Source organism: Pseudomonas sp. CCOS 191, from assembly GCF_001007005.1.
Lineage (GTDB): Bacteria > Pseudomonadota > Gammaproteobacteria > Pseudomonadales > Pseudomonadaceae > Aquipseudomonas > Aquipseudomonas soli.
On the sequence record NZ_LN847264.1, the window covers coordinates 5010295 to 5125262 of the forward strand.

The window sequence follows — 114968 nt, forward strand, 5'->3', positions numbered from 1 at the left end:
TACCATAGCCGTGGCGATCGAGCTGGCGGATCTCTCGCCACGTGCGCTGACTGATCTGACGCAAGCGCTCGAGCATCCTGGCGCGCTCTGCCTGCTGGCAGTCCTGAATGCACCAACCTGATTGCAGATACTCCAGTGAGAACACCGGGGGGCGCAGGTCCGATTCGTCAGCCTCGCCTGCCATGTGGCGTGCCCTTACCTGATTTCCCTGAGCATCTCGCTCCTTGAGCCGCTTACGTACCATCGCTCAGTTCACCAGGTGATTCCTGAAATACCGTTGCATTTCATCCCGGGGAATCTCCCGGCTGAAAGCGCCCTCCTGATAGTTGTCCCGCCAAGGGTCTTCTTCATGGGTCAGTTGACGGAGCTTCCACGCCGAATACTGCCCATAGACCTCAAAGACCTCCTTGATCAGGCGGGTCTGATCCCTGGAAAAACAGGTCGGCTCGAACACTGCAGGCATCGGGATCGGGTTCGAGCCATGCTGGCTGAACCGACGGTAGAGATCGGCCACGACCGGGCCATGCATCCAGGCCTCGATACGCTCTTCGAACAACGGCGCGCCCAGCAAGGCCAGGCTAAAGCCCTGCGCGTAGTAGACGAGCTTCTGCAGCTTCAGGTTCGAGATCTCACCCGTCTCGCCTTCTAGGGTGAGGAAGTAATTGGCGACATCGATGCTTTCAGGCATGTGCTCCTCCCTTGGTGAACGTGCTGTCCATGAGCTGTACAAAAATACAGCCATCAGGGTCGCGGCGATACCCTCCAGCCGACCAGTTCACCCGCCAATCTGTAAGCTGATGCTGCGCTACTGCCCCGGGCTGAGCACCCGTTCCAGCTCCGCCGCCCGGTCCTTGCTCATGTCCATCTCGCACATCGCGCCTTCGATGCGGTAGATGCTGCCGTTGCTCAACTTGCCGTGGAACGCGCAGTTGCCGTCGCGGTACTTCATCCAGGTGCGCTGGACCTCGCGCAGGTCCTTCTGCTGCTGGCTGTCGAGCTTGGCCATCAGCTGCTTGTAGACCCGGTTCAGCCGGTCATCCTGCAACCGGGTCTCGGCCTGGATGCAGGCGCCCATGGCCAGGGTGCTGGAGGCCTTGTCCATGCACTGGGTGTAGGTGGGCGAATAGTCCTCGGCCTGGGCGCCGGCAACGATCAGCAGGGCAGCGGCGCCGACCAGGCAATGCTTGAACATGGGTTTTCCTTTTCGCAAATGAATGCGGCACAGCCTAGCACCCTGCCGCGTCGTCGTTCACGCACAGCGCCTGGATTTGCGCCCGCAGCCAGCGGTGCCCGGCATCGCCATCGCGCCGCGAGTGCCAGGCCTGGGCGAAGGCGAACGGTAAGATCGCCAGCGGCGGCGCGAACTGGCGCAGGGCGGGGTCCAGGCGAGCACCGGCGAGGCTGCGCCGAGCCACGGTGAGCACCAGGTCGGTCCCGGCAATGACACTTTGGGCCACGCCCCAATGCGGCAGGGTCAAGGCGATGCGCCGACGCGCGCCCAAGGTGGCCAAGGCCTGGTCGATCTCATTGTCGATGCCGGGGCGCACCGCCACCAGCACATGGGGCCGCGCCAGCCACGAGTCCAGCGCCAGGCCGCCGCGGGGCGGCAGGCTGGCGCGGTCGGCCAGGCAGACGAAGGACTCCTCGAACAACACCTGCTGGGCCATTTCCGTCGGCAGCTCGGGAAACACACCCAGCGCCAGGTCCGCCTCGCCGTCGATCAACTGGCCGAGCATCGCCTCGCGGCTACCCTGGGACACCACCAGGTCGATGCCCGGCGCTTCTTGCCGCAACAGGCGCATCAGCGACGGCAACACCACGCGGGCGCCGTAGTCGGACATGGCCAGGCGAAAGGTACGCCGAGCCCGCGCCGGCTCGAAGCCCGGCGTGCCGAGCAATCCGTCGAGTTGCTGCAAAGCCTCCTGCAACGGCGCGTGCAGGGCTTCGGCGCGGGCCGTCAGTTGCAGGCGGCCACCGCGTCGCACCAGCAGCGGATCGGCGAAGATCTCGCGCAACTGCGCCAACGCATGGCTGACCGCCGGCTGGCTGCGGTGCAGGCGCAATGCCGCACGCGAGACATGCTGCTCGCTGAGCAGGGCGTGCAGAGTCAGCAATAGATTGAGGTCGATACGGCGCAAATCATCCATGCTACGAATACAGCCTGTGCAAAGTTCGAATTTCCATCATTGAAGTGCATAGCGAAGACTGAGGCCAGTGTTTTGATCAGGAGTAGACACCATGCCCGCCAGCCTCTTCGCCGCCCTTCCCTTGCTCATCGCCCTTCTCGCCGGGGCGGCCGTGCCGTTTCAGGCGGGCAGCAACGCCGCGCTCGGGCGCCTGCTCGGCCATCCGTTGTGGGCGGCCGGGGTGTCGTTGCTGGTCAGTCTGCTGATGCTGGTGCCGGCCCTGCTGCTGATGCGCGCGCCGCTGCCACAGGTGCAGCAACTGGCCCATGCGCCCTGGTGGGCCTGGTTCGGCGGGGTTGCCGGGGTGCTCTACATCACCGCCGCGCTGGTGCTGACGCCACGGCTAGGCGCGGCGGGGTTCATCGTCTGCGTGGTGGCCGGGCAGGTGCTGTCGTCGCTGCTGATCGACCAGTTCGGCCTCATGGGCCTGCCGGAGCGACCGGTGAACCTGCTGCGGCTCGCGGGAGTGGGAATGATCGTGCTTGGGATGATCGCGGTGCAGTGGGGCACGGCGCGTTAAGGCCATCACAAGGTGCGCGGCTGCTCCGGCGGCACGATCACCTTGTGCGGCTCGAAGCGCAGCGATGGCATCTGCGTACCGGCATACAGCGCCACGCTCAGGGCCGCGATCAGCGCCACATCGAGCCAGCCCCAGCCTGGTACATCCGCTGCTGAACGCGCCTTCCAGCACCACCATAGCTGCCCCATGCAAAACACCAGGATCGCCAGCAACCACAGGTAGAAGCCCGCGCCAAAACCGGTCACATCCTGGAAGGCGTAGCTCTGGTTGTCCGGCAAGCGGGTGATCGCAAAGCTGCTGGCCGCCAGATACAGCGCCAGCAGGCCGCACCCCAGCGCCAGGCGGCGGAACCGTCGGTGGGCAAGGATCGCCAACGCCAGCAATGGGTTGGCGAACCACTGGTACAGGCCAAAGGCGATACCCCATGGGCCGTAGAGCAGCATCTGCAATGCCGGTACATGTCGCCCTGCACCTGTCAGGGCACCATCGAAGGCCAGGCTCAGCAGGTACAGGGCGAGGCTTGTGGTCAGGTAGAAAGCGGGCAAGTCAGGCACCTGGTAAAAGCGGACGAGCTGCGACCTTAACCCAGCCCCTGCCGTCTTTCCAAACCCAAGGCGCGTCTGGCCCCGACAAAAAGGCCGCGCAGCAAATCCGGAGTGTTCAGCCTGCCTGTACCTGCTCCATTGGCTCGTCGGAACTGCGAATCTGCACGCCCAGGCTGGGCATCTGAGTCGCCAGGTAGATGGTGCTCGTCAGCACCGCGATCAGCAGCACATCGAACCAGCGCCAGCGCGGCATATCCTGCGCCGTCTGCGCCTTGCGGCACCACCATCCCTGCCCCAGGCAGAACAGCAGGATTGCCAGTGACCACAGGTAGTAGCCGGGGCCGAAGCCGGTAAGCGGCAGGAAATCATAGCTGCGGTTGTCCGGCAGCCGCTCGATGCCCAGGCAACTGAGCGCCAGGCCCAGGGCGATCAGGCCCGCGCCAAGCGCCACCCAGCGAAAACGCCGGCGGGCGAGGATCGCCAGCCCCAACAACGGATTGGCAAACCACTGGTACAACCCGAAGGCAATGCCCCATGGGCCCATGACCAGTATCTGCAGCGCCGGCATATGCCCGTCGACGCCCATCAGCAGGCCATCGAAACACAGGCAAAGAAGGAACAGCACAAGGGTGAACATCACATAAAAAGCAGGCACGCGCAGGCTCCATCCAGCAGCGAAAGGCGCGACCATAGCGCAAGCGGGCGTCAGGCGACAGGCGGTTCGAGCAGCAGACCGTAAAGCCCCGAGTCAGACAGCTCGCCGGCCACGCACCAGCGCGCGCGCAGGGTGCCCTCCAGGACGAAGCCCTGGCGCTCCAGGGTACGTGCCGAGCCCTGGTTACGCGGGTCGATTTCCGCCTCCAGGCGGCGCAGGTGCAGGGTGTGGGCCAGGTAGTCGATGAAGCAGGTCAGCGCTTCGTCCATGTAGCCCCGGCCCTGGGCGGACTTGGCCAGGCAGTAGCCGATTTCGCCCCGGCGCGAGACCTCTTCGAGATTGAACAGCTGGACCATGCCGATCAGTTCGCCGTTGTCACGACGGTACATGCCCAGCTTGAGCAACTGGCCGGCGGCATAAGCCTCGCGGTCGGCAGCCAGGGCGCTCTCGGCCTCGGCCAGGGTCTGCCAGGGGGCGTGGTACCAGTAACGCATGACCTCGGGGTCGGCCATGATGGTCAGCCACTGCTGCGCGTCGCCATGACGCATGGGACGCAACTGCAGGCGTGGGCTGTCGAGGCACAGGTCGCTGGGGAAACTGCGGGGGTCGGGCACGCCGGGACTCCTGTCCGGTGGTGAGGAGATGACAGTCTAACGACAGTGGCTCGGTCTGGCATCCCTGGGGCCGCTTTGCGGCCCTTTCGCCGGCAAGCCGGCTCCCACAGGCATTACACAAAACCCGGTGGGAGCCGGCTTGCCGGCGAAAGGGCTGCGCAGCAGCTCCCATTCACCGCGCTCGATTCAACCCCAATTCCATGTCATCGATCAGCCCCTTGGCCAGCCCACTGAGAATCCGTGCGGCACTGCCGGCCATGAGGTCCCCTTCCATCTCCGCCTCGGTGGTGAAATGCGCCACGCAGCCGAGCAGCACCGACAGGTCGCTGAAGGCGTGGTCGAACGGGATGCCGGGCTGGATACAGAAGATCTCGAGGCAGGTGGTCTTGCCCTGGGTCGGGCCGGGCTTGAAGTCGTCGCTCATACCGGCGCCCCCTTGGCCCGGGCGTGGCGGACCAGCGAGATGACCAGTTGGCCGAGGATTTCGACGCTGTCCATCATCACGTCAAGGCGCGCGTCGCGCTGGCAGACGGTGTAGGCGTGGACGGTGTCGCTGAGGGTGTGCATCAGCTTGTTGGCGTGGGCCATGGCTTCCTCGGGGTCGAGGTCGCTGATGATGGTGACGAAGGGGATTGGATAGGGTGGGTCGGGTACAAGTTTTTTCATGGTTACTCCTCGAAATTGAAATTCAGGAACAACCACCTCGATCCTTCTCACAGATTAGGGTGGCAGTCGTACGCATGGTGAGAAGCCCGTGTGTAACCATGAATCCACGGTCAGGCCAAAGCCTGCACGCGCACGACCGCCATTGACGAAATCGACATGGTTCACACAACGGGCTTCTCACACCCGGTCGCCAAATGTGACGACCCAGTGACGGTACCCCTGATGTATTTCCCGGCCAATTCAGAGCCTTCCGGCTGGCGCGTAGGATAGGTCCGAAGCGCTGGCTGGCTGAAGGATTTGGTTTCAAATTCGGAAATGTCTTACGGGCTTGGGTCGAGGTTTTGATCGCGTTATGGCGGACAGGTGTTCGCCGCAATCCTTGCAGCGCCTATGAGATCGAGCGCCGCCCGCGCGGCGCATCGCTGGCAAGCCAGCTCCCACATCTGTTTCGGGCCAGTTACGCCTGCGCCGCCGCGGCTGTACGCCTTGTTGGTACGACGCGGTTTCAGCGTGGGCACCACTGCCGCTCCACCTGTCTCAAGACATGCGCCAAGGCGGACAGCGATAACCTCACAGGACAGACTGGCCCGAAACAGATGTGGGAGCTGGCTTGCCAGCGATGCGCCGCGCGGGCGGCGCTCAATCTTGTAGGCGCTGCAAGATTTGCGGCGAGCACCTGGTGGCCCTGATGCGGTCAACAGCCCTCACGGCCAAAAACCAGGAAAAGGCCGAACTTGAGGTCGCCGGGGACTACAAAGCAGCCCCCCGCAAACTACCTCAGAACCCCATGCTGAAGCTCACCACCACGCCATGGTCGCGGTTCTCGCTGGACAGCTGCCCGGAATACCCGACCCCGAGCTTGCCGCTCGCGCCCACCGACAGGTCCACCCCGGCCTCGACCACCGCCGCGTCCTTGGCAATCGGCACACCCTCGGTGCTGAAACCGTCGCCACCACCGATGAAGCGCAGATCGGCATCGGGCTTGTCGTCGCCGAAGGCATGGCGCCAGCCCACCGACAACCGCGGCGTGATGGTGCTGCCGTTGTCGAGCAGGATGCGCTTGCCAGCCCGCACGCCCAGGGTGGAGAAGGTCACATCCTGGTCGACCTTGCCCTCCAGCCGCCCTGCCCCGCCCTTCTCATGGGCGGTATCGCTGTCGTAGTTGACATACGCCAGCCCGGCGAACGGCTCCAGGGCAATGCCGCCGGCATCGATGGCGTAACCCACCTCACCGAACACCTGGGCGCTGCGCGCCTTGTACTTGGCCTTGAGACGGTCGTCATAGCTGCCCACGGTGACATCGCGCTTGGTGTCGATGTCGTGCCAGCTGTAGGCCACGCCCAGGCGAGCGGCGAAGGCATCGAGCTGGTAGCCGAGGTAGGTGGTCAGGTGGTAGCTGTCCACCGTGGCGTCGGAGCGGCGACGGTGCGCGTCGATGCTCGAGCGGGTGTAGCCGGCGGCGGCACCCACTTTCCACTCATCGTCCAGCGCGCGGTCCACACCGAGCATGAAGCCCGACAGGTCGCGATCAACGCTGGCATGGCTGCTGCTGCCGTCGTAGGTGCCCCAGCCGCCGATGGCGCGGATCCAGCCCACGGCCTGGCCCTGGCAGCCTTCGCTGGTCAGTTGCTGGTTGGCGGTCGGCGCCAGGGTGCGACGCGGGTCGTCCTGGTTGGTGCAGTCGGCCTGGCGCAGGCGGTCATTGACCGCGTCGCGGACGTAGCGCGAGTCCTCGATCAGCACGGTCGCGGTGCTGGCGTGGATCTCGCCGGACAGGCTGTCGAACGCGGCCTGGGCGCCCTGGCGGTCCAGCGGCAGCAGGTTGTTGACCAGCTCGGCCGGCGCCCCGGCACTGGCCAGCGCGGTGGCCACGCCACGCTGGTTGCCAGTGGCGGCGACATCGGCGAAGGAGTTGCCGTTGCGGCTGACCGACAGGGTCACCTGGTTGGCGCCGTAGTTCAGCGAGCTGTTGAGGAACGCCGAGTTGGCCAGGTTGGTGGTGGCGAAGGTGCCATTCACCCCACCCGCTGCGCTGACCACGGTGTACTGGCCATTGCCGCTGGCCAGGTTGGCGACCATCAGGCTGCCGCCGAGGTTGGCAGTGCCGCCCACATTCAGGTAGTTCACCGGCGAGGTGCCGAGGTCGATCACCAAGGTGCCGGTGGCGCCGTTGGTGAAGTTGCCCGACACGTTCAGGTTACCGGCAGGCCCTGGCAGCACGGTGCCGTTGTTGGTCAGCCCGGCGACGGTGCCGTTGCCGGTCAGTGCGGCGCCATTGGCCACTGTGACCTGGGCTGCGAGGTTGCTGCCCGGATTGGCCGCATCGCCCACCTGCAACACGCCTTGGTTGACGTTGAAGGCGCCACTGAACGGCTGGTTGCCAGTCAGCAGCAAGGTACCACCGCCCTGCTTGGTGGTGGTGCCAGTACCGCTGAGAGTGCCGTTGAAGGTGCCATTGCTGCCTTGGGCGAAGACCAGGTTGGCGTTGTTGAGGATGTTGCCCTGCAGGCTGGTGGTGTTGCCGACCAGGGTACCGCCACTGACGGTGGTGCCACCGCTGTAGGTGTTGGCGCCCGAGAGGATCAGAGTGCCAGCGTCGAGTTTCTCGATGCCGCCGGTACCGACCAGCGGTGCGCTGACGGTGGCGGTGCCGCCTGCGTTGACACGCACCGGCGCCAGGCTGCCATCGGCACCATTGACCGGCGTCAGGCTACCGCCAGCGCCCGGAACGACCTGGTAGCCGTTGCTGAGGAACTGCAAGCCCTCGAACGACTGGTTGCCGACCACGGTGATGGTGCCCGGGGTACCGCCGAAGACCGCGTAGCCACCACTCCAACCTTCGTTGCTGGTGCCACCGGCGTTGGTCCAACCGGTGTTCGGCCCCCAGGTTCCGCTGCCGCCGCCGATGCTGCCATCGGGGTTGGTCTTGCCGCCATTCCAGAACTGCAGCTCTTCGCCGTAGTTCTGCACCACCAGGTTGATCTGGTTGGCGATGGCGGTCTGCAGGGTCAGGTCACCCAGCACCACGCTGCCCGGAATCGCACCGAACACCAGGCCGTTGTCGGTGAGCGTGCCGCCGTAGCTGAACAGTTGGTAGACACCGGTGCCGAAGCCGCCGGCATCGGTGATGTTCAGCGTGCCGTCCAGCACCAGGTTACCGTTGACCTTGACCACGGTGGTGGAGGCCGCCGGGGCGCCGAGGCTGAAGTCCAGGGCGCTGCCCGACGCCAGGTCGAGGCTGCCGACGGTGAGCGGCGTGGCGCTCTGGCCGGCAGCCAGGGTGGCGCCATTGGCGATCTGCACCGCGCCGCCGTAGGTACCGCTGCCGCCCAGGCGGGCGCCGGTGGCGACCTGCACGCTGGCACTGTCGAGGCGGCCATTGACCAGCAGGCTGCCGGCGTTGACCTGGGTCGCGCCGGTCAGGCCATTGATGCCGGTCAGCAGCAGTTCGCCAGTGCCGTTCTTGGTCAGGGTGCCAGTACCGGTGAGGTTGCCGGTGTAGCTGCCATTGGCGTTCTGCTCGAAGGTCAGGGCCGCGTTGTTGAGGATCGCGCCTTGCAGGCTGGTGGTATTGCCCACCACGCCGCCTGCGTTGATCTGGGTGCCGCCGCTGTAGGTGTTGGCACCGTTCAGGGTCAGCAGGCCGGCGCCATTCTTGATCAGCCCACCGGTGCCGCTTACCACCCCGCTGAGGGTCAGGGCGTTGCTGCCGGCAATGGCCAGGGCGCCGTTGAGCACGGCATTGTTGGCCAGGCTCACGGCGGTGTTGCTGTCCAGCGTGGTGCCGCCCGCGGCCGTCAGGGCGCCACTGCCCAGCGCGCTATCGTTGCCTAGCACCAGGGTGCCGCCGTTGAGGGCGGTACCGCCGCTGTAGCCATTGGCAGCGTTGAGCACCAGGGTGCCGCCGTCTTGCTTGGCGACGCTGCCGGTGCCGTTGAGGGCAACGTCGAGGGTGGCGGTGACGCCGCTGTCGACCCGCAGGTTGGTGGTGCCGTTGCCCAGCAGTTCACCGGCCGTCCCCGTATTGAGCACATAGCCGTCGGTGACGAACTGCAGGCCGGTGATGCTGTGGCTACCGTTCACGGTGACGGTGCCGGGGGCGCCCTGGAACACGGCGAAGGTATCGTTCCAGGTGCCGTTGAGCACGCCGTTGGCGTCGGTCCAGTTGGTGTTGGTGGCATCCCAGACGCCGCTGCCGCCCTCGATCACACCGTTGGCCACGGTCTGGCTGCCGTCCCAGAACAACACGTTGCTGGCACCACCGACCACCAGGTTGACCTGGTTGGCCACGGCGGTCTGCACCGTCAGGTCGGTGATCGGCACCGGCGTGGTGCCGAAGCTCATGCCGTTGTTGGTGAGGCTGCCGCCGTAGGCGAACAGGCGGTACACGCCGGCGCCGAAGCCGCCGATGTCGGTGACATTGAGGGTGCCGCCCAGGGTCAGGTCGTTGGCCACGTTGACCAGCGGTGTGCCGCCAGCCGACGGCGCGCCCAGCGAAGCGTTGAAGTTGGCGCCGCTGTCGAGCACCAGGCTGCCGGCATTCAGGGTGCTGCCGCCGATGGCCGCCAGGTTGCCGCCATTGGCCACGGTCACCGAGCCACCGAGGCTGCCGGCGCCGCTGAGGCTGGCGCCGCTGGCCACGTTGACCGTGCCGCTGGCCAGGGACCCATCCACCTTCAGCCCGCCGCCTTGCACGTTGGTGATGCCGGTGTGGCTGTTGGCGCTGCGCAGCGCCAGGGTGCCAGCGCCGAGTTTGTTCAGGGTGCCAGTGCCACCGATATTGCCATCGAAGGTGCCGCCTTCGACGTTCAGGCTGTTGCCAGCGGCGATGGCGATCGCACCAGTGCCTCCTATGTCACCCAGTGTGGTGTTGCCGTCGAGGTTGAGGCTGGCGCCACTGCTGACGTTCAGCTCGCTCTGGGTGCCGAGGGCGGTGGTGCCGACGGTGCTCAGGCTGCCTGAAAGAATGTTGAGGATGCCGCTGAAGGTGTTGTTGCCCGACAACGTCAGGTCAGCCAGGCCGCTCTTGTTCAAGGTACCTGCACCACTGAGCACACCGGCCAGATGCAGGTCATTGCTGCCCAGCACGTTGAGCACGTCGCTGACATTGACCGAATTGGCCAGGGTGACGGCACTGGCGCTGTCGAGGCTGGCATTACCGGTGACATCCAGCCCGCCGCTGCCAAGGGCCGCATCGTTGCCCACTACCAAGGTGCCGGCCTGCAGCTCGGTACCACCGCTGTAGGTGTTGGCGCCCATCAGTGCGAAGCGGGCGAGGCCGGCCTTGAGCAGGCGGCCGCTGCCGCCGACGGTGCCGCCGAGGGTCAGGTCGTTGCTGCCCAGGATCGTCAGGTCGCCGGTGGCGTTGACGTTGTTGGCCAAGGTCACGGCCTGGCTGCTGTCCAGGCTGGTGCCGGCCACGGTGTTCAGGCTGCCGCTGCCCAGCGCGGTATTGGAGCCCAGCACCAGGGTGCCGCCGTTGAGCGCGGTGTTGCCGGCATAGGTGTTGTTGCCGGCCAGCGCCAGCCTGGCGCTGCCAGCCTTGACCAGGCCACCGGCACCGCCGATGTTGCCGCCCAGCGCCAGGTCGTTGCTGCCAGCGATGTTCAGCGGCCCCGCCAGGGTGATGGCATTGCCCAGTGCGACCGAGGCATTGCTGTCGAGGGTGGTACCCGCCGCGGCTTCAAGTGCGCCGCTACCCAGGGCCGTGTTGCTGCCGACGATCAAAGTGCCGCCACTGAGCACGGTACCGCCGCTGTAGCTGTTGCTGCCGTTGAGCACCAGGGTACCGCTGTCGAGCTTGTTGAGCTTGCCGACGCCGGTCAGGCCGACATCGAGGGTCGCCGTGGCGCCCGGATCGACCCGCACGCTGGTGTCGCCACTCGCGCTGTTGATCAGGTCGAGCGCACCGGCGGTGCCGGCCAGCAGGCGGTAGCCATCGCTGACGAACTGCAGGCCGTTGACCGTCTGGCTGCCGTCGACGGTGACATCGCCGGCAGTGCCCTGGAACACCGCGAAGGTGCTGCCCCAGGTGGTGTTGGTCAGGCCGTTGAGGTCGGTCCAGTTGGTATTGCCGGCGTTCCACACGCCGGCACCGCCGTCGACCTGACCGTTGGCCACGTTCTGGCTGCCATCCCAGAACTGGATATTGAGCCCCGCAGCGCTGACCAGCAGGTTGACCTGATTGGCCAGGGCGGTCTGCAAGCTCACGTCGCCCAGGCCCACGCCCAGCGGCAGGCTGCCGAAGTCCAGACCGTTGTCGGTGAGGGCGCCGGTGTAGTCGAAGACGCGGTACACACCGTTGCCGAAGCCGCCGATACTGCTCACGTTGAGCGTGCCGTCGAGGGTCAGGTTGCCACCGACGTTGAACAGCGCAGTGCCGCCAGTGGACGGCGAGCCGAGGCCGATATCGACGATCGAACCGCTGTTGAGCACCAGGCTGCCGAGGCCCAGGGTCGCGCCGCTCTGCCCGGCCAGGTGGCCACCGTTGTCGATCACCACCGAGGAATTGGCGGTGCCGCTGCCGGTGAGGGTCGCACCACTGGCCACGGTCAGCAGGTTGCTGCCCAAGGTGCCATCGACCTTCAAGGTACCGGCGTTGACCAGCGTGTTGTCGGCCAGGTTGCTGGTGCCGGTCAGGGTCAGGGTGCCGCTGCCGACCTTGGTCAGGCCGCCCAGGCCGTTGAGACCACCGGCGAAGGTGCTGCTGAGGTTGTTGCCGCCCAGGCTCAGGACGCTGCCGACCCCAACATCGACCAGGCCGCTGCCGGTCAGGCTGCCGAGGCTGGCGTTGCCGTTGAGGTTGAGCTGGCCGCTGGCGCCGACGTTGAGGGTGTCGACGTTGGCCAGCACACCGCTGCCAAGGGTGGTGAGGGAGCCCGCCTGGATGTCGACGTTGCCGGTGAAGGTCTTGACGCCGACCAGGGTGAGGTCGGCGACGCCGGTCTTGACCAGGTTGCCACTGCCGCCAAGGTCGCCGCTGAGGATCAGTGCATTGGCGGTTTCGACAGTCAGGTTGGCGCCGTTGCTCAGGGCGATGGTGTTGCCCAGGGCCATGGGTGAGCTGTTGGCCAGGGTGGCGTCGGCGGTGACCGCCAGGGTGCCGGTGCCCAGCGCGCCACTGCTGCCAAGGGTCAGGCGCCCGGCGTTGAGCTGGGTGCCGCCCTGGTAGCCGTTGTTGCCATTGAGGGTCAGGTTGCCGCTGCCGTTCTTGGTCAGGCCTGCCGTGCCGTTGATCACGCCGTTGAGGGTCAGGTCATTGCTGCCATCGACTGTCAGGCCAGCGTTGAGGGTGACGTTGTTGGCCAGCGTGGTGCTGGCGCCGCTGCTGAGGGACGAGGCCCCGGCGACGGTCAGGGCACCCTGCCCCAGCGCGTTGTCGTTGCCGACCACCAGCCGGCCGGCACCGAGGGTGGTGCCGCCCAGGTAGCTGTTGGCGCCGTTGAGGGTCAGGGTACTGGCACCGGCCTTGTTCAGGCCGCCGACGCCATCCACCACGCCGGTGAGGGTCAGGTCGGCGCTGCCGGGCAGGTTGAGGGTGCCGCCCAGGTGCACGTTGTTGGCCAGGGTAGCGCCCGCGCCGCCGGCATCGAGGCTGGTGTTGGCGCCGGTGCTGAGGTCGCCGCTACCCAGCGCGGTGTTGCTGCCGACCACCAAGGTGCCGGCGTTGAGGGTGGTGCCGCCGCTGTAGGTGTTGTTGCCGTTGAGGGTCAGGCTGGCGGTGCCGTTCTTGACCAGGCCATTGCTGCCGGCGATCACGCCGTTGAGAGTCAGCGCCTGGCTGCCGCCAAGGGTCAGGTTGCCACCGGCGAGGTTGACGGCATTGGCCAGTACCAGCGCCTGGCTGGCGTCGAGGCCGGCGGCGCCGTTGACGGTCAAGGCCCCGCTGCCCAAGGCGCCGGCATTGCCCAGCAGCAGGCTGCCGGCCTGCAGCGAGGTGCCGCCGGCATAGGTGTTGCTGCCATTGAGTACCAGCTGCCCGGCGCCCAGTTTGTTCAGCGCCCCGGCACCGCTGATGACACCGTCGAGGGTCAGGGCCTGGGTGTTGTTGACGCCGAGAGTGGTACCTGCGCCGAGGCCGATGGCACTGGCCACCTGCAGCACGCCGATAGTGGCCAGGGTGCTGTTGCCGGTCACCGACAGGCTGCCCGTGCCCAGCGCGCTGTTGTTGCCCAGCGTCAGGGTGCCAGCGCCAAGCGTGGTACTGCCTTGGTAGGTGTTGGCGGCGCCGAGGGTGAGGTTTCCGGTACCGGTCTTGGTCAGGCCGCCGGTACCGCTGATCACGCCGTTCAATGTCAGGTCGTTGGTGCCGGTCAGGCTCAGGGTGTCGTTCAGCGCCACCTGGTTGGCCAGGGTCAAGGCACCCGTGGTGGCCAGGTTGCTGGCGCCGCCGACGACAAGGTTGCCGGTACCCAGGGCCTGGTTGTTGCCCAGGGTGAGCGTGCCGGCATTGAGGGTCACGCCACCAACCAAGGTGTTGGCGCCACTGAGGGTGAGGTTGCCGGCACCGTTCTTGGTCAGGCTGCCGGCCCCCGTGACCAGCCCGCCCAGGCCCAGGTCGTTGCTGCCGGCGATGGTGAGGTTGCCCCCCAGGTTGACGGTGTTGCCGATAGTGATCGCCGAGGCGCTGTCCAGCGTGGTCCCGGCAGCCGCGTTGAGCTGGCCGAGGCCGAGGGCGCTGGAGCTGCCGAGCACCAGGGTGCCGGCATTGAGATTGGTGTTGCCCAGATTGCCATTGGTGCCGTTCAGGGTCAGGGTGCCGCTGCCGGTCTTGGTCAAACCGCCGACGCCGGTGACGTTGCCGCCCAAGGTCAGGTTCTGCGCCCCGGCGACGGTCAGGTTACCGGCCAGGTTGATCAGGTTGGCCAGGGTGACGTTGGCATTGCTGCTCAGGGTAGTGCCGCCGGCTGCGTTCAGGGCACCCGTGCCCAGCGCCGTGTTGCTGCCGACCACAAGGGTGCCGCCGTTCAAGCTGGTAATGCCCTGCTGGCTGTTGCTGCCGTTTAGGGTGAGCGTGCCGGCACCGCCCTTGATCACGCCACCGGTGCCGCTGAGCGCACCGTTGAGGGTGAGGTCGTTGCTCCCCGGCAGGGTCAGGTTGGCGTTCAGGGCGATGGTATTGCCCAGCGCCAGGTTGCCGGTGGTGGCCAGGCTGGCGGCGCCGGTCACGGTCAGGCCGCCAGTACCCAGTGCCTGGGCGTTGCCCAGGGTCAGGGTACCGGCACCCAGGCTGGTGCCGCCGCTGTAGGTGTTGGCATTGCCCAGGGTCAGGTTGGCGCCGCCGTTCTTGATCAGGCTGCCAACCCCCGAGACCACACCGGACAGGCCCAGATCGGCGGAACCGGCGACGGTCAGGGCACCGCTGAGGCTGAAGGCGTTGCCGAGGGTGACAGCCGTATTGCTGTCCAGGGTAGTGCCGTTGGCGGTGCTGACCGTGCCGGTACCGAAGGCAGTGTTGTTGCCGACCACCACCGTGCCGCCATTGAACAGGGTGCCGCCGGTATAGCTGTTGGCGCCATTGAGCACCAGCGTGCCGCTGTCGAGCTTGGCCAGTTGGCCGCTGCCAGAGAGGCCGACGTTGAGGGTCGCGGTGACACCCGGGTCGACGCGCAAGGCGAAGGCGCCGTTGCTGCCGTTGACCAGGTCCAGGCCACCGGTGCCGATCAGGCGATAGCCGTTGGTGACGAACTGCAGGCCGGTGGCGGCCTGGGTGCCGACCACGGTGACATCGCCCGCGGTGCCCTGGAATACCGCGAAGTCGCTGGCCCAGCTGCCATTGAGCACGCCGTTGACATCGGTCCAGTTGGTGTTGCCACCGTTCCAGGTACCGGTACCGCCGTCGATCACGCCATTGGGCACGCTTTGCGCGCCATCCCAGAACTGCACGGTGCCGCTGGCGCCGCCGACCAGCAGGTTGATCTGACTGCCGATGGAGGTCTGCACCTGGAGGTCGCCGGGCAACATGACTCCCGGCACGTTGCCGATCAGCAGGCCGTTGTCGACCAGCGCGCCGGTGTAGTCGAACAGCCGGTAGATACCGGTGCCGAAGCCGCCGAGGTCGGTGACGTTGAGGGTACCGTCCAGGGTCAGGTTGCCATTGACGCTGACCACTGCGGTGCCGCCGGTGGCCGGCGATGCCAGGCCGAAATCGAGGATCGAGCCGCTGTGCAGGGTCAGCGCACCGGTGCTGAGGGTCGCGCCGCTGTTGGCCAGCAGGTGCGCGCCATTGGCAATGTCGACTGCGCCGAGCAGGCTGCCGGTGCCCCCGAGGCTGGCGCCGCTGTTGACCTGTACGCTGGGGCTGGCCAGCGAGCCGGTGACGTTGAGCAGGCCGGCATTGACCGTGGTATTGCCGCCAAGCGCGTTGGCGCCGGACAGCTCGAAGCTGCCGGTACCGGTCTTGATCAGCCCGCCACTGCCGGCCAGGGCACCGCTGAACACGCTGTTGAGGTTGTTGCCGCCCAGGGTCAGGGCACCGCCGCCGGCGATGTTCACCGTGCCGGCCCCGCTCAGGCCACCAATGGTGGCGCTGGCGCCGAGATTGAGACTGGTGCCGGCGCCGACGCTGACCGCCGAGGTGTTGCCCAGGGCCGTGTTGCCGACCGTGGTGATGCTGCCGCCAAGCAGGTCGATGGCGCCGCTGAAGGTGTTGTTGCCGCTGAGCGTCAGGTCGGACACGCCGTTCTTGATCAACCCGCCGGTACCACTGAGCACACCGCCCAGGGTCAGGTTGTTGCTGCCACCAAGGGTCAGGTTGGCGCCGAGGTTGACGTTGTTGCCCAGGGTCATTGCCACGCTGTTGGCCAGCGTCGAGGCGCCGCCGACGTTCAATGCGCCGGTGCCCAGCGCGGCGGCGTTGGCCAAGGTCAGGGTGCCGGCATTGAGGTTCAGGCCACCGCTGAAGGTGTTGGCGCCGCTCAGGGTCAGATTGCTGCTGCCGTCCTTGGTCAAGGCCCCGGCACCGCTGATCACGCCGCCCAAGGTCGTGGTGTTGTTGCCTGGCAGGGTCAGGGTAGCGCCGTTGCCAAGGGCGATGGCGTTGCCAAGGTTGAGGGTGGCGCTGGAGTCGAGGCTGGCATTGCCGCCCACGCTCAGGGCGCCGCCGCCGATGGCGTTGTTGTTGCCCAGGACCAGGGTGCCGGCATTGAGGGTGGTGCCGCCGCTGTAGGTATTGTTGCCGTTGAGGGTCAGCACGGCGCTGCCGTTCTTGACCAGCGCACCGCTGCCGCTGATGAGACCGCCGAGGGTGGTGGCGTTGCTGCCCAGTACGGTCAGGGTATTGGCACCGAGGTTGATGCCGTTGGTCACGGCGACGGCGGTACTGGCGTCGAGATTGGCGTTGCCGCCCACGGTCAGGGCGCCGATACCCAGCGCGGTGTTGCTGCCCAGGGTCAGGGTGCCGGCATTGAGCTGGGTGCCGTTGGTGTAGAGGTTGTTGCCGCTCAGGGTCAGGTTGGCGTTGCCATTCTTGACCAGCGAACCGATGCCGCTGACCACGCCGCTCAGGCCCAGGTCGGCGCTGCCATCGATGGTCAACGGGCCGGCGATGTTCACATCATTGGCCAGGCTCACCGCCGTATTGGCATCCAGGTGGGTACCGGCCAGGGTGTTGAGGGTACCGGTACCCAGCGCAGTGTTGCTGCCGACCACCAGGGTACCGGCGTTCAGGCGGGTGATGCCGCTGTTGCTGTTGTTGCCGGTCAGGGTCAGGGTGGTGGCGCCATTCTTGGTGATGCCGCCGGCACCGGCGATGACGCCGCTCAGGGTCAAATCGTTGCTGCCGGGCAGGATGAAGTTGCCCGCCAGGTTGAGCGCGTTGCCAAGGTTCAGCCCGGCCGCACTGGTGTCCAGCGTGGTGTTGTTGGCCGCGTTGAGCGCGCCGCTGCCCAGTGCCGTGTTGCTGCCGACCACCAGAGTGCCGGCGTTGAGCGTGGTGGCGCCGCTGTGGGTGTTGTTGCCGCTCAGGGTCAGGGTGGCGCTGCCGTTCTTGACCAGGCCGCCAGTGCCGCTGAGGGTGCCGGCCAGAGTGAGGTTGCTGGTGGTCGGCAGGGTCAGGTCGGCACCGAGGTTGACGGCGTTGTTCAGGGTCATTGCCGTCGAGTTGGCCAGGGTCGACGCGCCACCGACAGTCAACGCGCCGGTCCCCAATGCGGCGGCGCTGGCCAGGGTCAAGGTACCGGCATTGAGCGTGAGGCCGCCGCTGAAGGTGTTGGCGCCGCTCAGGGTCAGGTTGGTGGCGCCATTCTTGACCAGTGCGCCGGTGCCGCTGATCACCCCGCCCAAGGTGGTGGTGTTGCTGCCTGGCAGGGTCAGGGTGTTGCCGGCCAGGTTGATGGCATTGCCCAGGTTCAGGGTGCCGCTGCCGTCGAGGCTGGCATTGCCGCCCAGGGTCAGGCCGCCAGTGCCGAGGGCATTGCTGTTGCCCAGGGTCAGCAGCCCCGCGTTCAGGGTGGTGCCGCCACTGAAGGTGTTGTTGCCATTGAGCGTCAGGCCGGCACTGCCGCTCTTGACCAGGGCACCGGTGCCGCTGATCTGCCCGGTCAGGGTGGTGGCGTTGCTGCCCAGCACGGTCAAGGTGTTGCCGCCCAGGCTGATGCTGTTGGTCGCCGAGACGGCGGTACTGGTGTCCAGGTTGGCGTTGCCGCCCAAGGTCAGTCCGCCGATGCCCAGTGCGGTGTTGCTGCCGAGAATCAAGGTACCGGCATTGAGCTGGGTGCCATTGGTGAAGGTGTTGCTGCCACTCAGGGTCAGGCTGGCGTTGCCGTTCTTGACCAGCGAGCCGATGCCGCTGATCACGCCGCTCAGCCCGAGGTTGGCAGTGCCGTCGATGGTCAGGGGGCCGGCGGCGATGACGTCGTTGGCCAGGCTGACCGCAGTGCTGGCGTCCAGGTGCGTTCCCACGGCGGTGTTGAGGATGCCGGTACCGAGCGCCGTATTGTTGCCGACCACCAGGGTGCCGCCGTTGAGGAAAGTGGAACCGCTGTTGGTATTGGCGCCGGTCAGGGTCAGCGTGGTGTTGCCGGCCTTGGTCAGGCCGCCACTGCCGGCGATGACACCACTCAAGGTCAGGTCGTTGCTGCCGGGCAGGTTGAGGTTGCCGGCCAGGTTCAGGCCGTTGCCGATGTTCAGCCCGGCGACGCTGGTGTCCAGGCTGGTGTTGGCCGCGGCGTTGAGCACGCCGGTGCCCAGCGCGGTGTTGCTGCCCAGCACCAGGGTGCCGGCGTTGAGCGTGGTGGCGCCACTGTGGGTGTTGTTGCCGCTGAGGGTCAGGCTGGCGCTGCCGTTCTTGACCAGGCCGCTGGTGCCGCTGAGGGTCCCGGCCAGGTTGAGGTTGTTGGCGCCTGTCAGGGTCAGGTTGCCGCCCAGGTTGACCGCGTTGCCCAGGGTCAGCGCCGCCGTGTTGGCCAACGTCGATGCGCCGCCCACGGTCAGGGCACCGGTACCGAGCGCCGTGGCACTGGCCAGGGTCAGGGTGCCGGCGTTGAGGGTGAGGCCACCGCTGAAGGTATTGGCGCCGCCCAGGGTGAGGTTGGTGCTGCCGTTCTTGACCAGCGCGCCGGTGCCGCTGATCACACCACCCAGGGTGGTTGCGCTGGTGCCAGGCAAGGTCAGGGTGTTGCCAGCCAGGTCGATGGCGTTGCCCAGGTTCACCGCCACGCCAGCGTCGAGGCTCGCGTTGCCGCCCAAGGTGAGGCCGCCGGTGCCCAGGGCGTTGTTGTTGCCCACGGTGAGGACCCCGCTGTTGAGGGTCGTGCCGCCGCTGAAGGTGTTGCTGCCGTTCAGGGTCAACCCGGCGCTGCCGTTCTTGACCAGCGCGCCGGTACCGCTGATCACGCCGCCCAGCGTGGTGCTGCTGGTGCCCAGCAGGTTCAGGGTATTGGCGCCGAGGTTGACAGCGTTGCCCAGGCTCACCGCCGTGCTGGCGTCCAGGCTGGCGTTGCCGCCGAGGGTAAGGGCGCCGGTGCCCAGGGCGTTGCTGTTGCCGACAGTGAGCTTGCTGGCATTCAGGGTGAGGCCGCCACTGAAGGTGTTGTTGCCGTTCAGCGCCAGGTCCCCTGCCCCGCTCTTGACCAGCGTACCGGTACCGCTGATCACGCCACCCAGGGTGGTGGCGCTGGTGCCGAGCAGGTTCAGGGTGTTGGCGCCAAGGCTGATGGCGTTGCCCAGGCTCACTGCGCTGCTGGCATCGAGGCTGGCGTTGCCACCCAGGGCCAGCGCGCCAGTGCCCAGCGCACTGCTGTTGCCGACGGTAAGCTTGCCACCCGCCAGGCTGGTACCGCCGCTGTAGGTATTTACGCCGTTGAGGGTGAGGTCGGCGGTGCCCCCCTTGGCCAGCGCACCGGTGCCACTGATGATGCCACCCAAGGTGGTGGCATTGTTGCCAGCGAGGGTGAGCGTGCCTGCGCTCAGGGCGATCGCGTTGCCCAGATTGAGCGCCGAGGCACTGTCCAGGATGCTGCTGGCGGTCACCGTCAGCGCGCCGCTACCCAACGCCGTGTCGCTACCCAAGGTAAGCGTTCCGCCGCCCAGGGAGGTGCCGCCACTGAAGGTATTGGGCCCATTGAGCGTCAGGCTGCCGGTGCCGCTCTTGACCAGTGAGCCGGTGCCGCTGAGTACGCCGCCAAGGGTCAGTGCGTTGCTGCCGGGCAGCGTCAAGGCTGCGTTCAGCGCCACCGCATTGTTCAACACCAGCGGCACGCTGCCTTGCAGGCTGCCGGCGCCACTGACGGTCAGCCCGCCGCTGCCGAGTGCCGCGGCGCTGGTCAGGTTGAGGCCGCCGGCGGCCAGGGTGGTACCGCCACTGTAGGTATTGCTGGCGCCAAGGGTGAGCAGTCCGGCACCGGTCTTGGTCAAGCCGCCGACACCCGAGACCACACCGTTGAGGGCCATGTCGGTGGCACCGCCCACGTTCAGGCCGGCATTCAAGGTCAGCGCATTGTTCAGGCCCAGGCCTGCCACCGTGCCCGCGAGCCCACCGCCGTTCACCGTGATGCCACCGGTACCGAAGGCGCTGGCGTTGTCGAAGTTGAGCAAGCCACCGTTGAGGGTGGTCTGGGTGGTGCCGTTGAGCAATTGCCCGATCAGCGACCAGGTACCGCTGTCGACGATCAGGCGGTTGAAGTTGATGTAGTTCGAGGCGTTGATGGTGCCGCTGCCGCTGGTGCCGCTGCCGCCACCGATGGCGTTCTGCAGCGCCAGGGTATTGGTGCCGCCGGCACCGCCGTCGACCACGCCGGCAGGCGCGAAGCCCAGGTTGGGGTTACTGGTGACCAACAGCGACACACCGACACCCGCCCCCGCGCTGAGGCTGGAGCCGGTAATGGCGTTGAAGCGGTTGGTACTGCCGGCGCCCATGGACAGGCTGCCGGTCAGGCTCCCGGCGTTGGTGAAGGTGTTGCCGGCTGCGGACGCCTGAAATGCCGTGCGACCCAGCACGGTGCCGGTGTTGGTGAAGTTTACTGTTCCGCCCCCGCTCACGGCGATGACCGGGGTGTCCTCGCTGATTATCGTCAGACTGGCCAATGCCGTGGAGCCGATGCTGCCGGCGTTGTTGATGGTAGTGACGCCGCCGGCAGCGTTACGCACGTCCATTGCCATGCCGGTAAGGTTCAACAGGCTCGCGCCCAGCACCGCCCCGGTTCCTCGAATCACACCCGTGGCATTGTTGGTGATGTTGATGGTACTGGCAGTGCTGGTGTTGCCGATCACGGCGCCGGTGGATTGGATGCTCAGGATCCCCAGCAACGACGGGTTGACGGTACCGGAGTTGTTCAACGTGATGTTGTTGCCGGTGAGCGACAGCGCGGTGCCGCCCACGCCCAGCAGCACGCCCAGCGAGGCACCGGTGTTGACGTTGACGGTGAGGCCGCTGCCACTGTTGGAATAGCTCGGCGCGAGCGGGTTGGCCGCGCCGCTGCAGGTCACCGTGGAACCGGCCAGGCTGCAGGCGGCCAGCGCCTGTTCACCGTGCAGACCAAAGGCCATGGCAGTCACGGCCAAGCTGACGGCCAGCGACAGTTGGGAGAAACGGGCGGGCGAACGGGGGGCGGCGCGACTGTCCACGGAGAGCTCCTTCGTGGATCAGGCGATTCAGTCCTTGAAAGCGTGCACAGCGGGGTGGGCAGGAGCAGTGACACACGCGACGGCCGAAACGCCTGATCTATGGCTACGAATATCCTTTGAAGGAATGTGTAGCCGCTCAGGGCTGGGCGGTTTGGCGTCGGGGCCGGTCAAATGGTGTTAATACTTTGTCGAGGCGGCACGTGTTTCGCGGGTTTCAGCGATGCATTCATTGGATCCAACCGACGAACGGTAGTGCCACTTTGCCAAAGCGTGAACAGGTTAGACGTTGTAGCGGCTTCAGCCGCGATGCAGGCGCCGTGGTAACTGGCACCCGCTGTGCGGGTGATCGCGGCTGAAGCCGCTCCTACAGAAAATGCATCCGCGGGTCAGGCCACCTCGGCGCCGTCATCCGGCCAATGCGGCTCGTTGGCGCCCGGCGGCGTCAGCGGTGGCAGGCCATAGGCTGCCCGAGCGTCGTCACAGCTCGGATTGTGCACGCCGTTTTCCCACGACGCCTCGAACTCGCGGCAGGGGCTGGAGCGATTCTCGTAGATGGAGCACGCCACCTGCGTGCCGATCTCGCCACCGAGGCTGACGCAACGGCAGGGCTTGGCGTCGGTGCCAATCATGGCGACGCGGGTCGGGTTGATCTGCACGACCAGGTCGTCGGGCACCACGCCACCGGCGGACTGGCACTCACCCCAGAAGAAAGACACACGAAAGTAGCCGCAGCAGGCGCCGCAGGTCAGGCAAGGGTTCTGTTCGGACATGATGGCCAGGGAGGGAGGTTGTTGTTATCGGGGCGGGCGCCCGCGGCGCTATTTGTAATCCAGGCGAGGGCGGCTGAGAAGAGGGGGAATGCAAAAAAAGATCGCCGCTGATCGGCGATCTGAAAGTCGTGATCGATATCGCCTGTATCGGCCCATCGCCGGCAAGCCGGCTCCCACAAGGTCCGGTGCCATCCTGTGGGAGCCGGCTTGCCGGCGATGAGGTCGGACCTGTTTACTTGCTGGTCAAACCGTCGGCGCGGAACATCTGGCGGATCCCGCGAATAGCCTGGCGGATACGGTCCTGGTTCTCGATCAGGGCAAAACGCACATGATCATCGCCGTAGTCGCCAAAGCCGATCCCCGGCGACACGCAAACCTTGGCCTCGGCCAGCAGCTTCTTGGAAAACTCCAGCGACCCCAGGTGAGCGTACTGCTCAGGGATCTTCGCCCACACGTACATCGAGGCCTTGGGGTTCTCGACCATCCAGCCCAGCTCGTGCAGGCCCTTCACCAGCAGGTTGCGGCGCTGGCGGTACTGCTCGGCGATATCGCGCACGCACTGCTGGTCGCCTTCCAGGGCGGCGATGGCGGCCACCTGCAGCGGAGTGAAGGTGCCGTAGTCGTGGTAGCTCTTGATCCGCGCCAGGGCACTGACCAGCTCAGGGTTGCCGACCATGAAGCCGATCCGCCAGCCGGCCATGTTGTAGCTCTTGGACAGGGTAAAAAACTCGACCGCGATGTCCTTGGCCCCAGGCACCTGCATGATCGACGGCGCCTTCCAGCCGTCGTAGACGATGTCGGCGTAGGCCAGGTCGTGCACCACCAGCACATCGTACTGCTTGGCCAGGGCCACCACGCGCTCGAAGAAGTCCAGCTCCACGCACTGCGCGGTGGGGTTGGACGGGAAGCCGAGGATCATCATCTTCGGCTTGGGGATCGATTCGCGGATCGCCCGTTCCAGCTCGTTGAAGAAGTCCACGCCCGGTACCAGCGGCACCGAGCGTACCTGGGCGCCGGCGATCACCGCGCCGTAGATGTGGATCGGGTAGCTGGGGTTGGGCACCAGGACCGTATCGCCGTGGTCGAGGGTGCCGAGCATCAGGTGCGCCAGGCCTTCCTTCGAGCCGATGGTGACAATGGCTTCGCTTTCCGGGTCGATGTCGACCTCGTAGCGTTCCTTGTACCAGTTGGAGATCGCGCGGCGCAGGCGCGGGATGCCACGGGAGGTGGAATAGCCATGGGTGTCTTCGCGCTGGGCGACCTGCACCAGCTTCTCGACGATGTGCGGCGGCGTGGCGCCATCGGGGTTGCCCATGCTCAGGTCAATGATGTCCTCGCCACGGCGGCGGGCGGCCATCTTGAGCTCGGCAGTAATGTTGAAGACGTAAGGGGGGAGACGATCGATGCGCGCAAAGCGGCGCGGCGAACCTGGGTTGGCCATGTGTTCCTCGAGAGACGTATGCGCCCGGAACCGTCCGAGCGACGCTGGCCGCTGCGGCGGCCGACAAACAACATAATCCCGCCACGACCACTTCGTAAAGGATAATTTCCTGTTTTATTAGATTTTTTCAGCCACTTCGTTTGAAAAAATCGTAATTACAGAATCAGCCTCAGCAGGCGGTGCTTGCCGAAACACCGGCAAGCACCGCCGTCAAAGGGCTCAGTAGACCTGCACCCGCCACAGTTCGCGCGCGGCCGAGGCCGCGCTCATCGGCAGGCGCCCGTGCAAGGTCTGGTAGTTGTCGATCAGCACCAGGTCACCCGCCTGCCACTCATGGGCAATCAGGCATTCGGGGTCGTAGACCAGTTCGTCGAGCTGGCTGATCAATGCCTGCTGGAAGTCATCGTCGTGCCCCTGCACCTTCTGTTCGAGGGTCTGCAACGACGACTGGCAGCCCTCCTGGTAGCGCAGTACCCGCTCGCCGCTGCGCGGATCGAGGTCGACCAGCGAGTAGCTGCGCGGCGAACCGCCGAAATAGGTCATGCGCGTGTAGTAGGTCAAATCGATGCCCTGCCACTGACGGGCGGTGCGCAGGCCCACCTTGCGCAAGGCGTTGCGGCTGTCGACGACCGTGGTCTGCCCTTCCCCCGGCTGCGGCGGCGTCTTGCAATACAGCATGAAGGTGTGGGCACAGAACTTGGGATCGCGCTGCACCAGCGGATCGCTGTCGGGCAGCATGTTGAGGTCCCAGTGCAAGGGTGTCTTCTCCAGCGAATGCACCACGCCTTGGGGCTGGTCGGCCGGCTTGACCACATGCACCTCGCCAAAGGACCAACGGTAGATGGTGCCGAAACGCTCGCAGTCGGTGGCGAATGCCTGCTGGTCGGTGAATTCACAGCCTCTGAGGCAGACAAAACCGAAACTGCGCACCAGGGCCTGCAAGGTCTCGGTGGACAGTCGCTGGAAACCCAGCCCCAGCGGGTCGCTGACCAGCAACCCGAACAGGGGGAGCTTCTGCAATGTGAAGTTGAAGCCCTCGAGCGCCTCGCCCGCTGTTTCATGGAACAGCCATGGCTGCCCCTGCCAGGTCACCAGCACATGCCGCGCGGGGTCGATCTGCGCGCGGCCGCGCAGGGTCTGGTGACCGTCAAGCTGGCGCACCGGCACTGCATGCCAGGGGCTGGCTACATGATCGAGCCCCTCGGCCAGGGCCACGGTGAACTTGGGGCCGGCGTTGTCGTACTGGTGCACCGACAGGCGCACGTGCCCGGGGAAAAACCGCTCGACCGCCGCATTCAAGGCCTGGCCGCGCAGCATCATCTGGTAGGCCTTGTAGCTGATCTGGCGCAGGTGCTCGTCTTCGTCCTGCCCGGCCTGGCGGCACAGGCGCAGGTCGTTGTAGAGGTGGCTGCACAACTTGTCGTGGGTCCGGCCCAGGGCCTCGTCGTGCTGGCACTGCTCGATCAGTGCCTCGACATTCTTCCACGGCAGGCGGGCCTGCTTGACCAGGGTGGCGCGCAGGGCCTCGGCACTGCTGGCCTGGGGGAACAGGTCTTCCATGCTCACCCAGCGGATGCAATGGGTGGTGCACAGAGTGCGCAGCGCCTGGTTGTAGGCGCGGCGCACGTCGTCCGGCACGCCGACGATATCGTTGAAGGTGGTGCCGTCGCTGAGGATCGCTATCTCGCAGCCAGGGGCGTGGAGCTCGGCGAGCTCCTGGGCGAGGCGGTCGAGGCGCTCGATGGCGATCACCTCGCCATGGTCGGGCAGCACGCCGAAGGTCTTGTCGTGATCATTCGGCGACTTGCACGGGAAACCCGGCAGCACCATGCGCAGCGGCTCGCCACTGTCGAAGCAGCGCGCCAGGTCGTGGGCCAGGTGCGCCCTGCCCGCTTGGTCGAAGCGGTCGTCCTGGGCCTTGAGCAGGTAAGCGTCCAGCACCTGGCCGACGGCCTCCATCCAGCTGTCTTTGTCTTGCATGTCGTGTCTTCCTTGAGAACGGCTACAGCGAACCGATTGGCGTTGCGGATTGGCTTGCACAGTGGCGCACTTGCTCAGGGCGCAGGGCCCGGAGCAGCTGCAAGGGTTGCTGGCAATGGAACTGTGGCCGCTGCTCGAGCAAGGCTTGCCACTCGCCGTAGCCCCAACCGACGGCGGCGGCGGGCATGCCGGCGGCCTTGGCGGTCAACAGGTCGACGGGGGTATCGCCGACAAACAGGCAGTGGCCTGGGTCGATGCCCAGCCGTTCGGCAGCCTGCAGCGCGATGTCCGGTGCCGGCTTGAGCCGCTCGCCGGGGCGATGACCGAGCACCGCGGCAAATTGCTGCGCGGGCAGCAGCCCTTGCACGACACGCTCGGCGAGGGTGTGGGCCTTGTTGGTGACGACAGCCATGGGCAGCCCTTTGTCGGCAATCCTCTCGATCAGGCCGATACAACCTGGGAAGACTCGGGAACGCCGGACCAGGTTGTCGTGATAGCAGCTGCTGTAGTCGTCATGCAGGCGTTGACGTTGCTCGGCGTCGAGGCCGACGGCGGCCCTTTCGAGCATCGCCGCCACACCGCCGCCGATCATGCCGCGCACCTCATCCGGCTGCAGCGTGCGCAGCCCGTGCAGGCTCAGCACATGATTCAGGCACCAGGCGATATCCGGCAGGGTATCGACCAGGGTGCCGTCCAGGTCGAACAGAACCGCGCGTATGTCCATTGGCGCCACCCTCACTGCGCGCTGGCGTAGTGGCAAGGCCGGCCACGGCGGAATACCAGCCGGCTGTAACGCTCATCGACATTGCTGCGCCGGTCGAGGGTCACCACGCCACGACGCTTGATCGCCACCGAATGCCAGGGGGTGCGCCACAGGTCGCTGGTCGGCACCAGGCGGATGCCGATCTTGCTCGATACCGCCAACTGCGGGTGGATCGACAGGCGCAGGCAATGCGGATAGCGCGCTTGCAGCAACGCACTCCAGGCCTCGCTACGCTGGATCACCCGCTGGGAGGCGGGCTTGGCGGCCTTCTTCACCGCGTTCATGCTCATGCCTTCGAACTCCACCAGCCCGGCGTAGTCCTCGGCGAGGAAACGATGGATGCCGCAGTACATCAGCCGCATATGCTCCTCGTCCTCGAAGCGCTGCTGCAGGGCGCGCAGCGACTGGCCATGCTCGATCATCAGCTCTTCGCGCATGGAGTCCAGGCAGCCCAGCTGCGGATAGGCATCCTTGAGGTCGAACAAGGTGAAGCGGCCGGGATAGTGCTGGCTGGCATAGCGCTGGATATCGTCGGTGTAGGCCTGGACATGGGCATCGGGCACCCGCACCAGGTCGGCGAAGACATAGCCGTCCGAGCAGATGTGAATGACCGCACCGGGGGCATGCAATGCACGGATTTCCTCCGCCAGGCGGTTCAGCTCGTCGATGGCATGGTGCTCTGCCAGGTCCGGGAGCGGGCCGAGGGTCTTCTGGCGGTTGGGCGACTTGCCGGGGAAGGCCGGGAGGACCATCTCCACCGGCAGCCCGCGCTCGACGGCCTGCAGCACCTTGGGCAGGTGCGGGGCGAGCACGGCATCATCCAGCGCGTCATCCTGCCCGGGGGCCAGGCTGCGTCGACGAAACAGGCATTCGAGGATGGCCAGCGCGGTAGCGGTGCTGGCAGAGGCATGGCGTTGGCGCAGCGAAGCCGCGCACGCCGAAGGAGCGGAGCTCGATTCGGTCATGGAACAGTCCTTGTCATGTGGATCGATCCGAATGGATCGCGGCCTACCCTGGCCTGCAGGTCGTCCTGACCTGCGGCGCATAACATCCGGCAAAGGGCATGGCGCTGTCAACTGCCCTTCGAATGAATTTTCCGAGGCAAAAAAAACGCCCCGGCAAGCCGGGGCGTCTTGAGCAGCTGGGGTGTTTCAGCGTGCGTAGGTCATCAGCACGTCGGCCGCGGTCTGGCTGTCCACGCCCATCATCACGCTCAGGGCAGTGACGGTGAGGATGGAGAAGCCGAATACCTTGCGCGCCCACTTGCTGTCGTCCTCGGCCTTGTAGCCGCCCCAGGCCATGTACAGCCAGTACAGGCCCATGGCGGCCGCCACGGCGAGGTAACCCAGGCCGGCGTAGCCGCCGAGGGTCAGCATCAGGGTGGCGAGGACGAAGGCCAGCACGTACAGCACGATCTGCTTCTTCGCCGCGAGGATACCGCGCGCCACCGGCAGGACCGGGATGTTGGCGGCGCTGTAGTCCTTGAAGCGGAAGATGGCGATGGCAAAGCTGTGCGGCATCTGCCACAGGCTGAACATCACCAGCAGGGTGAACGCGGCCAGGTCGAAGCTGTTGCTCACCGCGCAGTAGCCGATCACCGGAGGCATGGCACCGGACAGGCTGCCGACCAGGGTGCCGTGCACCGATTTGCGCTTGAGCCACAGGCTGTAGAAGCCGACGTAGACCACGAAGCCAACCAGGGCGCAGAACGCCGACAGCGGGTTGGCCTGGACATACAGCAAGCTGAAACCCGCCACCCCGAGCAGGGTGGCGTAGATCAGCGCCAGGGGCAGCGACATGCCGCCCTGGACCATGACGCGGTTCTTGGTGCGCTCCATCTTGTGGTCGATGTCACGGTCGATGCAGTTGTTGAACACGCATCCGGACGCGACCACCAGGGACGTACCGATCACCACCGCCAGGAACAGGGCGAAATCCACATGCCCCTTGGCGGCAAGGAAGAAACCGCCTGCCACGGAAAGCACGTTACCGAAAATGATCCCCGGTTTGGTGATTTGGATAAAGTGCTTCACGGACATGCAGTCTTACCTCACTTGGCCAGCATTTCGAAGTGGATGCTGAACATGATCCACAGCGACAGGCCGACCAGCAGTGCAATTACCAGAACGGTGAACAGGAACGTCGACACGTTGGAGCGCTGCTCTTTCGAGCGGTCCATGTGCAGGAAGTACACGAGGTGCACCACCACCTGGATGACGGCCATGGCCACCACGATCAGGACGGTCAGGTTCTTCGGCAGGCTTGGGTACATCACCAGGCCGAACGGGATCGCGGTCAGGATGATCGACAGTACAAAGCCGATCATGTAGGACTTCACGCTACCGTGATTGCCTTCGTGATGAGTGTCGTGTGCGCTAGCCATTACAGAACCCCCAGCAGGTAGACGACGGTGAACACGCAGATCCAGACCACGTCGAGGAAGTGCCAGAACAGGCTCAGGCAGCTCATGCGGGTCTTGGCGGTCGGGGTGATGCCGTGCTTGTTGATCTGGTACATCATGATTGCCATCCAGATCAGACCGGCAGTCACGTGCAGGCCGTGGGTACCGACCAGCGCGAAGAACGCCGACAGGAAGCCACTGCGCTGCGGGCCGTAGCCTTCGGCGATCAGGTGATGGAACTCATAGATTTCCATCGCGATGAAGCCTGCACCGAACAGGAAGGTCACAGCCAACCAGCCCAATACACCTGCCTTGTTGCCGGCGAACATCTTCAGCATGGCGAAGCCGAAGGTGATCGAGGACAGCAGCAGGAACGCGGTTTCGACCAGCACGAAGTCGAGCTGGAAGATGTCGTGACCCGACGGGCCGCCGGCGAAACCGCCGGACAGCACCGCGTAGGTGGCGAAGAGCGACGCAAACAGGATGCAGTCGGTCATCAGGTACAGCCAGAAACCGAGTACGGTCATCTGGCCCGAGTCGTGGTGGTGGTCATCGTGCGCATGGTCATGACCATGCGCGCCACCGTGGATTACTTGACTGGACATTGATTACACCCGTTCAAACGATTCGACACGTGCGCCGCCAGCAGGCAGTGCACCAGCGTTGGCCAGCGCTTTCATGCGCTCGCCTTCGATGCGCGCCACTTCTTCGGCCGGCACCATGTAGCCCTGGTCGTCACGCGCGGCGTGGCGAACGAAGACAGCGATGGTCGCAACCAGGCTCGCACCCACCAGCCACCAGATGTGCCAGATGAAGGCGAAGCCGAACACGGTCAGCAACAGACCCATGAACAGACCGGTGGAAGTGTTGCTCGGCATGTGGATCGCTTCGTACTTGGCCGGAGCCTTGTAGGCGGCGCCGGCTTGCTTGGCTTCGTGCCAGGCGTCCAGGCCAACGTGCTCAGGCATGTGGGCGAAGTTGTAGAACGGAGGTGGCGACGAAGTCGACCATTCCAGGGTACGGCCGCCCCATGGGTCGCCGGTGACGTCCATGTTGTCCTTGCGATCGCGAACCGAGACGTAGATCTGGATCAGCTGGCAGGCGATACCGAACAGGATCAGCACGGCGCCGACCACGGCTACGTACAGGTAGGGTTCCCACAGCGGGTTGTCGGAGTGGTTCAGACGACGGGTCATGCCCATGAAGCCCAGGGCGTACAGCGGCATGAACGCTACGTAGAAGCCGGAGATCCAGAACCAGAAGGCAGCCTTGCCCCACTTCTCGTTCAGGGTGAAACCGAAGGCTTTCGGGAACCAGAAGGCGAAGCCGGCGATGTAGCCGAATACCGCGCCACCGATGATCACGTTGTGGAAGTGGGCGATCACGAACAGGCTGTTGTGCAGAACGAAGTCGGCACCTGGAACAGCCAGCAGGACGCCGGTCATGCCACCGATGGAGAAGGTGACCATGAAGCCCAGGGTCCACATGATCGGCGCGGTGAAGCGCAGACGGCCCTGGTAGATGGTGAACAGCCAGTTGAACAGCTTCACACCGGTCGGAATGGAGATCAGCATCGTCGCCAGGCCGAAGAAGGTGTTGACGCTGGCGCCGGCACCCATGGTGAAGAAGTGGTGCAGCCAGACCGCAAAGCCGAGGATGGCGATCGCGCCCGATGCGTAGATCATCGAGTGGTGACCGAACAGACGCTTGCCTGCGAAGGTAGAGGTAACTTCCGAGAACACGCCGAAGGCCGGCAGGATCAGGATGTAGACCTCAGGGTGACCCCACGCCCAGAACAGGTTGACGTACATCATCGGGTTCCCACCAAGCTCGTTGGTGAAGATGTGGAAGTCCAGATAACGGTCAACAGTCAGCAGTGCGAGTGCGGCGGTCAGGATCGGGAAGGAAGCGACGATCAGCACGTTGGCCCAGGTGCAGGTCCAGGTGAAGATCGGCATGTCCATCAGCTTCATGCCAGGGGCGCGCATCTTCATCACGGTGACGAGGAAGTTCACGCCGGTAAGCGTCGTACCCAGACCTGATAGCTGTAGCGCCCAGATGTAGTAGTCGACACCCACCCCAGGGCTGTACTGGATACCCGCGAGCGGCGGATAGGCAACCCAGCCGGTCTTGGCGAATTCACCAACGCCCAGCGAGATGTTGACCAGCAGCACGCCTGCCAGCAGCAGGTAGAAGCTCAGGGAGTTCAGGAACGGGAAGGCAACGTCACGTGCACCGATCTGCAGAGGAACCGCAAGGTTCATCAGGCCGGTGAAGAACGGCATCGCCATGAAGATGATCATGATCACACCGTGGGCGGTGAAGATCTGGTCATAGTGTTCAGGCGGCAGGTAGCCTTCGGAGCCACCGGTGGCGGCGGCCAACTGGGTACGCATCATGATGGCGTCGGCGAAGCCGCGCAGCAGCATGACCATAGCGACGATGATGTACATCACGCCGATTTTCTTGTGGTCGACCGTGGTCAGCCACTCGGTCCACAAGTAGGTCCACTTGCGGAAATAGGTGATGGCACCAACGACAGCGATACCACCGAGCGCGATCATGGCAAGCGTCACCATGACTATCGGCTCGTGATACGGTATCGCCTCCAGAGTTAATTTACCGAACATCTCTTACTCCTCTGCACCGGCAGCTGGTTGCATACTCGATTCCACACCCTTGGTAGTGGCCAGGTCTTTGCTGCCTGCTTCTTCGTGGTTCGGACGACCGCGGTTCATGCCTTCGTACTTGTCGACGATGCGCTGGAACTGGTCAGCCTGAGCCTCGCTGTACAGCGCGACTGGGTTGTTTTCGCTTGCTTTGGCCAAGGCGTCATATTCGGCCTGGTCCAGTTTCTTCGGCGAAGCCTTCACCTCGGCGACCCATGCATCGAAGTCGGCCTGGGAGGTGGCAACAGCCTTGAATTTCATACCGGTGAAGCCGGCGCCGCTGTAGTTGGCGGAGATACCGTCGAACTCACCGTTCTCGTTGGCGATCAGGTGCAGTTTGGTGGTCATGCCAGCCATGGCGTAGATCTGGCCACCCAGGCCCGGGATGAAGAAGGAGTTCATCACGGCGTCGGAGGTCACGCGGAAGTTGACCGGGGTGTTAGCCGGGAAGACGATCTTGTTGACCGTGGCAATGCCCTGTTCCGGGTAGATGAACAGCCATTTCCAGTCCAGCGCGACCACGTCGATCTGCACCGGCTTCACATCGGAATCCAGTGGACGGTACGGGTCCAGCTTGTGGGTGGAGTGGTAGGTGAAGTAACCCAGGGCGATGATGATCAGGATCGGGATGATCCACACCGCGGCCTCGATCTTGGTCGAGTGCGACCAGTCGGGGGTGTAGGTGGCGGCCTTGTTGGACGCGCGATACTTCCAGGCGAACGCCAGGGTCATGATGATCACGGGCACGACCACCAGCAGCATCAGGCCGGTGGCGATCAGGATCAGGTTCTTCTGCTCAATGCCGACCTGGCCCTTCGGATCGAGCAGGGTCCAGTTGCACCCACTGAGTAAAAGCATGCCTAAAAAGGGCAATATGCCAAACAGTCTGGGGTAACGCTTTTTACTCATCTCACGACCTCTAGATCAGCTTGCTTCAATGCAATTTGTGTTTTGGTAGCCAACACTTCGTCCTGCCAAGTGCGGCAATTGGCGCCCGTACTCGCCCCTGCCAGGGATCCGACTGCTGGATCTTGGCGTCAAGCGGGTTGGCGGTGCTTATGGTTTCGTAGGCAACAGGCCTGTACTTCAGACCAAGTCCATTTGGTGCGGGAAAACGCGGAGGGGTGTCCGCCCGGTATCGCCGTTGGGCGAAACTTGTCGAAGTCAGCAAATGGAAAGCGCTGCGGCTCCCATCAATCCTGCGACTCGCAAGCAGTGCCGAACGGAAATTGGGGGCGATTGTAGATAGGTCGCCCCACGATGACTATGACTTATTGAGCAACAGTCTTTTACAGAATGCGTAACAATACTGGTCAAAAAATCAACTTCGCGACAGTTTGTCGCACCCCGCGCAGTAGCCCTGAAACCCTTGCCGCGCAAGGGTTGGTGGCTGACCTGGATCAATCATCGGGGGCCATTTGCAGCTTATCTCGCCGCGCAATAGACCCAGGTCAATTCGGGACTTTGGTCTAAGCGCGGCGACGGTTTCGGTAGATGCCCAGGGGCACCAGCACCGCCGTCAGCACGAACGCCACCAGCGCCCATTGCGCGAGGGACAGGCCGAGGATCGGTGGGTAGGGCGTGGAGCAGAACCCATCGACCTGGAACGCCAGCGGCCAGAGCTTGGCCAGCGGCAGGTCGTCGACGATGGGCTGCAAGGTGTCGATACCGCAGCTGACCATGGGGTTGGCGAGTATATACACATGGTTGCCGGCGGCAACGATGCCACCGATGGCGCTGAGCACCACCAACGCCTCGAAGAAGGTCAGGCTGCGGCGCCCGGGCATGGCGGCGGCGATGAAGGCGAAGATCGCGATGAACAGCAGGGCATAGCGCTGCAGGATGCACAGCGGGCAAGGTGCCTCGCCCAGCACCACCTGCATGTACAGGGCGCCGCCGATCAGCGCCAGGCAGATCACGCCGAGGAGCACCAGAAAGCGCCGTTCCCGATTCAGGCGCGATGAGAGTTCGTTCATTGCCGATTCCTTCGATGGAGAGTGACAGCGCGGGCTGCCCGAGGGGCGCCCAGTCTACACGCTGGAGATGACCTTTGAATGCATCGAGCGGGGGCGTGCGCGGCTATCCACTGATGACCTAGGACCGAGCGGGTCGGTTTCGGTTCACTGACGCACGTGAAAAATGCGCCAGCCCAGGTGCCGGGCAGGAGCAGGCCCCTCGACACCTGGGAGTGAAGGATACAGTGATTAAAGGAGGATTAAAGATGAAAGCGGGTGTAACCGCGTTCACCTCTTCCTTATATAGAAGATCGGTTAGGCCCAATCGCTGCGGTTCGGCGCTCGGCCAGGCCGACAGCGTCGAATGACATCGTCCGCTTCGTTCTCGATTACCCACGGCCGGGAGCATCCGTGTGCTGGCGGCCCGACTGAACGCCGAACCGCAGCGATTGGGATGAAGTCCATCGCGGGGCAAGCCCGCTCCCACGCCGCCATCCTCGGCTTCGTGGGAGCGGGCTTGCCCCGCGATGGGCTCAGCGCTTCACTCCAAAGCCGCCGCAGGCCCGAAGAACTCGTAGCGGCTCTGCCCTTCCGGCACACCCAGGCCCTTGAGCTGACGCTTGATCGCCGCCATGAAGCCCTTGGGTCCGAGGAAGTAGGCGTCGATATCACGTTCACGCGGCAGCCACTCAGCCAGCAGGTCTTGGTCCAGCAGGCCCACTGCGTCGGCAGCCTGGCTGCCATCTTCTTCTGCGTAGCAGTAGAAGCGCTTGAGTTGCGGGTGGCGCGCCGCCAGGCCATCGATCCAGTCGCGGAAGGCATGCACCGCGCCGTTGCGCGCGCAATGGATGAAGTGCACCGGGCGTTCGGTCTCGAGGGCCGCCTCAAGCATGGCCAGGGTCGGGGTGATGCCCACGCCGCCGCTGATCAGCACCAGCGGCTTGTCGCTGGCGACCAGGGTGAAATCACCGGAAGGCGGGAACAGTTGCAGGGTATCGCCGACCATCAAGCCATCATGCAGGTAGTTGGAGACCTTGCCGCCCGCCTCGCGCTTGACGCTGATGCGGTACTGCTCACCGTCGCACAGGGCCGACAGCGAATAGTTGCGACGCTGCTCCTGACCATCGATTTCCAGCTTCAGGCCGATGTACTGGCCCGGCTCGGCCTTGAGCACCGGCTTGCCATCGACCGGAGCGAAGTAGAACGAGACGATCTCGCGGCTTTCCTGCTCGCGGCGCACCAGGCGGAATTCGCGGGTGCCACGCCAGCCGCCGGCAGCCTCTTCCTTCTGTTTGTACAGGTTCTCCTCGGCGCCAATGAGGATGTCGGCAAGCTGGCCGTAGGCCGCCGCCCAGGCAGCGATCACCTCGGCGGTAGCGATCTCCTTGCCCAGCACTTCCTCGATGGCGCGCAGCAGGCAGCTGCCGACGATCGGGTAGTGTTCAGGGAGAATCTGCAGGGCGACGTGCTTGTTGATGATCTGGCCTACCAGATCGCCCAGCTGCTCGAGCTGGTCGATGTGCCGGGCGTACATCAGCACGCCGTTGGCCAGGGCACGCGGCTGGTCGCCGCTGGCCTGGTGGGCCTGGTTGAACAGCGGGCGTACCTCGGGGTACTCGCTGAGCATCATCTTGTAGAAGTGGGTGGTCAGGGCCTCGCCACCACTTTCCAGCAGGGGCACGGTGGCTTTGATGATTGCACGTTGTTCGGCATTGAGCATTACGACAACTCCTGAGCCTGTGGCTTCGAATGGTTGCGTAGACCATTTCAGCAATCGTGCCAACTTTGATCGTCAGTAAAACCGGGGGTTTTCATTGATCGATGTCAAAAGGACACACTCAGGCGTATAGTCATTCCGACCAACAGGAGTCCATATGACTGCAAAGCCCCTGCTCACCGCCCTCCTCCCCTTGGTGAGCGACTTGTCCCGCGACCTCCCCGACCAGGAACGCTACCGCCGGCTGCTGCAGGCCATGCGCGGTCTGCTGCCGTGCGATGCCGCGGCGCTGCTGCGCCTGGATGGCGAGTGGCTGGTGCCGCTGGCGGTGGATGGCTTGTCGGCGGACACCCTGGGCCGACGCTTCCGGGTCAGCGAGCACCCGCGCTTCCAGGCCCTGCTCAGCCGCTCCGAGCCCACCCGCTTCCCTAGCGACAGCCCGCTGCCCGACCCTTACGACGGCCTGGTCGACGCCGCCCATGTGGATCTCGAGGTGCACGACTGCATGGGTTGCCCGCTGATGGTCGACGAACGCCCGTGGGGTCTGCTGACCCTCGACGCGCTCACCGCCGGCCAGTTCCAGAGCCTCGAACTCGACGCCCTGCAGGCCTTCGCCAGCCTGGCCGCCGCCACGGTGACCGTGGCCGAGCGCATCGAGCACCTGGCCCTGCGCGCCGAGGATGAACACCAGCGCGCCGAGGTGTATCGCCAGGCCAGCGGCCAGGACCGCGAACTGATCGGCCAGAGCAAGGCGCACAAGCGCCTGGTCGAGGAGATCCGACTGGTCGGTGGCAGCGACCTGACCGTGCTGATCACCGGCGAGACCGGCGTCGGCAAGGAACTGGTGGCCCAGGCCCTGCACCATGCCAGCCAGCGTGCCGGCAAGCCGATGGTCAGCCTCAACTGCGCCGCCCTGCCCGACACCTTGGTGGAGAGCGAACTGTTCGGTCATGTGCGCGGCGCCTTTACCGGCGCCCATGGTGAACGCCGCGGCAAGTTCGAGCTGGCCAACGGCGGCACGCTGTTCCTCGACGAGGTCGGCGAGCTGCCGCTGGCGGTGCAGGCCAAACTGTTGCGGGTACTGCAGAGCGGGCAGCTGCAACGCCTGGGTTCGGACCGCGACCATCAGGTCGATGTACGCCTGATCGCCGCGACCAACCGCGACCTGGCCGAAGAGGTGCGCAATGGTAACTTCCGGGCCGACTTCTACCACCGGCTGAGCGTCTACCCGCTGCAAGTTCCGCCCCTGCGCGAGCGAGGCCGCGACGTGCTGTTGCTGGCGGGCTTTTTCCTCGAACAGAACCGCGCGCGCCTGGGGCTGGGGAGCCTGCGGCTGTCCACCGACGCTCAGACCGCCCTGCTGGCGTACGGCTGGCCGGGCAACGTGCGCGAACTGGAGCACCTGATCGGTCGCTCGGCGCTCAAGGCATTGGGGCAGCACGGACGGCGGCCGAAGATCCTCACCTTGGAAGCGGCTGACCTCGATCTGCGCAACGTGGCGCCGAGCATACTGGCAGAAACCGAGGCACCCTCGGCTGACGCGCCGCTACCCGAGGGGGGGCTGCGCGAGGCGGTGGATGATTATCAACGGCAGATCGTCGAAGCGTGCCTGGATCGTCACCAGGACAACTGGGCAGCCGCAGCCCGGGAGCTGGGCCTGGATCGGGCCAACCTGAGCCGGTTGGCCAAGCGCTTGGGGCTGCGCTGATGGGGCGGCGAAGCAGCCCCATACAGAGCGAATAGCAAACTAAGCTAAAGCCTGGCGCCAGAAAGCCGATAACCCGGCATCCTCCCCCTCATTCATAGCGAAGGTTGTCCATGGCCACGCAAAAAGCCCGCGCGGACTCGCTGTCCCTGCTGCTGTTCACCCTGCGCAGCGGCAAGCTGATGGCTATCAACCTGCTCAAGGTCAGCGAGATCATCCCCTGCCCGCCGCTGACCAAGCTGCCGGAGTCCCACCCGCACGTCAAAGGCGTCGCCACCCTGCGCGGCAACTCGCTGTCGGTGATCGACCTCTCCCGCGCCATCGGTGAAATGCCCCTGACCGACCCCGACGGCGGCTGCCTGATCGTCACCGAGATCAGCCGCTCGCGCCAGGGCCTGCACGTGCAAGCGGTGAGCCGTATCGTCCATTGCCTGAGCACCGACATCAAACCGCCACCCTATGGCTCGGGCAATCGCTCGTTCATTACCGGCGTCACCCGGGTCGACAACACCCTGGTGCAGGTGCTGGATATCGAAAAGGTCATCCACGGCATCGCCCCACCGCCCCACGAACCGCACCCGGGTGAAGTCAGCGAAGAGGACGCCAGCCTGCTGGCCGCCGCCAATATTTTGGTGGTAGACGACAGCCAGGTCGCGTTGCAGCAGTCGGTACACACCCTGCGCAACCTTGGCATCGAGTGCCATACAGCGCGCAGCGCCAAGGATGCGATCAATGTGCTGCTGGAGCTGCAAGGCACCGAAAGGGAGATCAACATCATCGTCTCGGACATCGAGATGTCCGAGATGGACGGTTTCGCCTTCACCCGCACCCTGCGCGAAACCCCGGACTTCCAGCACCTGTACATCCTGCTGCACACCTCGCTGGACAGCGCGATGAGCGGTGACAAGGCCAAGCTGGCCGGGGCCAATGCCATTCTCACCAAGTTCTCCTCGCCGGAGCTGACCAACTGCCTGGTGACGGCGGCGCGGGCGGTGGTGTTCGAGGAGCGCTGACACATCAAGTCAGGATTTTCCTGACTTGATGAAGGAAAACGTTCGGGCATAATTCGCGCCCTTCGCAGGTTCATTGCCGGTGTCGCGTATGAAATTTCTCAATTCGTTCCTGATTCTCTGCGCCCTCGCCAGCGGCGCAGTCCACGCTTCGAGCAACCAAGCCTGGAGCGACCAACGCCAGCACATGCTCAAGGCCTGCCTGGGCGCCAGCCAGTTCAAGGATGCCCACGCCCTGGGCAAGCCCGCCGAGTTTGACGACCAGGTCGGTTACAGCGCGCTGCTGATCGAGGGCACCTACCCGCAGAAGCACATGCAGAACCGCACCGGTACCGAGCTGTGCCTCTACGACCGCCAACGCCAGCAAGCCTTCACCACGGAATGGGAAGCCAGCAAGCGATGAGCGACAATATTCGCTTCGCCTGCACCGGCTGCGGCAAATGCTGCACGGGCCATCATGTGCCTTTGACCCTGGCCGAGGCCCGGCAGTGGGCGATCTCCGGCGGCCAGGTGGTGGTGCTGATCGAAGGTTTTCTCGTCGATGGCCCTGGCATGCCGGCAGACCAGCGCGAGCATGTGCTGCGCCGGTCGCACCCGGTGCCATGCGGTGACGCGCAGTTGCAGGTTTCGGTGACCTTCGCCGCGTTCAATCCGGGGCGCTGCCGCAACCTCGATGACAACGACCTGTGCGGCATCTATGAAAGCCGCCCGCTGGTCTGTCGGATCTACCCGGCAGAGATCAACCCGCACCTGCCGCTACGCCCGGAAAACAAGGACTGCCCGCCCGAGGCCTGGACGCAAGGGCCGGAACTGATTCACGGCAACCTGCCAGTGGATGAGGCGCTGCGTGCCCTGATCGAAGCCTCACGCCAGGCCGACCGCGATGACATCGCGGCCAAGGTGGCGATCTGTCAGGCGCTGGGGATGACCACCAGTGCGTTGAAGGGCAACGGGTTTACGGCGTGGCTGCCGGACATGGCGGCGTTTGCCTCGGTGCTGGAGCTGGCGCCACAGGCGGTCGATGGACCGTGGGCGGTGCATGTGCAGGACGAGGCGCTTGCCTCCGAGCTGACGGAACATCATTTGCAGGTGACGGGCGAAGCACCGGTCTACTACGCATTCATCGGTTTCTAAGCCATTTGTAGGAGCGGCTTCAGCCGCGATCACCCGCGAAGCGGGTGCCACAACGGCGTTGCCCGCATCGCGGCTAAAGCCGCTCCTACAAGCGCCGCCAGAACTCATCCGCCAGCCGCCGCAGGTCCTTGGCCAGGTCCGCCACGTCACTGGCGCTGCTGTGGCTGCGCTGCCCGACGCTGACCGTCGCCTCGCTGGCCTGGCGGATGCTGGTGATGTTGCGGTTGATGTTCTCGCTGACCTGGCTCTGCTGCTCCACTGCCGCGGCGATCTGCAAGCTCATTTCGTTTATCTGGTTGACCCGCACGCTTATGCTGTCCAGCGCGTCGCTGGCCAGTTGCGCCTGCTCGACGCTGTGCCCGGCATGGGCACTGCTCTGCTGCATCACCTGCACCGCCGCGCGGGCGCCGTCCTGCAGGGCACCGATCATGCGCTGGATATCGTGGGTCGACTGCGCGGTGCGCTGGGCCAGGCCACGCACCTCGTCGGCGACCACCGCGAACCCCCGCCCCTGGTCGCCCGCACGCGCCGCCTCGATGGCGGCGTTGAGCGCCAGCAGGTTGGTCTGCTCGGCGATGCCACGGATCACGTCGAGCACTCCGGAAATCTCGCTGCTGTGGTTCTCCAGTTGCTGGATCACCTCGCTGGCCTCCACCAGCGAGCCGGCCAGGTCCTGGATCGCGCAGCGGTTGCGATCGACCAGCTGGTGGCCTGACTGGGTCTCGTCCTCGGCCTGGTCGGCCGCCATCGCCGCCATCTGCGCGCTGCTGGCCACCTGGGCGACACTGGCGCTCATCTGCTGGATCGCCGTGGCCACCTGGTCGGCTTCGCTCTGCTGCTCGAGGCTGTTGGCGTGGCTGCTGTGCAAAGCCTCGACCAGCGAGCCAGAATGCCCGGCCAGGCGCGAGGAGGTGTCGCCGATGCGCCCGACCACCGCCCCCAGCTGCGCCTTGAGCATGCGCATGGCGAACTCGATCTGCCCCAGGCCGTCACGCCTGCCGGTGTACAGGTGCTGGCTGAGCGGATTGTCGGCAATCGCCTGGGCCTGCCGACGCAGCCGCTCGTATGGGCGCAGCAACACCAGGATCGCCAGGCTGCTCAAGCCCGCCGCCGCCACCATCTCCAGCAGCGATTCCAGCAGCGGCGCCCCCAGCCACCATTGACCCGCGCCGATCACCAGCGCCAGCACCACACCGACCGCCAGCGACAAGCGCGTGCCCAGCTGCAGCACCGGCAAGCGCTCGCGCCAGCCACGCCGGCCTTCGCGCAACCTTGCATAACACCGCTCTGCCGCCGCGACCTGCTCGACCCCAGGCTTGGTCCGCACCGACTGGTACTCCAGCACCTGCCCGCCGCTGCTGATCGGCGAAACGAACGCACTTACCCAATAGTGGTCGCCGTTCTTGCAACGGTTCTTCACCAGCCCCATCCACGAGCGTCCGGCCTTGAGCGCCTGCCACATCTGGGCGAAGGCCTGGGGCGGCATGTCGGGGTGGCGGACAATGTGGTGGGGATTGCCCAGCAGCTCCTCGCGCGGGAACCCGCTGACCCGCAGGAAATCTTCATTGGCATAGGTGATGCGGCTGTCCAGGTCGGTGGTGGACAGGATGTTGGCGTCGCCGGGGTAATCCACTTCGCGACCGGTAACAGGCATATTGCACTTCATCGGAGGCACTCGTTGTTGTACGGGAAATCGGCAGGGCGTACGACTCTAGGGGCAAACGCCGGCGTAACATTGATCCATGGCAGGGTATTGGCACTTGGCCATCAACGCGCCGAAACTGACAGCCGTGACAGCCTGGCGTCACGCTGCCGACCCGCTCGGCGCGCTATAACCCTGCAAAAGCCCAATCCATTTCCCAGCCCCTTGGCCAAGGTGCCCGCCCCGATGCGACGTCCGTCCCGCTCCCTCGTACTCGCCGCCCTGGCCCTCGCCCTGCTGGTCGCCATCGGCGCCTGGCAGGGATTGCGCCGCGAAGCCCCGGTCAACCGCGCCGCCAGCGCGATACCGGTGCGCGTGGTCGCCGTGGCCCAGCAGGACGTGCCGCGCTACCTGAGCGCCATAGGCTCGGTGCTGTCGCTGCACAGCGTCGAGGTGCGCCCGCAGGTCGAGGGCGTGCTGACCCAGGTGCTGGTCAAGGAAGGCCAGTGGGTCAAGCAGGGCGACCTGCTGGCCACCCTCGATGACCGGGCGATCCGCGCCAACCTCGACCAGGCCCGCGCCCAGCTCGGCCAGACCCAGGCGCAGTTGCAGGTGGGCAACGTCAACCTCAAGCGCTACCAGTTGCTCAGCAGCGACGACGGCGTGTCGAAGCAGACCCTCGACCAGCAGCAGGCGCTGGTGAACCAGTTGCAGGCGACGATCAAGGGCAACCAGGCGGCCATCGACAATGCCGCGGTGCAGCTCAGCTACACGCAGATCCGCTCGCCGGTGAGCGGTCGCGTCGGCATTCGCAACGTCGACCCTGGCAACCTGGTACGCACCAGCGACACCCAGAGCCTGTTCAGCGTCACCCAGATCGATCCGATCGCCGTGGAGTTCGCCCTGCCCCAACAGCAGCTGCCAGTGCTGCAGGGCCTGCTCAACTCGGCCACGCCCGCCGAAGTGGAGACCTACCTGGACGCCGACGGCGAACGCAGCCTGCTCGCCAGGGGGCACTTGATGCTGATCGACAACCAGGTCTCGGCCACCACCGGCACGGTGCGGGTCAAGGCCGAGTTCGACAACAAGGACGGCCGCCTGTGGCCGGGCCAGTTGGTTACCGTGCGCCTGCGCACGGCGGTGGACGAGGATGCGCTGGTGGTACCGCCACCGGTGGTGCAGCGCAGCATCGACGGCCATTTTGTCTACCGCCTGGACGGCGACAAGGTCAGCGCCGTACCGGTCAAGGTGGTGTACCAGGACAGCACGCTGAACGTCATTGCCGGGGTCAAGGCCGGCGATCGCCTGGTGCTGGACGGCCAGTCGCGGCTCAAGCCCGGCAGCACCGTGGAAGTCACCCCCGACACCCCTGCCCCGGCGCAAATGGCCGAAAGCAGGAGCCAGCCATGAACACCCGCAACGGCGTCTCGGCCTGGTGCATCGACCACCCCATCGCCACCCTGCTGCTGACCTTCGCCCTGGTACTGCTCGGTGCCATCGCCTTCCCGCGCCTGCCGGTGGCGCCGTTGCCCGAGGCCGACTTCCCGACCATCCAGGTTACCGCCCAGTTGCCCGGTGCCAGCCCGGAAACCATGGCCTCGTCGGTCGCCACGCCCCTGGAGGTGCAGTTCAGCGCCATCCCCGGCATGACCCAGATGACCAGCAGCAGCGCGCTGGGTTCGACCAACCTGATCCTGCAGTTCACCCTCGACAAGAACATCGACACCGCCGCCCAGGAGGTCCAGGCGGCGATCAACACCGCCACCGCGCGCCTGCCTCAGGACCTGCCCAGCCCGCCCACCTGGCGCAAGGTCAACCCGGCCGACAGCCCGGTGCTGATCCTCACCGTCAGCTCGGCGCAGATGCCCGGCAACCAACTGAGTGACTACGCCGAGACCTTGCTGGCCCGCCAGCTCAGCCAGATCGACGGCGTCGGCCTGATCAACATCACCGGGCAACTGCGCCCGGCCATCCGCGTGCAGGCCCAGCCCGAAAAGCTCGCGGCCATCGGCCTGACCCTGGCCGACATCCGCCAGGCCATCCAGCAGACCAGCCTCAACCTGGCCAAGGGCGCGCTGTACGGCGAGCACAGCGTGTCGACCCTCGCCGCCAACGACCAGCTGTTCCACCCCGAGGACTACGCGAAGCTGATCGTCAGCTACCGCAATGGCGCCCCGGTGCACCTGGCCGACGTCGCCAAGGTGATCGACGGCGCCGAGAACGCCTACGTCAGGGCCTGGTCCGGCGAACAGCCGGGGTTGAACCTGGTGATCTTCCGCCAACCCGGGGCGAACATCGTCGACACCGTGGACCGGGTGATGGCTGCCCTGCCCCGCCTGCAGGAAATGCTGCCGGCGGCGGTCGAGGTGTCGGTGTTGCAGGACCGCACGCAGACCATCCGCGCCTCGCTGCACGAGGTCGAGCTGACCCTGCTGATCGCCGTGGCCCTGGTGATCGGGGTGATGGCGCTGTTCCTGCGCCAGTGGTCGGCGACCTTCATCGTTTCCAGCGTGCTCGGCGTGTCGCTGATCGCCAGTTGCGCATTGATGTACGTGTTCGGCTTCAGCCTCAACAACCTCACCCTGGTGGCCATCGTCATCGCCGTGGGCTTCGTGGTGGACGATGCCATCGTCGTGGTAGAGAACATCCACCGCCACCTGGAGGCCGGCGACGACAGCCGCACGGCCGCGCTCAAGGGCGCCGGCGAGATCGGCTTCACCGTGGTGTCGATCAGCTTCTCGCTGATCGCCGCGTTCATTCCGCTGCTGTTCATGGGCGGCGTGGTCGGCCGGCTGTTCAAGGAATTCGCCCTGACCGCCACCGCGACCATCCTGATTTCGGTGGTGGTCTCGCTGACCCTGGCGCCGACCCTCGCCGCGCTGTGCATGCGCCGCCCGCCCGAGACGCAGCATGACGGTTTCGGCCAGCGCCTGGTGCGCTGGTACGAGAAGGGCCTGGACCGGGCCCTGGCGCACCAGCGCGTCACCCTCGGCGTGTTCGGCCTGACCCTGGCACTGGCGGTGGTCGGCTACGTGGCCATCCCCAAGGGCTTCTTCCCGCTGCAGGACACCGGTTTCATCCTCGGCACCAGCGAGGCGGCGGCCGATGTGTCCTACCCCGCGATGATCGAGAAGCACAAGGCCCTGGCGAAGATCATCGAAGCCGACCCGGCGGTGCGCGCCTTCTCCCATTCGGTCGGTGTCACCGGCAGCAACCAGACCATCGCCAACGGGCGCTTCTGGATCTCCCTCAAGCCCCGTGGCGAGCGCGACGTGTCGGCCAGCGAATGGATCGACCGCATGCGCGCGAAACTGGCGCAGGTTCCCGGCATCGTCCTGTACCTGCGCGCAGGGCAAGACATCAACCTCAGTTCCGGGCCGTCGCGCACCCAGTACCAGTACGTACTCAAGAGCAACGACGGCGTCGCGCTGAACCTGTGGACCCAGCGCCTGACCGAACGCCTGCGCGAGAATCCGGCGTTCCGCGACCTGTCCAACGACCTGCAACTGGGCGCCAGCGTCACCCGCATCGACATCGACCGCCAGGCCGCGGCGCGCTTCGGCCTGACCACCACCGACGTCGACCAGGCGCTGTACGATGCCTTCGGCCAGCGGCAGATCAGCGAGTTCCAGACCGAGACCAACCAGTACAAGGTGATCCTCGAACTGGACGCCCGCCAGCGCGGCAAGGCCGAGAGCCTCAACTACTTCTACCTGCGCTCGCCGCTGTCCGGCGAGATGGTGCCGCTGTCGGCCCTGGCCCATGTCGCGCCGCCCAGCACCGGGCCGCTGTCGATCAGCCACGACGGCCTGTTCCCGGCGGCCAACCTGTCGTTCAACCTGGCCCCCGGCGTGGCCCTGGGCGATGCGGTGCAGATCCTCGAACGCACCCAGCGCGAACTGGGCATGCCCGACTCCATCGCCGGCAACTTCCAGGGCGCCGCCCAGGCGTTCCAGAGTTCACTGTCGAGCCAGCCCTACCTGATCCTCGCCGCGCTGGTGGCGGTGTACATCATCCTCGGCGTGCTCTACGAGAGCTTCGTGCACCCGCTGACCATCATCTCCACCCTGCCCTCGGCGGGCCTGGGCGCGCTGATCCTGCTCTGGGCCATGGGCCAGGACTTCACCATCATGGGCCTGATCGGCGTGGTGCTGCTGATCGGGATCGTCAAGAAGAACGGCATCCTGCTCATCGACTTCGCCCTCGAAGCCCAGCGCAACCACGGCATGACGCCCGAGCAGGCGATCCACCAGGCGTGCCTGGTGCGCTTCCGCCCGATCATCATGACCACCCTGGCCGCACTGCTCGGCGCGCTGCCGCTGATGTTCGGCTTCGGCGCCGGCGCCGAACTGCGCCAGCCACTGGGCATCGCCGTGGTCGGCGGCCTGCTGGTGAGCCAGGCCCTGACGCTGTTCACCACCCCGGTCATATACTTGGCCCTGGAGCGTCTGTTCCACCGCCGCCAGGCCACCGTCGCCCCCGCGCCGACCGCCAGTTGAGACAAGACCATGCGTGTGCTGATCATCGAAGACGAAGAAAAAACCGCCGACTACCTGCATCGTGGCCTCACCGAGCAGGGCTTCACTGTCGACCTGGCGCGCGACGGCATCGACGGCCTGCACCTGGCGCTCGAAGGCGACTATGCGGTGATCGTGCTCGACGTGATGCTGCCTGGCCTGGATGGTTATGGCGTGCTGCGCGCGCTGCGGGCGCGCAAGCAGACGCCGGTGATCATGCTCACCGCCCGCGAGCGGGTCGAGGACCGCATCCACGGTTTGCGCGAAGGCGCCGACGACTACCTGGGCAAACCGTTCTCGTTCCTCGAACTGGTGGCCAGGCTGCAAGCCCTGACCCGGCGCAGCGCCATTCATGAGCCGCTGCAGATCCAGGTGGCGGACCTGTGGATCGACCTGATGGCACGCAAGGCCAGCCGTGCCGGCCAGCGCCTGGACCTGACCGCCAAGGAGTTCTCGCTGCTCAGCGTGCTGGCCCGGCGCCAGGGCGAGATCCTGTCCAAGACCGCCATCGCCGAGCTGGTCTGGGACATCAATTTCGACAGTGACGCCAATGTCGTCGAGGTGGCGATCAAGCGCCTGCGCGCCAAGCTCGACGGGCCGTTCGACAACAAGCTGCTGCATACCATTCGAGGCATGGGCTATGTCCTGGAACATCGTGGCTGAAGCCTGCAATACCCGCCCCCGTGAATCGGCCGCAGGTAGCGCCCCATGAATGCTTGGCGCAACTCCATCGCCCTGCGCCTGGCGGCGCTCTTCGCCCTGGTGGCGCTGGCCGTGTTCGTGCTGATCGGCAGCGCGCTGTACCGCCAGGTCGACCACAGCCTTGACCTGCTGCCAGCAGCCGAACTGGACGCACGCTTCAGCGTGCTCGAATCCACCCTCAACCGCTTCGGCACCGCCGAGCACTGGGCCAAGATCAACAACAAACTCAACCTGCTGAGCGAAGAAGACCGGCGCATCCGCTTCTGGGTGGTGAGCGGCGCCCCGGCCTTCGAGTACGGCCAGCCCAGCGAACAGGTGCGCGGCTTCGCCAAGGGCCCTGTGGGCATGCGCGAGCTGCGCCTGTCCGACAGCCCCTATCCCTACAAGGTGCTGGTCAGCGAGCTGCCCGCGCAGGGTGAGCGCCCGCCCCTGCGTTTTCTGATCGGCATCGACACTGAAACCTTCTGGCAGGCCCAGCACAGCCTGCTGGTGGCCATCGTTGGCCTGGCGGTTTTCGGCGTGCTGCTGGCTTCGCTGCTTGGTTACTGGGTCGCGCATATTGGTCTGCGGCCCCTGCTCGCCCTCTCCGAAGAAGCCCAGGCCCTGGCGCCGCCACGCCTGGACGGTCGCCTGCAGACCCGCGACCTGCCGCCGGAACTGGCGCGCTTCGCCGGCACCTTCAATGCCACCCTTGACCGGGTCAGTCAGGCCTATTCGCAACTGGAAGCCTTCAACGCCGACGTCGCCCACGAACTGCGCTCGCCGCTGACCAACCTGATCGGCCAGACCCAGGTCGCCCTCACCCGCGGGCGCAGCGCCGAGCACTACTTCGAGGTACTGCAATCGAACCTCGAAGAACTCGAGCGTTTGCGCAGCATCATCAACGACATGCTGTTCCTGGCCAGCGCCGACCAGGGCAGCAAGGCCACCGCCCTTACCCAGGCCTCGCTGGCCGAGGAAGTGGCCACTACCCTCGACTACCTCGACTACATCCTCGAAGACGCCCACGTCAGCGTCACCGTCAGCGGCGATGCCCAGGCCTGCATCGAAAAGGCCCAGTTGCGCCGGGCGCTGATCAACCTGCTGAACAACGCCGTGCAGCACACCGCGCCGCACCAGGCGATCCAGGTGCGCATCGAGGCGGATGACGAACTAGTCAGCATCGCGGTGAGCAACCCAGGGCCGGCGATAGATGAAGAACACCTGCCGATGCTGTTCGAGCGCTTCTATCGGGTGGATGCGGCCCGCGCCAACAGCGGCGGCGGCAACCACGGACTGGGCCTGGCCATCGTCAAGGCAATCGCCCTGATGCACGGCGGCAGTGTTTTCGTGCACAGCGAGGCCGGGGCCAATACCTTCGGTATCAACTTGCCGAGCGCTCAACTACGCGGGTTTGCGGTAAAAGTCTGAGTGTTTTTGCCGCGATCATTACTTTTTGCGCAACAGTGCTTATCTGAACAGCCTCTGTTTCCACGCTGTTTACAGGACTAACTTTAGCCCTGTCTCCATTAGCACTTGCCCCGCAAGAAGGTTGTTCCAAATGTCCAACAGTATGGGTATTGCCAGCGTTTTCGTCCTGTCTTCCCTGTTGTTGTCGCCCCTGGCCATGGCGGAAGAATCCCCGGCCTTCGTCGCCCGCAACGCCGAACTCGCCGCGGTTCACCAGGAGGCGCGTGACGCCTACGCCGCGCAGCAGTCCGCTGCGGCTAAAGACGCACAGCAGACCGCTTCCAAGGTATCTGTCGATACCGATGCCGATAGTTGACCGACCACGCCAACTGTTTCCAGTTTTCCCTGGGCTACACCATGGGCACTGCCTGTGACGATATGTTAGCCTTTCAAAGCCGCTGCCTTTCAGCGGCTTTTTTTATGCGTCGAAAATCTCAGCCTGGCTGTTACGTCTCTAATAAGAACTTGCAGACACGACAATAAAAAACTGCCCCATCGCTTGACCAAAGGAGTTTGTACCGGTGTCTTTCGCGTTTCGTTTCACCCCGTTGTTCGTTGCATTGGCCGCAACGATGCCCGTGGCCGCACAGGCCGATGAAGACAAGGCTGATGGCTTCATCGAGGGTTCCACGCTGAACCTGCATTTCCGTAATGCCTACTTCAACCGTAACCAGCTCAACCGCGAGCAGCGTGACAATCGCGAATGGGGCCAGGGCGCCGTGGCGCGCTTCGAGTCCGGCTACACCCCCGGCGTGATCGGCTTCGGCCTGGACGCCCACGCCATCCTGGGCCTGAAGCTGGACGGTGGTGGCGGCCACGCCGGCACCTCGATCCTGCCAAGTCACGTCAAGGACGATGGCAGCCTGGGCGCGGCGCCGCATTCGTTCTCCACCGCCGGCGGCGCGATCAAGCTCAAGGGCTTCGACACCGAGTTCAAGGCCGGTGACCTGTTCCTCACCAACCCGGTGATCGCCGGTGGCGAAAGCCGCATGCTGCCGCAGACCTTCCGCGGCGTCGCGCTGACCAACAACAGCATCGACGGGCTGATGCTCGAAGGCGGCAAGGTCAGCTTCACCAAGCCGTACAACCAGAGCGGCCACCGCCGCATCAACACCTACTACAGCAACCAGACGCCCGAGCAGGACAGCCAGAACCTGAGCTGGGCCGGCGCGTCGTGGAGCGGCACCGAGGGCGTCACCGCCAACCTCTACGCCGCCGAGCTGAAGGACATCTGGAACCAGTACTACGCCGACTTCGACTACACCTACGCGGTCAACGACCTGGTCAGCCTGAACCCGGGCGTGCACTTCTATCACACCCAGGACACCGGCCAGTCGAAGCTGGGCAGCATCGACAACAACACCTGGAGCGTGCACTTCACCGTCGCCGCCGGGTACCACAGCGTCACCGCCGCCTACCAGCGGGTCAATGGCGACACGCCGTTCGACTACATCAACCTGGGCGACAGCATCTTCCTCGACAACTCGCGCATGTATTCGGACTTCAACGCGCCGAACGAGCGCTCGTGGAAGCTGCAGTACGACTATGACTTCGCCGGCCTCGGCATCCCAGGCCTGAGCACCTCGCTGTCGTACTCGCGCGGCAAGGCCGACCTGACCAAGGCCAGCCAGGACACCCAGTACTATGATTTCTACAACGCCGACGGCAAGAACGCCCGGCACTGGGAGCGCGACTTCGACGTGAAGTATGTGTTCCAGGAGGGTCAGATGAAGGACCTGTCGGTGCTGCTGCGCTATGCCACGCATCGGGCCAACGCGGCGTACTCGGGTGAGCAGGACAACAACGAATTCCGCGTGATCGTGGATTACCCGCTGAACGTGTTCTGATCCATCATCGCGGGCGAGGGCTACGCCCTCGTTTCGCCGGCAAGCCGGCTCCCACAGGTACAGCGCTATTTTTTGTGGGAGCCGGCTTGCCGGCGATGCTCTGCTTCAACTGTTTCTTTTCAGTCCTGTTTCCAGGTCATTGATCAGCGCCTTGGCCATGGCACTGAGCATCCGCGCCGCACTCCCTGCTTTCAGGTCCCCCTCCATTTCCGCCTCGGTGGTCAGGTGCAGGATGCAATCTTGCAATACCGACAGCTCATCGAATGCCCGGCTCAAGGGCACACCCGGCAGCACGCGATAACACTCCAGGAAGGTCTCGTCGCCAGCGGTGACAGACATATCGGGCTGCTCGCTCATGGCTGCACCTCCAGCGACCTGGCGTGGGCCATCAGGCAGCTCAGCAGCCGGCTGAGGATGGAAATGTTCTCCACCAGGATCTCCGGACGCTCATCCACGGGAAAGGCCATGTAGACATCGCAGGTGCGGGTCATCATGGTCATCAGGACTGCGGCATGCTCCCAGACTTCGGCGAGGGGCAGATGGTCGATGATGGAGATGTAGGGGATGGGTGGATCAGGTACCAGCTTTTTCATAAGCAATTTCCAATGTCGTTAAAGGAAACCGCCAGCTCATCCTTTCTCACCAGATAAGGGTGGCAGCCGTACATGGGGTGAGAAAACCGAGGACATTGGAACCCGGCCAGACCTAGGTCTGCCCATGCACGGCTGCCGTGACAGAATGCGGAACCAACATCGTTCGGGTTTCTCACGCCCGGTCACCAAATTTGGCGACCCGACGACGTTAGCCCTGATGCATTTCCCGGCCTATCCAGACCCTTCCGGCAAGCGCGTAGGATAGGTCCCAAGCACAGCCCAACTGAAGCATTTGGTTTCAGATTCGGAAATGTCGTACATCCCATCGCAGGCCTACTGAATCAATTCCGTCGGGCAAAACACCTTTGATCTTGTCCGACAATCGTGCCTTGCCTAAAATACCGCCGCCGCTTTCCGGCCCACTCCCCATGGATCCCGGGGCTTATGCAGTTGCGAGCATGACGTTGCCCACCCGATCACCACGATCCGCCCTGTACAAGTCACACCCCGAGCTGGTCCTCAACCTGGGCAGCTGCCTCGCCGTGCTCGCCATCGTGGCCATCGTCGGCTACCTGCTGGCCCGCGAGCGCGACAGCGTCGAGCAATCGGAAATGCGCTCGTCGAGCAACATCGTGCAGTTGATCGAAAGCGATATCCTGCGCAACGTCGAACTCTACGACCAGTCGCTCAAGGGCCTGATCTGGGCCGTGCAGCACCCCGAACTGCTCAACGTGCCGACCAAGCTGCGCCAGCAGATCCTGTTCAACCAGGCCTTCTCCGCGCCGGTGCGCGGCGACATTCTCTGGCTCGACGCCAAGGGCGACGTGCTCGGCGACTCCACCAGCGCGGTGCCGCGCCAGGCCAACTTCGCCGACACCGTGGCCTTCCAGGCGCACCGAGACCGGCCGGGCCTGGGCCTGCTGATCAGCCCGCCGTTCAAGGCGCGGCTGGGCAACCTGGACTGGTGCATCAGCTTCAGCCGGCGCATCTCCGGCGCCAACGGCGAGTTCCAGGGCCTGGCCGCCGGGGCCCTGCGCCTGTCCTATTTCAACGAACTGTTCCAACGCCTGGACATCGGCGTGGACAGCAGCATCAACCTGCTCAACACCGACGGCCAGCTGCTGGCGCGCCAGCCGACCCGGCCGCAGGATCCACTGATCGGCACCAGCTTCAGCGAGCGCCCCAACTTCAAGCGCATCCTCAGCGAGCGCAGCGGCAGCTTCACCGCCCGCTCGACGGCCTATGAGGGCCAGCGCCTCTACACCTTCGCCCGGGTCGCCGACCTGCCGTTGATCGTGCTGGTGGCCCACTCGGCCGATGAAGTGTTCCAGTCGTGGCGGCGTACCGCGATCGTGGTCAGCGTGGCCACCGGCGTGTTGTGCATTGGCATCCTCTGGCTGACCTTGCTGCTGGGCCGCGAGCTACGTCGGCGCCACGATGCCGAACTGGGTCTGGCCACCCTCGCCGCCACCGACAGCCTTACCGGCCTTGCCAACCGCCGCCGCCTCGACCAGGTGCTGCGCCAGGAATGGGCGCGCGCCCAGCGCAACCGCAAGCCGCTGGCGGTGCTGATGGTGGATGTGGATCACTTCAAGGCCTTCAACCAGCGCCATGGCCATGCCGGTGGCGACCATGTACTGCGCGAGGTGGCCACCACCATCGAGCTGTGCATCCGGCGCCCTGCGGACCTGGCGGCGCGTTATGGCGGGGAGGAGTTCCAGGTAGTATTGCCGGAGACTGAATTGGCTGGTGCTCGGCTACTGGCCGAGCGCGTTCGCGCCAGCGTCGAGGCGATGCCGCCATTCGGCGATGACGAGCGGTCGGTGACGGTCAGTGTGGGGATCGGCTTGCATGTACCGGGCACCGCGCAGGATCTGTCGGCGCTGTTGGCCGATGCGGACGAGGCGCTGTATCGCGCCAAGGCCAATGGTCGGAATCGGGTGGAAGGACCTGAGGCTTGAGTCGCTGGGGCCGCTATGCGGCCTTTCGCCGGCAAGCCGGCTCCCACAACGAGCGCGTCAAAGTTAAGCCATGCGCCATTCTGTGGGAGCCGGCTCGCCGGCGAAAGGGCTGCAAAGCAGCCCCTAAAACTCAAGACCGAGCGCGAGCCGCGTTACGCAGAGCCTTCACCTGGTCATGATTGCGCTGCACGCCCTGCAGCTGTTTCTCCACCAAGGCATACGAAGTGTCATTGGCCGAGCGCCCCAGTTTGACCAGCTTCTCGCGGGCTTCCTTGTAGGCCTTCAGCGCATGGTCTTCACCACGCTCCACTTCATTGAGCACCGCCTCTTCATCCTTGCCGGTGACCATCGACTTGAGGTTGACCCAGCCACGGTGCAGGTCGCCGCTGATGCTGGTGCTGGTTTCCGGATCACCGCCCAGCCTGCGCACTTCACTTTGCAGCTCGGCCGCGGCACTGGCGCACTCGCTGGCACGCTGCACGAAGAATGCTTTCAGTTCAGGGTTCTTCACATCCTCGGCAGAGGTCTTGAAGCCTTTCTCACCATCCTTGCTGTACTCGATCAGGTCGTTGAGTACGTCGATCGTGTCTTTGTTGGGATTACTCATGGCAACAACTCCTTGGCAGGTGATAGTCACCTTGATCGGAGCAGGCTTCGTGCCAGGCCTATGAAATAAAAATAATTCATGTAAATCAGTAACTTGAAGATTTCACAAACATGCCGTTCAAAGGCGTTCTGCATGATCGCCGCTTGGGTCGTCGTGCAGTTTGCAGTAAGGTCGCGCTTCAACCGCCACAGGCCACCGCCCGATGAAACCCGAAACCCTGCAACTGCTGGTCACCCGCACCATGCCTTTTGGCAAGTACCAGGGGCGGATCATCGCCGACCTGCCCGGGGACTACCTGGCATGGTTTGCCCGTAAAGGCTTCCCGCCCGGGGAGCTGGGCGGGTTGCTGGCGCTGATGCACGAGATCGACCACAACGGGTTGGGCGATCTGCTGAAACCGTTACGGGGCAAGACCAGGGGTTGAAGCATTTGATGGAGCAATCGCCGGCCTAGCCCTTGGCCGGCGCCACGACCATCTCCACCTGCTCGCCCTTCTTGATCAGCGCGTACACCACCGCCGTCAGCAGGCTGCCGGCGACGATGGCCAGCAGGTACAACAGCGCATGGTTGATCGCGTTGGGGATCAGCAGCACGAACAACCCGCCATGGGGCGCCATCAGCTTGCAGCCAAAATACATCGACAAGGCCCCGGTCAGCGCGCCCCCGGCGATGCTCGCCGGAATCACCCGCAGCGGGTCCTTGGCGGCGAACGGGATCGCGCCCTCGGAGATGAAGCACAGGCCCAGCGCCAGCGCCGCCTTGCCGGCCTCGCGCTCACTCTGGGCGAACTTGCGCCGGGCCAGGAAGGTGGCGATGCCCAGGCCGATCGGCGGCACCATGCCAGCGGCCATGGTCGCGGCCATCGGCGCGTAGCTCGACGAGGCCAGCAGCCCCACCGAGAAGGCATAGGCGGCCTTGTTGATCGGCCCGCCGAGGTCGACGCACATCATGCCGCCGAGCAGCAGCCCGAGCAGGATGGCGTTGGTGGTGCCCATGCTGTCGAGGAAATGGGTCAGTCCCTCAAGCATAGCCGCCACGGGTTGGCCGACCACGTAGATCATCACCAGGCCGGTGAACAGGCTGGCCAGCAGCGGGATGATGAGGATCGGCTTGAGCGCGTCGAGGCTGCTGGGCAGGCGCACCCAGCGGGCGATGGCCTTGGCGCTGTAGCCGGCCAGGAAGCCGGCGACGATGCCGCCGATGAACCCCGCCCCAAGCGTGCTCGCCAACAGGCCGCCGATCATCCCGGGCGCCAGGCCCGGGCGGTCGGCAATGGACCAGGCGATATAACCGGCAAGCAGCGGCACCATCAGCTTGAACGCCGCCTCGCCGCCGATCTGCATCAAGGCGGCGGGCAGCGTGCCGGGTTCCTTGTAGGCCTCGATGCCGAACACGAACGACAAGGCGATCAGCAAACCGCCAGCCACCACCATCGGCAGCATGAACGACACCCCGGTCAGCAGGTGCTTGTAGACGCCGGTCTTCTCGGCCGGCGGCACTACGCCGGTCGTCCCCGTCGCCTCCACCTTGCCCTCGGCCAGGGCCTTGTCCAGCGTGGCGCGGGCCTGCTTGAGGGCAATGCCGGTGCCGCAGCGGTAGATGCGCTTGCCGGCGAAGCGCGCAGCCGGTACTTCGATATCGGCAGCCAGCAACACCACATCGGCTGCGGCGATGGCCTCGGCCGGCAGCGGATTGCGCGCGCCGACCGAGCCCTGGGTTTCCACGGTGAGCTGGTAGCCCATGGCCTGCGCCGCCTGTTGCAGGGCTTCGGCGGCCATGAAGGTGTGGGCCACGCCGGTCGGGCAGGCGGTTACCGCGACAATCTTCGGCGCCCCCTGCACCGGGGTTTGCGCCACTTGCACCTGGGCGCCGGCAGCGGCCTCGTCGAGGAAGCCTTCACGGTCGGCCAGGGCCTGGGCCGGCGTGCTCTGGTACAGGCGTTTGCCGGCGAAGCGCGCCAGGTCCACCGGCCCGGTGCTGACCACCAGCACCCAGTCGGCCTCGGCGATCTGCGTTGGCGTCAGGCGCAGCTCCGGGTGTTCGGCGTCGTGCACCTCGACGCAGGTTTTCCAACCCCGACGCTGGGCAGCGGCGGCCAACAGGCGGGCGCTGAGCACGCTGGACACCTGGCCGTTGGGGCAGGCGGTGACAATGGCAATGTTCATCAGCAGCCCTCTTCTTGTTGTTCTGTAAGGCGCACGGCGGCTTCCAGGCGCTCCAGTTGCTCACGGTCGTGAATGCCGAAGCCGACCTGGGTGACTGCCTGGGCGGCGATGGCGGTGGCGCGACGCAAGGTAGCGGCGGGCGCTTCGGCCTGGAGCAGGCCATGGACCATGCCGGCGACCAGCGAATCACCGGCGCCAACGGTACTGGCGATGCGCACTTTCGACGGTTGCGCATGCAGCGCCAGGCCAGCGGCGAACCAGTTCACGCCCTGCTCGCCCTGGGACACCACCACATGCTCGACGCCAGTGGCGAGCAGCCGCCGTGCGGCCGCGCGTTGCTCGTCCGCGGCCTGCACCGGCAGCCCGAGGACTTCACCCAGCTCCTCGGTGTTGGGCTTGACCAGCCAGGGCGCGGCCTGCAGGCCTGCGCGCAAGGCTTCGCCGCTGCTGTCCAGGGCCACCTTCAGGCCCTGCGCCTTGAGCATCAGCAGCAGCTCGCGCAACCACTCGGGGCTGATCCCCCGTGGCAGGCTGCCGGCCACCACCACGGCGTCATGCCCTGGGGCCACGTGTGCCAGACGTTGCAGCAAGGCGTCGCGGGCGGCCTCGTCGACCTGCGGCCCTGGCCCGTTGATATCGGTGACCTGGCCATCGGCCTCGACCAGCTTGATGTTGCTGCGGGTCTCGCCCGGCACGCGGACGAAGCAATCGGCGAACCCGCGCCAGGCAATCAGCGCCTCGAACGGCGCCAGGTTGTCCTGCCCCAGGAAACCGCCGACGGTGACGCTGTGGCCCAGGTCGGCCAGCACCTGGGCGACGTTCAGCCCCTTGCCGGCGGCATGGCTGTGCTGGGCCTGGCTGCGGTTGACCGCGCCGGCTCGCAGGCGGTCGAGGCTGATGGTGATATCCAGCGCCGGGTTGAGGGTGAGGGTGAGGATCTTGGCCATCAATAACGCTCCACCAGCGCCCGGACTGCCTCGGCGCTGTCTTGTTGCAGGGCCTCGCGCGCCAGGGCGCGGGCCGTCGAAAGGTCGGCCTGGCGCACCAGGGCCTTGACTTCAGGAATGCTGCGGGCGGCGACGCTCAGTTCGTCCACCTCCAGGCCCAGCAGCACGGCGACCGCCTGCGGGTCGGCCGCCAGCTCGCCGCACACGCCCACCCACTTGCCCTGTTCATGGGCGGCGCGCACGGTCATGTCGATCAGGTTGAGCACCGCCGGGTGCAGGCCGTCGGCCTGTGTCGACAGGCTCGGGTGACCGCGGTCGATGGCCAGGGTGTACTGGGTCAGGTCGTTGGTGCCGATGCTGAAGAAGTCCACTTCACGTGCCAGCTGCGGTGCCAGCAAGGCGGCCGACGGTACCTCGACCATGATGCCCACCTGCAAGTCGGCCACCGGGATCTCCTGGCGCAGGCGCTCGACCATGGCCTTGGCGGCGCGCCATTCATGGAGCTGGCCGACCATGGGGAACATGATGCGCAGCGGGCGGTTGTCCGCTGCACGCAGCAAGGCGCGCAGCTGGTCTTCCATCACCTGCGGGCGTTGCAGGGTCAGGCGCACGCCGCGCACGCCGAGGAAGGGGTTTTCCTCAGCCGCGATCGGCCAGTACGGCAAGGGCTTGTCGCCCCCGACGTCGAGCGTGCGCACCACCAGTGGCCGTCCGTCCAGGCCATCGAGCACCCGACGGTACTCGGCTTCCTGGGTCGCCACGTCGGGCAACTGCGGATGGGCCATGAAGATCAGTTCGGTGCGCAACAGGCCGATGCCTTCGGCACCTTGCTCCACCACCTTGTCGATGCCGTTGCTCTGGCCAATGTTGGCGAACACTTCGACGGCATGGCCGTCGCGCGTCCGCGCGGGCTCATGGCGGTTGGCCCAGGCGATCTGCAGCCGACGCTCGCGGGCGTCACGCTCTGCCAGGGCTCGTTGCAACTCGGCCTCGGCTGGCGCAACCACGACCCGCCCGCGCTGACCATCGAGCAGCAGCGGCGTGCCGCTATCCAGCAACAGCACGGCCGCCCCGGCCCCGACCACCGACGGGATGCCCAGGGCGCGGGCGACGATGGCGCTGTGCGCGGTGGCGCCGCCCTGGGCGGTGACGATGCCGGCGACCCGCGCCGGGTCCAGGCGCGCCACGTCCGAAGGGCCGACTTCGGCCATCACCAGCACATAGGGCTGCTCTGGCTCGGCGCTGTCCTTGACGCCGCACAGTTGCGCCAGCACCCGACGACCGATATCGCGCAGATCGGCGGCCCGCTCGGCCAGCAGCGCATCGTGCAGGGCCTCCTGCTGACGGGCGGCGGCTTCGATCACCGCCATCCACGCAGCGGCGGCGCTTTCGCCCTGGGCCAGGCGCAGCTCGACGTCGTCGGTCAGGGCCGGGTCGGCGAGCATTTCCTGATGGGTGACGAAAATTTCGCCGATGGCCTTGTCGCTGCGTTGCAACAGGGCCTGAAGATCGGCGTGCACCGTGTCGATGGCCTGGCGCAGCCTGGCCCGTTCCTGGGCAGGCGACTCGCCGCGCAGCGGGTAGTCGATATCGCGTTCGACGCAGACATGGGCCGGACCACTGGCGATACCCGGCGCGGCCGCGACACCCTGCAGGGTGCTGCCGGGCGGCGGGGCCTGGAGGGTTTCGACCTGCGGCTGCTCCACTGCCGCCGTTTGCGGCAAGGGCTCGACCTCCTCGCCGAGGCCCTGCTCGATAGCCGCCAGCAACGCCGGCAAGGCATCGGCGGCGATGCCAGGTTCAGCGATCAATTCTAGAACTTGGCCACGACGGATGCCGAGGCTCAGCAGCTTGCTCAGGCTCTTCACCGAGACGGCGGGCTGGCCGCTGTCGTGCAGCCGTATGCGGATCTCGCCCTCGAAACCCTTGGCCAGCTGCGCCAGTACCTTTGCAGGGCGAGCATGCAGGCCATGGGCGTTGGCCAATACTATCCGGGCGCTGGGCCAGTCGGCGGGCGCCTCGCCGCCGAGCACTTCGAGCACGGCGCGGCTGCTGGTGGCCTGGTAGAGCATCTGCCCACGTCCCTCGATCAGCACCTCGCACAGGCGCTCGAGCAGGGCTTGATGCGCCGCTCCGAGGCTGGCCAGGCAGAACAGGCCATTGAGCGGTTGATCGCGGTAACGCAACGGTTGCTGCGGGGTGACGAAGGCCAGCCCCGGTTGGCGCACCTCACGTTCGCTGTGCAGCCACCACAGGCCTTCACCCAGCGGCAGCGGCTCGGTCTGCTGCAGCACGGCGGCAAAGCCGCTGTCGGCACAACCGGCGCGTTGCAACAGGCGAGCGCCGCGCCAGGCCAGTTCGTCGAAGTCTTCCGCAGCCAGGTTGAGGCCGACCAGCTGGGCATCCAGCGCCAGCTCGCGTGGCGCGCCTTGCAGTAACTTGAGCAGTGCCTCGGCGCTGCCGGAGCGACGCAGCGCCTCGGCCAGGTCGGTTTCACCGAGGGCGCGGGTCAGCAGTTGAAGCAGGCGCAAATGTTCATCGGAGCGGGCAGCGATGCCGATGGCCAGGTAGACGATCTGGCCGTCGCCCCAGTCCACGCCGTCGGGAAACTGCAGCAAGCGCACGCCCGTGGCGAACACCAGCTCGCGGGTCTGCGGCGTGCCGTGGGGGATGGCGATGCCCTGGCCGAGAAAGGTCGAGCCTTGCGCCTCCCGGGCCTGCAGCCCCGCCAGGTAACCCTCGGCGACCAGACCATCGGCAACCAGTCGATCGGCCAGCAGCGCCAGTGCCTCGCCCTTGTCGGCGGCACGCTGGCCCATGGCAATCTGCTCAACGGCAAGCTCGAGCATGACCCTCTCCTTTTGCGGCAGCCCCATCGGCTACCGAGGTATTGTTGTGGAATTCGACGGCAAAAGCCGCCAAAACGATCAGCACAACCGGCGAAGACTGATTTTCAGGCAGGAAAATTCGCTTTGCTGAAACGTTTAATCTGACCAAGCGGCCACGTTACTCGATAATCTGCCAACGAAAAAGCCCCATCCTGTCGGACAATTGCGACAATGGTCGTCTGCGCGCGGGCCCGTCGATGGGTGAAACTAGCCGGTCAAGCCCCGCAGGCAGTCCCGGAAACAACAAGGAAAATTCGGTGAAACTCAGCGATATCGCCCGTCTGGCCGGTGTGTCCGTGACCACCGCCAGCTACGTCATCAATGGCAAGGCCGAACAGCAGCGCATCAGCAGCAGCACCGTCGAGCGCGTGCGTGCGGTGGTCGAGGCCCACGGCTTCACCCCGAACCCCCAGGCCGCCGGCCTGCGCAGCCGCCACACCCGCACCCTGGGCTTCATTCTCCCGGATCTGGAGAACCCCAGCTACGCCCGCATTGCCAAGCAACTGGAGCAAGGCGCCCGTGCCCGTGGCTACCAGCTGCTGATCGCCAGCAGTGACGACCAGCCCGACAGCGAACGCCAGTTGCAGCAGCTGTTCCGTGCCCGGCGCTGCGACGCGCTGTTCGTCGCCAGTTGCCTGCCGCCGGAAGACGAGAGCTACCGCGAGCTGCAGGCCAAGGGCCTGCCGGTGATCGCCATCGACCGGCGCCTGGACCCGGCGCACTTCTGTTCGGTGATCAGCGATGACCGCGACGCCAGCCGCCAGCTGGCCCAGAGCCTGTTGAAAACCCGCCCGCGCAGCATCGCCCTGATCGGCGCCCGCCCCGAGCTGTCGGTGAGCCAGGCCCGTGCCGGGGGCTTCGACGAAGCCCTGCAAGGTTTCGACGGCGAAGTGCGCCGCTGCCAGGGCGAAGCCTTCAGCCGCGAGTGCGGCCAACGCCTGATGCAACAGCTGATCGATGAACTGGGTGGCCTGCCGGATGCATTGGTGACCACGTCCTACGTGCTGCTGCAAGGCGTGTTCGACACGCTTCAGGCGCGCCCCGAGGACTCACGCCAGCTGCAGTTGGGCACCTTCGGCGACAACCAGTTGCTCGACTTCCTGCCGCTGCCGGTCAACGCCATGGCCCAGCAGCACGGCCTGATTGCCGCCACCGCGCTGGAACTGGCCCTGGCCGCCATCGAGGACAAGCGCTACGAGCCCGGCGTGCACGCCATCGGTCGCACCTTCAAGCAGCGGATCGCCAAGGCCTGACCATGCGCCTGATCGACACCCACACCCACCTCGACTTCGCCGATTTCGACGCCGACCGCCCGCGCCTGCTGGCCAACGCGGCGGCGCGCGGGGTGGAGCGCATGGTGGTGCTGGGGGTGTACCAGGACAACTTCCAGCGAGTCTGGGACCTGGCCTGCGCCAACGAAGGCGTGTACGCGGCGCTGGGGCTGCACCCGATCTACCTTGAGCAGCACCGTCCTGAGCACCTGGCGCAGTTGCGCGACTGGCTCGAACGCCTGCGCGGCAATCCACGGCTGTGCGCGGTGGGTGAGTTCGGCCTGGACTTCTACCTGCCCGAACTGGACCCGACGCGCCAGCAGGCGTTGTTCGAGGCCCAACTGCAACTGGCCTGCGACTTCGAGCTGCCGTCACTGCTGCACGTGCGCCGCAGCCACGCCCAGGTGATCGCCACGCTCAAGCGTTACAAGCCGGCGAAGGCGGGGATCATCCATGCCTTTGCCGGCAGCTACGAAGAGGCGCGCGAGTACATCAAGCTCGGCTTCAAGCTGGGACTCGGCGGCGCCGGCACCTGGCCCCAGGCATTGCGCCTGCGCAAGACCCTGCCGCGGCTGCCGCTGGACAGCGTGGTGCTGGAGACCGACGCGCCGGACATGGCGCCGGCGATGTTCCCGGGGCAGCGCAACAGCCCGGAATATTTACCAGAGATTGCACAGGCACTGGCTGAAGTAATAGGTGTCGATGTCGAGCAACTGGCGAAGACCAGCACCCACAATGCCTGCGCACTGTTTGGCTGGTAAATCACCGCTGTTCCAGCCGGCCCTTTGGCAACACCCAGAAGCTACTGTCCTATTTCCGACACGTCGACCGTCCAACTAAATTGATGCCCCGAACGCGCTTGGGTGAATCTTGCTCAAGTACGCCTACGAGCTGGTCACAAGGACATCGAGGTTGGCAATGGACCGTCTGAATGCAACCCCTCCACACCTGAACACCCAGAGCGATCTGGGACAAGCCCTGATTTCCATGTTCAAGTCAGTGGAAGCGGAAATGGTGCAAGAGCAAGCAGGGTCAGGTGCATTGAAAATCATCATATTCGGAGGGTGTGCTGTCCACCTGTATACTCATCATCGCGTTTCCGTGGATGTCGATGCCGAATGTTACGAGAACAGCCTCGCCGAGCCGTTCGACTTGCAAGCTCTACTCGCCGAAGTCCCTCAAGCCTTCTTCGATGCCCAATCCGGACGCATGCTGGAGTTGCACTACGACCTGCATTACACCACAACTTTCGGGCCGATCCACGAAGACTATCTGGAGCGCAGCCTGCCATTGGCAGAGTTCCCGGAAACCTCCCCCTTGCATATTCGTATCGCAGCGCCGGTCGACATCGCCATATCGAAGCTGGCCAGGGCAAGCGAACAAGACTTGAGTGACATTCACGCTTTGCTCCGTTCGGGTCTCATCCTGACCACTGACTTACGGCGGCTGGCACTGGAGGCAATCGATGTGTATGTTGGGTCCAAGGAACCACCGACCACCGTACTGACCAATCTCTTGCAAGACTTCCTGGAGCCCGAAGATGGCGAAGCGTCTTGACGGCAACCTCTTCACATCCGCGCTGGACAAGCTAGCCAGATCTCCCTTGAATCAAGCGGATGACTCAACTCTTGTCCACGTAGCGCAGGCTGTCTGGTATTCGGATGTCGACCTGGTCAGCGCTGCGCGAGCGTTTCTGAGGTGTCATCCCGATGAACTTCAGGTCCGTCGAGTGGGTTACTTGTTGGAGAAATTGACGCGCTTCTCCTGTGCTTCGGTCCACCGTGTCATGGATACCCGCCACGCACTTGAGCTGTTTCCCCACGCCATGCCAATTGCCCAGTCACCGACCGCTGTACGCAAGCGCCGTGATGAACTGGCAGCATCCTGGGGGCTTGATGAAGGGCTCGGTTTGAAAGCGCAAGCCCTGCTGCCTTACCAGACCCGCCATTACGAAGCCAGGCAAACCAACTCCTGAAACCGCGGCCCCAACAATCGAATCGCCTCGTCTATTCAACCCCGCAACACTAGACCCGAAACGCCCCGATCAGCCGCTTAAGCTCCACCACCTGCGCCGACAATGCGCGGCTCGCATCCTCGGTCTGACAAGCGCCTTCGGTGGTGTCCTGCGCCGCACGGTTGATCGCCACGATGTTCTGGTCGATGTCGTGGGCCACGGCGGTCTGCTGCTCGACGGCGGCGGCGATCTGCTGGTTCTGCTCGACGATCCCGCCGACCGCGCCAAGGATATTGCCCAGCGCCTGCTGCACCTGGCGCGCTTCGTCCACGGTGCCGGCGGCCATCTGGTGGCTGCTGCCCATCACCCGCACCGCCGCACCCACGCCTTCGCGCAGGCGCTGGATCATCTGCGCGATCTCCTCGGTGGAATCCTGGGTGCGCCTGGCCAGGGTGCGTACCTCATCGGCAACCACGGCAAACCCCCTGCCCTGCTCGCCGGCTCGGGCTGCTTCGATGGCCGCGTTGAGGGCCAGCAGGTTGGTCTGCTCGGCGATGCTGCGGATCACCTCCAATACCCGGCCGATGGCCTGGCTGTCGCCCGCCAGCTGGTTCACCGCCGCCACACTCTGGTCGATCTCGCCGGCCAGGCGGGCGATGCTGCCCTGCTGGCTTTCCACCAGGTCGCGGCCCGAGGCGCTCTCATGGTTGACCCGCTGCGCGCCTTCGGCGGCCAGGGCCGCGCTGCGGGCGACCTCCAGCGCGGTGGCGCTCATCTGGTTCATGGCCGTGGCCACCTGCTCGATCTGTTCGCGCTGGCCACTGACCGCCTGGTTGCTGCGGCTCGACACCGACAGCACCTGGCCGGCCTGTTCCTCGACCGTGGTCACGGTCTTGCCGACCTGCTCGATCAGCCCGCGAATGCGCCGCACGGTCTCGTTGAAACCACGCCCCAGCTCGCCCAGCTCGTCCCGGCTGCTGGCCTGGAAGCTGATGGTCATGTCGCCTGCGGCCACCTTGTCCATGGCGGTGCCGAGGTTGCCGAGGGTTTCCCGGGTGGAGACGTAGAAGCCGCTGTAGAGGTAGATGATCAACGCGAAGACGCTGGCCAAGGCCGCCACCAGCGCGGCCGTGCGCAGGCGGTGCTGGCCGAGGCGCTCTTCCAGTTGCCCATGCAGATGGGCAAGCACGGCATCGTTCAAGCGGTAGGTCTGCGCCATCAGGTCGCTGGTCTGCTGGTAGAAACCGGCCCACGGCGCGTCCAGGCTCTCGGCCACCACCACCTGGTCCTCGAACAGGGTCGCCGCCTGCTTGACGGTGGCCTGGCTGGCCTGGGCGCTGCTGGCGAGCGCGAGCTTGAGCCCGGCATCGGTTGCCAGGGCGTCATCCAGGCGAATGGCGTAATCGGCGGACAAGCGCTCCAGGCGCTGCAGCAGGTCTTCGAAACGCGCGCTGCCCGAGGAGTCCATGAAGCCACGGCCCAGGGCCACCGCGCCCATTGCCCGGCCCTCACCGATGGCCTGGGTCACCTGGGCCGTGGCATTGCCGAGCAGCTCGCTCAACTGACGCACCGAGGCCTGGCTGTCCTGGCTGAGGCCCGACTGGCTGGCCACCAGCTTGCCCAGCACCTGGGCCTGGGCCAGCAACTTGTCGAACAGCGCCGCCTTGTTCTGCAGCGAACTTTCGTCACGGGCACTGGCGAAGGCCTCGGCCAGCTCGGCACGCTTGGCCTCGAACGCAGGGTCGCTACCCTTGAGGCCATCGAGCCGGGCCTGGACCTTGTCCTGCAGCGCCGCGATACGGCTTTCCACATCGCCGGCCTGGCCCGACTGGCCCAGCACGGCATTGATCTGCAGCAGGTTGCCGAGGGTCTCCAGATCGCCACGCAACGTCAGGCTCTCGGACAACGGCGCCAGCCCCTGCAATTCGCCACGGGTGGCCTGGAGCTGGTTGTAGGCGTCGCGTACCAGATAAAAGCTGGTGACCAGCATGGGCAGGAAGAACAGGACGCTGATCAGGCTGAACTTCATGCCGAAGCTCAGCCGGTTCATCAGTGCGATGGCCGGATAGAGCAGACGCTTCACAGGTCACCTCCTTGAATTCTTGTTGTTCTGCGGGGTAGCACTAGGCCATCTAGGGCCAGTGGCTTTGTATAGCGCAGATTGGAATCAAGGTTTGTAACTTATGGTTAAGCGATCGAACTCAGTAGCAAACGGTTCAGACCAGCACGGTCCACAGGGCGAAGCAGGCATACCACAGCACCGCGCAGCGCAGCAGCAGCTCCCAAAGGCTGTCCAGCCGCTCCAGGCCGCGCTGGCGGTCCTCCTCCTCAGGGATGTCGTCGGCTACCCGGCCAACCTTGGCCACCAGGTGTCCGGCGCTGACGTGCCAGTCGAGCAGTTCGTGCAGCATCACGCGGGTCACCGCGACGAAGTTGCCGACCAAGGCGAAACTCACCGTCATCACCCGTACCGGCAGCCAGTCCATGGCGTGGCGCAGTTGCCCGGCCAGGCTCTGCAAGGCCGGCTGGCGGCTGTTGTCCATGGTCAGCGCCAGCAGGCGGTAGGCCAGCGCCGCCGCCGGACCGAGCAGGAAGTACCAGAAGATCACCGCGAAGAAGCTTTGGTAGGCCTGCCACAGCAGGTGGCCCTGAACCCGCTTGATCAAGCTCTGGGCATCGTCGGCGGCCAGCCCCAGGTCGCGCTCGGCCACATGCAGCGCGGCCTGTTCGTCACCCCGGCGCCAGGCGTCGCGAAACGGCCCCAGCGCCGCCTTCACATCGCCGCGCCCCAGGCTATAGACCAACACCAGCAAATGCACCGGCAGCGCCAGCAAGCCGTAGGCCACCGGTTCCAGCACATGCAAAAGCAGCACGAGCAGCGCCACCGGCGCCAGGATCAAGATACTCAGCGTCCACCACGGGTGGACCTTGCCGCTGCGCTCCAGGCGCACCAGTTCGCCCAGGTAGAAGCCGTCGCGCTGCAACCGCTGGCGCAGGGCCGAGAACTTCTCGACCCACAGCGCCAGCACCAACACCAGAAAACTCATGCCTTGTCCTCGTTGCGTTGCAGCGCGGCCCGGTAGCGCGGCCAGTCGAAGGCCGGGCCCGGGTCGGTCTTGCGCTGCGGGGCGATATCGTTGTGGCCACAGATGCGCTGGGCGTCGATCACCGGCCAAGCCGCGCGGATCTCGCGGGTCAGCCGCTCCAGGGTGGCGTACTGGGCATCGGTATAGGGCAGCTCGTCGGTGCCCTCCAGCTCGATGCCGATGGAAAAATCGTTGCAGCCCTCGCGCTCGCCGAAGCGCGACACACCGGCATGCCAGGCACGGTCGAGCAACGAGACGAACTGGGTCACCGCGCCATCGCGCTCGACGAACAGGTGCGCCGAGACGGTCAGGTGGTTGATGGTCGCGAAATACGGGTGCTCGTCCGGGTCCAGGCGGTTCTGGAAGAACTGTTGCACCTTGCCGGTGCCGAAACAGGCCGGAGGCAGGCTGATGTTGTGGATGACCAGCAGCGCAATGGCCTCACCTTCGGGGCGGGCGTTGAAGTTCGGCGAGGGGCAGTGGCTGACGCCGGTGAACCAGCCGGTCGCGCGGTCCAATTGCATGGTGCAGATCCTGAAATGACGCCCGAGACAGATGGTCAGTATGCCGTGGGCGGCCAGTGCTTGCATGTAAATGATTGTGCAGGAAGCTTCAGCTTTGCTGCGCCTGCTGCCCACGCAACTGCTCCAGCACCGCCTCCAGCGCCCGCTCGAACAGCAGGCCATCGTCCAGCAGGCGTACCTCGCCACGACGCAGGGCCATGGCCAGGCCCATGCGGTTCCATTCGCGCACCTTCATGCCGGTGCGGTTGCTGAAGACCAGCCGGTCGTTGCTGTCGATACGTGCCACCAGCTTGCAGCGCAGCGCCTCGTCGTCGTCCATCACCTCGACCCAGGTGCCGACCTGCAACCGCTGTACCTGATGAACGGCAGGGTCATGCTCGTCGAGCGGCAGGCCAGCGTCCAACTCGGACTCATCGCTGACGACCAGCACGATATCGTCCTCCACCCACACTTCGTCCAGCGCGGCATCCGCCTCCGGCGTGCTGCCACAGGCGCGCTGGTGCAGCTTCTCCAGTTGCAGGAAGAAATCACGGGTGGCGGCGGAGTCCAGCGCCACCCCCGCCAGACCATCGCGCAGCGCCTTGAGCAGGCCCGGCACCTGCTCCAGCAGGCGTTGCGGCTCACGGTAAGGGGCAATGCTGACCAACAGGTCGTCCACCGTCGCCAGGGCCTCGGCCCAGGCTGGCGAAGCCTCACCCTGCTTCAGCCAGGCCAGCAGCAGCACCTGGCTCCAGGATTGCACCAGCATCTGCACCACCACCTGCGGCAGCACCCGGCCATGCAGGCGGTCGTTCAGCTCCTGCTGCACACGCTGGCGGGCCAGCAGTGTACGGGCGCGGCCCTCCTCGGCGTCACGGGTGCGCTGCTCGAGCAGTTCGTTTCGCCGACGTTCATCCTGGCTGAAAGCGAGAAACTCATCGAGCAGCTCGTCGAACAGGGCGCAATCGTCGGAAAAGTCATTGAGCAGGCGCTGCACGATACGTTCGACGCGCAGGTGCAGGCTGTCGCGCAGCCCCTCGGCCTCGGTCTCCCAGCCAATGGCCGCGGCGGCGATTTCGTTGAGCAGGCGGCGCGCCGGGTGGCTGCCACGGCTGAACATGCCCTTGTCGATCAGCGCCACCTTGAGCACCGGGATATGCAGGCGCACGATCAACGCGCGCAGGCTGGACGGCAGGTTGTGGTCACCCTGGATGAAGGTGAACAGCAAGTCGACCAGGTTGATCGTGTCTTCGTCGTCGGTGGCAATGCGCCGCCGCGTGCCGCTGCGCACGCTGACCCGCAACAGCAGTTGCTCCAGCTGCTGGCCAAGGTTGAAGTCATCCGGCTCGCCAGGGGCTGGCACATAGTGCTGCAAGTGGGTGAGCAGGCGCAGCAGGTCGCCGGTACTGGTCGGCTGGGCCGCACCGGCCGCCTGCAAACGTGGCGTGACCCGCCCACGCACCGGCGCCAGCAGCGCCTGCACCGAGGCAAAGAACGCCTGCCCGGCGGAGTCGGGCAGGCCGCCCGGCATGACGCTGGCCGTCACGCGCCTGGCAATGCCGCGCCGGTCCTCGGCACGGCGCCGTGGCGCGGGCAGCAGCTCCGGCAGCACGCCGGCACTGGCGAGCAGCTGGCTAGCCTCGCCGTAGAGCAGGTCGAGGTCACGTAGCACATAACGCTCGTACAGCTTGAGCAGCACCATCTTGACGTTGGCGCCAACCCCCAGGTTGCGCCCGGCATCCAGGAAGTAACCGCAGAGGTTGCCTGGGCCGAGTGGGTTGTGCGCGGTTTCCAGCGGCAGTTCCAGCAACGTGGTGAAGCGCAGGTTCAGTTGATCGAGCAGAAACCCGTCGCGCGACAGCACCCGATCGACCATGGCCTGCACGGCCACGGTGCGCTCCAGCGCCGACCTGTCCTGGGTCTGTGACCTGACCAGAGCCTCGAGCCCACCGCCCTGGCCGATACGGGCAAAGGCGTCGTAGAAGGTGTCGAGGAACCCGCGCTCGATGCTCTTGCGTTTCAGGCGCAGGTCACGCATGGCCTCGAAGTACAGGTTCTGGTCGAGGCGGCCACTGGCCTTGTCGGCCATTTCGAAAAGGGTGTCGTCGGCATTGTCGAACAGCGCCTGCAAGCCCTGGCGCAATTGCAGCGCGGCCTTGTCGCGCACCTGCAGGAGCAGGACTGGAAGGCATGGCGAGGGCGCGCGCGCACCCCGGTCGATGGCAGCCGCCAAGGGCACCACCTTGCCTTCATCATGCATCCCGGACTCCTTGCTGGATGTTGCGTTGTTCGACTGGAAGAGAAATCGTCAAAGCTATGACGCCAATTACAAGGCGCTATTATCGGTGAAAATTCTGACAGCTGCTAGCACGCCTTTCGCACGCCTCAACGGACAATGCTTTTGCACAATTGCTCAAACCGCCTGACCAAAGGTCATCGGCACGGCAGCTGTACACGCCGCCCCCCTGCCCTATAATCGCCGGCACCTAGCTTGTGGAGCCGACCATGCCGAACCTACGCCTCGCCGACCTGACCGCCGAAATCGAAGCCAACGTGCGCCGCGCGCTGCTCGAGGACATCGGCAGCGGCGACATCACCGCCCAGCTGATCCCGGCAGAGCGCCTGGCCAAGGCGACCATCATCACCCGCGAGGACTGCGTGATCGCAGGCACCGCCTGGGTCGATGCGGTGTTCCGCCAGCTCGACCCGCGGGTGGCGGTGCACTGGCAGGTGGCCGATGGCGAGCGCGCCACCGCCAACCAGGCGCTGTTCCACCTCGAAGGCCCGGCACGCTCGCTGCTCAGTGGTGAACGCTCGGCCTTGAACTTCCTGCAACTGCTCTCGGGGGTGGCAACCCGCGCACGCTTCCTGGCCGACCTGGTCGAGGGCACCCAGGTGCGCCTGCTCGATACCCGCAAGACCCTGCCGGGCCTGCGCCTGGCGCAGAAGTACGCGGTTACCTGCGGCGGCTGCCACAACCACCGCATCGGCCTGTACGACGCGTTCCTGATCAAGGAAAACCACATCGCCGCCAGTGGCGGCGTGGCCGAGGCCGTGGCGGCGGCGCACCGCATCGCCCCGGGCAAGCCGGTGGAGATCGAGGTGGAAAGCCTGGACGAGCTGCGCCAGGCGCTGGCGGCGGGCGCCGATATCGTCATGCTCGACGAACTGAGCCTGGATGAAATGCGCGAAGCGGTACGCATCACCGCGGGCAAGGCCAAGCTCGAGGCCAGCGGCGGGGTCAACGAGACCACCCTGCGGGTGATCGCCGACACCGGTGTGGACTACATCTCGATCGGTGCGATGACCAAGGATGTGAAGGCGGTGGACCTGTCGATGCGGCTGAGTCTGTGAGCTGAATCGCAGGTATAAAAAAACCGGCCAGATGGCCGGTTTTTTTATCGCGGGGCCAGCCCGCTCCCACGTTCTGTGCAGGAGCGGGCCGGCCCGCAAAGGCTGGATCAGTGCGCGGCGTTGGCCAGGCCGTCCAGGTAACGCTCGACGTCCAGGGCCGCCATGCAGCCGGCGCCGGCCGAAGTGATGGCCTGACGGTAGACGTGGTCGGCCACGTCGCCGGCGGCGAACACGCCCTCGACGTTGGTGGCGGTGGCGTTGCCTTCACGGCCGCCGTGGACCACCAGATAGCCGTCCTTCAGGGTCAGCTGGCCTTCGAACAGCGAGGTGTTCGGGGTGTGGCCGATGGCGATGAACACACCGTCGACCTTGATTTCGTCGAAGCTGCCATCGTTGTTCTTCAGGCGCGCACCGGTCACGCCCATGTTGTCGCCCAGCACTTCGTCCAGGGTGGCGTTGAGCTTGAGTTCGATCTTGCCTTCGGCGACACGGGCGTTCAGCTTGTCGATCAGGATCTTCTCGGCGCGGAAGGTGTCGCGACGGTGTACCAGAGTCACCTTGCTGGCGATGTTGGCCAGGTACAGCGCCTCTTCCACGGCGGTGTTGCCGCCGCCGACGACCGCCACCGGCTTGTTGCGGTAGAAGAAGCCGTCGCAGGTGGCGCAGGCCGACACGCCCTTGCCCATGAAGGTTTCTTCCGACGGCAGGCCCAGGTAGCGGGCGCTGGCGCCAGTGGCAATGATCAGCGCGTCGCAGGTGTAGGTGCCGCTGTCACCGCGCAGGGTGAACGGCTTGTTGGCCAGGTCGACGGCGTTGATGTGGTCGAAGACGATCTCGGTCTCGAAGCGCTCGGCGTGCTCCTGCATGCGCTGCATCAGGGCCGGGCCGGTCAGGCCGTGAGGGTCGCCCGGCCAGTTGTCGACTTCGGTGGTGGTGGTCAGCTGGCCGCCCGCCTGCATGCCGGTGATCAGCAGCGGCTTGAGGTTGGCGCGCGCGGCATACACCGCGGCGCTGTAACCGGCAGGGCCGGAACCGAGAATGATGACGCGCGAATGACGTACTTCGGACATGTCGAACTCCTGTCGAGCGGGCCGCACGGGGCCGGCGTCGGTGCGCCGGTTGCGCCAGCTGGAATTAAAAGGGACCCACGCAGCACTTGGGGAAGGCTACAACGCGTTGGTCCAAAACCAAAAAAGTTGAGCGCACTGTAGCGAGGCCGCAGAGATTAAGGAAATATCCTTCGACAATCCACCTTATAGACAGTCTCTATCCGCTGAGGAAACCGACAGGCATTGTGCCTGCGCTTTGTTACACGCCGTTTCCCGAAGGCGCGGCGCCTTTCGTCGGCGCGCCAAACTCGGTAAGGTCAGCGCGTTTTCCTCAAGCGGAGCATTCCGATGCAAGCCCCCGTCCTGTCCGGCCCGCAGTACCTGCGCGAAGGCCTGAAACTGGTCCTGAGCCCCAGCCTGCGCCTGTTCGTGCTGTTGCCCCTGGCGGTCAACCTGCTGCTGTTCGGCGGCCTGATCTACTTCGCCGGCCACCAGTTCAGCCTGTGGGTCGATGCGCTGATGCCCACCCTGCCCGACTGGCTGGGCTTTCTCACCTACATCCTGTGGCCGCTGTTCGTCGCCCTGGTGCTGTTGATGGTGTTCTTCACCTTCACCTTGCTGGCCAACGTCATCGCCGCGCCGTTCAACGGCTTCCTGGCGGAAAAGGTCGAAGTGGTGGTACGCGGCCAGGACAACTTCCCGCCCTTCAGCTGGAGCGAGCTGATGGCCATGGTGCCACGTACCCTGAGCCGCGAGATGCGCAAGCTCGGCTACTTCCTGCCGCGGGCCATTGGCCTGTTCATCCTGTCGCTCATCCCGGTGGTGAACGTGATCGCCGCGCCGCTGTGGCTGGTGTTCGGTATCTGGATGATGGCCATCCAGTACATTGACTACCCGGCGGACAACAACAAGATGAGCTGGCAGGACATGCTCGCCTGGCTGCGCGCCAAGCGCTGGCAATCGATGGGCTTTGGCGGGATCACCTACCTGGCGCTGATGATTCCGGGGGTCAACGTGCTGATGATGCCGGCGGCGGTGGCCGGGGCAACGTTGTTCTGGGTGCGTGAACGCACTTGAAAGGACCGGGGGCGCGTTGCGCCCCTTTCGCCGGCAAGCCGGCTCCCACAGGCACAGCGCAACCCTCTGTAGCAGCCGTCTCGCCGCAGCAGCTAAAGCAAGACGCTGAACGGATCAGTGGCTTAACTGGCTGGAAAACTGCCCCACCGCATCCACCACCTTCTTCGCCCCCTCCTGGATCTCGACGATCACCCCGCCGGTATCGGCGGCCAAGGCCAGGCCCTGCTCGGCCTGGCGCTTGCTGGTGTCGATGATGTCCACTGCGGCCTGGGCCAGCTGTTCGTTCTGCTGCACCACCTTGGCGATTTCCTCGGTGGCGCTGCTGGTGCGCGAGGCCAGTTGGCGCACTTCGTCGGCGACCACGGCGAAACCACGGCCCTGTTCGCCGGCGCGGGCGGCTTCGATGGCGGCGTTGAGCGCCAGCAGGTTGGTCTGCCCGGCGATGTCGCTGATGGTCTTGATGATCGCGCCGATCACCTTCGACTGCTTGTCCAACGCCTGGATACCCTCGGCGGCGTCCTGCATCGAGCCCTCCAGCCCACGCATCACCTCGACGGTCTGGGTTACCACGTCGGTGGCCTTGCGCGCGCTGTCGTCGGTTTCCAGCGAGGTGGTGTAGGCGATGTCGGCGGCCTGGGCCACGGCCAGTTCCTGGTTGACCTGGTCGGTGATCACGGTGGCGAACTTGACCACTTTGTAGAGCACGTCATGGGCGTCGATGATCGGGTTGTACGAGGCCTCCAGCCACACCACGCGGCCATGGGCATCGATGCGCTTGAAGCGCTCGGCAACGAATTCGCCGCGGCGCAGCCTGTTCCAGAACTCCTGGTAGCCCGCCGAGTTGGCCTCTTCCGGCTCGCAGAACATGCGGTGCGACTTGCCACGGATCTGTTCGAGGGTGTAGCCCATGGTCTGCAGGAAGCGGTCGTTGGCGGTCAGCACCTGGCCTTCGAGGTTGAACTCGATCACCGCGGTGGAGCGCATCAGGGCCTTGATCAGGCTCTCATGCTCGCGGGACGTCTCGATGGTGCGGGTCAGGTCGCTGGAGTGCAGGGAGAAGTACTTGATGCGCCCGTCGCTGTCCTTGACCGGTTGCAGGATCGAGCGCAGCCAGGCCTCTTCGCCGTTGCCACGCAGCAGGCGGAAGGCGCCGTTGAGGTGCTCGCCCCGGGTGATGGCGTGTTTCATGCGCTGATAGAAATCGAGCTTCTTCACATGGGCCGGGACGATCTCCTCGATATTGCGCCCGATGAGCTGCTCGGCGCGGTAGCCCATTTCGGCCTCGAAGTTGCCGTTGACCGACTCGATGCGCCCCTGTGGGTCGAGCTGGAGCACCAGCATCTCGCTGTCGAGGCTGTTCTTGACCTGCTCGATGGACATCAGTTCTTCGCGCAGTTGCTGGATTTCTTTCTTCAGTTTGCTGTTGAACATGGCCGCTCTCCCGGAGCGAATTCCCGTAGTCGAATGCATCTGCATCGGCTGCGTCCCGAGAGTTCTTGAGTGCGTTGCAAGGAAATATTCAAACGGATGAAACTGCCGGAAATCAGGCGTCATCCGCACGTCACAAAGGCGTCATATGGCCGCAATGGGGGCGTCGGACACTTTTTGCCATGAACACACCGTCCTTGCGCATCACCCTGGTCAGCGAAACCTTCCCACCCGAGATCAATGGCGTGGCCAACACCCTCGGCCGCCTCAGCGAGGGACTGCGCCAGCGCGGGCATCAGGTCGAGCTGATCCGCCCGCGGCAGGCCGCCGACAGCGCAACGGGCAACAATGACGAACTGCTGCTGTGCCGTGGCTGGCCATTGCCCGGCTACCCCGGCCTGCAGTGGGGCGAAGTGTCGATGCACAAGCTTTGGCGCCGCTGGCGCCGGCAGCGTCCGGACGTGCTGTACATCGCCACCGAAGGTCCATTGGGCCTGAGCGCCCTGCGCGCCGCCCGGCGCCTGGGCGTGGCGGTGGTCAGTGGCTTTCATACCAACTTTGCGCAGTATTCTGGGCAGTATGGCCTGGGGCTGCTGTCGCGGCTGCTGACCCACTACCTGCGCTGGTTCCATCGGCGTACCGCCATCACCCTGGTGCCCAGCATCAGCCAGCGCCTGGAACTGGAACGCCGCGGCTTCGAACGTCTTGGCCTGATGGCCCGCGGGGTCGATGCCGGCCTGTTCAACCCGGCAAGGCGCAGCCAGGCCCTGCGCGAGCAGTGGGGGCTGGGCGTGGATGACCTGGCCGTGCTGCACGTCGGGCGCCTGGCCGCGGAGAAGAACCTGGCCTTGTTGCGCCCCTGCATGGAAGCCCTGCGCAGGGCCTACCCGCACCGGCGGCTGCGCCTGGTGATCGTCGGCGATGGCCCACTGCGCGGCCAGCTCGAACAGCAGTTGCCCGATGCGGTGTTCTGCGGTGCGCAGCGCGGCGAGGTACTGGCCGAGCACTATGCCAGCGGCGACCTGTTCCTGTTCCCGAGCCTGACCGAGACCTTTGGCAACGTGGTGCTCGAGGCGCTTGCCTCGGGCCTTGCCGTGGTCGCCTACGATGAAGCCGCCGCCGCCCAGCACATCCGCCACGGCCACAGCGGCGCGCTGGCCATGCCGGGTGATCAGGCGGCGTTCATCGACGCCGCCTGCTGGTTGCTGGAGGAAAGCGAAACCCTGCGCCGGGTGCGCCTCAATGCCCGCCAGCATGCCAGCCGCCAGGGCTGGCCGGCGATCATCGAGCAGTTCGAGGGTTACCTGTACGATGCCTGCCGCGTGTTGCAGGCTACCCGCGAACAGGCGCCGCCCCTGGTGATCAAGCCAGGGTCGTCAGCGCCTCACGGCTGAACGGCAGCACGTCCGCCTCACGCCCCTCGCGAACCTTGCGCGCCCATTCGGCATCCACCAGCAAGGCACGGCCCACGGCCACCAGGTCGAACTCCTGGTCCTGCAAGCGTTGCAGCAAGCCTTCGAGGCTGGCCGGCTTGGCCACCTTGTCGGTGGCGACCATGAACTGCAGGAACTCGCCATCCAGGCCGACACTGCCCACGGTGATGGTCGGCTTGCCGGTGAGCTGGCGGGTCCAGCCGGCCAGGTTCAGCTCGCTGCCCTCGAATTCTGGCTCCCAGAAGCGCCGGGTAGAGCAGTGGAAGATATCCACACCCGCGTCGCACAAGGGCTTGAGGAATGCCGCCAGGGCCTCTGGGGTCTGTACCAGGCGTGCGTTGTAGTCCTGCTGCTTCCACTGCGAAAAGCGCAGGATGATCGGGAAGTCCGGGCCGACGGCTGCGCGCACGGCCTGGATAAGCTCGATGGCGAAACGCGAGCGTCCGGCCAGGTCACCGCCGTATTCGTCGTCGCGACGGTTGCTGGCCTCCCAAAAGAACTGGTCGATCAGGTAGCCGTGGGCACCGTGGATTTCCACGCCGTCCATGCCGATGGCCTGGGCATCGCGCGCGGCCTGGGCGAAGGCGGCGATCACCTCGCGAATGTCGTCGTGGCTCATCTCCTGGACCAGTACCTGGCCATCCTTCTCCTTGCCGCTCGGGCCATAGCCCGGCACCTCGGCATCCGGCTCGGTGCCCAGGCGGCGCACACTGCCCACGTGCCACAGTTGCGGCACGATGCGCCCGCCTTCGGCATGGACCGCGTCGACCACACGCTTCCAACCGGCCAGGGCATCTTCGCCATGGAAGCGCGGCACATTGGGGTAGCCATTGGCGGCCTTGTGCCCGACCGTGGTGCCTTCGGTGATGATCAATCCAACACCGGCGGCGGCGCGGCGACGGTAATAGTCGACCACTGCGTCATGGGGTACGCCACCGGGGCAGAAGGTACGGGTCATCGGCGCCATGACCACGCGAGTCGGCAGATCGAGGGTGCCAAGGGTGAAGGGCTGGAACAGAGGGTTGCTAGACATGCGGCGCTCCCGACGGGTGAGGAAATGCGCCTGAGCTTAGGGGCCGCCTGGCGGATGGCCCAGCATTATTGATTGCAGTGATCGGCCGTCATCGTTGTGAGCGGAGCGAATTGCAACAGGAAATTTATTTTCAGAAAGGGCTTGAATTCGTCCGCCGCTTGTCTGACTTTAGAGTCAAGAGGCGCAGGAAAACCAACGTCCTCAGTGGCCTAGGCGCGCCTCTCGCGAGCAAGCTGAATAAGGATTGAATCATGCAAATCCAGGTCAACAGCAGCAACCATATCGAAGGCAACATCCGTCTCGACCAATGGGTCCGCAGTACCCTGCAAAGCAGCCTCGAACGTTACGAGGACGACCTCACCCGCATTGAAGTCCACCTGCGTGACGAAAACGGCGCCAAGCCCGGTCCCCACGACAAACGCTGCCAGATGGAGGCTCGCCCGAAGGGTCATCAACCGATTTCCGTGACCCACACCGCCACTTCGCTGGAACATGCCGTCGATGGCGCCGCCAGCAAACTGAACCACGCCCTGGAACACTTCTACGGCAAGCTGCGCAGCAAGCGCGGCGCCCTGGAACTGAGTGATCCAGACGCCTGACCGGCAACGGGTCAGACAAGAACGCCCGGCCTTGCGCCGGGCGTTTTCGTTGTTCACCGATCAGCGGGCCTGAACCAACCTCGGCCGAGCCCGGTCAACTTCTGCAATCATTCACTGCAGAACCCGACCATGAACAATCCCTTCGATCAGATCAGCGCCGCCTTCGCCCCGGAGTACCGGGTCAACCTGAGCATCGAGCGCCTGGACGGCAGCATCATGCTGACCCTCTCCGACGACAGCGGCGTGGTTGCCAAGCGCCTGATCAGCCAGGCCCAGCGCAACGACCCGGTGCGCCTGCAACGGGTCATCGACAGCATCCGCCTGGGCCTGGCCATCGAGCTGGGGCAGAACCCGCTGGAAGTGCTTGCCGCCCTGACCCGCCCCGCGCAGGGCGAGCGCCGCTTCCCTGCCGCCGGCCTGGCCAACTGAGGGCTATTTGCCCTCGTCCACTTCCTTGCCGCTGGCATCCAGCGCCTTGGTCGACGGGTAGCGGTACGACGCATAGCGCACCACCAGGATGGCGAAGGCCAGCAGCAGGATACCGCCACACACGTACAGCAAGCCGACATCCGGTGCCTTGTGGTGCGAGACATCACCGATCAGCAAACGCGTGAGCGCGGTGATCGCCACGTAGAGCAGGAAGCGGATCGGCATGTGGTTGGTCTTGAAGTAGATCCCCACCATCGCCCCCAGCTCCAGGTAGATGAACAGCAGCAGGATGTCATCGACGCTCACCCCACCCTTGCCCAGCATGTCCAGGAAGGTCACCACCGCCGCATAGGCGGTGATCGCGCCGATACCGAACAGCGCCAGGTAGTGGAAGGCCTCCACACACAGGTTGCCCAGCGAGTCGGCGGAGCCGTGCAGGCCCTTGCGCAGCTTTTCTGCCCATTTGATGTTCACGATGTTCGATTCCTGATACTGAAGGTCTGGTGCCATGCAGTTAAAGGGCCATGGCTCCTGTCTTGGAAGGCGGTCGATTGCCGCAGGGCACCTGTGGGCTACGCTGATTTTCAGTTTGCCTGGCCATCATTGCGGTTGCACGGTGATGGCCTGGCGATGTACTGTATAAAAATACAGTTGTCCGCAACCCAATCAGCAAAAAGGCACAGAGGTGATGAATGGCCGTCGAAGTGGTGTACCGCAGCAGCCGCGACCCGGAGCGCTTGTTCATGGATAAGGCCGAAGCAGACCGTCACGACAAGATGCTCGAGCTGGCCGAACGCCTGGCCGAGGTACTGCACAAGGCCGTGCCTTCGATGAGCGAGCAGCAGGTAGAGGAAGCCGGCATCTACATGGCCAAGAACCGCGATGTGTTCGCCCGGGCATTCAAGAGCCAGCCCGATGCACTGGCGGAGCTGCTCGAAGGCGGCGCGGTGGAATGACGCCATCGCGGGGCAAGCCCGCACGGCCCGCATCCATGGAAAATCTCGTGGGAGCGGGCTTGCCCCGCGAAATGGCTTTCAGCCGTACAGCAATCTTTCCGCCAGCATCTGCGCCACCCGTGCCGGCGAACGTTTCTCCGCCTGGGCATGGGCGAACACTTCGGTCAGCCGCGACGGTATCCGCGCCAGGTGCGCGGTAATGGTCCCCAGCCCCTCGCCCCGATGGGTCAGCGCCACATAGATCAGCCCACCGGCATTGATCACGTAGTCCGGCGCATACAGGATGCCCCGGTTCTCCAACTGGTCGGCCACCTGCAGCGTGGTCAACTGGTTGTTCGCCGACCCCGCCACTGCCGCGCAACGCAGTTGCATCACGCTCTGCCCGTTCAACACCGGCCCAACGCCACACGGCGCAAAGATGTCGCACGGCGTGCTGATCAAGGCTTCATGGGCCACCGGGTGCGCATTGAGCTGCTCCACGGCCAAGCGCACCTTGCCGGCATCCAGATCGCTGACCAGCAATTCGGCACCCGCCGCATGCAGTTGCTCGGCCAGCGCATAGCCGACGTTGCCCAACCCTTGCACCGCCACTCGCAGCCCCTCCAGGTTGTCACTGCCAAGCCTGGCCATGGAGGTGGCGCGGATGCCGGCAAACACGCCCAGCGCCGCATGGGGCGAAGGATCGCCCGAGGCGGTGGTACTGGTGACGTAGGGAGTGGCCTGGGCAATGCAGTCCATGTCGAGGGTCGAGGTGCCGCTGTCCACCGCGGTGATGAAACGTCCCTGAAGCGTGTCGACGAAGCGCCCGAACGCCTCGAACAGCGCTGCACGGTTTTCCACATGCGGATTGCGCACGATCACCGCCTTGCCGCCGCCCATCGGCAGGCCAGCCAAGGCCGCCTTGTAGCTCATGCCCTGGGCCAGGCGGATGGCATCGGTCATGGCGCTCTCGTCGTCGGCATAGGGCAGGTAGCGACAGCCGCCCATGGCCGGGCCCAGTTGTTCGCTGTGAATCGCCACCACGGCCTTCAAACCCGTGGGCGGGTCGATGAACAGGTGCAGTGACTGGGTGCGGGTGCTTTGCATGAGCGCGAACATCGACGGGCTCCCCCGAGAGGTGCTCCTACCAGTATAAACAGGTCAAGGCCGCACACCGCGCCGGCGGACCACTGGACGAAAAGCCGCGCCAGGGCTACAAGTTAAGCGTGATGGAGAAGCCCCATGAACCCACGCCAAGCCTGCCTGGCCTGCCTGGAACGCGAGCCGGTCGCCCTGCTGGAAGCCGCCCTGTGGATCGCCGCCGAGCATGACCGCACTGTCGAGCCCGCGACCAGTCTTGCCAGGCTGCACGAGCTGCAACGCGAAGTCAGCACCAGCCTGCCGATGCTGCCGGTCAACGAACTGGCCCAGCCCTTGCTGCGTCAGCTCAACGCACTGGGCTACCAGCAGGACGAGTACCACCCGTTGCGCCCGCACGTGGCCTTGATGGACAAAGTGCTGCAACGCCGACGTGGCCAACCGCTGCTGCTGGCGATCCTTGCCCTGGAGCTGGCCCGCCGCCTGTCGATCCCCCTGGAGGGCGTGAACTTTCCCGGCCACTTCCTGCTGCGGGTGCCCGGTGCCGATCACCTGCTCGACCCTTGCGGCGGCCGGCGTCTGTACCCCAACGACTGCCGCGAGCTGCTCGCCCGCCAGTTCGGCCCACAGCTGCCGCTGACCGCCGAGCACCTGCGCAGCGCCTCGCCGATGCAGATGCTCCAGCGCCTGTCGCGCAACCTTCGCCAGTTGCATATCAGCAACGACAACGACCTCGCGGCGCTTATCGACGCCGAGCGGGTCATGCAACTGGGCCCGGTGCAGGTCGGCGACTACCTGGCGCGGGCCACGTTGTACCAGCACCTGGACTGCCCCCAGGCAGAGCGCTTCGACCTGGAGCACGCCCTGCTGCTGACCGACGACCCGGTGGAGCGCCTGAAACTCACGGAACGCCTCGGCCAGTTGCCCAACGGCAAACGCTCAATCCACTAATGCCTCGCCCTTCACCGTCGCTTCGCGCGGCTGCGGTGCGCGTACCCGGCTGATCAGCAGCGCGCCGAGCAGCGCCGGCACGGCGCAGAAGAAGAAGATCTGCTCCACAGGCATGTGCAAGGTCAGCAGCAGGCTGCCAAGCAACGGTCCGAGGATCGAGCCGAAACGCCCGACGCCCAGGGCCCAGCCGGTACCGGTGGCGCGCACCTGGGCCGGGTAGAAGTTGCTGACGAAGGCATTGAGCGTCAACTGCCCGCCAATGATGCAGAACCCGGCGGCGAACACACTGGGCACCAGCCAGCGCGGGTCGTCATGGTTGAGGCCGACCAGCACGCTGAACAGCGCCGCCCCCAGCAGCACGCCCGCCAACAAGTGGGCCTTGTTGGCCATGCGGTCGGCGCACCAGGCCAGGCACACCGCGCCGAAGGTGCCGGCGAACAGGAACAGCGAAGTCACCAGGTTGGCCTGGTTCAGCGCCAGCCCGCTTTCCTGCAGCAGCGACGGCAGCCAGCTGATCATGAAGTACAACAGGATCAGGCTGACAAAGAAGGTGCTCCACAGCAGCAGCGTGGGCCGGGCGAACCCCTCGCGAAACAGCGCCACCACGGTGAGCTTGCTGTCCGCCGGTTCGTCGATGGCGATGCGCGCCGCCGGTACCTGCCAGCCCGGCAGCAGGCGAGCGGTGACCCGCTGCAGCCGCGCATAGGGCGGAGCGTCACGCAGCAGGCGCGGCAGTGACTCGGGCAGGAACAGCGCCAGGAACGGGAACAGCAGCAAGGGCGCCACGCCGCCGGCAAGGAACACTGCCTGCCAGCCGTAATGATCGATGAAGCCCGCGGCGACGAAGCCCCCCGCAGCGCCACCCAGCGAGAAACCGCAGGCCGCCAGGGTGACCATCAAGGTGCGCAGTCGGGGCGGCGCGTAGTCGGCCATCAGCGCCATGGCGCTGGGCATCGCGCCGCCCATGCCGATACCGCAGAGAAAGCGCGCCAGCATCAGGCTGTCGAGGGAAGAGGCGAACACCATCAGCAGCGTCAGGCTGGCATACAGCACCACGCAGCACAGCAGCACCCTGCGCACGCCGAAGCGGTCGGCCAGTGGCGTCACCGCCAGCGAACCGACCGTCAGCCCCAGCAGGTTGGCGCTGAACACCGGCCCGAAAGCGGCCTTTTCCAGGCCCCAGTCCTGGGCCAGCGCGGGGATCACATAGCCCAGCACCTGGGCGTCATAACCATCGGTGACCAACAGCAGGATCAACAGCAGCAGCAGGCGCCACTGGTAGGGTGACACCGGGCGCGCGTCGAGCGCCGCGCGAAAGCTGGCTATCTGGTTGTGCATCGCAAGGTCCCTGTCTTTTGTTGTTATGAGTGCAGGTGCGGGCGGTGGCGATCAGTCGGGCGTGTCGGGCTGCCTCGCCGGGTGGGCCTGATGGAAGGCCGGATGCTGCTCGGCCAGGGCGGCCACCCGGCGAATGCGCGGGTAGCCACCGAGGTCGATGTTGAAACGCTCGGCCGCGTACAACTGCGGGATCAGGTAGACGTCGGCCAGGCCGGGCGTCGCCCCGAAGCAGAAGCCGTCATCGCCGATCAGTTGCTCCACCGCCGCCAGCCCCTGGCTGATCCAGTGGCCGATCCACTGGTTGACCTGGCCCTCGTCGTGCCCCAACTGACGCAGCTGATTGAGCACGCTGACGTTGTGCAGCGGGTGGATATCGCAACCGATGATCGCCGCCACGCCGCGCACCCTGGCCCGGGCTTCGGGCGCACGGGGCAGCAGTGGCGTTTGCGGGAAGGCTTCCTCCAGGTATTCGATGATCGCCGGCGACTGCACCAGCAACTCGCCAGCGTCAGTGCGCAGGGCCGGCACCCGCCCTTGCGGATTGAGCGCCAGGTAGTCCGCGCCGCGCTGCTCGCCCTTGAGCAGGTTCACAGGCTCGGCCTGGTAATCCAGGCCCTTGAGCGCCAGGGCGATACGCACCCGATACGAAGAGGTGGAGCGGTAGTAGGTGAACAGTTCCATCGCCCTGCCCTCCTCAGCCGGCCGCGACGATGGTGCCACGGCATTCGCCGAAGCCGATGCTGGCCACGCCATCGCGCACGCAACGGGCGCGCAGGATGATCTCGTCGCCGTCCTCGAGGAACTTGCGCACTTCGCCGCTGGCCAGTTCAACTGGGTGCTTGCCGCCTTCGGTGATCTCCAGCAGGCTGCCGAACGAGCCTGGCGCCGCGCCCGACAGGGTGCCCGAGCCGAACAGGTCGCCCGGTTGCAGCTGGCAGCCGTTGACGCTGTGGTGGGCGACCATCTGTGCCACGGTCCAGTACATGCTGCGGGTGCTGCTCAACGTGAGGCGATGCGCCGGCAGGTTCTGCTCGCGCATGCGTTCGGTCAGCAGCAGTACTTCCAGTTCGATATCAAAGGCGCCGGCGGCCTGGTCGCGCTTGTCCAGCAGGTACGACAGCGGCTGCGGGTCACCCTCCGGACGGGCCGGCTGGGCGCAGCGGAACGGCTCCAGGGCCTCGGCGGTGACCACCCACGGCGACACCGTGGTGATGAAGCTCTTGGACAGGAACGGGCCCAGCGGCTGGTATTCCCAGGCCTGGATATCGCGCGCCGACCAGTCGTTGAGCAGGCAGAAGCCGGCCACGTGTTCGGCGGCGTCTCCAATCGGGATCGGCTGGCCCATGTCGTTGCCCTGGCCAATCCAGATGCCCAGTTCCAGCTCGTAGTCCAGGCGCGCGCAAGGGCCGAAGCTCGGCTCGGTCTGGCCCGCCGGCAGGGTCTGGCCCTTGGGCCGGCGCACGTCGGTGCCGGACGGGCGGATGGTCGAGGCGCGGCCGTGGTAGCCGATCGGCACGTGCTTGTAGTTGGGCAGCAGCGGATTGTCCGGGCGGAACAGCTTGCCGACGTTCTTGGCGTGCTCGATGCCGACGTAGAAGTCGGTGTAGTCACCGATCTTCGCCGGCAGGTGCAGCTGGCATTCATCAGCCGGGTACAGCGCGGCCTTCAGGGCCGCCTGGTGTTCGCTGCCCTCGCCCAGCAGTGCCAGCAGGCGCTCGCGCAAGGCGACACGGGCCTCGCGGCCAAGGGCGAAGAAGTCATTCAGCGCACCACCGACGGTGGCTTCGACGGCAGCCTTGGCCGCCCCCTCGAACAACCCGGCGGCCAGCACGGCCTCGAGGTCGAGGATCGCGTCGCCGATGGCCACGCCGCAACGTGGCGCCTGCCCTGGGCGGCTGAAGATGCCCAGGGGCAGGTTCTGCAACGGGAAGTCGCGGTGCCCGTTGGCGTGCTCGACCCAGCTACGGGCAATGGCGGTGTGGTTCATCGGTTATCTCCGGTTCGGGTTGAAGGTGCTCGGCAAGGTGGCCCAGCAACTATCGTAGTCGGCCTGCAACTGCGGGCTTTCGAGGGCCTGGCGGCTCGGGCGCAGCACCTGGCTGGTCTCGAACATGAAGGCCATGGTGTTGTCGATCTTGTGCGGCGCCAGGTCCACCGAGATGGCCTTGTCGCAGGTCTCGGCGTCGGGGCCGTGAGCGCTCATCACCCCATGCAGCGAAGCGCCGCCGGGCAGGAAGCCTTCGGCCTTGGCGTCGTAGGCGCCCTGGATCAGGCCCATGAACTCGTTCATCAGGTTGCGGTGGAACCATGGTGGACGGAAGGTGTTCTCGGCCACCATCCAGCGCGGCGGGAAGATCACGAAGTCCATGTTGGCCAGGCCGTGCACACTGGTGGGCGAGGTCAGCACGGTGAAGATCGACGGGTCGGGGTGGTCGAAGCTGACCGTGCCGATGGTGTTGAAGCGGCGCAGGTCGTATTTGTACGGCACGTTGCTGCCGTGCCAGGCGACCACGTCCAGGGGCGAGTGCTGCAGCTCACAGGCCCAATGTTCGCCGAGGAACTTCTGCACCAATTGCACAGGGCCGGTGCGCTCTTCGTAATGGGCGACCGGGGTGAGGAAGTCACGCGGGTTGGCCAGGCCATTGCTGCCGATCGGGCCAAGGTCCGGGATGCGCAGCGGCGCGCCGTGGTTCTCGGCAATGTAGCCACGGGCCTGGGCATCGAGCAGTTCGACCCGGAACTTCATGCCCCGCGGGATCACCGCAATCTCCAGCGGCTCGACCTCAAGCACGCCCAGTTCGGTGGCGATGCGCAGGCGGCCTTGCTCGGGCACCAGCAGCAACTCGCCGTCGGCGTTGAAGAACACCCGCTCCATGGAACGGTTGGCGCGGTAGATGTAAATGCTCACGCCGGCCGGTTTTTCCGATGCCGAGTTGGCCACCATCGGCAGCCAGCCGTCGATGAAGTCGGTCGGTTCGGACGGGATCGGTTGCGGGCTCCAACGCAGGCGGTTGGGGTTGATGGCGCCCAGCGCGCCGGTCAGCGGCTGGCGCTCCAGGCGCTCGAAGCGCGGGTGCAGGGCCGAGGGGCGAATGCGGTACAGCCAGGTACGGCGCAGTTCGCTGCGGGTCATGGTGAACGCGGTGCCCGACAGCAGCTCGGCGTACAGGCCATAGGGAGCCTTCTGCGGCGAGTTCTGCCCGACCGGCAGGGCGCCGGGCAGGGCTTCGCTGGCGAATTCGTTGCCGAAGCCGCTCAGGTACTCGAGTTCAGGGGATGTGTCGCGGGTCATCGGTGCCTCCGGGCTGCTGGGAGCCGTTTCGGGCAGCTGGCTGCGGAGCCCGATCCTGAAACCGGCACCAAGGGCGGCAGCGCGTCTGCATTGTTTTTATCGTAATCAGATTACGAATAACGTAATTTGCCCGCGCGCAGGCGTCAAGCTATAAAGGCGCCACCCCATGAAATCTGCATAGAAGCCCCCCATGGCCAAAGCCAGCAGCACCGACAACGGCAAACAGAAGGTCCGCTCGGCGGAAGTCGGCACCGACATCCTCAAGGCCCTGGCCGAACTTTCCCCCTCCACCTCGCTGTCGCGCCTGGCCGAACATGTCGACATGCCGGCGAGCAAGGTGCACCGCTACCTGCAGGCGCTGATCGCCAGCGGCTTCGCCGAACAGGACCCGGCCACCAACCACTACGGGCTGGGGCGCGAGGCGTTGCGGGTGGGCATGGCGGCCCTGGGTAGCATCGATGTGCTGAAGGTGGCGGCGCTGCCACTGTCGCAATTGCGCGACGAGCTCAACGAAAGCTGCTTTATCGCCGTGTGGGGCAATCAGGGCGCGACCGTGGTGAGCATCGAGCCGGCGGTGCGGGCGGTGACGGTGGTGACCCAGATCGGCTCGGTGCTGCCGTTGCTCAGCTCGTCCACCGGGCTGGTGTTCGCCGCGCACCTGCCCGAGCGCGAGACCGTGGAGCTGCGCGACCGGGAACTGGCAGCGCTCGGTCAGACGGCGGACGACTATGCCGCCTTGCTCGAACAGATCCGCCAGCGCGGCCTGCACCATGTGCACGGTTTGCTGATGCCGGGGGTGGACGCGCTGTCCGCGCCGGTGTTCAACGCCATGGGCCAGGTCGCCGCAGTGATGACCGTGGTCGGTCCGACCTCGATCTTCCATGCCGACGAGCACGGCCCGGCCGCCCGGCGCCTGCTCGCCGCCGCCCAGGCCACCAGCTGGCGAATGGGGTACGGCGCGAATCAGTGAAAGGGCTTACAAAGCATTACGGACTTTTCCCGCGAGAGCGGCCTATAGTCTGCCTCGCACTTTTACTCGAAACGTAAAGGTGAATGTCATAAGCGGCTATTTTTCCCACGGGATCATGCGCTTATTCTGATCTTACTGGCCGGCACGAAGGGCTCTCCCCCCTGCTTTTCGCGCCCGCCCAGGTTCACCGACGTTGATTTTGAAGCTCCTTGATCTAACGTCTCGATTGGCCGCTGCGATTGCAGCGGCCTTTTTTATTTCTGCAAGAATCGCAAGGTCGGCGCCAGGCTCATCACCAGCAAGCCGACCACAAGCTGGTGCGATCCCTGTGGGAGCCGGCTTGCCGGCGAAAGGGCCGCAGCGCGGCCCCGGCATTGTTCAACCCAACGGATACTTCTGCAGGTTCGCCATCATCTGCTGCAACGCCTGCAGGCTGTCCTGTGGGTGCTGCGCGGCCTCGAAATCACCGATCCGCGCCCAGTTGTCCGCCACCTGCTCGGGGGTGAACCCTTCACGCGGATCGAAGCCCACGCCCTGGCTACGCTCCCAGCGCACCTTGCCCACCCAGCCGCCGCCTACCTCGAACAGTTCGCCGCTGTCCTGGCACTGCTCGCTGCCCAGGTACACCACTAACGGGCTGATCAGCTCGGGCTGCAGACGTTCGAACACCTGTGGCGGAATCAGCCCCTCGGTCATGCGCGTGCCACCGGTCGGGGCGATGGCGTTGACCAGGATGCCGTGCTTGCGGCCCTCGATGGCCAGGGTCCGGGTCAGCCCGTAGAGGCCAAGCTTGGCCATGCCGTAGTTGGCCTGGCCGAAATTGCCGTAGATGCCCGAGGTGGACGAAGTGAAGATCACCCGCCCCCAGTTCTGCGCCCGCAGATGCGGCCAGGCCGCGTGGGTAACCTTGTAGGCGCCTTCGACGTGCACGCGGTAGACCAGCTCCCAGTCGCTGTCTTCCATCTTGTGGAAGGTCTTGTCGCGCAGGATGCCGGCGTTGTTGACCAGCACATCGACCCGGCCGAAGGTGTCCAGGGCCTGCTCGACGATGCGCGCGCCATCGGTGACCGAGTCATGGTTGGCGATCGCCGAGCCGCCCGCGGCTCGGATCTCCTCCACCACGCGGTCGGCCGCCGAGGCGTTGGCGCCCTCACCATGTGTAGACCCACCCAGGTCGTTGACCACCACGTGGGCGCCGCGCGCGGCGAACAGCAGCGCATGGGCCCGGCCCAGGCCGCCACCGGCCCCCGTGACGATCACCACTCGATCCTGCAGACGTACTGGTTCGCTCATGCTCAAGGCTCCTGGCAATGAAGGGATGCAACGCAGTCTCCGCCAGCCGCCGGGGCCGGGCAATCAAGCGCACCGTGGCGAATGCCGCTTGATAACGCCCGGCGATGATCGCCCGGTCAGGACCAGGCAACCTTCAGTGGTACATAGCTCATCGGTTGTTCACGAAAGGCCAGGTAGTGGCGCAGCACCTGCACCGGCGCCTCGGTGTGCGGGTAATGGCCGATGCCCTGCAGCACCACGGTGTCCGGATCCGGGACGATTTCCCGGTAGCGCTCGACCATGTGCGCGCCGGACAAAGGATCGACCGCGCCATTGATGAAGCGCAGCGGCACGCCCGGGCGTTGCAGCGCGGCGACCCAGCGTTCGCGCTGGGCCCGGCGCTCCGGCAGGAAGCTGACCAGTTTATGCAGGATCCGTGGGCCACGGTTGGAAGCGATCAGGCTCCAGTAGTCATCCAGGGCGCTCTCGCTGGGATGGGTGCACGGGCCATAGACCTGGGTGACGTTGCGCACCAGGTCGTCGCGCCCGAACGAGCGCCCGACCAGCCAGCCCAGGCGGCTGAGCAGCAGCTTCTGGACCAGCAGCACCCGGCAGCTCTCGGGGAACAGCCCGCTGTTGAGGAATACGCAACTGGCCACCTGGAGCCGCTGTTCGTGGTGCCGGGCCAGCAACTCCTGGGCAACGCTGCCACCATAGTCGTGGGCCAGCAGGTGCACCGGCTGGTCGATATGCAGGTGCGCCAGCAAGGCCTGCTGCAGGTCGGCCTGTTCGAGCAGGCTGTAGTCGTGGTCCGCAGGCTTGGCCGAATCGCCGAAGCCAAGCATGTCGCAGGCCACCACGCGAAAGCGCTGGGTAAGAGGTGCCCACAGGTAGTGCCAATCCCAGCTGGCCGTGGGGAAACCGTGAAGCAATAGCAGGGGCTCTCCTTGCCCTGCCGTCCAGTAGCGGATGCTCTGGCCCCGGAAAGTGAAACCCTGGCTCCGGGTGCGCCAGACGCACAATGGAATTTCGGCCAGTGGCATCACGGTCGTCCCGGTGGATAAGTGTCGGAAGAGGGCAAGGCTGCGTTCATTGCATGTCACCTCGGCACATACATGTGCTCTCTATGTCGAGGCTCAGTCTAGAGGCCTATACGAAGGTGATAAGTCGCCTTGGCAGCCAGCCTGATGACCGTGCGAGTCAGTGGCACGAACGGTCAGACCAGCATCACCAGCAACGGCGCGGCCAACAGGTTGAGCAGCCCGGTCAGGACCATGACCAGGCCAGCCACCGAGCCTTCCTCGCGCCCGACTTCCTGGGCGCGGCTCACTCCCGCGCCATGGGCGCCGACACCGAACAGAGCACCCCGTGCCAGCGGTGTGCGCAAGGGCAGCCAACGCAGGAGAATGCCGCCGAACATCGCCCCGAGCACCCCGGTAAACATCACGAACACTGCTGTCAGCTCCGGCACGCCGCCCAGGTCCTGGGCCACGGGCATAGCGAACGGTGTGGTGATCGAGCGCGGCAGCAACGACAGGCTGACTGCATCGTCCAGCGCAAGCAGGTGCGCCAGCGCCCAGGAGCTGCCGATGGAAGCCACGCTGCCGGCGAGCATGCCGACCAGCAGCGCTGGCCAGTGCCGCGCCAGCAGTGCCCGTTGTTGCCAGATTGGCACCGCAAAGGCGACGGTGACCGGGCCGAGGACGCCCATCAGCCAATGCGTGTTGCGTGCGTACTCGGCGTAGGCGGTGTGCAGCGGCACGGCCACCGCCAGCAGCAAGGCCGGCACCAGGATCAGCGGCGACAGCAGGTAGCGTCCGCTGCGCCGGTACAGCCAGCGGCTGCCCAGGTAGGCGCCCAGGGTCAGGGCCAGCCAGAACAGCGGCATGGGTTCAAGGCTCATGGCGCAACCTCCAACGGCACACCAGCTCGACCGTGACCGCGGTGACCACCATCACCAGCAGGGTGCTCAACGCGATCACCAGCAGGATGCGCCAGCCCTCGCTGCGCAGCAGGCTGCCGTAGTCCAGCAGGCTCATCAGCGCCGGGATGAAGAACAGCAGCATCTCGGCCATCAGCCAGCCGGCACCCAGTTGCAGCGCGGCCGGTTTGAGCAGGCCGGTGGCGAACAGTGCCAGCAGTAGCGCCAGGCCCATCACGCCACCAGGAATCGGCCAGCCAAGCCAGGCGGCCAACTGGCCACCGATCAGGAACAACACCAGCAACACCGTCAGCTCGGCGAGCAGGCGCAAGGTCTTTTTCAATAATGCAGGATTCATGGGCGGGAGTTCCTCGACAACGAGCCCATTGTAAAAGTCGGCCCCCTAGGCCAGAAGCGAATTGTTAGACTGGTAGCCATTCCAAAACGGAATCCGGCATACATGGAATTCAAACAGCTGCGCAGTTTCATCGAAGTCGTCCACAAAGGCGGTTTCACCCAGGCTGCGGGTACCCTGCACATCAGCCAGTCGGCGGTGAGCAAGCAGGTCGCCCAGCTGGAACAGGACATCGGCCAGCCGCTGCTGGAACGCCAGGGCTCACAGTTACTGCTGACTGCCGCCGGGCGCATCGTCCTGGAACGCGGCGAAGCGCTGTTGCGCCAGCGCCAGGAACTGCTGAGCGAACTGGACGACCTCAGCCAGATGGCCCGCGGCGAATTGCGCCTCGGCCTGCCGCTGCTGGGCAGTGATGCGCTGTTCGCCGGATTGTTCGCCGAGTACCGGCGGCGCCATCCGAATATCTCGATCCAGCTGCTCGAAGGTGGCAGCCGCATGGTCGAGCAAGCCGTCAAGAGTGGCGAGTTAGAGTTGGGCGGCAGCCTGACGCCGAACGATCCGGCGTTCGACTACCAGCCGTTCTGCAATGAACCACTGGAAGCCTTGCTGCCCGCCGGCCACCCGCTGGCCGGGCAGGTCGACGTCGCCCTGGCACAGCTGGCCGACACGCCGTTTCTGCTGTACCAGCGCAGTTTCGTGCTCAACGATCGATTGCTCAGCGCCTGCCAGCAGGAAGGCTTCACGCCCAAGGAGGGTGGGCGTAGCGGCCAGGCAGACTTTCTTGCCGCATTGGTGGCGGCCGGGCAAGGCGTGGTGCTGCTACCGGCGATCGTCGCACGGGCGCTGGAACGGCCCGGGGTGGTGCGCTTGCCGTTGCGGGCGCCGGAGTACCTGCGTTGGGACATCGCCTTCATCTGGCGACGCGGGGCGTATCTGTCGCGGGCGGCGCAGGCGTGGCTGGCATTGTTGCGCGAGGACTCAGCCATGCATTGAGGCGACCGGCCCTGTCGTGGGGCCGGCCCAGGCAACATCAGCCTTTCAGCACAGCCGCAAATTCCGCCAGCCACGGCTCGGCATCGGCCTCGGGTGTCACGGTCTCACTGGCATCGAGTCGCAGCATCGGAAGCACTTCGTTCACCCCCAGCTCGGCAAACAACTCGCGCATCTGCTCGCCGCCGCCGCAATAGGTATCGCCGTAACTCGAATCGCCCAGGCCGATCACCGCCCCTGGCAAGCCGCGCCAGGCCGCCGGCAGTACATCGCGGATCGTGCTGTACAGCGGCATCAGGCTGTCAGGCAGCTCGCCCATGCCGGTGGTCGAGGTCACCGCCAGCAACGCATCGGGGCCAAAACCCTCGATGTCCTGCAGGGTGGCGCGTGCCGCGTGCCAGGCTTCAAGGCCGGCAGCCTTGAGCAGCGACTCGGCGTGGCGGGCGACTTCGTCGGCGGTGCCGTACACCGAACCGGAAATAATGGCGACTTTCATCGGGTGAGGATTCCGAAACTGAGTGAAAACGTAGGATACTAGCACTCGACAGTGGCAAAAGGCCGCCTCCGGCTAAAGTCACAGGCTTCAGGATTATCCGACGAATGACCGGAACGAAGCGGATTGACCACTGTCCACCGCCGTGAAGAAATCGCCGTTACCGATCGCCCCTTCGAGTCAGACCATGCAAGCAGACGCCCTACTCTCCCAGGACGAACTGGATTTCATCCAGGACATGCAGCATTCGCCCCAACTGAACCTGGCCGACCCCATGTCGAGCCTGCTGGTCAATGGCGACCGTCGTCTCAAGGACCTGCTCACCCGCCTGGTAGCCAACGAGCAGGTGACGCTGCAGGCCAGCTTCAACAACCAGCAGTTGAGCTTCCCCCTGCAACTGGTCGAGGATGAATTCCACGCCCTGCACCTGCAACTGGGCTCGCCGGACATCTACGAGGACGGCCCCATGCTGAGGCCCTGGCGCCTTTCGCTGCAGCAGCCGACAGCGTTGCTGGACGATCACGGCCAGGCCAGCGACCTGTGGGTACGCGACATTTCCTTCAAGGGTGTGCTGCTGGAAGTGCGCGGTGGGGCTGAAGCCCCTGCGCAATTCAACCTGCGCTTCGCCGCCGAGGACATCCCGCCGATCGGCCTGCACGGCGCGCTGCGCCGGCGCATCGGCCCGCGCCTCGCCGCTTACGACCTGACACACACTCCGGCCGAAGAGGTCGAGCGCCTGCGCGAGTACATCCTCCAGGCCCACCGCAAGGCCCACCCCGAGCTGCACGCCCAGGCACCCAACACGTTCTGACGACCGTCCAGCCATTGAAACTGACCGGTCATGATTGATCGGCGATAATCCGTGCCCGATTCTTGCAAGCCCGCCTGCGCCGCCCATCACCCCGGGCCGCAAGCCAGGGGCCGGCTACCCGCCAGCCCCGTCGCCAGGAGATACACGATGTCTACCCCACCCGTCACCTTGATGGTGTCGCGCCGCGCCGCCTGCGGCCGCTACCAGGACCTGCTGGCCTGGCTGCACGAAGGCGAACAGTTGGCCACCGACTTTCCCGGCTACCTGGGTTCGGGCATCCTTGCCCCGCCGAGCGAGGGCGACGAATTCCAGATCATCTTCCGCTTCGCCAGCGAACAGACCATGCACGCCTGGGAGCATTCCGCCTCGCGCAGGGCCTGGCTGGAGCGCGGCAACGGCCTGTTCGAGCGCCCCAAAGAGAGGCGCGTGAGCGGTATCGACGACTGGTTCGGCACCAATACAGTGCAAAAACCACCACGCTGGAAGCAGGCAACGGCCATCTGGCTGGCGTTCTTTCCGGTTTCGCTACTGTTCAACCTGCTGTTCGGCCACTGGCTGGCGCCACTCGACCTGCTGCCTCGAGTGCTGCTCAGTACCCTGGCCCTGACGCCATTGATGGTGTACCTGTTCATCCCGTTGTCCACCCGGTTGCTGGCCGGCTGGCTCAACGCCACGCCACGCGCTGCCACCGAACGTTCCCAGGGGCTGCGCAGCCGCTGAGGCACGGGCTCGCAAGGCCGCGCAGTTCGGGTATGCTGGGGCATCACGCACGGACAGACGAACAGACCGCCCGAACATGAACAGCCCAATCCTCATCACCGGCGCCAGCCAGCGCGTCGGCCTGGCCCTGGCCATGGAGCTAGCCCAGGCCGGCCATACGGTGGTCAGCGCCAGCCGCACCTTGCAGGGGCAGGCTGCCCACCCGAACATCCGGCAGTTCCAGGCCGACCTGACCCGCAGCGAAGACCGCCAGGCCCTGATCGAGTACCTGCAACGTGAGTACGACGGCCTGCGTGCGATCATCCATAACGCCTCGCTGTGGCTCGACGATGGCCTGGACAACCTCGACACCATGTTCCGCCTGCACGTCGAGGCGCCCTACCACCTCAACCTCGCCCTCGGCGAGCTGCTGAACAAGGTGGACAAGGCCGACATCATCCACATCTGCGACGAGACCTCCTCGCGCGGCAGCAAGAGCCACATCGGCTATGCCGCGACCAAGGCCGCGCTGCAGAACATGGTGCTGTCGTTCGCCGAAAAGTACGCGCCCAAGGTGCGGGTCAACGGTATCCTGCCTGGCCTGCTGATCCTCAAGGAAGGCGGCGACGAGCAGTACCGCGAGCAGACCCTGAAAAAGGCCCTGCTCGAATTCGAACCCGGCGCCCGCCCACTGATCGACGCCGTGCTGTTCCTGCTGCAAAGCCAGTACAGCACCGGCAGCCAGGTGGTCATCAACGGTGGCCGCCATCTGAAGAACCGCATGACCTGAAGAGATCGCCCATGACCCCGCAACAACAGCTCGAACTCGAAGCCGCCGCGTTCCGGCGCCTGGTCGACCACCTGCAAAAACGTACCGACGTGCAGAACATCGACCTGATGAACCTTTCCGGCTTCTGCCGCAACTGCCTGTCCAAGTGGCTCAAGGCCGCCGCCGATGATCGCCAGATCGAGCTGAGCCTGGACGATGCCCGTGAGCAGGTGTACGGCATGCCCTATGCCGATTGGAAAGCCCAATACCAGAACGAAGCCAGCGCCGAGCAGAAAGCGGCGTTCGAACAAGGAAAACCGCGTGACTGACCTGAATACCCTGCGCAGTAGCCTCGCCAGCGGCGAACACGTTTTTGCCGACACCCTGGCCTTCATCGCCGCGAACTACAGCTACCAGCCCCAGGCCTTCGACAATGGCGACGTGCACAACGCCGCCGGGCAGAACGAAGGTTCGTGCAAGACCCTGGGCCTGGCGCTGCTCGAAGGGTTGAGCGACCAGGAGGCACTGCTGGCCTTCGGTGAGCACTACCGTAGCGTGGTCGCCACGCCCGAGGGCAGCGACCATGGCAATATCCGTGCGCTGATCAAGCATGGGCTGGCCGGGGTGAAGTTCACCACCCAGGCACTTGCGCGCCTGGGCTGATAGCAGATGGGGCCGCTGTGCGGCCCCAACCGGACATCAACTGATGAGCCGGCCTGGTGTTCCTGCCTCAAGGCGCCCCTTCTGCAACCACTCCAGCGCAATCGGCCACAGACTTTCACGAAACCGATCGTGAAAGAACGCGAAGTGCCCGATCTCCCCGACCGAGATATCCACAGGCGCCACCCGCAGATGCCGCCGCTCGCCCGTTTGCAGGTACCCCAACAATCGTTCAGTGGCCGCCACCGTGCCGAACGGATCGTCAGTCAGGCTGATGGCCAGGGTCGCCGCCTGTACCTGGGCAAATGGCATCGCCGACAGTAGACGCCCACTGGGCCGCTGCTCGTAACGCGGCGTACGGGCAACCCAATCGCGCACCACGCCGGCCGGGGTGTCTTCCAGCCAGCCCAGGCGCTTGCCGGGGAAATAGCCGAACATCCGCGTCAACAGCGGCATCACCACGTGCCATTTGCCGAACAGCTGCCAACGCTGCTCCGGCGCATAGTCGCGCCAGTAGGCGAACTGCGCGCCCACCAGCAGCGCATGGCGCACCTGCCCCGCCGACGGCGCCAGCCCGAGCGCCCAGCCGCCGAAGCTGTGGCCGACCACATGCATCGGCTGGCCCGGATGCTCGGCGGCGGCCAGTTGCAACATCGCTTCGAAGTCCAGCCGGCCCCAATCGCTCCAGGACGCCTGGAAACCGCGCAGCGTGGCCGGGCGCGACTCGCCGATGCCGCGATAATCGTAGGTGAGCACGTCAAAGCCCTGGGCGAACAGGTAGTCGGCGAAACGCGAGTAGTAGCGGCAACGTACCGAGGTGGCGGCGTTGATGATCACTAGGGGACGCAGGGGGTCGGGCTCGGCGTGGCGCCAGCGAAATCCGCCGAGGCCATAGCCGTCGGCGGCGACATGACGAAAGGCACAGGCGGGTTGGGTAAGGCTGCTCATGGCGCGCTCCCTGCGGCGTCGCGCCATGCTGGCGGACGGGCTGTTGTCGTGCGCCAACGCTAGCAAAAAAATGCCCGAACAGCTCAAGTTCCTTGTAGGAGCGGCTTCAGCCGCGATCACCAGCGAAGCTGGTGCCATACACCACGTTGGCTTCATCGCGGCTGAAGCCGCTCCTACAAATCCTGTGCCCTCAGGTAGTGGGCAGCGCCCGCGCCACGCCCGGCTTGCGCAGCACCGCCAGGCGCGAGCCGTGGTAGCGGGTTTCGCGGAACAGCTTCCAGCGACCGAACAGGCCGTACACATGCATCACCCGGCCCTGCTCGTGGTAGCCCATGCGCAGGTGCAGTTTCATTGCTGGCACGTTGTGCGTCTCCACCACGTCCACCACCTTGTGGCAGCCCTTCTCGCGCATGGTGTTCCACAGCTCGACCTGGGCCGTCACCGACAACTCGCTGCCAAAGTACGGCCGGGTCATCTCGCCGCCGAACTCGAAGAACTCGCCGGGTTTCACCGGGAAGGTGCAACCGTAGTAATGCTTGTCGTGGTAATCCACCACGCTGGCCCAGATGAATGCCACGGCATCGCCCTGCTCATCCAGGTACATGTGCCCGGTATGGCCCTCGGCGGCCAGCTCGCGCATGGTCTCGACACGGTCGCCGAAATGTCGGGCGAAGGCATCGGCATTGGCCGTGGTGATCTGCGCCAGGGTGACCGGCGCATGCGCCTTGAGGCTGTGCGGCGGCACCGGACTGATCAGGTCGCGCTCCATCCACAGCAGTTCCCAATGGAAAAACACGTAGCGCTCGAAAAAAGTCTTGAAGGTGCGCTTGAGGCCCTTCTGGCGGATGCGTTCTTGTAGTTTTTGCAGTACGCCCATTGCTCCCTCCTCGGCGCCAGCGAAATTGCCAGGCCAATAGCTGGGGTATAGATCAGGCGGAGGGTGGCCATGGCAAAGGGCCAGCGAGGGATTTGTTTCAGAATATTAACAAGTCGTCGGCGGGAACCGCGCAGCCGTCATGAACGGCTGCGCGGTCAAGGACTTGCTTACAGCTCGACGCAGTCGAACCGTACGTCGGTGGCCACGTCTTCGTCGTAGTTGACGTCAGCGCGCTCGAAGCCGAACAGGTTGAGGAACTGCTTCTTGTAACCGGCGTAGTCGGTCAGCTCGAACAGGTTCTCGGTGGTCACTTTAGGCCACATCTCACGGCAGGCGTTCTGCACGTCATCACGCAGCTCCCAGTCGTCCAGACGCAGACGGCCTTCGTCGTCCAGGGCAGCCGGCTCACCGTCCGCACGGTACATGCGGTCACGGAACATGCGATCCAGCTGGTGCTGGGTACCTTCGTGGATACCCTTCTCCTGCATGATCTTGAACACCATCGACAGGTACAGCGGCATCACCGGGATGGCCGAGCTGGCCTGGGTAACCACGGACTTGAGCACGGCCACGTTGGCACTGCCACCCACTTTGCCGGCCAGGCGCTGGGCGGTTTCGTCCAGGTCCTGCTTGGCCTTGCCCAGCGCGCCGTCCCAATAGATCGGCCAGGTGATATCGGAGCCGATGTAGCTGAAGGCCACGGTACGGGCCTGTGGCGCCAGAACACCGGCGGCATTCAGGGCGTCGATCCACAGTTCCCAGTCCTGGCCCCCCATCACGGTGACGGTATCGGCGATTTCCTGCTCGGTGGCCGGCTCGATGCTGGCCTCGATGATGGTGTCCTTGTTGGTGTCGATGGCGGTCGACTTGTACGGCTGGCCGATCGGCTTCAGGGCCGAGCGGATCACTTCACCGGTCTGCGGCAGCTTGCGCACCGGCGAGGCCAGGGAGTAGATGACCAGGTCGACCTGGCCGCCCATTTCGTTCTTGATCAGCTCGATGACCTTGGCGCGGGCTTCGTCGGAGAAGGCGTCACCGTTGATCGACTTGCTGTACAGGCCTTCGGCCTTGGCGAACTTGTCGAAGGCGGCGGCGTTGTACCAGCCAGCGGTGCCGGCCTTGGTCTCGGTGCCCGGTTTTTCGAAGAACACGCCCAGGGTGTCGGCCTTGAAGCCGAACGCCGCAGTGATGCGGGCGGCCAGACCGTAGCCGCTGGAGGCACCGATCACCAGGACTTTCTTCGGACCATCCTCGCGCACGCCCAGCTTGCGGGTGGCTTCGATCTGGTCACGGACGTTGAGCTCGCAGCCCTTGGGGTGAGTCGTGGTGCAGATGAAACCGCGAACCTTGGGATGAATGATGGCCAATGTCTGTACCTCGTCAGGTTTAGGCTGGGGCAGCGCCCGGATTCGGGGTGCTGCCGTTTGATCTAGAGGGTGAGACTACCCTCGCAAGTCATCCGACACATATTACGGGGTGATCGGAGCAATGAAAAATCGCAGCGGCTCTGACAAACGCTATGCCTGCGCCAGCGCCGCCTTCAACCACCCCAGGAACTGCCGCGCCAACGGATCCTCCTGGCTTTCCCAATGTACCAGGCAGCTCCACACGGGTCCGCGCACACGCTGCTCAGACAAGGGCCGCAAGCGCCCCTCATCGACCATCCGCTGCGCCAGCAACTGGCTGACCAAGGCAATCCCCAGCCCCTCGCCCGCCGCCTCCAGCAGCAACCCCAGGTCAGAGAAATTCAGCCCCTTGCCCTGCTGCCCCACCTCCTCGCCGCCCTCCAGCTGCCAGTGACTCCAGTCCATCTCGCGCTCACCGTGCAAGGTCGTGCGCCCGGTCTCGGGCAACGTCGGGTGACAGGCCGGATACAGCGTGTCTTGGTGTAGCACAGTGAAGCTGCATTCAGCCTGCGGCCCGATATCGTCGCGGATCGCCAGGTCGATGGTCTCGCTGGCCATGTCCGGCACCTCGAAGCTGGTGAACAGCCACAGGTCCACTTCCGGGCAGCGTTGGTGGAAGTCCGCCAGGCGCGGCAGCAACCAGTGCCGGGCGAACGCCGGGGTGGTGTTGACCACCAGTTGGTTGGGCTTGCGGTACTGCTCCAGGCGGCGGATGCCCACCGCCAGTTGCTGCAACAAGGCCTGAGTGGTGCTGAGCAGATCGTGCCCGGCGTCGGTCAGGCTGACGCTGCGGCCACTGCGGTGGAACAGCGGCTGTTCCAGGTAGCCCTCCAGGCTGCGGATCTGCTGGCTGATTGCCGACTGGGTGAGGTTCAGGGCCTCGGCGGCCTTGTGGAAGCTGCCCAGCCGGGCAGCGGCTTCGAAGCCGCGCAGGGCGTTGAGCGGGGGCCAATGCTTGAGCATGCTGATAAGCCTGACTGATCAGAAATACGCTAAATCTATCGTTTGTCGCTCCGGATTCCCAGTCATAACATGGACGACAACACCCGCGACGGCGGGCTTCGTTGATAACAATCCCTAATAGATCGGAGTTCACTATGACCCTGTCCCGCGACAGCGGCTGGCGCATGCCCGCCGAATGGGCCCGCCACGCCGCCACCTGGATGATCTGGCCGCACAACCAACCGCTGTGGGAGTCGGGCTGGGGCGTGACCCTGGCCGACGTGCAGCGCGACTACGCCCGAGTGGCCGCCGCCATCGCCCGCTTCGAGCCGGTGAAGATGGTGGTCGATCCGTCGGCCATGGCCATCGCCCGCGAGCTGTGCGGCGCCGGTATCGAGCTGGTCGAGCTGGCCGTGGACGACAGCTGGTGCCGCGACAGCGGCCCGACCTTCCTGACCCACCCGCAACACGGCGTGGCGGGCCTGAGCTGGCGCTTCAACGCCTGGGGCGGCAAGTCCGAGCACGGCAAGGACCGCAGCCTGGCCCGGCGCATCCTCGATCACCTTGGCCTGGAAGGCCTGAGCACTCCGCTGTGCAACGAAGGCGGCGCCATCCATGTCGACGGTGAAGGCACCCTGATCACCACCGAATCGGTGCTGCTCAACCCCAACCGCAACCCGGGCCTGAGCAAGGCTGACTTCGAGGATTGCTTCGCCCGCCTGCTGGGCATCCGCAAGACCATCTGGCTGCCGGGCGACCCGCAGTACGTCACCGGCGACATGACCGACGGCCATGTCGATGGCGTGTGCGCCTTCGCCCGCCCCGGCGTGCTGCTGGTGGACGCCACCCACGACCAGGGCTCGGTGTATGCCGAAGTGGCCCGCGAAAACCGCCGCGCGCTGGAACTGGCCACGGACGCCCAGGGCCGTTCGTTCGAACTGCTCGACCTGTTCGAGGCCACCGCGGCCGTGGACACCGAAGCCGAAGTGTTCTGCGCCTCGTACACCAACTTCTACCTGGCCAACGGCGCAGTAATCATGCCGGCCTATGGCATCGACGCCGACCAGGCCGCCGCGCAGCAACTGGCCCTGGCCTTCCCCGGTCGCGAAGTGGTACCGGTGCGCATCGACCATATCGCCCACGGCGGTGGCGGCATCCATTGCATCACCCAACAGCAGCCGGCCTGGCAAGGAGCGCGCCCATGAGCACGCTGCGCATCGCCACCACGCAGATGGCCTGCAGCTGGGACCTGCCCGCCAACCTCGACCACGCCGAACAACTGGTGCGCCAGGCCGCTGCCAAGGGTGCCCAGGTGATCCTGTTGCAGGAGCTGTTCGCCACCCCGTACTTCTGCATCGAGCAGTGCCACAGCCACCAGGCCCTGGCCCAGGACTACCACGACAGCCCGCTGCTCAAGCGCTTCGCCGCGCTGGCCAAGGAACTGGGCGTGGTCTTGCCGCTCAGCTGGTATGAACGGGCCGGCAACGCCTTCTTCAACTCGCTGACCGTGGCCGATGCCGACGGGCGCCTGCTGGGTGTGTATCGCAAGACCCACATCCCCAACGCCATCGGCTACCAGGAAAAGGAATACTTCAGCCCCGGCGACACCGGCTTCAAGGTCTGGGACACCGCCTTCGGTCGCCTGGGCATCGGCATCTGCTGGGACCAGTGGTTCCCCGAGACCGCCCGCTGCCTGGCGCTGATGGGCGCCGAAGTGCTGCTGTTCCCCACTGCCATCGGCTCGGAGCCTGGCGCCGCCGAACTGGATTCACGCGACCATTGGCAGATGGCCATGCGTGGCCATGCCGCCGCCAACCTGCTGCCAGTGGTGGCCGCCAACCGCGTCGGCCATGAAGTGGCGCGCAGCGACGACAGCCTGAGCATGCGCTTCTACGGCTCATCGTTCATCTGCGACCACAAGGGCGCGATGCTGCAAGAGGCCGACCGTGACAGCAGCGGCGTCTGGCTGCACGACCTGGACCTGGCGCGTATGCGCGAAGACCGCCTGAGCTGGGGCATCTACCGCGACCGCCGCCCCGGCATGTATGCGCCGCTGCTGACCCTTGACGGCCGTACCCCACAGACCGCGAGGGCCTGAACCATGCCAAGCCGTCCATCGAAACTGCTCGCCATCGCCGCCCTGCTGGCCTGCGCCGGTGTTGCCCAGGCCGAACAGGACGCCCTGCGCCTGTACAACTGGACCGACTATTTTGCCGAGGACACCCTCAAGCGCTTTACCGCCGAAACCGGCATCCCGGTAATCTACGACGTCATGGACGGCAGCGAGGTGCTCGAGGCCAAGCTGATGTCCGGGCGCAGCGGCTACGACCTGGTCTTCCCTGGCGACACCGTGGCCGAACGGCTGATGCGCGCCGGCAGCCTGCGGACACTGGATCGCAAGCAGCTGACCGCGCTCGACGATATCGAGCCCGGCCTGCGCCAGTTGCACGACCGCTACCCCAAGGCCAGCCAGGCCACCGTGCCCTACACCTGGGGCACCATCGGCCTGACCATGGACGCGAAGAAGATCCGCGAGCGCATGCCCGACGCCCCGCTGGACAGCCTCGACCTGCTGTTTAAGCCGGAGCTGGCGGCCAAGTTCGCCGACTGCGGCATCTCGATGATCGACTCGCCCGACGAAGTGCTGGCCGTGGTGCTTCACTACCTGGGCCGCGAACCGCGCAGCGCCAAACGGGAAGACCTGGCCGCCGCCAGCGAGCTGCTCAAGGGCATCCGCCCGTACGTGCGCAAGCTGCAGTCGCAACCGGTCACCGAGCTGGTCAATGGCAACACCTGCCTGTCGCTGGGCTACAGCGGCGACGTGATCCAGGCCCAGCGCACCGCCGAAGCCGCGGGCAAGGCCATCGACTTCCAGTACCGCGTGCCTCGCGAAGGCACCACGGTGTGGATGGACACCGTGGCCATCCCCGCCGATGCCAAGCACCCGGAGTACGCCTATCGTTTCATCAACTTCGTCATGCGCCCGGAGAACATGGCCGCGATCAGCAACTTCACCGGCTACCCCACTGCCAGTGCCAAGGCCCGGTCGCAGGTGGACGCGCGCCTGCGTGACAACCCGGACATCTACCTCAGCGATGCCACCTTCACCCGCTTGATCCCGGGCAAGGACATCCCCCAGGCCGACATGCGCGCGCGCATGCGTGTCTGGACCCGTTTCAAGACCGCACAGGACTGACCCCATGCCCACTCGCCGCACTTTCCTCCAACACATGAGCGTCGTCGCCGGCCTCGGTGCCGCCGCCGGCTTCGGCCTGCCCTTCGCCAGCGGCAGCGGCAGCGCTCGCGCCAGCGAAGCAGGCCGCTGGTTCATGCCCGACGAGGGTGAGCCGCACCAACGCGCCTACATCGCCTTCGGCGCCCAGGACGCCATCTGGGAAGACTTCACCGAAGACGTCCAGGCCGCCCTCGGGCGCATCGCCCGCGCCATCGCTGCCTACCAGCCGGTGACAGTATTCTGCCGCGCCAGCGAACGCGACATTGCCGAGGAGGAATGCGGCAGCCACAACATCACCTACGTCGAGACCGAGCTGGACGACATCTGGATGCGCGACATTGGCGCCAACTTCGTGGTCGACGACGACGGCGTGCTGGGCGCCGTGGACTTCAACTTCAATGGCTGGGGCGGCAAGCAGCAACACCGCCATGACGCCAAGCTCGCGGCCCGCGTTGCAAAGTTGGCTGGCGCCCAGTACCAGCAGAGCGAGCTGGTGGGCGAAGGCGGCGGTATCGAAGTGGACGGTCATGGCACCGGGATCATGACCGAGAGCAGCTGGATCAACAGCAACCGCAACCCCAGCTGGAGCAAGGCCCAGGTCGAGGCGGAACTGAAGGAGCGGCTGGGGCTGCGCAAGATCATCTGGCTGCCGGGCATCAAGGGCAAGGACATCACTGATGCCCACGTGGACTTCTATGCCCGCTTTGCCGCGCCCGGCGTGGTGGTGGCGAACCTGGACAACGATCCGGACTCCTACGACCACGAGGTGACACTCAAGCACCTCGAGATCCTGCGCAACGCCACCGATGCCGACGGGCGCAAGCTACAGGTGCATACGATGTCGCCGCCCTTGAAACCAAGGCGCAGCAAGTTCAACGAGGACAATCCGGATTTCGCGGCGGGGTACATCAATTACTTCGTGATCAACGGAGCGGTGATCGCCCCGCAGTTCGGCGACCGCAGTGCCGATGAGCAGGCGCGGGCGTTGCTGGTGAAGCTGTACCCGGGGCGCAAGGTGGTGCAGTTGGACATCGACGCCATTGCGGCGGGAGGGGGCGGGATTCACTGCGTGACCAACCAGTGCCCGGCGATCTAGCGCAATTGCCAGGGCTGGCGTGCAGCCCCGGCATCTTCAACCCGGCGCTTACGGGTACTGCTGCACGGTCCCTTGCTGGTCATACTGCTGGCCAGGGATCGGCTTCAGGTTGACCTCGACGCGACGGTTCTGCGCACGGCCGTTGGCGTCGGCGTTGCTGGCGATCGGCTGGTCCGGGCCCATGCCACGCACGCTGACCCGCGACGAATCCACGCCCTGGGAGGTCAGGTAGGTGCTGACCGACTGGGCGCGGCGCTGCGACAGGTCCATGTTGTGCTGGCGGCTGCCGGTGCTGTCGGTGAAGCCCACCACTTCGATGGTGTTCTGGTTGAACTGCTTGAACGAGTTGGCCAGGTTGTTCAGCGGCGAGTAGAAGCTTGGGGCAATGTTCGCCGAATCGGTGGCGAAGGTGATGTTGCCCGGCATGATCAGTTTGATCTGGTCACCCTGGCGCTGCACCTCGACGCCGGTATTGGCCATCTGCGCCCGCAGCTCGGCTTCCTGCTTGTCGGCGTAGTAGCCGTAACCGGCAGCGGCGGCACCGACCGCGGCGGCGCCGATCAACGCCCCCTTGCCACGGTTGTTGTGGTCGATGGCGGCACCGGCGATGGCGCCGGCCAGCGCGCCCAGGCCACCATATTTGGCGGTCTTGCTCATCCCTGTGGAGCCCTGCGCCTGGCCCTGGCTGTCATACGGGTTGGGGCTGGCACAACCAGACATCAGCGCGGCGGCGGTAGCGACGATAATCAGACGACGCATGGTGAACATGGACAAGCTCCTACTGAAATTCGAAAGTGCAGCGGATCGACTACGGATCTATGCCAGCCTTGGATTGCAGCGCAGCGGAAAAATTCCATGAAACCTCAGGCGCGCACGAAGGGGTTCTCGCGCATCTCGTCGCCGAGGCGGGTGTCCGGGCCATGGCCGGTCACCACGATGGCGTCCTCATCCAGGCGGTACAGCCGTTCCTTGATGGAACGAACGATAGCCCGCTGATCGCCTCCCCACAAATCGGTGCGCCCGACACCACGGCGGAACAAGGTATCGCCGGCGATCAGCAACTTGTGCTCGGCGAACCAGAAACTCATCGAGCCCGGCGTGTGCCCGGGGGTGTGCAACGCCACGCCGCAGCCGCAGGCCAGCGCCTCGTCGTCGCTCAGCCAGCGGTCCGGCGACGGTACCGGCGTATAGGGCACGCCGAACATCTGGCACTGCATTTCCAGGTTTTCCCACAGCGGCTGGTCGGCCTTGTGCAGGTGCAGCGTGGCGCCGGTCAGCTCCTTGAGCCTGCCCGAGGCGAGGAAATGGTCGAAGTGCGCGTGAGTGTGGATGATGCTCACCAGGGTCAGGCCATGATGCTGCAGGCGGGCGAGGATCTTCTGCTCGTCCCCGCCCGGGTCGACGACGATGGCGTGCTTGCTGACCGGGTCACCGATCAAGGTGCAGTTGCACTGCAAGGGGCCGACGGGGAAGGTTTCGCGGATGAGGCTAACGGGCAATGGGTTCATCGTTCTGGAACTCGGTACAGTCGATAGAGGGAGCGAATATGACCATGGTCCAGCTTGCCTCTCACCAAATCAAGGCAGATACAACCGGAACAACCCGCCCCCCAGCGTCCCGCCATTGGCGATCTCGATCCGCCCGCGCACGCCATTGCGCTCGTGCAACGCGGCAATCCGCGCCGCGAAATACAGCCCCAATCCGGTACTGCCACTCTGCGAATCGATGCCCTGCACGTAGTCATGCTGGCGTTCGAGCATGCGCTGTGGATAACCGGCGCCGTCGTCGTTGACGCTGATCACCAGCTGCTCGCCCTCTTCCTCGATGCTGATCAACAAGGCGTGGCCGGCATAGCGGATGGCGTTGGTAAGGACGTTGGCCACCACCGAGGCGACCAGTTCACGGTCGAAGAAGCCCAACGGGCTTTCGGTCTCGATGCGCCAGGTGGCGAGGATGTCGCGATGCTTGATCACATCTTCCTGGGCCGCCAGCTGGGCCTCGATGAAGTCGTCCAGCTCGTGGTAGTCCGGGCAGATGGGCAACTGGTTGACGCCCAGCTTGTACAGCCCCAGCAACTGCACCAGCATGCCGTTCAGGTGGCTGAGTTCGTGTTCCACCACGCCCTGCTCGGTACCGCCGCGCAGCTCTTCGGGGAGGCGCGCCAGCCATTGGCTGTGGGCGTGGGTCAGCGCCGAGAGGGAGTTCTTCAGGTCGTGCACGGTGGAGGCGATCACCGTGGAAAAATCCAGCCCCTGGTTGTCCTGGTTCATGCGCCAAAGACCCGGATGTGCAGTTTGCGGTAACGGTCATAGCGGCTGTCGCTGGCGGGAATGCCGGCCACGCTGGTAAGGCAGTCGCGGCACTCCTGCATCAACGCCGGCGGTGGCGTCTCGCCGCCGATGCGCAGCAGCGCCTGGGCGGTGTTCAGGGCGATACTGATGTTCTTCGGCTGCAGCGACAGCGCCTTGCGGAACATGCCCAGCGCCTCGTTGAGCTGGCCACCCTGGTAGCTGCGCACGCCCTGGCGGTTGAGGTCCACGGCTTCGGTCACCGCCCCCAGCACCAGCGGGTCGTCGGTGAGTTTGGCGACGCTCTGCATGACCTTGGGATCGTCCCCGTAGGTTTCCACGCAGCCCTTGAGGATAGAGGTGCCCGCCGCGTCCTGACCAAGTTGCTGCAATTGCTTGGCCACCGTCAGCGCCGCCTCGACGGAGAAGAACTGATCCATCTTATCCAGGCGAAGCATCGCCTGCTCGGTGAGCTTGGCGGCGGTGTCCGGGTCACCGGCCTGCTGCAGGCTGGCAGCCTTCATCAGGCGGGCGCGCACCTGCAGGCCCTGGTCCTCGACGTTTTCCTTGGCCACCTCGCTGAGCACGGTGTTGATTTCCACCCGGGTGCGCGCATCGAGACCGTTGCCGATGTTCTTGCTCATCAGCGCCTGGACCAGGCCGAGATTGCTTTCGGCGTCCTTGTAGCGCGAGCTCTGCCCTTGGTTGACCGCATGGCGATAGGCCTTGGACGCGCTTTCGAAGTCGGCGTTGTCCAGCGCCAGCTTGCCCAGCGCAGCCTGGCGGCGCACAGCGAGCGGCGACAGGCGCACAGCCTCTTCGAGCATGTGCTGGGCGCGCTTGGTTTCGCCCTGGGCCACCAGCACGTCGGCCATGCCATCGTACAGGTTGGGCATGATCGGGAAGGCCTTGAGGGCCTGCTCGTAGACGCCCTGGGCCTGGGCGTTCTGGCCGCGCTTGTGCAACAGGCTGCCGAGCGCCGCGTAGGCCCATGGTTGCGGGCGGCTGGCCAGGATGTTCTTGAGGAACTTCTCCAGCTCGTCGAAACGATTGAGGTCGCGCAAGGCATCGGCGCGATAGCGCAGGCACAACGGGGCGAACCGCGGGTCTTTCTTGCACAGCTCGGCGCAGGCGGCGAGCACCTCGGCCGGGCGGCTGCGGTCCAGGGCCTGGAGGATGGGCTTGAGCAAGGTCTTGCGCTGGGTCAGCTTCTCCAGACGCTGGGCCAGGCCCACGCGGTTGAAGGGCTTGGTCAGGTAGGCGTCGGGTTCGTGCTCGATGGCGCTGAGCACGATGGCCTGGCTGCTCTCGGCGGTGACCATGATGAACACGCATTCATGGCTGATGAGCTTGTCGAGAATCAGGTCCTCGAGCACCTGCTGGCCATTCTTCTTGCCATCGCCCAGGTGGAAATCCTGGAGGATGAAGTCGTAGCGTTTCTGCCCGCACATGCGCAGCGCCTGTTCGCCACTGTCGGCGGTGTCCACGTCACGTACGCCCAGCTCGCGAAGCATCGAGCGGGTCGAGGTGCGGAAGTCGGTAAAGTCGTCGACGATCAGAAAGCTTTTTTGCCCGTACTGCAGCATCAACACGACCTGTATTGGAAGAAGTGGGGAAGTGGCGCACGGCGATGCGTATCGCCGAAAAGTGTATCGGCAGCGGATCGGGAAAGATGAGCCCGGAACGGCGATAGCCTTGTGCCGCTATCTTAACGGCCGCCCCTGCTGTAAACCACTAGACGAGCAACCCGAGGGACTTGGCCCTGGCCACCGCCTGGGTACGCCGCTCCACGCCCAGCTTGCTGTTGATATGACTGGCGTGGGTCTTGACCGTATGCAGGGAAATGAACAGCCGCTCGCTGATCTGCTGGTTCGAACAACCCTGGGCAATAAGTTCGAGCACAGCGAACTCGCGGCTGCTCAGGGCCTCGGTGGTGCAGGTGCTGGCGACGAGGGTCTGCGGTAGGTACGTCAGCAGATCGCGCTGCACGGGGCAGGCGGCACGGCCGGCCAACTGCTCACGCAGCCATTGCGGCTGCTCCTCGATCAAGCGCTGGAATGCCTGCAAGGCACCTCCCTGCGCGGCCTCCAGTGCCTGCGCAAGCAGCTTGGCCGCCTCGGGTTCACGCCCCTGGGCCAACAGCAACGCGATCAACTGGCATTGCGCGCTGACCATCAGCGTCATGCCAGCGCTGGCCTGCCCGCGCTCGATCAGCCTGTGCAGCCTCGCTTCGGCATCGTCGACACGGGCCAGCACCCGCTCCAGCAATGCTTGCTGCAACTCGATATGCAGCGGCAACAAGGGGTGGAACTCCGGCGCGGCGGCAGGCTGCTCGCCACCGTAGGTCTGCCCCAGGCGCAACAGCCACGACTCCGCCAGGTCCGTACGGCCCTGGGCCAACCAGAGCTCGCATTTCACCAGGGTAATCATGGCCAGGTAGAAGATCGGCGGCACATCCCAGATATGCATCAGCCGCTCGGCCTCGGCCAGCTCGGAGAATGCCTCGGCGAACCGCCCTTCGCGCCCATCGAGCGAAGCGATCACGCAGTGCCCGATCAGGACACTGATATCGCGACAGCTCCGCGCCTCGCTGAGCCCGGCGCGCAAACGCGCACGGCCCGGGGCACAGTGCAGGCGGGTAGCCAACAGATACCCCTCGTACAAGGTGAGGCGGGCGCGTACCGCATACAGGCGTTGGCCCGACAGGCCCTGCAGCCGTTGCAGCCCCTGGCGCACTTCATCCAGTGCCCGCAGTATCTCGCCTCGAGCGTGCAGCACCCGCGCCCGGTCGTAATGGGCCAGTGCCTCGAACAGCGGGTTGCCGACCCGTTGCGCCAGCTCGAGCGCCTCTCGGTTCCAGCCCCGCGCGCGCCAGAAATCGCCATCGGCGATGGCCAGGTTCGACAAGGTCGACAGGCACACCAGGCGCTGCCCATAACGTTTGCTCGGCAAGCTCTGCAGCGCCTCGCCACAATAGGCGAGGGTTCGCTCGCGATCACCACGGCCGCGGGCGATGACCCCGCTCAAGGCCAGCCACTGGGCGAGCATCGATTTTTGCGCCGTGGCCGAAGGCGCGGGCAGGAAACGGCTCAGGTAGGCCGCCAGCTCCTCGGCGGCGTCCAACTGGCAGGCAAGCCCCAGGGCCCAGCTGTACAGGACAATCAACCTGGGCGTACTGATCAGCAGGCTGTCGGGCAAATCCATTTTCCAGCGCAGCAGCATGCCCACATTCTGCTCGGCGAGCAGTTGCTCCTCCGACAGGCTTTGCACCAGGTCCGCCGCCACATCCAGGTGGCCGGCCCGCAGGGCCTGCTCCACCGCCTCATCCAGCAGGCCCTGCCCCTCGAACCAGCGGCAGGCACGCAAGTGCAACCCCGCCTGGGGGCCACTGGCCTGCCGGCTGCGCAACAGATCGGAAAACAGATGGTGATAGCGGAACCACAGCCCATGCTCATCCAGCGGCACCAGGAACACCTGGTGGGCCTGCAGGTAGCGCAGGATCTCGGCACTGTCGTGCCGCTCGCGCAAGGCATCGCACAGTTCGGCGCAGAAACGCTCCTGACAGGCGGTGTCGTAGAGAAACGCCTGCACGGGCGCTGGCAGGATTTCGATCACTTCCTCGAGCAGGTAGTCGCGAATCAGTCCCTCGCCGCCATGCAGTGCCTGGGGCAAGGCGTTGTCATCGCCGGATTCGCTGGCCGCCAGCTGCCAGAAGCGCAGCCCGGCCACCCAGCCGTCGCTGCGCTGGATCAGGTTGTCCAGGGCCTGGCCGCGCAGGCCGGTGGGCTGACGACCAATCACCGCCAACGCTTCATCGGCAGTCAGGCGCAAGTCCTGCTCGTTGAGCTCGACCAGCTGGCGCGACAGGCGCAGGCGTGCCAAATGCCAGTCGGGACGCTGACGGCTGGTGACCAGCAGGACCAGCCCGGCAGGCAGGTGATTGAGGAAGAACTGCAGGCATCGATCGAGCACCGGGCCCTGGGCCAGATGGTAGTCATCCAGGACCAGCAGCAGGGGGGTGTCCGGCTGCAGATAGAGCGCGAGCTCATCGAGCAGCCCATCGAGCCATTCCTCGAAGGCGAAGGGCTGATGACGCTGGCGCATCTTCAACAAGCCCATGGCCTGCCCGCCGAGCGCCGGGCAGAACTGCTGCAGCCCTTCGAGCAGGCGCTCGAGAAAGCGGCCCGGGTCGGCATCGCGCTGGCTCAACCCTAGCCAGAGGCTGCGCCAATGGCCGGGCAACTCCTGGCAGAACTCGATGGCGAGCGAACTCTTGCCGAACCCGGCCGGGGCGTTCACCAACAGCAGACGCCCGCCCAGCCCGCCTTGCAAGCGCTGGCACAAGCGCGCCCGGGGGACGTGAGCCTCCGGCAGGGGTGGACGGAAGAAACGCCCGTCCAGCAGGCCCAGGGCCTGGCTGGCGACTCCATGCGTACGGGACAAATCTGTCATGGCCGGCTCGTTCTGATTGGAGTAATGCGGCAGTACGGATGGTTGCGAGACTAGCGGCAAACGCGGCGCATTTGAAGATGATGGAAACGCATCGAGCGAAAAAGACTACAACAAAAAGAAACAATGCTGATCGGCGGACACCTCTGGAACAGAAACGCCCCGGCAAGCCGGGGCGTTCTGGGAGATCAAACGGAGTTTGCGTTCAACGGTTCAACGGACACCTGACTGACGCAGTGCTGCCGGCTGGAACTCAGCCTTGCTGGCGCTGAAGCCGAAGTTGTAGGCACTTTTCTCTTCGTTCTTCATGCCCAGCGCCAGGTAGCGACCCGACTGCAGGTCGTAGATGGCTTCCAGGGTGTACCACGGCACCTGCACGTTGTAGTACGGCTGGGCGTGAGCCTCGGAAACACGCCACAACTGGTTGCGACCGTCATACTGGTCGATCACCGCGGCCTGCCAGGTGTCCTCGTCGATATAGAAGTCACGCTTGGCATAGATATGACGCTGGCCCGGCTTGAGCGTGGCGACCACGTGCCAGACGCGACGCAGCTCGTAGCGCGACAGGTCCTGGTTGATATGCCCGGCCTTGATGATGTCGCTGTACTTGAGTTTCGGATCGTCCAGCTTGTAGGCGTTGGAGGCGATGTACATCTCCTTCTTGCCTTCGAGCTTCCAGTCGTAGCGGTCTGGCGCACCGTTGTACATGTCCAGGTTGTCAGAGGTGCGCAGGCCGTCGGCGGCGGTACCCGGACCGTCGTACGACACTTGCGGCGCCTGGCGCACACGGCGCTGGCCGGCGTTGTAGATCCAGGCCTTGCGCGGTTCCTTGACCTGGTCGAGGGTTTCGTGGACGAGCAGCACGGTCCCGGCCAGACGGGCCGGAGCGGTCACTTCCTGCTTGAAGTAGAACAGGATGTTGCCGGGGTTGGCCGGATCGTAGTCCTTCATCTTGTCGCGGAAGACGAACTGGTCCTGGAAGTACACCAGGCTGTAGGAGCCGTTCTGCTGCGGGGTGGCCTGGGTCACCAGGCGGGTCACGCTGCCGCCACGGTAGCGGGTGATGTGGTTCCAGATCACCTCCACGCCATCCTTGGGAATCGGGAACGGCACGGCGGTCTTGAAGTTCTCCAGGCCGTTGCCACCTCCGACCAGGGTGGTCTTGGTGGCGTTTTCCTTGATGGCGGCGAAGACATCGTCCGGCACCGTGGAGCCGCGGTGGGTCTTGTACACCGGAATCTTGTAGCTATCCGGGTAACGCTTGAACATCGCCACCTGGCCAGGCGAAAGCTTGTCCTTGTACTGGTCGACGTTCTGCGCGGTGATGGTGAACAGCGGTTTTTCGCTGGCGTAAGGGTCGGAGAGGAAGCCCTTGGCGTCGGCACTGCCGGCGCTCTTGGACAGCGGCTCCCACGGGCCGATGGAACCATCGGCGTTACCGGCCTTCTCGGCGCCCATCGGGGTGAGCGACGCGCCCAGCTTGGCGGCCTCATCAGCGGAAACCGCAGCCATGACGCTGGTTGCCAGCAGGGACATGCCCAGTACACCGGCTTGCAGCAGACGTGTGGTCATTTTCATTCTTTGTCGTCCTGGATCAATGTTCTTAGAAGTTCACGCCGAAGCTGAGCGCGACGAAGTCGCGGTCATCCACGGTGGTGTACTTGCCATCGAAGAAGTTGGTGTACGACAGGCTCGCCGTGTAGGTGTTCTGGTACTCGGCGTCCAGACCCAGGCTGACCGCCTTGCGACCTTCCTCGAAGTTGCCGCCAGGGCCCGGGGAGTAGCCGTCGACGTCGTGGGACCAGGCCACGCTCGGGCGCAGGTTCACACCGGCGAAGACGTTGTTGTAGTCCCAGATGGCGCGAACGCGATAACCCCAGGAGTCGGAGGTAGTGAAACCGTCGTTTTCGCAGTAGCGCGACAGGTTGTTCTGCTCGACACCCGCCAGCGTCGTGGCGTTGAGGCTCTGGCAGCGGCCGTTGGGCAGCGGGCCTGGGCCGTAGACCGGGTCGCGGCCATAGCGGGCCTTGGAGGTGCTTTCCAGGCCACCGACGTGGGTCCAGCCTACCTCGCCGACCATGGTCAGACGCTCGGCGCCCATGACTTGGTCGAAGAAGTGGGTGAACGTGGTTTGCAGCTGGGTGATTTCCTTGCGGCGATAGCCTGGCTGGTCGGCATCCGGCGTGCCGCGCAGGACCGAGGCGTTGGGATCCAGCGGAGTCAGCCCCGAATACAGGATGTCGGTGGTGTTCAATTGTACCGGCGCATTCGGCCGGTAGCTGATCTCACCGCTCCAGGCCGTGCCGGTGGGCAAGGTGGTGGAGAAGCTCAGGCCGTAGAGGCGGATGTCCTCGGGGTATTCGACGTAGTAGCTGGAGTTACCCGCTACATACAGTGGCATGAGCTGCTGGAGCAAGGCCGGACTGATCGCGCCCCCCGGGACACCTGCGCCGACCAGCGCAGCTGCCAGGTTGTTCGGGTTGTAGAAGCGGGCATTCGCGCCGCGGCCACTGAAGATCGGCGCACGGCTGTGATAGTTCATGAAGTAACCACCGAACTCGGTGTTCAGCGGCTCGTACATGTAGCGCAGAGCGAGGCCGAACTGACCACCGTCGCGGGCATCACGATCGGGGCCTCGACGTACTATCACACCTTCGTCAGGCGAACCCCAGCTCACGCCTTGCGCGGCCAGTGCCCGCATGGTCGGAGCCGAGATCGGGCCGAGCCGCCCCGCCACGGCCGACTGCTTGGCCAGCACCGCCAGGTTGTTGTTGCAACCATCGGCAATCACGTCAGGCTGGGAGAAGAAGGTACCGCAGTTGTCGACGACGGTCTGGTCCCACTCGATCTGGTAGAAGCCCTCGGCGGTGAGGTTGTCGGTCACGCTCTGCGACAAATAGAACATGTTGACGGGGATCAGGCCTTCCTTGATCTCCGCGCCAGGGCGACGGAACGCCGAGACATCGATGGGGTTGATGGCGTTGATACCGCCGCCGATGAAGGTACTCTCACCCCAGCTCACCACCTGCTTGCCCAAGCGTACGTTGCCTGGCAGGTCGCCGATGCTGTAGTTGTGGTAGACGAAGGCGTCGAGCAGTTCCGCGCCCGAGGACTTGGCGCCCTCCTTGCGGTTCGAATCGCTGATGTCCTTGAACTGGCGGTTTTCATCCTTGAGCTCGAAGTCGTACCAGTACTTGCCGCGGACGAACACGCCCGTGTCGCCGTACTTGAGCTCCAGGTCGTGGATGCCCTTGAAGATCTTCGAGAAGGTCTCGCCTTTCTTGAAGTTCAGGTGGCCATCGTCGGAGGTCTGCGACAGCCCCCTGCCGCCGTTGTTGGCCCCGATGAGGTTCTTGTTGGGGTTGGCCGTCGACCAGCTGGCGCCAACGGAGAGCGACGAGTCGAACTGGCCTTCGATTTCACCGATGTTGAAGCTGACCGCGAAAGCAGGACTTGCGAGCGTGGAAGCGAGGCTGACGGCCAGGGGCAGTTTCGCCCGGCGCCAGAACGGGTTTGCAGATGTCATCGACGCTACTCCATGTACTTTTTTGTTATGGCAGTGAGTCCTTTCAGAAACGGCTCGAGCGCCTGGTGAAGCAGGCTCCTGCCCGTGACGCCGCGCGTTGCCGTGCGGCGCCCTCCCCCATTCCTGAAAATCCCCTGACCCGACTATAGCCAGCGGTCACAGGTGCTTGATCCCTCTAAAGTGTGATTTGCGCGTCCTGCTTGCGGCCCACCCCGATCGGCCGGCCTGCGCGCTGGCAGTGCTCAAGCATGGCTCAATTCTGCTGTTTGACAAGGCGGCATACTGTCTAGTCTGCGGGGTCGCGCTGAAAGGAGCACGACCCGCGCCTGGGTTACAGGGTGGAAAGGAATGCGCTGTTACTGGCCTGCCACTGGCTGATATCCACGCGGATGCGCTTCTTGTCGAGCTTGCCGACGCTGGTCTTGGGAATTTCAGTAACAAGGGCGATCTGGCTGGGAATCGCCCACTTGTTGATGTGCCCCTGCTCGACGAAAGGCTTGAGGTGCTCCTTGAGCGCACGTGCATCGATACTCTGCCCCTCGCGCACCACCAGCAACGCGAACGGGCGCTCGCCCCACTGCGGATCGGGCACCCCGACCACCGCGACCTCGCGCACCGCCGGGTGGCGACTGACCAGGTCTTCCAGGTCGAGCGACGAGATCCATTCGCCACCGGTCTTGATCACGTCCTTGATACGGTCGCGAATATCGATGAAGCCCATGCCATCGAGCGTGGCGACGTCACCAGTGTGCAGCCAGCCGCCCTGCCAGAGTTCCTCGCCCTTCTCCGGCTCGCGGAAGTAGCCCATGGTCAGCCAGGGTGCGCGCAGCACCAGCTCGCCCTGGGTTTCGCCATCGGCGGGCAGGAAATTGCCATTGCCATCGACGATGGCGGCTTCGACCAGGGGCACCGGCACGCCAGCCTTGATCCGGTAGCTGGTACGCTCATCCTCGCTTCCGGCCTGCAACTCGTCATTCAGGTGCGCGGCGCTGATCAGCGGGCAGGTTTCGGACATGCCGTAGGCGGCGGTGAGCTGGATACCACGGGCCAGTGCGGCCTGGTACAGGGCGCGGTTGAGCGCGCTGCCGCCGATGATGATCTTCCAGCCACCGAAATCCTGGCCGGCTGCCGACGGGCAGTTGAGCAGCATCTGCAGGATGGTCGGCACGCAGTGGGAGAAGGTCACCTTCTCCTCACGCCACAGCCTGATCAGCATGTCCGGCTCATAACGCCCGGGGTAGACCTGCTTGATGCCCATCATGGTCGCCGCGTAGGGGATGCCCCAGGCATGCACATGGAACATCGGCGTGATCGGCATGTAGACATCGTTGCTGCTCAGCAGCCTCACGCTGTCCAGGCTGCCGAGGACCGAGGTTTCGGCCAAGGTATGCAACACCAGCTGGCGATGGGTGAAGTAGACGCCCTTGGGGTTGCCCGTGGTGCCGGTGGTGTAGAAGGTGGTGGCCACCGAGTTTTCATCGAAATCGGGGAAGTCATAATGCGGGCTCGCCGCCGCCAGAAGCTGCTCGTACTCGCCTTGCAGGCCCGGCAGGTCGGCAGACTTGTCCGGCCCGTCGGTCAGCAACACGGTACCTTGCACCGTGGTCAGCTGCCCGGCGATGGCCTGGTAGAGGCCGATGAAATCACTGTTGACCAGCACGAAGCGGTCTTCGGCGTGGTTCATGGTGTAGAGGATCTGCTCCGGCGACAGGCGCACGTTGATGGTGTGCACCACGGCGCCGATCATCGGGATGGCGAACATGCATTCCAGGTAGCGGTGGCTGTCCCAGTCCATCACCGCCACGGTGTCGCCGGCCTTCACCCCGGCCTCGGTCAGCACGTTGGCCAGGCGGGCGATACGTTCGTTCAACTGCGGGTAAGTGAGGCGGATCTGGTCGCGGTAGACGATCTCGCGGGTCTTTTCGTAGCGGCTGCCGGACATCAGCAGGCGCTTGATCAGCAGTGGGTACTGGTAGGCGCCCTCGGCGGGCTTGATGATGCGCGTCTGCAACATGGGTATCCCTTTTCTTCAAAGCGGGCAGGACAGTTCAGGCAACAACTGTAGTTCGGTGACGCAGCGGTCAAATCAGCCGAAGGAATGATTTGTGCCGTGCGGGTATGAGCGCAGGCGCTACCGTTGACGAGCGGCGGCGCCGGGCCGGACACTGCGCCGAGCCCATCCTGCCCTGCCACCGGAGCCCCTGATGTCCAGCCCACGTCGCGCCGTGTTTCTCGATCACCAGTCACTGGACCTGGGTGACCTCGACCTTTCACCCTTGCATGCCCAGTTCGACACGTTGCAACTGCATGCCACGACCCGCCCGGAGCAGGTCGCCGAACGCCTGCAAGGTGCCGTGGCCGTCATCAGCAACAAAGTGATGCTCGATGCCGCCACACTGGCCGCCAACCCGCAACTCAAGCTGATCCTGGTGGCCGCCACCGGCACCAACAATGTCGACCTGGCCGCCGCCCGTGCCCAGGGCATCACCGTGAGCAACTGCCAGGGCTACGGCACGCCGTCGGTGGCCCAGCACACCCTGGCCCTGCTGCTGGCCCTGGCCACGCGCCTGTGCGACTACGACCAGGCGGTGAAGGCCGGGCAATGGGCCAAGGCCAGCCAGTTCTGCCTGCTGGATTTCCCCATCGTCGAACTGGAAGGCAAGACCCTCGGCCTGCTCGGCCATGGCGAACTGGGCGGCGCGGTGGCGCGCCTGGCCGAGGCCTTCGGCATGCGCGTGCTGAGCGGGCAGATCCCCGGCCGGCCACCCCGGGCCGATCGCCTGCCACTGCACGAATTGCTGCCACAGGTCGATGCCCTGACCCTGCACTGCCCGCTCAACGAGCAGACCCGGCACATGATCGGTGCCCGCGAGTTGGCGCTGCTCAAGCCCGGCGCGCTGGTGGTCAACACCGCCCGCGGCGGGCTGATCGACGAACAGGCCCTGGCCGACGCCCTGCGCGGCGGCCACCTGGGCGGCGCAGCCAGCGATGTGCTGAGTGTCGAACCGCCGGTCAACGGCAACCCGCTGCTGGCGGCGGATATCCCCCGCCTGATCATCACCCCGCACAGTGCCTGGGGCGCGGTGGAGTCGCGCCAGCGCATCGTCGGCCAGCTGGCCGAGAACGCCCAGGCCTACTTCGCCGGGCAGCCGCGGCGCGTGGTCGGCTGACCCGCCTCTGGTACACTGCGCCACTTTTTCAGGAGGCGTCGTCCATGGACCCGCGCAGTGAAGTGTTGCTCCGCCAGGCAGAGCTGTTCCAAGGCCCGCTGCTGGTCGCAGGCGCCCAGGCCGATGGCCTGCTCGGCCAGTTGCCTGGGGCCCACGGCTGGACCTGGCATGCCGGCGACCAGGCCGTGCTCGAGAGCCGCTTCGCCGGGCGCAGTCACTACGGTGTCGAGGTTCCCGAGGTAGCCTTCGACGCCGCTGTGCTGTTCCTGCCCAAGTCACGCGAGCTGGCGGCCTACCTGCTCAACGCCCTGGCCTCGCGCCTTGCCGGTCGCACGCTGTACCTGGTGGGGGAGAAACGCGGTGGCGTCGAGGGCGCGGCCAAGCAATTGCAGGCCTTCGGCCGGCCACGCAAGCTCGACAGCGCCCGCCACTGCCAGCTATGGCAGGTGACCGTGGACAACGCGCCCGAGGCCAAGCCTCTGGAAAGCCTGGCCGAACGCTTCGAACTGCCACTCGAAGATGGCCCGCTGCAGGTGATCAGCCTGCCCGGCGTGTTCAGCCACGGGCGCCTGGACAAAGGCACGGCCCTGCTCCTGGAACACCTCGACGGCCTGCCGAACGGCCATGTCCTGGACTTCGGCTGTGGTGCCGGGGTGCTCGGGGCCACGATCAAGCGTCGCTATCCACAGAGCCAGGTGACCTTGCTCGATGTCGACGCCTTCGCGGTCGCGGCCAGTCGCCTGACCCTGGCCGCCAATGGTCTGGAAGGCGAGGTGATCAGCGGTGACGGGATCGATGCGGCCCCCACCGGTCTGGACGTCATCCTTAGCAATCCTCCGTTCCATACCGGTGTACACACCGACTATCACGCGTCGGAGAATTTGCTGAAAAAATCCAGGGAACATCTGCGAAAAGGCGGTGAAATTCGTTTGGTAGCCAACAGCTTCCTTCGTTACCAGCCGCTCATCGAAGGTGCCCTGGGCAACTGTGAGATCCGTGCCGAAGCACAAGGTTTTCGCATCTACCGCGCAACACATGGATAAAAACAGGGCTTGCCGAAAGCGATTCGCCTAGGCAGAATCCGCTCCGTCCTAGGGGAGTAGTCTCCCGCGAGCACCCAGCTCGCCCGGTACGCGTCAACACACTTGGC

At 65.3% G+C, this 114968-nt stretch carries 96 protein-coding genes, 1 pseudogene and 1 riboswitch (2 of these 98 only partly in view); of the genes and pseudogenes, 37 read left to right on the forward strand and 60 right to left on the reverse strand.

The genetic code is table 11. The features are described 5' to 3' along the window. The 4 genes from CCOS191_RS22380 to CCOS191_RS22395 form a co-directional block, all read right to left on the reverse strand. Positions 1 to 184 carry the 5' portion of a hypothetical protein gene (locus CCOS191_RS22380; RefSeq protein WP_156177685.1) on the reverse strand. Its footprint begins 173 nt before the window's first position, so 184 of the gene's 357 nt are visible here — the first part of the coding sequence; its start codon is at positions 182 to 184; its stop codon lies off the left edge, out of view. Between the two features lie 63 nt (positions 185 to 247). After that, positions 248 to 688 (reverse strand): Panacea domain-containing protein, encoded by a 441-nt coding sequence (locus tag CCOS191_RS22385; protein ID WP_046857043.1) that lies wholly within the window; start codon positions 686 to 688, stop codon positions 248 to 250. Positions 689 to 805: 117 nt separating this feature from the next. Continuing rightward, positions 806 to 1192, reverse strand: a complete 387-nt coding sequence (locus CCOS191_RS22390; RefSeq protein ID WP_046857044.1) for a lysozyme inhibitor LprI family protein — start codon at positions 1190 to 1192, stop codon at positions 806 to 808. Positions 1193 to 1226: 34 nt separating this feature from the next. After that, complete coding sequence (locus CCOS191_RS22395) at positions 1227 to 2147, reverse strand: LysR family transcriptional regulator (RefSeq protein ID WP_046857045.1); 921 nt, start codon at positions 2145 to 2147, stop codon at positions 1227 to 1229. A 91-nt stretch (positions 2148 to 2238) separates the two neighbouring features. On the opposite strand from CCOS191_RS22395, the gene CCOS191_RS22400 reads away from it, so the two are divergent. Next, positions 2239 to 2706 (forward strand): DMT family transporter, encoded by a 468-nt coding sequence (locus tag CCOS191_RS22400; protein ID WP_038707398.1) that lies wholly within the window; start codon positions 2239 to 2241, stop codon positions 2704 to 2706. A gap of 5 nt (positions 2707 to 2711) precedes the next feature. Here the strand turns inward: CCOS191_RS22400 and CCOS191_RS22405 are convergent, their stop codons facing one another. The 18 genes from CCOS191_RS22405 to hmpA all read right to left on the reverse strand — a co-directional run bounded on the left by CCOS191_RS22405 (position 2712) and on the right by hmpA (position 34947). Continuing rightward, positions 2712 to 3251: a hypothetical protein gene (locus CCOS191_RS22405; protein WP_046857046.1), complete on the reverse strand. Its 540-nt coding sequence runs from the start codon at positions 3249 to 3251 to the stop codon at positions 2712 to 2714. Positions 3252 to 3366: 115 nt separating this feature from the next. Next, positions 3367 to 3906 (reverse strand): hypothetical protein, encoded by a 540-nt coding sequence (locus CCOS191_RS22410; RefSeq protein ID WP_046857047.1) that lies wholly within the window; start codon positions 3904 to 3906, stop codon positions 3367 to 3369. Positions 3907 to 3956: 50 nt separating this feature from the next. Further along, on the reverse strand, positions 3957 to 4520 hold the full coding sequence (locus CCOS191_RS22415; RefSeq protein ID WP_046857048.1) for a GNAT family N-acetyltransferase: 564 nt from the start codon (positions 4518 to 4520) through the stop codon (positions 3957 to 3959). 172 nt (positions 4521 to 4692) lie between these two features. Beyond that, positions 4693 to 4944 carry a DUF3077 domain-containing protein gene (locus CCOS191_RS22420; RefSeq protein ID WP_046857049.1) on the reverse strand — a complete coding sequence of 84 codons (252 nt, stop codon included), beginning with the start codon at positions 4942 to 4944 and terminating at the stop codon, positions 4693 to 4695. Further along, on the reverse strand, positions 4941 to 5186 hold the full coding sequence (locus tag CCOS191_RS22425) for a hypothetical protein (protein WP_046857050.1): 246 nt from the start codon (positions 5184 to 5186) through the stop codon (positions 4941 to 4943). The genes CCOS191_RS22420 and CCOS191_RS22425 overlap by 4 nt, the downstream gene beginning before the upstream one ends. 777 nt (positions 5187 to 5963) lie before the next feature. Further along, entirely contained in the window at positions 5964 to 21248 is a 15285-nt protein-coding gene (locus CCOS191_RS22430) for an autotransporter-associated beta strand repeat-containing protein (RefSeq protein ID WP_231867454.1), read from the reverse strand. A gap of 386 nt (positions 21249 to 21634) precedes the next feature. After that, positions 21635 to 22018, reverse strand: coding sequence for a YkgJ family cysteine cluster protein (locus CCOS191_RS22435; protein ID WP_046857051.1), 384 nt, complete (start codon positions 22016 to 22018; stop codon positions 21635 to 21637). 232 nt (positions 22019 to 22250) lie between these two features. Further along, the gene (gene alaC / locus CCOS191_RS22440; RefSeq protein WP_046857052.1) at positions 22251 to 23459 is read right to left on the reverse strand and encodes an alanine transaminase; all 1209 of its coding nucleotides are present in this window, start codon (positions 23457 to 23459) and stop codon (positions 22251 to 22253) included. A 219-nt stretch (positions 23460 to 23678) separates the two neighbouring features. Then, the gene (locus tag CCOS191_RS22445; RefSeq protein ID WP_046857053.1) at positions 23679 to 25439 is read right to left on the reverse strand and encodes an isocyanide synthase family protein; all 1761 of its coding nucleotides are present in this window, start codon (positions 25437 to 25439) and stop codon (positions 23679 to 23681) included. Between the two features lie 22 nt (positions 25440 to 25461). Next, complete coding sequence (locus CCOS191_RS22450; protein WP_046857054.1) at positions 25462 to 26163, reverse strand: HAD family hydrolase; 702 nt, start codon at positions 26161 to 26163, stop codon at positions 25462 to 25464. Between the two features lie 11 nt (positions 26164 to 26174). Next, positions 26175 to 27167: an isocyanide synthase family protein gene (locus CCOS191_RS22455; protein WP_082120482.1), complete on the reverse strand. Its 993-nt coding sequence runs from the start codon at positions 27165 to 27167 to the stop codon at positions 26175 to 26177. Positions 27168 to 27353: 186 nt separating this feature from the next. Then, complete coding sequence (gene cyoE / locus CCOS191_RS22460; RefSeq protein ID WP_023629877.1) at positions 27354 to 28241, reverse strand: heme o synthase; 888 nt, start codon at positions 28239 to 28241, stop codon at positions 27354 to 27356. Between the two features lie 11 nt (positions 28242 to 28252). Beyond that, positions 28253 to 28585 carry a cytochrome o ubiquinol oxidase subunit IV gene (cyoD, locus tag CCOS191_RS22465; protein WP_023629876.1) on the reverse strand — a complete coding sequence of 111 codons (333 nt, stop codon included), beginning with the start codon at positions 28583 to 28585 and terminating at the stop codon, positions 28253 to 28255. Continuing rightward, positions 28585 to 29208, reverse strand: coding sequence for a cytochrome o ubiquinol oxidase subunit III (locus tag CCOS191_RS22470; RefSeq protein WP_023629875.1), 624 nt, complete (start codon positions 29206 to 29208; stop codon positions 28585 to 28587). The genes cyoD and CCOS191_RS22470 overlap by 1 nt, the downstream gene beginning before the upstream one ends. Positions 29209 to 29211: 3 nt before the next feature. After that, on the reverse strand, positions 29212 to 31233 hold the full coding sequence (gene cyoB, locus CCOS191_RS22475) for a cytochrome o ubiquinol oxidase subunit I (protein WP_023629874.1): 2022 nt from the start codon (positions 31231 to 31233) through the stop codon (positions 29212 to 29214). 3 nt (positions 31234 to 31236) lie between these two features. Next, positions 31237 to 32181 carry a ubiquinol oxidase subunit II gene (gene cyoA, locus CCOS191_RS22480; protein WP_038707394.1) on the reverse strand — a complete coding sequence of 315 codons (945 nt, stop codon included), beginning with the start codon at positions 32179 to 32181 and terminating at the stop codon, positions 31237 to 31239. Between the two features lie 560 nt (positions 32182 to 32741). Continuing rightward, on the reverse strand, positions 32742 to 33248 hold the full coding sequence (locus CCOS191_RS22485) for a disulfide bond formation protein B (protein WP_023629873.1): 507 nt from the start codon (positions 33246 to 33248) through the stop codon (positions 32742 to 32744). Positions 33249 to 33768: 520 nt separating this feature from the next. After that, positions 33769 to 34947 (reverse strand): NO-inducible flavohemoprotein, encoded by a 1179-nt coding sequence (hmpA, locus tag CCOS191_RS22490; RefSeq protein ID WP_046857055.1) that lies wholly within the window; start codon positions 34945 to 34947, stop codon positions 33769 to 33771. Between the two features lie 154 nt (positions 34948 to 35101). On the opposite strand from hmpA, the gene norR reads away from it, so the two are divergent. The 4 genes from norR (at position 35102) to CCOS191_RS22510 (ending at position 38793) form a co-directional block, all read left to right on the forward strand. Beyond that, positions 35102 to 36652, forward strand: a complete 1551-nt coding sequence (norR, locus tag CCOS191_RS22495) for a nitric oxide reductase transcriptional regulator NorR (protein WP_046857056.1) — start codon at positions 35102 to 35104, stop codon at positions 36650 to 36652. Positions 36653 to 36762: 110 nt separating this feature from the next. Next, positions 36763 to 37662, forward strand: coding sequence for a chemotaxis protein (locus CCOS191_RS22500; protein ID WP_046857057.1), 900 nt, complete (start codon positions 36763 to 36765; stop codon positions 37660 to 37662). An 88-nt stretch (positions 37663 to 37750) separates the two neighbouring features. After that, entirely contained in the window at positions 37751 to 38062 is a 312-nt protein-coding gene (locus tag CCOS191_RS22505; RefSeq protein WP_046857058.1) for a hypothetical protein, read from the forward strand. Then, positions 38059 to 38793 (forward strand): YkgJ family cysteine cluster protein, encoded by a 735-nt coding sequence (locus tag CCOS191_RS22510; RefSeq protein ID WP_046857059.1) that lies wholly within the window; start codon positions 38059 to 38061, stop codon positions 38791 to 38793. The genes CCOS191_RS22505 and CCOS191_RS22510 overlap by 4 nt, the downstream gene beginning before the upstream one ends. A gap of 85 nt (positions 38794 to 38878) precedes the next feature. Here the strand turns inward: CCOS191_RS22510 and CCOS191_RS22515 are convergent, their stop codons facing one another. Further along, positions 38879 to 40459 (reverse strand): methyl-accepting chemotaxis protein, encoded by a 1581-nt coding sequence (locus CCOS191_RS22515; protein ID WP_046857060.1) that lies wholly within the window; start codon positions 40457 to 40459, stop codon positions 38879 to 38881. Between the two features lie 222 nt (positions 40460 to 40681). Here CCOS191_RS22515 and CCOS191_RS22520 point away from each other — a divergent pair, with 222 nt between their 5' ends. The 6 genes from CCOS191_RS22520 (at position 40682) to CCOS191_RS22545 (ending at position 48950) form a co-directional block, all read left to right on the forward strand. Next, positions 40682 to 41845, forward strand: coding sequence for an efflux RND transporter periplasmic adaptor subunit (locus CCOS191_RS22520; RefSeq protein ID WP_046857061.1), 1164 nt, complete (start codon positions 40682 to 40684; stop codon positions 41843 to 41845). Beyond that, positions 41842 to 44934, forward strand: coding sequence for a multidrug efflux RND transporter permease subunit (locus CCOS191_RS22525; RefSeq protein WP_046857062.1), 3093 nt, complete (start codon positions 41842 to 41844; stop codon positions 44932 to 44934). The genes CCOS191_RS22520 and CCOS191_RS22525 overlap by 4 nt, the downstream gene beginning before the upstream one ends. Before the next feature lie 9 nt (positions 44935 to 44943). Next, positions 44944 to 45615, forward strand: coding sequence for a heavy metal response regulator transcription factor (locus CCOS191_RS22530; RefSeq protein WP_046857063.1), 672 nt, complete (start codon positions 44944 to 44946; stop codon positions 45613 to 45615). Between the two features lie 45 nt (positions 45616 to 45660). Beyond that, positions 45661 to 47064, forward strand: coding sequence for a heavy metal sensor histidine kinase (locus CCOS191_RS22535; RefSeq protein WP_046857064.1), 1404 nt, complete (start codon positions 45661 to 45663; stop codon positions 47062 to 47064). A 130-nt stretch (positions 47065 to 47194) separates the two neighbouring features. Continuing rightward, positions 47195 to 47419 carry a hypothetical protein gene (locus CCOS191_RS22540; protein ID WP_023631633.1) on the forward strand — a complete coding sequence of 75 codons (225 nt, stop codon included), beginning with the start codon at positions 47195 to 47197 and terminating at the stop codon, positions 47417 to 47419. Between the two features lie 205 nt (positions 47420 to 47624). Continuing rightward, positions 47625 to 48950 carry an OprD family porin gene (locus CCOS191_RS22545; RefSeq protein ID WP_046857065.1) on the forward strand — a complete coding sequence of 442 codons (1326 nt, stop codon included), beginning with the start codon at positions 47625 to 47627 and terminating at the stop codon, positions 48948 to 48950. Between the two features lie 105 nt (positions 48951 to 49055). On the opposite strand, the gene CCOS191_RS22550 is transcribed toward CCOS191_RS22545, so the two are convergent. Together CCOS191_RS22550 and CCOS191_RS22555 are read right to left on the reverse strand one after the other, a co-directional pair. Further along, a complete protein-coding gene (locus CCOS191_RS22550; protein WP_046857066.1) occupies positions 49056 to 49307 on the reverse strand; it encodes a DUF3077 domain-containing protein in 252 nt (83 codons plus the stop codon). Next, entirely contained in the window at positions 49304 to 49543 is a 240-nt protein-coding gene (locus CCOS191_RS22555) for a hypothetical protein (RefSeq protein ID WP_023631630.1), read from the reverse strand. Before CCOS191_RS22555 ends, CCOS191_RS22550 begins: the two co-directional genes overlap by 4 nt. 464 nt (positions 49544 to 50007) lie before the next feature. Between CCOS191_RS22555 and CCOS191_RS22560 the strand changes: the two genes are divergently transcribed. Further along, positions 50008 to 51504, forward strand: coding sequence for a GGDEF domain-containing protein (locus CCOS191_RS22560; RefSeq protein WP_046857904.1), 1497 nt, complete (start codon positions 50008 to 50010; stop codon positions 51502 to 51504). 130 nt (positions 51505 to 51634) lie between these two features. Here CCOS191_RS22560 and CCOS191_RS22565 read toward each other — a convergent pair whose 3' ends face one another. Beyond that, entirely contained in the window at positions 51635 to 52111 is a 477-nt protein-coding gene (locus tag CCOS191_RS22565; RefSeq protein ID WP_046857067.1) for a ferritin-like domain-containing protein, read from the reverse strand. 202 nt (positions 52112 to 52313) lie between these two features. Here CCOS191_RS22565 and CCOS191_RS22570 point away from each other — a divergent pair, with 202 nt between their 5' ends. After that, positions 52314 to 52535 (forward strand): DUF3820 family protein, encoded by a 222-nt coding sequence (locus CCOS191_RS22570; protein WP_031315465.1) that lies wholly within the window; start codon positions 52314 to 52316, stop codon positions 52533 to 52535. Between the two features lie 25 nt (positions 52536 to 52560). Here CCOS191_RS22570 and CCOS191_RS22575 read toward each other — a convergent pair whose 3' ends face one another. Genes CCOS191_RS22575 through ptsP form a run of 3 tightly spaced genes read right to left on the reverse strand, consistent with a single transcriptional unit; the run spans position 52561 to position 58072 of the window. Continuing rightward, positions 52561 to 54276, reverse strand: coding sequence for a PTS fructose-like transporter subunit IIB (locus CCOS191_RS22575; protein ID WP_046857068.1), 1716 nt, complete (start codon positions 54274 to 54276; stop codon positions 52561 to 52563). Continuing rightward, complete coding sequence (gene pfkB, locus CCOS191_RS22580) at positions 54276 to 55223, reverse strand: 1-phosphofructokinase (RefSeq protein ID WP_046857069.1); 948 nt, start codon at positions 55221 to 55223, stop codon at positions 54276 to 54278. Before pfkB ends, CCOS191_RS22575 begins: the two co-directional genes overlap by 1 nt. After that, positions 55223 to 58072 (reverse strand): phosphoenolpyruvate--protein phosphotransferase, encoded by a 2850-nt coding sequence (gene ptsP / locus CCOS191_RS22585; protein WP_046857070.1) that lies wholly within the window; start codon positions 58070 to 58072, stop codon positions 55223 to 55225. The genes pfkB and ptsP overlap by 1 nt, the downstream gene beginning before the upstream one ends. A gap of 296 nt (positions 58073 to 58368) precedes the next feature. On the opposite strand from ptsP, the gene cra reads away from it, so the two are divergent. From cra to CCOS191_RS22605, 4 genes are all read left to right on the forward strand, one after another. Beyond that, the gene (gene cra / locus CCOS191_RS22590) at positions 58369 to 59364 is read left to right on the forward strand and encodes a catabolite repressor/activator (RefSeq protein ID WP_046857071.1); all 996 of its coding nucleotides are present in this window, start codon (positions 58369 to 58371) and stop codon (positions 59362 to 59364) included. A gap of 2 nt (positions 59365 to 59366) precedes the next feature. Further along, on the forward strand, positions 59367 to 60143 hold the full coding sequence (locus CCOS191_RS22595; RefSeq protein WP_046857072.1) for a TatD family hydrolase: 777 nt from the start codon (positions 59367 to 59369) through the stop codon (positions 60141 to 60143). A gap of 157 nt (positions 60144 to 60300) precedes the next feature. After that, entirely contained in the window at positions 60301 to 60939 is a 639-nt protein-coding gene (locus tag CCOS191_RS22600; RefSeq protein WP_046857073.1) for a DUF6036 family nucleotidyltransferase, read from the forward strand. Beyond that, positions 60923 to 61357 carry a hypothetical protein gene (locus tag CCOS191_RS22605; RefSeq protein WP_046857074.1) on the forward strand — a complete coding sequence of 145 codons (435 nt, stop codon included), beginning with the start codon at positions 60923 to 60925 and terminating at the stop codon, positions 61355 to 61357. The genes CCOS191_RS22600 and CCOS191_RS22605 overlap by 17 nt, the downstream gene beginning before the upstream one ends. 49 nt (positions 61358 to 61406) lie before the next feature. Here CCOS191_RS22605 and CCOS191_RS22610 read toward each other — a convergent pair whose 3' ends face one another. The 4 genes from CCOS191_RS22610 to CCOS191_RS22625 form a co-directional block, all read right to left on the reverse strand. Beyond that, the gene (locus CCOS191_RS22610) at positions 61407 to 63419 is read right to left on the reverse strand and encodes a methyl-accepting chemotaxis protein (RefSeq protein ID WP_046857075.1); all 2013 of its coding nucleotides are present in this window, start codon (positions 63417 to 63419) and stop codon (positions 61407 to 61409) included. Positions 63420 to 63552: 133 nt separating this feature from the next. After that, positions 63553 to 64383, reverse strand: a complete 831-nt coding sequence (gene ampE, locus CCOS191_RS22615) for a regulatory signaling modulator protein AmpE (protein WP_046857076.1) — start codon at positions 64381 to 64383, stop codon at positions 63553 to 63555. Then, positions 64380 to 64946 (reverse strand): 1,6-anhydro-N-acetylmuramyl-L-alanine amidase AmpD, encoded by a 567-nt coding sequence (gene ampD / locus CCOS191_RS22620; protein ID WP_038707380.1) that lies wholly within the window; start codon positions 64944 to 64946, stop codon positions 64380 to 64382. Before ampD ends, ampE begins: the two co-directional genes overlap by 4 nt. Before the next feature lie 88 nt (positions 64947 to 65034). Then, entirely contained in the window at positions 65035 to 67185 is a 2151-nt protein-coding gene (locus CCOS191_RS22625) for a DUF1631 domain-containing protein (protein WP_046857077.1), read from the reverse strand. A gap of 245 nt (positions 67186 to 67430) precedes the next feature. Between CCOS191_RS22625 and nadC the strand changes: the two genes are divergently transcribed. Beyond that, positions 67431 to 68279 carry a carboxylating nicotinate-nucleotide diphosphorylase gene (gene nadC / locus CCOS191_RS22630; RefSeq protein WP_038707378.1) on the forward strand — a complete coding sequence of 283 codons (849 nt, stop codon included), beginning with the start codon at positions 67431 to 67433 and terminating at the stop codon, positions 68277 to 68279. Between the two features lie 107 nt (positions 68280 to 68386). Here the strand turns inward: nadC and trxB are convergent, their stop codons facing one another. Next, complete coding sequence (gene trxB / locus CCOS191_RS22635) at positions 68387 to 69349, reverse strand: thioredoxin-disulfide reductase (RefSeq protein ID WP_046857078.1); 963 nt, start codon at positions 69347 to 69349, stop codon at positions 68387 to 68389. A 327-nt stretch (positions 69350 to 69676) separates the two neighbouring features. Here trxB and cysZ point away from each other — a divergent pair, with 327 nt between their 5' ends. After that, on the forward strand, positions 69677 to 70405 hold the full coding sequence (gene cysZ / locus CCOS191_RS22640) for a sulfate transporter CysZ (protein WP_046857079.1): 729 nt from the start codon (positions 69677 to 69679) through the stop codon (positions 70403 to 70405). Between the two features lie 114 nt (positions 70406 to 70519). Here cysZ and CCOS191_RS28825 read toward each other — a convergent pair whose 3' ends face one another. After that, positions 70520 to 70951, reverse strand: a complete 432-nt coding sequence (locus CCOS191_RS28825; RefSeq protein ID WP_437180101.1) for a methyl-accepting chemotaxis protein — start codon at positions 70949 to 70951, stop codon at positions 70520 to 70522. Between the two features lie 162 nt (positions 70952 to 71113). Then, a pseudogene (locus CCOS191_RS28830) lies at positions 71114 to 71959 on the reverse strand (PAS domain-containing protein); the annotation flags it as partial. 56 nt (positions 71960 to 72015) lie between these two features. Between CCOS191_RS28830 and CCOS191_RS22650 the strand changes: the two are divergent. Then, a complete protein-coding gene (locus CCOS191_RS22650; protein WP_046857081.1) occupies positions 72016 to 73227 on the forward strand; it encodes a glycosyltransferase family 4 protein in 1212 nt (403 codons plus the stop codon). On the opposite strand, the gene CCOS191_RS22655 is transcribed toward CCOS191_RS22650, so the two are convergent. Beyond that, positions 73196 to 74299: an NADH:flavin oxidoreductase gene (locus CCOS191_RS22655; RefSeq protein WP_046857082.1), complete on the reverse strand. Its 1104-nt coding sequence runs from the start codon at positions 74297 to 74299 to the stop codon at positions 73196 to 73198. The two genes, CCOS191_RS22650 and CCOS191_RS22655, sit on opposite strands and share 32 nt — an antisense overlap. 251 nt (positions 74300 to 74550) lie before the next feature. Here CCOS191_RS22655 and CCOS191_RS22660 point away from each other — a divergent pair, with 251 nt between their 5' ends. Further along, a complete protein-coding gene (locus tag CCOS191_RS22660) occupies positions 74551 to 74898 on the forward strand; it encodes an HPF/RaiA family ribosome-associated protein (RefSeq protein ID WP_023630676.1) in 348 nt (115 codons plus the stop codon). Positions 74899 to 75027: 129 nt separating this feature from the next. Further along, positions 75028 to 75327 (forward strand): DUF3509 domain-containing protein, encoded by a 300-nt coding sequence (locus CCOS191_RS22665; RefSeq protein WP_046857083.1) that lies wholly within the window; start codon positions 75028 to 75030, stop codon positions 75325 to 75327. 3 nt (positions 75328 to 75330) lie between these two features. Here CCOS191_RS22665 and CCOS191_RS22670 read toward each other — a convergent pair whose 3' ends face one another. After that, a complete protein-coding gene (locus CCOS191_RS22670; protein WP_031315617.1) occupies positions 75331 to 75801 on the reverse strand; it encodes a phosphate-starvation-inducible protein PsiE in 471 nt (156 codons plus the stop codon). Positions 75802 to 76019: 218 nt separating this feature from the next. Here CCOS191_RS22670 and CCOS191_RS22675 point away from each other — a divergent pair, with 218 nt between their 5' ends. Further along, complete coding sequence (locus CCOS191_RS22675; RefSeq protein ID WP_023631474.1) at positions 76020 to 76283, forward strand: YebG family protein; 264 nt, start codon at positions 76020 to 76022, stop codon at positions 76281 to 76283. Between the two features lie 78 nt (positions 76284 to 76361). Here the strand turns inward: CCOS191_RS22675 and CCOS191_RS22680 are convergent, their stop codons facing one another. After that, positions 76362 to 77381, reverse strand: a complete 1020-nt coding sequence (locus CCOS191_RS22680) for a Leu/Phe/Val dehydrogenase (protein ID WP_023631473.1) — start codon at positions 77379 to 77381, stop codon at positions 76362 to 76364. A 123-nt stretch (positions 77382 to 77504) separates the two neighbouring features. On the opposite strand from CCOS191_RS22680, the gene CCOS191_RS22685 reads away from it, so the two are divergent. Next, complete coding sequence (locus CCOS191_RS22685; protein ID WP_046857084.1) at positions 77505 to 78311, forward strand: SirB1 family protein; 807 nt, start codon at positions 77505 to 77507, stop codon at positions 78309 to 78311. Here the strand turns inward: CCOS191_RS22685 and CCOS191_RS22690 are convergent. From CCOS191_RS22690 to hmgA, 4 genes are read right to left on the reverse strand one after another with little or no spacing between them, the layout of a single operon-like run. Continuing rightward, positions 78300 to 79649 carry an MFS transporter gene (locus tag CCOS191_RS22690; RefSeq protein WP_046857085.1) on the reverse strand — a complete coding sequence of 450 codons (1350 nt, stop codon included), beginning with the start codon at positions 79647 to 79649 and terminating at the stop codon, positions 78300 to 78302. The two genes, CCOS191_RS22685 and CCOS191_RS22690, sit on opposite strands and share 12 nt — an antisense overlap. Before the next feature lie 51 nt (positions 79650 to 79700). Beyond that, a complete protein-coding gene (maiA, locus tag CCOS191_RS22695) occupies positions 79701 to 80330 on the reverse strand; it encodes a maleylacetoacetate isomerase (protein WP_046857086.1) in 630 nt (209 codons plus the stop codon). A gap of 13 nt (positions 80331 to 80343) precedes the next feature. After that, positions 80344 to 81636: a fumarylacetoacetase gene (gene fahA / locus CCOS191_RS22700; RefSeq protein ID WP_046857087.1), complete on the reverse strand. Its 1293-nt coding sequence runs from the start codon at positions 81634 to 81636 to the stop codon at positions 80344 to 80346. Positions 81637 to 81639: 3 nt separating this feature from the next. After that, positions 81640 to 82941: a homogentisate 1,2-dioxygenase gene (gene hmgA / locus CCOS191_RS22705; protein WP_046857088.1), complete on the reverse strand. Its 1302-nt coding sequence runs from the start codon at positions 82939 to 82941 to the stop codon at positions 81640 to 81642. A gap of 190 nt (positions 82942 to 83131) precedes the next feature. Here hmgA and CCOS191_RS22710 point away from each other — a divergent pair, with 190 nt between their 5' ends. Further along, a complete protein-coding gene (locus CCOS191_RS22710; RefSeq protein ID WP_046857089.1) occupies positions 83132 to 83911 on the forward strand; it encodes an IclR family transcriptional regulator in 780 nt (259 codons plus the stop codon). A gap of 378 nt (positions 83912 to 84289) precedes the next feature. Here the strand turns inward: CCOS191_RS22710 and CCOS191_RS22715 are convergent, their stop codons facing one another. The 4 genes from CCOS191_RS22715 to CCOS191_RS22730 form a co-directional block, all read right to left on the reverse strand. Continuing rightward, positions 84290 to 85204, reverse strand: a complete 915-nt coding sequence (locus CCOS191_RS22715; protein WP_046857090.1) for an SDR family oxidoreductase — start codon at positions 85202 to 85204, stop codon at positions 84290 to 84292. Between the two features lie 116 nt (positions 85205 to 85320). Beyond that, complete coding sequence (locus tag CCOS191_RS22720) at positions 85321 to 86226, reverse strand: alpha/beta fold hydrolase (protein WP_046857091.1); 906 nt, start codon at positions 86224 to 86226, stop codon at positions 85321 to 85323. Between the two features lie 173 nt (positions 86227 to 86399). Further along, complete coding sequence (locus tag CCOS191_RS22725; protein WP_046857092.1) at positions 86400 to 87086, reverse strand: LrgB family protein; 687 nt, start codon at positions 87084 to 87086, stop codon at positions 86400 to 86402. Beyond that, positions 87076 to 87462, reverse strand: a complete 387-nt coding sequence (locus CCOS191_RS22730) for a CidA/LrgA family protein (protein ID WP_046857093.1) — start codon at positions 87460 to 87462, stop codon at positions 87076 to 87078. The genes CCOS191_RS22725 and CCOS191_RS22730 overlap by 11 nt, the downstream gene beginning before the upstream one ends. Positions 87463 to 87564: 102 nt before the next feature. Between CCOS191_RS22730 and CCOS191_RS22735 the strand changes: the two genes are divergently transcribed. Continuing rightward, on the forward strand, positions 87565 to 88452 hold the full coding sequence (locus tag CCOS191_RS22735) for a LysR family transcriptional regulator (protein ID WP_046857094.1): 888 nt from the start codon (positions 87565 to 87567) through the stop codon (positions 88450 to 88452). A gap of 37 nt (positions 88453 to 88489) precedes the next feature. On the opposite strand, the gene CCOS191_RS22740 is transcribed toward CCOS191_RS22735, so the two are convergent. After that, a complete protein-coding gene (locus CCOS191_RS22740; protein ID WP_046857095.1) occupies positions 88490 to 88945 on the reverse strand; it encodes a flavodoxin in 456 nt (151 codons plus the stop codon). A 184-nt stretch (positions 88946 to 89129) separates the two neighbouring features. Between CCOS191_RS22740 and CCOS191_RS22745 the strand changes: the two genes are divergently transcribed. From CCOS191_RS22745 to CCOS191_RS22765, 5 genes are all read left to right on the forward strand, one after another. Next, entirely contained in the window at positions 89130 to 89753 is a 624-nt protein-coding gene (locus CCOS191_RS22745; RefSeq protein WP_046857096.1) for a hypothetical protein, read from the forward strand. Between the two features lie 147 nt (positions 89754 to 89900). Next, entirely contained in the window at positions 89901 to 90473 is a 573-nt protein-coding gene (locus CCOS191_RS22750) for an antibiotic biosynthesis monooxygenase (RefSeq protein WP_023630531.1), read from the forward strand. 76 nt (positions 90474 to 90549) lie between these two features. Continuing rightward, positions 90550 to 91242, forward strand: coding sequence for a dihydromonapterin reductase (folM, locus tag CCOS191_RS22755; RefSeq protein WP_046857097.1), 693 nt, complete (start codon positions 90550 to 90552; stop codon positions 91240 to 91242). Between the two features lie 11 nt (positions 91243 to 91253). Continuing rightward, a complete protein-coding gene (locus CCOS191_RS22760) occupies positions 91254 to 91550 on the forward strand; it encodes a DUF1244 domain-containing protein (protein ID WP_023630529.1) in 297 nt (98 codons plus the stop codon). After that, the gene (locus CCOS191_RS22765; protein WP_046857098.1) at positions 91543 to 91884 is read left to right on the forward strand and encodes a HopJ type III effector protein; all 342 of its coding nucleotides are present in this window, start codon (positions 91543 to 91545) and stop codon (positions 91882 to 91884) included. The genes CCOS191_RS22760 and CCOS191_RS22765 overlap by 8 nt, the downstream gene beginning before the upstream one ends. 36 nt (positions 91885 to 91920) lie before the next feature. On the opposite strand, the gene CCOS191_RS22770 is transcribed toward CCOS191_RS22765, so the two are convergent. The 4 genes from CCOS191_RS22770 to CCOS191_RS22785 form a co-directional block, all read right to left on the reverse strand. Next, positions 91921 to 92829, reverse strand: a complete 909-nt coding sequence (locus CCOS191_RS22770; protein ID WP_046857099.1) for an alpha/beta hydrolase family protein — start codon at positions 92827 to 92829, stop codon at positions 91921 to 91923. A gap of 190 nt (positions 92830 to 93019) precedes the next feature. Then, on the reverse strand, positions 93020 to 93706 hold the full coding sequence (locus CCOS191_RS22775) for a GNAT family N-acetyltransferase (RefSeq protein ID WP_023630526.1): 687 nt from the start codon (positions 93704 to 93706) through the stop codon (positions 93020 to 93022). Between the two features lie 167 nt (positions 93707 to 93873). Further along, positions 93874 to 95073: an enoyl-ACP reductase FabV gene (gene fabV / locus CCOS191_RS22780; protein ID WP_046857100.1), complete on the reverse strand. Its 1200-nt coding sequence runs from the start codon at positions 95071 to 95073 to the stop codon at positions 93874 to 93876. A 150-nt stretch (positions 95074 to 95223) separates the two neighbouring features. Continuing rightward, positions 95224 to 96075 carry a LysR substrate-binding domain-containing protein gene (locus CCOS191_RS22785; RefSeq protein ID WP_046857101.1) on the reverse strand — a complete coding sequence of 284 codons (852 nt, stop codon included), beginning with the start codon at positions 96073 to 96075 and terminating at the stop codon, positions 95224 to 95226. 134 nt (positions 96076 to 96209) lie between these two features. On the opposite strand from CCOS191_RS22785, the gene CCOS191_RS22790 reads away from it, so the two are divergent. Genes CCOS191_RS22790 through CCOS191_RS22805 form a run of 4 tightly spaced genes read left to right on the forward strand, consistent with a single transcriptional unit; the run spans position 96210 to position 100385 of the window. Further along, positions 96210 to 97259 carry an agmatine deiminase family protein gene (locus CCOS191_RS22790; protein WP_046857102.1) on the forward strand — a complete coding sequence of 350 codons (1050 nt, stop codon included), beginning with the start codon at positions 96210 to 96212 and terminating at the stop codon, positions 97257 to 97259. Then, complete coding sequence (gene aguB, locus CCOS191_RS22795) at positions 97256 to 98152, forward strand: N-carbamoylputrescine amidase (protein WP_046857103.1); 897 nt, start codon at positions 97256 to 97258, stop codon at positions 98150 to 98152. The genes CCOS191_RS22790 and aguB overlap by 4 nt, the downstream gene beginning before the upstream one ends. Positions 98153 to 98155: 3 nt before the next feature. After that, on the forward strand, positions 98156 to 99250 hold the full coding sequence (locus tag CCOS191_RS22800) for an extracellular solute-binding protein (protein ID WP_046857104.1): 1095 nt from the start codon (positions 98156 to 98158) through the stop codon (positions 99248 to 99250). Between the two features lie 4 nt (positions 99251 to 99254). Continuing rightward, positions 99255 to 100385, forward strand: a complete 1131-nt coding sequence (locus CCOS191_RS22805; RefSeq protein ID WP_046857105.1) for an agmatine deiminase family protein — start codon at positions 99255 to 99257, stop codon at positions 100383 to 100385. Positions 100386 to 100433: 48 nt separating this feature from the next. Here the strand turns inward: CCOS191_RS22805 and CCOS191_RS22810 are convergent, their stop codons facing one another. The 8 genes from CCOS191_RS22810 to CCOS191_RS22845 all read right to left on the reverse strand — a co-directional run bounded on the left by CCOS191_RS22810 (position 100434) and on the right by CCOS191_RS22845 (position 112662). After that, on the reverse strand, positions 100434 to 101153 hold the full coding sequence (locus tag CCOS191_RS22810; RefSeq protein ID WP_046857106.1) for an OmpA family protein: 720 nt from the start codon (positions 101151 to 101153) through the stop codon (positions 100434 to 100436). Between the two features lie 95 nt (positions 101154 to 101248). After that, entirely contained in the window at positions 101249 to 101893 is a 645-nt protein-coding gene (locus CCOS191_RS22815) for an MBL fold metallo-hydrolase (RefSeq protein ID WP_046857107.1), read from the reverse strand. A gap of 69 nt (positions 101894 to 101962) precedes the next feature. Next, on the reverse strand, positions 101963 to 102655 hold the full coding sequence (locus CCOS191_RS22820; RefSeq protein ID WP_023631285.1) for a sensor histidine kinase: 693 nt from the start codon (positions 102653 to 102655) through the stop codon (positions 101963 to 101965). Continuing rightward, a complete protein-coding gene (locus tag CCOS191_RS22825; protein WP_046857108.1) occupies positions 102652 to 104259 on the reverse strand; it encodes a tetratricopeptide repeat-containing response regulator in 1608 nt (535 codons plus the stop codon). Before CCOS191_RS22825 ends, CCOS191_RS22820 begins: the two co-directional genes overlap by 4 nt. Before the next feature lie 148 nt (positions 104260 to 104407). Beyond that, positions 104408 to 107125: a LuxR C-terminal-related transcriptional regulator gene (locus CCOS191_RS22830; RefSeq protein WP_046857109.1), complete on the reverse strand. Its 2718-nt coding sequence runs from the start codon at positions 107123 to 107125 to the stop codon at positions 104408 to 104410. Positions 107126 to 107335: 210 nt separating this feature from the next. Next, entirely contained in the window at positions 107336 to 108700 is a 1365-nt protein-coding gene (locus tag CCOS191_RS22835) for a DUF1329 domain-containing protein (protein WP_046857110.1), read from the reverse strand. Positions 108701 to 108725: 25 nt separating this feature from the next. Then, positions 108726 to 110648, reverse strand: coding sequence for a DUF1302 domain-containing protein (locus CCOS191_RS22840; RefSeq protein WP_046857111.1), 1923 nt, complete (start codon positions 110646 to 110648; stop codon positions 108726 to 108728). A 331-nt stretch (positions 110649 to 110979) separates the two neighbouring features. Beyond that, complete coding sequence (locus CCOS191_RS22845) at positions 110980 to 112662, reverse strand: fatty acid--CoA ligase (RefSeq protein ID WP_046857112.1); 1683 nt, start codon at positions 112660 to 112662, stop codon at positions 110980 to 110982. Positions 112663 to 112852: 190 nt separating this feature from the next. On the opposite strand from CCOS191_RS22845, the gene CCOS191_RS22850 reads away from it, so the two are divergent. Together CCOS191_RS22850 and CCOS191_RS22855 are read left to right on the forward strand one after the other, a co-directional pair. Continuing rightward, positions 112853 to 113818 (forward strand): 2-hydroxyacid dehydrogenase, encoded by a 966-nt coding sequence (locus tag CCOS191_RS22850; RefSeq protein WP_046857113.1) that lies wholly within the window; start codon positions 112853 to 112855, stop codon positions 113816 to 113818. A 44-nt stretch (positions 113819 to 113862) separates the two neighbouring features. Further along, positions 113863 to 114861: a class I SAM-dependent methyltransferase gene (locus CCOS191_RS22855; RefSeq protein WP_046857114.1), complete on the forward strand. Its 999-nt coding sequence runs from the start codon at positions 113863 to 113865 to the stop codon at positions 114859 to 114861. Between the two features lie 38 nt (positions 114862 to 114899). Next, positions 114900 to 114968, forward strand: a riboswitch (yybP-ykoY riboswitch); it runs 53 nt beyond the window's last position.

Bases quoted from the DNA above. Each gene is read 5' to 3' on its own strand.
- CCOS191_RS22385 (WP_046857043.1), bottom strand. From the start codon at position 688: ATGCCTGAAAGCATCGATGTCGCCAATTACTTCCTCACCCTAGAAGGC.
- CCOS191_RS22390 (WP_046857044.1), bottom strand. From the start codon at position 1,192: ATGTTCAAGCATTGCCTGGTCGGCGCCGCTGCCCTGCTGATCGTTGCC.
- CCOS191_RS22395 (WP_046857045.1), bottom strand. From the start codon at position 2,147: ATGGATGATTTGCGCCGTATCGACCTCAATCTATTGCTGACTCTGCAC.
- CCOS191_RS22400 (WP_038707398.1), top strand. From the start codon at position 2,239: ATGCCCGCCAGCCTCTTCGCCGCCCTTCCCTTGCTCATCGCCCTTCTC.
- CCOS191_RS22420 (WP_046857049.1), bottom strand. From the start codon at position 4,944: ATGAGCGACGACTTCAAGCCCGGCCCGACCCAGGGCAAGACCACCTGC.
- CCOS191_RS22425 (WP_046857050.1), bottom strand. From the start codon at position 5,186: ATGAAAAAACTTGTACCCGACCCACCCTATCCAATCCCCTTCGTCACC.
- CCOS191_RS22435 (WP_046857051.1), bottom strand. From the start codon at position 22,018: ATGTCCGAACAGAACCCTTGCCTGACCTGCGGCGCCTGCTGCGGCTAC.
- alaC (WP_046857052.1), bottom strand. From the start codon at position 23,459: ATGGCCAACCCAGGTTCGCCGCGCCGCTTTGCGCGCATCGATCGTCTC.
- CCOS191_RS22445 (WP_046857053.1), bottom strand. From the start codon at position 25,439: ATGCAAGACAAAGACAGCTGGATGGAGGCCGTCGGCCAGGTGCTGGAC.
- CCOS191_RS22450 (WP_046857054.1), bottom strand. From the start codon at position 26,163: ATGGACATACGCGCGGTTCTGTTCGACCTGGACGGCACCCTGGTCGAT.
- CCOS191_RS22455 (WP_082120482.1), bottom strand. From the start codon at position 27,167: ATGACCGAATCGAGCTCCGCTCCTTCGGCGTGCGCGGCTTCGCTGCGC.
- cyoE (WP_023629877.1), bottom strand. From the start codon at position 28,241: ATGTCCGTGAAGCACTTTATCCAAATCACCAAACCGGGGATCATTTTC.
- cyoD (WP_023629876.1), bottom strand. From the start codon at position 28,585: ATGGCTAGCGCACACGACACTCATCACGAAGGCAATCACGGTAGCGTG.
- CCOS191_RS22470 (WP_023629875.1), bottom strand. From the start codon at position 29,208: ATGTCCAGTCAAGTAATCCACGGTGGCGCGCATGGTCATGACCATGCG.
- cyoB (WP_023629874.1), bottom strand. From the start codon at position 31,233: ATGTTCGGTAAATTAACTCTGGAGGCGATACCGTATCACGAGCCGATA.
- cyoA (WP_038707394.1), bottom strand. From the start codon at position 32,181: ATGAGTAAAAAGCGTTACCCCAGACTGTTTGGCATATTGCCCTTTTTA.
- CCOS191_RS22485 (WP_023629873.1), bottom strand. From the start codon at position 33,248: ATGAACGAACTCTCATCGCGCCTGAATCGGGAACGGCGCTTTCTGGTG.
- hmpA (WP_046857055.1), bottom strand. From the start codon at position 34,947: ATGCTCAATGCCGAACAACGTGCAATCATCAAAGCCACCGTGCCCCTG.
- norR (WP_046857056.1), top strand. From the start codon at position 35,102: ATGACTGCAAAGCCCCTGCTCACCGCCCTCCTCCCCTTGGTGAGCGAC.
- CCOS191_RS22500 (WP_046857057.1), top strand. From the start codon at position 36,763: ATGGCCACGCAAAAAGCCCGCGCGGACTCGCTGTCCCTGCTGCTGTTC.
- CCOS191_RS22505 (WP_046857058.1), top strand. From the start codon at position 37,751: ATGAAATTTCTCAATTCGTTCCTGATTCTCTGCGCCCTCGCCAGCGGC.
- CCOS191_RS22510 (WP_046857059.1), top strand. From the start codon at position 38,059: ATGAGCGACAATATTCGCTTCGCCTGCACCGGCTGCGGCAAATGCTGC.
- CCOS191_RS22515 (WP_046857060.1), bottom strand. From the start codon at position 40,459: ATGAAGTGCAATATGCCTGTTACCGGTCGCGAAGTGGATTACCCCGGC.
- CCOS191_RS22520 (WP_046857061.1), top strand. From the start codon at position 40,682: ATGCGACGTCCGTCCCGCTCCCTCGTACTCGCCGCCCTGGCCCTCGCC.
- CCOS191_RS22525 (WP_046857062.1), top strand. From the start codon at position 41,842: ATGAACACCCGCAACGGCGTCTCGGCCTGGTGCATCGACCACCCCATC.
- CCOS191_RS22530 (WP_046857063.1), top strand. From the start codon at position 44,944: ATGCGTGTGCTGATCATCGAAGACGAAGAAAAAACCGCCGACTACCTG.
- CCOS191_RS22535 (WP_046857064.1), top strand. From the start codon at position 45,661: ATGAATGCTTGGCGCAACTCCATCGCCCTGCGCCTGGCGGCGCTCTTC.
- CCOS191_RS22540 (WP_023631633.1), top strand. From the start codon at position 47,195: ATGTCCAACAGTATGGGTATTGCCAGCGTTTTCGTCCTGTCTTCCCTG.
- CCOS191_RS22550 (WP_046857066.1), bottom strand. From the start codon at position 49,307: ATGAGCGAGCAGCCCGATATGTCTGTCACCGCTGGCGACGAGACCTTC.
- CCOS191_RS22555 (WP_023631630.1), bottom strand. From the start codon at position 49,543: ATGAAAAAGCTGGTACCTGATCCACCCATCCCCTACATCTCCATCATC.
- CCOS191_RS22565 (WP_046857067.1), bottom strand. From the start codon at position 52,111: ATGAGTAATCCCAACAAAGACACGATCGACGTACTCAACGACCTGATC.
- CCOS191_RS22570 (WP_031315465.1), top strand. From the start codon at position 52,314: ATGAAACCCGAAACCCTGCAACTGCTGGTCACCCGCACCATGCCTTTT.
- CCOS191_RS22575 (WP_046857068.1), bottom strand. From the start codon at position 54,276: ATGAACATTGCCATTGTCACCGCCTGCCCCAACGGCCAGGTGTCCAGC.
- pfkB (WP_046857069.1), bottom strand. From the start codon at position 55,223: ATGGCCAAGATCCTCACCCTCACCCTCAACCCGGCGCTGGATATCACC.
- ptsP (WP_046857070.1), bottom strand. From the start codon at position 58,072: ATGCTCGAGCTTGCCGTTGAGCAGATTGCCATGGGCCAGCGTGCCGCC.
- CCOS191_RS22595 (WP_046857072.1), top strand. From the start codon at position 59,367: ATGCGCCTGATCGACACCCACACCCACCTCGACTTCGCCGATTTCGAC.
- CCOS191_RS22600 (WP_046857073.1), top strand. From the start codon at position 60,301: ATGGACCGTCTGAATGCAACCCCTCCACACCTGAACACCCAGAGCGAT.
- CCOS191_RS22605 (WP_046857074.1), top strand. From the start codon at position 60,923: ATGGCGAAGCGTCTTGACGGCAACCTCTTCACATCCGCGCTGGACAAG.
- ampE (WP_046857076.1), bottom strand. From the start codon at position 64,383: ATGAGTTTTCTGGTGTTGGTGCTGGCGCTGTGGGTCGAGAAGTTCTCG.
- ampD (WP_038707380.1), bottom strand. From the start codon at position 64,946: ATGCAATTGGACCGCGCGACCGGCTGGTTCACCGGCGTCAGCCACTGC.
- CCOS191_RS22625 (WP_046857077.1), bottom strand. From the start codon at position 67,185: ATGCATGATGAAGGCAAGGTGGTGCCCTTGGCGGCTGCCATCGACCGG.
- nadC (WP_038707378.1), top strand. From the start codon at position 67,431: ATGCCGAACCTACGCCTCGCCGACCTGACCGCCGAAATCGAAGCCAAC.
- trxB (WP_046857078.1), bottom strand. From the start codon at position 69,349: ATGTCCGAAGTACGTCATTCGCGCGTCATCATTCTCGGTTCCGGCCCT.
- cysZ (WP_046857079.1), top strand. From the start codon at position 69,677: ATGCAAGCCCCCGTCCTGTCCGGCCCGCAGTACCTGCGCGAAGGCCTG.
- CCOS191_RS28825 (WP_437180101.1), bottom strand. From the start codon at position 70,951: ATGCGTGGGCTGGAGGGCTCGATGCAGGACGCCGCCGAGGGTATCCAG.
- CCOS191_RS22650 (WP_046857081.1), top strand. From the start codon at position 72,016: ATGAACACACCGTCCTTGCGCATCACCCTGGTCAGCGAAACCTTCCCA.
- CCOS191_RS22655 (WP_046857082.1), bottom strand. From the start codon at position 74,299: ATGTCTAGCAACCCTCTGTTCCAGCCCTTCACCCTTGGCACCCTCGAT.
- CCOS191_RS22660 (WP_023630676.1), top strand. From the start codon at position 74,551: ATGCAAATCCAGGTCAACAGCAGCAACCATATCGAAGGCAACATCCGT.
- CCOS191_RS22665 (WP_046857083.1), top strand. From the start codon at position 75,028: ATGAACAATCCCTTCGATCAGATCAGCGCCGCCTTCGCCCCGGAGTAC.
- CCOS191_RS22675 (WP_023631474.1), top strand. From the start codon at position 76,020: ATGGCCGTCGAAGTGGTGTACCGCAGCAGCCGCGACCCGGAGCGCTTG.
- CCOS191_RS22680 (WP_023631473.1), bottom strand. From the start codon at position 77,381: ATGTTCGCGCTCATGCAAAGCACCCGCACCCAGTCACTGCACCTGTTC.
- CCOS191_RS22685 (WP_046857084.1), top strand. From the start codon at position 77,505: ATGAACCCACGCCAAGCCTGCCTGGCCTGCCTGGAACGCGAGCCGGTC.
- CCOS191_RS22690 (WP_046857085.1), bottom strand. From the start codon at position 79,649: ATGCACAACCAGATAGCCAGCTTTCGCGCGGCGCTCGACGCGCGCCCG.
- maiA (WP_046857086.1), bottom strand. From the start codon at position 80,330: ATGGAACTGTTCACCTACTACCGCTCCACCTCTTCGTATCGGGTGCGT.
- fahA (WP_046857087.1), bottom strand. From the start codon at position 81,636: ATGAACCACACCGCCATTGCCCGTAGCTGGGTCGAGCACGCCAACGGG.
- hmgA (WP_046857088.1), bottom strand. From the start codon at position 82,941: ATGACCCGCGACACATCCCCTGAACTCGAGTACCTGAGCGGCTTCGGC.
- CCOS191_RS22710 (WP_046857089.1), top strand. From the start codon at position 83,132: ATGGCCAAAGCCAGCAGCACCGACAACGGCAAACAGAAGGTCCGCTCG.
- CCOS191_RS22715 (WP_046857090.1), bottom strand. From the start codon at position 85,204: ATGAGCGAACCAGTACGTCTGCAGGATCGAGTGGTGATCGTCACGGGG.
- CCOS191_RS22720 (WP_046857091.1), bottom strand. From the start codon at position 86,226: ATGCCACTGGCCGAAATTCCATTGTGCGTCTGGCGCACCCGGAGCCAG.
- CCOS191_RS22725 (WP_046857092.1), bottom strand. From the start codon at position 87,086: ATGAGCCTTGAACCCATGCCGCTGTTCTGGCTGGCCCTGACCCTGGGC.
- CCOS191_RS22730 (WP_046857093.1), bottom strand. From the start codon at position 87,462: ATGAATCCTGCATTATTGAAAAAGACCTTGCGCCTGCTCGCCGAGCTG.
- CCOS191_RS22735 (WP_046857094.1), top strand. From the start codon at position 87,565: ATGGAATTCAAACAGCTGCGCAGTTTCATCGAAGTCGTCCACAAAGGC.
- CCOS191_RS22740 (WP_046857095.1), bottom strand. From the start codon at position 88,945: ATGAAAGTCGCCATTATTTCCGGTTCGGTGTACGGCACCGCCGACGAA.
- CCOS191_RS22745 (WP_046857096.1), top strand. From the start codon at position 89,130: ATGCAAGCAGACGCCCTACTCTCCCAGGACGAACTGGATTTCATCCAG.
- CCOS191_RS22750 (WP_023630531.1), top strand. From the start codon at position 89,901: ATGTCTACCCCACCCGTCACCTTGATGGTGTCGCGCCGCGCCGCCTGC.
- folM (WP_046857097.1), top strand. From the start codon at position 90,550: ATGAACAGCCCAATCCTCATCACCGGCGCCAGCCAGCGCGTCGGCCTG.
- CCOS191_RS22760 (WP_023630529.1), top strand. From the start codon at position 91,254: ATGACCCCGCAACAACAGCTCGAACTCGAAGCCGCCGCGTTCCGGCGC.
- CCOS191_RS22770 (WP_046857099.1), bottom strand. From the start codon at position 92,829: ATGAGCAGCCTTACCCAACCCGCCTGTGCCTTTCGTCATGTCGCCGCC.
- CCOS191_RS22775 (WP_023630526.1), bottom strand. From the start codon at position 93,706: ATGGGCGTACTGCAAAAACTACAAGAACGCATCCGCCAGAAGGGCCTC.
- CCOS191_RS22785 (WP_046857101.1), bottom strand. From the start codon at position 96,075: ATGCTCAAGCATTGGCCCCCGCTCAACGCCCTGCGCGGCTTCGAAGCC.
- CCOS191_RS22790 (WP_046857102.1), top strand. From the start codon at position 96,210: ATGACCCTGTCCCGCGACAGCGGCTGGCGCATGCCCGCCGAATGGGCC.
- aguB (WP_046857103.1), top strand. From the start codon at position 97,256: ATGAGCACGCTGCGCATCGCCACCACGCAGATGGCCTGCAGCTGGGAC.
- CCOS191_RS22800 (WP_046857104.1), top strand. From the start codon at position 98,156: ATGCCAAGCCGTCCATCGAAACTGCTCGCCATCGCCGCCCTGCTGGCC.
- CCOS191_RS22805 (WP_046857105.1), top strand. From the start codon at position 99,255: ATGCCCACTCGCCGCACTTTCCTCCAACACATGAGCGTCGTCGCCGGC.
- CCOS191_RS22810 (WP_046857106.1), bottom strand. From the start codon at position 101,153: ATGTTCACCATGCGTCGTCTGATTATCGTCGCTACCGCCGCCGCGCTG.
- CCOS191_RS22815 (WP_046857107.1), bottom strand. From the start codon at position 101,893: ATGAACCCATTGCCCGTTAGCCTCATCCGCGAAACCTTCCCCGTCGGC.
- CCOS191_RS22820 (WP_023631285.1), bottom strand. From the start codon at position 102,655: ATGAACCAGGACAACCAGGGGCTGGATTTTTCCACGGTGATCGCCTCC.
- CCOS191_RS22825 (WP_046857108.1), bottom strand. From the start codon at position 104,259: ATGCTGCAGTACGGGCAAAAAAGCTTTCTGATCGTCGACGACTTTACC.
- CCOS191_RS22830 (WP_046857109.1), bottom strand. From the start codon at position 107,125: ATGACAGATTTGTCCCGTACGCATGGAGTCGCCAGCCAGGCCCTGGGC.
- CCOS191_RS22835 (WP_046857110.1), bottom strand. From the start codon at position 108,700: ATGAAAATGACCACACGTCTGCTGCAAGCCGGTGTACTGGGCATGTCC.
- CCOS191_RS22840 (WP_046857111.1), bottom strand. From the start codon at position 110,648: ATGACATCTGCAAACCCGTTCTGGCGCCGGGCGAAACTGCCCCTGGCC.
- CCOS191_RS22845 (WP_046857112.1), bottom strand. From the start codon at position 112,662: ATGTTGCAGACGCGCATCATCAAGCCCGCCGAGGGCGCCTACCAGTAC.
- CCOS191_RS22850 (WP_046857113.1), top strand. From the start codon at position 112,853: ATGTCCAGCCCACGTCGCGCCGTGTTTCTCGATCACCAGTCACTGGAC.
- CCOS191_RS22855 (WP_046857114.1), top strand. From the start codon at position 113,863: ATGGACCCGCGCAGTGAAGTGTTGCTCCGCCAGGCAGAGCTGTTCCAA.